Below are 115343 nucleotides of genomic sequence, written 5' to 3' on the forward strand. Positions count from 1 at the left end.
AAGGCTTCCCGCTGTTTACAACAAAACGTACACCGTTTCGCTTAATTGCAAGTGAGTTATTGTGGTTTATTAAAGGCGATACCAACATTCGTTATTTATTGAAAAATAATAATCATATTTGGGATGAATGGGCTTTTAAAAGATGGGTTGAATCGGACGAATATGCAGGCACGGATATGACAGACTTCGGGAATCGTTGTTTAGTTGATGAAGATTTTAATCAATTATATCAAGCAGAGATGAAATCATTCTGTGATCGTGTCTTAGAAGATGATGCGTTTGCTGCGAAATATGGCGAGCTAGGAAACGTTTACGGTAAGCAATGGCGGAATTGGACATCTTCAACTGGCGAATCAATTGACCAATTACAAGACGTTATTCATCAGATCAAAACAAATCCTGATTCTCGGCGTTTAATTGTCAGCGCATGGAACCCGGAAGATGTTATAAATGCTGGGACGAAAGGAAGCAAAGCAGCGTTACCGCCCTGCCACGTTATGTTCCAGTTCTACGTTGCAAATGGTAAACTAAGCTGTCACTTGCTGCAACGCAGTGCGGACTCTTTTCTCGGGGCAAACTTCAATATTCCATCTTACTCTTTGCTTACGCATTTAATCGCATACGAATGTGGGCTAGAAGTAGGCGAGTTTGTATACAGCATTAGTGATGCGCATATCTATTCAAACCATGTTGAGCAAGTGAAAGAGCAATTATCAAGAGAATTAAGAGCACTGCCTACACTGGTTATTAATTCACAGAAGAAATCAATTTTTGATATTGAACTGGAAGATCTGGTCATTGAGGGGTACAATCCGCATCCTTCGATAAAAGCGCCGATCGCAGTATAACGTAATTGTAAATGAAGATTCGCAAATATAATTTTTGGCAATATAGTTTTTTACTTTAGTATGGAGGAAGGAGAGAACTTCATGAGTATTAGCTTAATATGGGCAATGGGTGCCAATCATGTCATAGGAAAAGATAACGATATGCCTTGGCATTTGCCGCTGGATTTTGCTTATTTCAAAGCAGAAACATTGGGCAAAAGAATGCTAATGGGCCGCAAAACATGGGATTCGCTCGGAGGCAAGCCCTTGAAGGGCAGAACGAGCCTAATTCTAACTAGAGATACTGATTATTCAGCTGAAGGTGCAGAGGTTCTACACACGCTTGAAGAGGCTCTCAGCGAGGGTAGAAAAGAAGATGAGCTGATGGTAATCGGTGGTGCGGAAATTTACCGGTTGATGTTGCCGTATGCTGACAAGTTGATGTTGACGCAGATCGAACAGGATTTTGAAGGAGATACCCGGTTTCCTGAGATTGACTGGAGGATGTGGAAAGAGGTCTCCAATATCAAGGGAATTCGTGATGAGAAGAATCCGTATGATTACCGTTTCCTTGTTTATGAACGTACGGAATAGCAATAAAACGTTTTCTCTGACATAACATGTGAAATAGTACAAATAATCAGTAGATTTATCCATTACTGTGCAAAAGTGATGAATGTTACTATAATTAAAATTAGAAATGATTATGTATAGGTATAGAATAGAATGTGCAGGTACTTCATTGCGTTGCTGACAACCATACGAAGCCGCAATATGCTACAATGTACTATACTTCAACACGAAGAGAACGGATGGGGGAAACGTAAACATGTCTACACCTACAGGTTTTATGGAGTATAAACGGCAGCTCCCAGGTGATCGGGATCCTGAGCAGCGGGTAAAGGACTGGGAAGAATTCCACCATCATTTATCCGAGGACGAGCTTCGGACACAGGGCGCACGTTGTATGGATTGCGGAACCCCCTATTGCCATACAGGTATTGATATGGCTGGCGGGACCTCAGGTTGTCCAGTACACAATTTAATTCCGGAATGGAATAACTTGGTGTATCGTGGACTCTGGAAAGAAGCACTGGAACGTCTGCATAAGACAAACAACTTTCCTGAATTCACAGGCAGTATTTGTCCCGCTCCCTGTGAAGGCTCTTGCACAGTGGGCCTGATCGGACAGCCGGTAACCATCAAAACAATTGAACTTGCGATCGTTGATAAGGGTTTTGAAGAGGGCTGGGTTGTACCTAATCCACCGGAGAAACGGACTGGCAAAAAAATTGCAATCGTAGGCTCTGGACCTGCTGGACTTGCCGCAGCAGCACAGCTTAACAAGGCTGGACATTCTGTAACTGTATTTGAGCGCAGTGACCGCATTGGCGGACTGCTGACATATGGAATACCTACTATGAAGCTTGATAAAAAAGTTGTACAACGTCGTGTAGATTTGCTGGCTGCTGAAGGGATTAACTTCGTAGTGAACACTGAGATTGGTAAAGACATTCCGGCTCAGCAGCTTGTTGATGAGTATGATGCGGTCGTTCTGTGTGGTGGAGCTACTAAAGCACGCCGTTTCAACATTGAAGGCAGTGAGCTTAAGGGCGTTATGTATGCCATGGATTATTTAAATGGCACGATCAAGAGTTACTTGAATTCCAATCTGGAGGATGGTAACTATGTATCCGCTGAAGGTAAAGATGTAATCGTCTTGGGTGGCGGGGATACAGGATCTGACTGTGTTGCCACAGCGCTTCGTCATGGCTGCGGCAGTATCACTCAATTTGGTACACATGAAAAAGCGCCTCTGCAACGGGATCCGATTGCTAATCCTTGGCCACAATTTCCGAATGTGTACAGCTTGGATTATGCGCAAGAAGAAGCGAAAGCTATTTTTGGCGATGATCCGCGTGAATTCTCTATCATGACCACTAAATTTGTTGGGGATGAAGAGGGGAACTTGAAGGAGCTTCATACGGTGCAGATCCGCCGGATCGTGGATGAGACAGGTCGTAAAATCTACCAGCCCGTTCCTGGAACGGAAGCTGTATATCCTGCTCAACTCGCTCTCATCGCTATTGGTTTCGATGGACCGGAGCAAGATATTGTTGAGGAGCTTAACCTGGAGACTGATCGTCGTACCAATGTGAAAGCACGTTACGGCAAATTCAATACGAACGTGGATAAAGTGTTTGCTGCTGGCGATATGCGTCGTGGTCAAAGCTTGGTGGTCTGGGCCATCAATGAAGGTCGCGAAGCTGCACGTGAAGTGGATAAATACCTGATGGGCTCAAGCGTTCTTGTCTAGGCATTAATTCAAGAAGCCGTTTCAAAAGCAGTTTACCTGCTGGAGAAGCGGCTTTTTTTGGAGCTGACGCTTGACGGAAATATTATTTTCATATAGATTTAATACAATATTTAAATGACAAAAGCATTGACCAAGGACTTACGATCCTAGTAGCGTTAGAACAGAGAGGGAACTCACCGGCTGAAAGGTTCCTCAAATACGTGTGGATGGTATCCTGCCTGGGTAGCTGCAGCGTATAACCGCTGCCGGAATCGGCCGTTATTCGATCGAGGATCGCCAAATCAAGTGTAGACTATGTACGGGCTGGCGGTTAAATAAGGGTGGTATCACGACACATTCGTCCCTGACGAATGTGTCTTTTTGCGTTTAGAGCGTTCATTTTTTAGGGAGGGTACAAATATGCGTCAAAGTAATCTTTTATTAACAACTCTGCGTGAGGCACCTTCAGAGGCGGAGACAAGCAGTCATCAGCTACTGCTGCGTGCGGGATATATCCGCCAATTAGCAGCGGGTGTGTATACTTATTTACCGCTTGGCAGACGAGTTTTACGGAAAATAGAAGCGATTGTGCGGCATGAGATGGATGTCTCTGGGGCTCAGGAGGTATTGATGCCATCTATGCAGCCTGCGGAGCTCTGGAAAGAATCAGGCCGGTATGAGGTATACGGTAAGGAGCTGATGACGCTGCGGGATCGTCATGAGCGGGAATTCATACTAGGTCCTACACATGAGGAAGTAGTAACCACACTCGTACGGAATGAGATCAGCTCCTATCGAAAGCTTCCTATTACCGTATATCAGATTCAGACCAAGTTCCGAGATGAACGCCGACCACGTTTTGGACTGCTGAGAGGCAGAGAGTTTTTGATGAAGGATGCTTACTCTTTTGACACAAACCTGGAAGGTCTAGATAAATCATATATCCAAATGTTCGAGGCTTATCACCGGATATTTGAGCGATGTGGATTGAAATTCCGTGCTGTCCATGCGGATTCCGGTGCGATTGGAGGCGAGGGCGGCAGTCATGAATTTATGGCGCTGGCTGATATTGGGGAGGATACGATTGCTGCATGCACCGTTTGTGATTATGCGGCCAATCTGGAACAGGCAGAGTCCGTGCGGCCTGTAAAAAATGAAGTTGTCATACAAGTACCGGAGATAGAGAAATTCCTCACTCCTGATTTGCGCACAATTGAGCAACTAGAGCAGGAGCTAGATATCCGGCCAGACCAGATTATCAAAACATTAATCTATGAAGGTGACGGACAGATTTTTGCTGTACTGGTCCGGGGTGATCATGAAGTCAATGAAATAAAGGTAAGTAAATATTTAGGAACGAATGAGATTAAGCTTGCTGACTACGAGTCTGTGAAATCCTTAGCGGGCGTTGAAAGTGGATTTGTAGGACCTGTAGGCTTAACGCTTACTGTCCTAGCAGATGCGGCAGTAGCTGATATGACTCAAGGGATTACAGGGGCGGGAGAAAAAGATTATCACTTCCGTAATGTCGTACCCGGCAGAGATTTTTCGCTTGAGCATGTGGGGGATTTTCGGAATGTAGCAGAAGGTGAAGTTTGTCCGCATTGTTTGGAGGGTATTTTGCATTTTCATCAAGGGATTGAAGTGGGTCATGTCTTCAAATTAGGTACTAAATACAGTGAAAAGCTAGGCGCTTCTTACTTAGATTCTTCAGGCAAAAGTCAACCTATGATTATGGGCTGTTACGGAATTGGTATCTCACGGCTTTTATCCGCTATTGCTGAACAGCATCATGATGAGGATGGATTAATGTGGCCAGCAGCATTGGCACCTTATCAGGTTCATATCTTGATAATGTCCGTCAAGGATAGTGAGCAGCGGACGGTTGCCGAAGGTCTCTATGATCAACTAACCAAGCTTGGCATAGAGACGCTGATTGATGATAGGGATGAACGCGCTGGCGTGAAATTTAAAGATTCAAGCTTGATCGGGATACCTCTATCAATAGTTGTGGGCAAGGAAGCATCACAGGGAAGAGTAGAGTATCTGAACCGAAACACAGCGGGGAAAGAAGTCTTAGAAATTATGGAAGCTGTGTCTCGGATCAAACAATTCTATTCACCGCTGATATAAATGATCTTTTTTCATTTAATGGGAATGCCAATGATCAGGGCAGGAGAGTGTTGCTGGTAATTTTGTGAGAGTATTGCCTTTTGCCGCATTGATCTGTGCCTGAGTGAGAAAGAGAGCTTCTGCTAAATTAGCACCTCTGAGGTCAGTATCGCGAAAGTCTGCCCCAATAAGGTCTGCACCTCTGAGATCAGCGTCCCTAAGGTCTGCGGCTATTAAATAGGCTCCTCTCAAATTGGCGCCTCTGAGATCGGCTCCTTTGAGCTTAGCTCCCATAAGGTCGGCACCTCGACTGAAATTCTTCGCTGATTTTTTTAGTTTACGGCGAGCCTCAGTTCGTACAAGCTCACTGACCTGCAACAGTAACATATTGATTTTTGCTCGATGAGCGGCAACATCCACTTTTGCAAGTGCTTCAGGATTAAGTAAAGTGAGCTGTTCCGTTTCATCGAGAGCTGTTTGCAGCTCCGTATGGATTGTACGGGTTATTTCTAAGTTTAAAGATTCATGTAAATACCAGAGCAGCTCGTGCAAATGCCACATGATCGGAAATACCTCGAACATTTGCTTCGCAGTTTTCGGCTTTTTCCTCCAGTCTTCTCCAGCATAAGTGACTTGAGAAATCTTTTGCCCAGCTCCAAAACAGTCATAGACCGTGCAACCACGGTAGCCTAATTCTCTTAGCTCTGTATGTACACCACAGCGAAAGTCCGACTGTAGATTGTGACATGGCTGTCCAGCGTCTTTGTCTCTAGCGAAATCTATGGAAGCAGCAAAAGGCAATGCGGCACAACACAAGCCAAAGCACTGCTCACAATCCGCCTTCAGGGCAGAGAGCCTTCGATCAGAAAAAGGTTCAGTAAATCTGTGATTCTCATACAAGGTTTGTTTCCCTCCGATATATGAATACGCTTATACCAACTTATTTTAAATCAAACGAAAGATTATGAAAAGTCCGGTCGATTAAAAAAAACTGAGGTTAATGTTATAATAGAGTACTGGACCTATTTTGGACTTAAGAACGAGAAGGTAAGGAGCGAATGTTTTTGAAGACACTTATTATTGCGGAGAAACCGGACATGGGGCGGAATATCGCCGCCGCAATAGAACCAAAGGCTAAAAATTACCGTTCCTATCTTGAAGGGGAGCAGTACATTATTACATGGGCAATAGGGCATCTAATCGGATTGGCTGAGCCGGATGCATATGATGTGAAATACAAAAAATGGAATATTAATGATCTTCCCATTATTCCGGACCCATTCAAGCTAGTTCCTAATGCGCGCACCATTGATCAGCTGAAGGTAATCGGAGAGCTGGCTAAACGAAGCGATCTGCTAGTAAATTCTTGTGATGCCGGGCGAGAAGGCCAGCATATATTTTCGCTCATTCAGCGGCATTTGAAGCTTGAACATCCTGTGAAGCGGCTGTGGATTTCCGATTTGACACCAGAGACAATCCGCAAAGGCTTTCAAGAGCTAAAGGATGGGGCGGAGTACGAGAATCTAACCAAAGCAGCAAAAGCGCGCAGTGAAGCCGATTGGTTAATCGGTATGAACGGATCACGTGCATTTACTACGAAACATAATGTGCTGCTGTCGGTGGGGAGAGTTCAGACCCCAGTACTTGCACTTATTTATGATCGCCAGAAGACGATTGAGGCGTTCTCATCCCTTAAGTTTTTTGAGGTGGAGGGCCATTTTACACAAAATGAAATGACCTATAAAGGCATGTGGCAGGGTGACCGGCTGACTGATGGTGAGAAGGCGGAGGCGCTGGCTGCCAAGGTCAAAGGAAAACCGGGACGTATTGAATCTTATGAGGTTAAGGAAACGAAAGAGTACCCGAATAAACTGTATGATTTAACGCTGTTGCAGCGGGAGGCGAATGGGAAGTACGCTTTTTCCGCTAAAAAAACACTCGATATCGCACAAGCCTTATATGAAAAGCATAAGGTGATATCCTATCCGCGGACGAATTCTAACTATGTTACAGAACAAAATATTCCGGAGATGCATAAGACTTTATCTGCGCTCCAAGGGACGGCTTATGATGAATGGGTGAAGGGCGCGAATCGTAATCTCGTTCATAAAGGAAACAAATTTATCTGCAATCCCTCCAAGGTAGAGGATCACCATGCGATTTTGCCTACATATCGGAAAGCAACAGGGCTTAGTGCGGATGAGGGAAAGCTGTATGATTTGATTGTGCGGCGCTTTTTGTCACAGTTCTATCCGGCTGCGGAATATAAAGTGCATACGGTTATGACTGATGTAGAGGACGAAAAGTTCAAAACTACTGCTAAGGAATTATTAAACCTCGGTTGGAAGGTTATTTACGCGGACCAGAAAAAAGATAAAGCGAAGTCGTCCAAGGGAAAAAACAAGGATGATGAGGAAGACGAAGAGATTGAAGTGAATGAACCGTTCGCAATCGCTCCGGCAGATGAGGTGATCTGTAGTGACGCTATCGTTAAAGAGAAAGATACACAGCCGCCAAAACACTATACGGAAGGCACGCTGCTTAGAGCGATGGAAAGTGCCGGAAAGCAGATTGAGGACGAAGAGCTTCGGGATGCTATGAAGGATTCAGGGCTGGGTACTCCCGCCACCCGTGCTGCAACCATTGAACGGCTTAAGAATGTCGGATACATTGAAATGCAAGGCAAAAAAATCGCCATCACGCAAAAAGGACGAACGGCTATTGAACTGATACGTGGAGCGGGCATCGAGCTGTTGACTTCACCTGAAATGACCGGCCAGTGGGAACGTCGCTTGAACGAGATATCCAGAGGTACGGCGTCGGATGGACAATTTATGGAGAATGTAAAAAGATTTGCCTGCATGATCGTGGACAAGGTTCGTGTGCAGTCTCGGGCGTCCAAAACTTCTTTTGAAGGGGAAACTCCTTCTGTGAATACAGGGGCTAAAGGTCGGAGTGGTGGAGGTACATCTCGTAAAACCAGCGATAAACCTGCCGCGCCAAGAAAACGTAAACCAGCTAACGAAGAAGAATCAGCAAATTCAGGTCCGAAAATTATCGGAAACTGCCCGCGTCCTGGCTGTGGCGGGATGATTTTTATGGGTAAAAAAGGCTACGGCTGCTCTCATTACAAAGAAGGCTGCAAGTTCGTGATCTGGAAAGAGAACCACGGGCGTACCCTTACAGATACACAAGTAAAGGCATTGATTGAAAAGGGCCGTACGGGTAAGCTGAAGCTTGCGAGCGAAGACGGCACCCCGCTGGAAGGCAAACTTGTGCTTAATAATATGGATACGGGTCAATTAACAGTGGAGTCATAGTCTGACTGGAAGTTTATATGGAACACGGGTGATTACATCACATTTGCATGTACGAAGCCGCTAGCGGACACAGATGACCCAAAACGCGGGAATACGTCCTTTTTGGACTGCTATCGGACCGCATAGTCGTTATTGGCATGAAAAGGGCTATATATGCACCGCTTGCGGGAGAATAGCAGCACTGGAGTCCGCAAACTTGCTCCACCGGCAATAAATTCGCCAATAGCTTCAGCTGGGTCCGTAGTCAAGACTATTAGTCGGACTCGCCGTATATGGGATATGGTTTCGGTGACAGCTGTGCTTGACCATATCTTTTCCACATAAAATTCATTAGTTAAAGAGTGTAGGACATACCTATCTTAAACGGGATGTAGTAACTTGTGCAGACAAGATATTATGATTACGTAGGGGGCTGATCTTCACTCTTTTTCTATCCTGCGGGATAAATCCAGAGGTTACATTATGATAGGGCAGTATAGTCACTACTAGAATGGAAGGAAGGATGACAACATGGGAATGCGTGGATATTACTTTGCTATGGATGACAACCTAGTGCAACAAATTGTTACAGGCGACATTGCATTGAATAGCTTGAAAATAGACGATTATCCCGGACTGGACATTGATAGATCCTGGGAGGCGATTCACTACTTGCTTTGTGGAGTTATTTCCGATGGAGATGCCCCTCTTAGTTATGTTGTTCCGCTGACATCAGACAAAGGCATCGATTTTGGCTCATTCGGGGCGTTTTCCTTACGTGCCAAGCAAGTTGCAGAAGCGCATCAGGTTATTTCTGAGCTGGATGAAGCGCAGCTCCGCTTGCGGTATGATTTCCCGGCCATGGTTAAGGAAGAAGTATATCCTCTTGAACCTGATATTGTTTCAGACGAGGATAAGGATGCGTTCTTTGCCTACCTGCTACAGCATTTTAACGAAATCCGGCGCTTCTACAGCCAAACTGTAGCCGAGGGCAAAGGTCTCATCTTTTATATTTTCTGATTCTAACCAAAAGACGACACACGTCTCCTGATTCCATTGAGCGAGATAAAAAATAGAACCTTGGACTGATGAAGATTATGACGATTTGAGAAATAATGACCAATTACGGGAAACGGTAGGTTCAATTAATCAATGAGACGAAGAGGGGGAAACAAAAATGAAGACGATCAAGTGTATGATGGACCACCTTTACTGGGCGGACGCACGAATCTTAGAAGCGCTCGAGGAGAGTGAGATGAAGAACAAGGACCTTCTGAAGCTGGTTCGGCATGTCGCGGTTGCGGAACGAGTCTGGCTGTCCCGATTGCAGGGCAAGGGTAGTGCGCAATATTCGTTGTGGGAGGAAGCAGAGGACCTGACGGCGATCCGAACGATGTTCGAAGAAAACGCCGAGCAATATCGTGTGTATATCGAAGGGCTCGAGGAATCTGATTTGGACGTGAGGGTCGATTATGCGAACCAGAACGGAGTCCCGTTCCAAACGTCCGTCCGGGATATCTTGTCGCAGGTCATTTTACATGGGCAATATCACCGGGGACAGATCAACCGGGCACTTCGGATGGAATTGGCAGAACCTGTCCAAGTCGATTACATCACGTTCGCCAGACTCTAACAGGGCCTAATCATCACCATTACCTGGAATGAGATGGGCATTGAACTCCTCCGAAATGATTTAGTTTACTCATGCAGGCTCATGAATTCGTAGGATTTTACCTTTAGCTAAATGTGAGATAAGAAGGAAATTGAAGAGGCGGGGCTTGGAACAACTGTAAGGGCATGTGATTTTCACTCCCATGTCTCAACGGGTCCGAGCCCTTTTGTTTAATGCCTCCCGATACTCCATGCTTCTTGTCCATCCTGCGAATGCATGACACGCTTAAGCTGCTTGCGGAAATAACTTTGACAGAACGATAGGGTTATACACCGACCACTAAATGCAAAGAGGAAATCTGAGATTCAATATGTATTCCTTAACGATCCAAACGAAATAGTGGTACCGTTTCATGATGAGATTCCGAAATAGTAGGACCAAAACGTTTGAATTGTCATCTCTTTTCCGCAAGTAGAATCAAGCAATGCAAATTCCATTACTCTACAATGACTATAGAGTGGTTGAAACGAGGTGAACAGACCAATTGTACGAGTGGCACAAGCAAATCCAAATAATCGTTAATGAAATTGACGAGTGTATTAAGAATCGTAACAGTGAAGCAATAACGCTACGATTTCTTTCTCACAAGTTAGGTTATTCCGAATTTCATACTACGAGAAAATTTAAGGAAATATCGGGAATGCAATTTAGGGATTATCTACGGCATAGAAAATTAGCCTTTGCACTAAAAGAGGTTCGGGATAGTGAAAAGAGCATTTTGGATATTGCTTTTGATTATGGTTTTTCATCACATGAAGCTTTTACCAGGGCTTTCAAGGGAACATATGGTGTAACTCCAAGTGAATACCGGAAAAAGCCTATGCCTGTCGCCCTTCGTACAAAAATAAACTCTTTCGACCGCTACTTTTTCGGATTTGGAGAGATTGGTATGATGAAATCTACAGATGATCTTAACATTTATTTTGTAACCATTCCCACTCACAAATTTTTGCACATTAAAAACTATGAGAGTAATGGGTATTGGGATTTTTGGCAAAAGCAAAATCTTATTACAGGACAGGACTGCGAAACAATTTGCGGCTTACTCGATAGTATCAAGGGCAAATTGGATGACGATGGCGGGAGTGAATCTAACGGTGGCAGCGGTCAGATTATGGCTTACATTAATGACCCGGATGGCAGACTCTGCGATTGGGGTATTCCACGTACAGAGTGTTTTGGTGTACGTCTTCCTTTTGATTATAAAGGTGAAGTACCTCCACAAATGCTTATGATTGATGTTCTCGAAGCCGAGTATATTGTTTTTGAACATGGACCATTCAATTATGAGCAGGAAAATCGTAGTGTAGAGGAAAAGATGGAAAGGGCAATGGCAACTTTTAATTTTGCAGACACTGGTTACTGCTTTGATACTTCCCCTGGGAGAATCATTTACGTTTATCACGATCCGGAGCGGTTTTTGAAGTATATCAGGCCAGTAGTGAAGTTGACCTCTAAGCTAATCGAAACAGATTAAGCAGGTAAGTAAAAGGTTGGTGCTATGTGCTGATGAAGAAAATAAGCAGACCGGAGTGTAGTCTCCGCATTCATATCGTCGCATGATTAGTTAGATTATCTGCTTTAGAAGCAATATAAGTTTAAAGGTCCTTATTGTTGTTTGAATTATTGACAGATAGATCTGGAAAAGCCGTTCAGAGAACTGCCGGTTAGTGCGAGGCAGCGGATATCCGAATCCAAAAATCACCTCAGAGCTGTCCCCCGAATTATAGTAGATGGGACCGGGATTCTACCGTTACAAAGAAGCATCGTTGTTGGACGATGGCTTAGAGGACGTTTATTATAAACGTCAATCAGGGTGGTAACGCGGAGCAACTCCGTCCCTAATGGGATGGGTTTTTTTGCGTCTTCATTAATTAATTATTAAATTGGCAGGCGAAAAATCAACAAACCGTAAGAAGAACAATTGGTTCGAAAAATCCGGTAAAACGTTGAGCAGATGAAAGGGGGATATTGCAATGCAATTCAAGTTGTATACGGATGTGTATGAGTTTTATAATGATACCTATGGTATGTTGATGCGTCATGAAGCACAAAATTTGATTCCTCTTGGCAATATCATAATTGGACATGAAGGAAAAGACAAAACAGACTGGCGTGACCCTGTAAATTGGCTTATGGTAACGATTTCAGATGCTAGGGGCATACAACTTACCGCCATAATGACACCGCCACACAATATTACGCTTTATGCAACAGACAACATAATTAACCCAGAAGCTATAAACTGTCTGGTAGATGGGCTGAAAGACCGTGAAATTCCAGGTGTGATGACCGAAAAAACCTTGGCAGAGTATTTTGCCAAAGAATATACTTTGCGCAAGGGAACAACCTTTAAAACAATCATGACCCAACGTATATATGAACTTACGGCAGTAAACCCAGACATTCAAAAGGTTGGTATCGTTCGATTACTAGATAAAAAGGATATTCACTTTTTCCCTTACTGGGCTGAAGCATTTTATGCAGCGGGGAGTTATGGTAAAACAGAAATGTCCATCCCGCAAGATGCAGACCCTTACCTCTACCGAATAGCATCGAAAAAACTATATATTTTAGAGGACAACGGGATACCCGTTTCTATGGCAGGATATACAAGGGAGATGCAGACGGCTATTGGCGTGGCATTTGTATATACCCCTCCATATGAGCGCGGAAAGGGTTACGCAACTTCAATTGTGGCGCAAATAAGCCAACTTGCATTGGATAAAGGGTTTACTAGATGCGTCTTATATACCGACTTAGCAAATCCCACATCTAATAGCATTTATCAAAAGATAGGCTATATGCCAATCTGTGATTCGCTTCAGTTAAAATTTGAATAGTAGAATGATGCGGACAGAACTTCTACTACTTTTGAAAATAAGAGCAGAATATTCACTACGGATTGAAGATCTTGAAGGTCGATTGATCAAGCTTTGGGAGAAATATAGAGTTACAACCAAATGCAACTGTTTAACTCCGGGGTTGACGAGGTATAAAAAAATGAGTTGACATAAAAGTAGTTAGGGGCCATACTACATATATGAACAACAATAATAAAAAAATAAACGACATTGAGGCTATTCCCTCGCTTGTACAATCCAAGCGTCAGATTGATCGCTATAACCTAGACATAGACGCACAGGCTATACTCGTCGCGTCTAGGCTAATGGCAGCGGGAGCCATGCTTGGACACGCCTCGGAGATTCATTTCTCTAGATTCGGTTTATCAACAGGGCGTTATCGTTTATTGGCAGATCTTGAAGATAACGAAGGAGAAGAGTTGCCTTCGCAATTAGCGGAGCATCTAGGAGTTACACGTGCTACAGTGACTGGTCTTATCGACATTCTTGAACGAGATGGGCTAGTATCTCGGCGATTAAGCTCAGACGATGGCCGTCAGAAATCAGTCGTTTTAACGGAAGAAGGAGCGAAGAAGCTCCGTGAAATGGCTCCTGAGCATTTCGCTCGGCTGGAAGCTATGGTGGGGTTGCTCAACATCGAAGAACGCAGCGTATTTCTCGACTTGCTAGGTCGAGTTACACAAGGCATTTCAGCACTTACGGGCGAATTAGGCTCGAAACCAAAGGGGAAACATCAGTAATGAGTAGAATTGGGCTAGTGAAGCTAGCCTATTTTTACTCTTATATAGTTAGGCGCCTAATTATAGTTCGCTGAAATCAATCGTTGAACTATTTCAAAGAAGAAGGGAGCAAGTAAATGAAACAGATGAAATACCCGAATCAGACAGATGATGTTTACAGCATCAAGGCTGTTGGTTCCAAGAAAAAGACTTTTGTACTATGGCGTGAAGTTGTAATGGCCTATGCTGCTCCTGCCATTATGGCAGGTATCGGGGGATTGGTTACTGCAGATAGGGGGCTTCAAATAGCGGCATTGACCACTATTGGCGGTGCATCCGCCTTGATGGCCTTGATGATTGGACTTTTGTTGCATAGTCGAGTGGGCCATTTGCGATGGGTCATCGGTGCACCTCACTTGGTTGTGGTAGGGGTATTCGCAATGGCCGGGTCCTCATTTGGGCTATACGCTGCATGGGTGACATCTGTTGTAGTAGAAATTATGATACCGAGTAATCACTTGGTCTGGGTAAATCGTGTCTGGATCGATTTCCCGTTGTCTGGATTCATAGCGAGCACGATAGTGACATGGCGGTGGCGACTTGCCGTCACAACTAATTTTTCATCCAAAAGGAGAAGATAAAAATGATAGTTATTATGGGAGCAACAGGTACGATTGGAAGTGCGCTTTTGGAACGTTTGGTTGATCTTGGTGTACCTGTCAGGGCGCTGAGTAGAGAGCCAGAGAAGTTGCGTGATCAAATCGGAGAAAAAAGCCGATCAATTATCGAGGTCGCTTTTGTGGATGCTTCTGACCCTACATCGGTGCGCCGCGCGTTTACAGGTGCTAGCCAGCTCTTCCTTGCCATGTCCAACAGTCCAAGACAAATCGAATTGGAAACCTCAATCATTCAGATTGCCACCGAATCTGGAATCAAACATATCGTAAAAATATCCAGTCCAGCCTTTGAGCAGAGCGCTCCAGTGGCAGTGGCGGGCTGGCATCAAGAAATTGAGAACACGTTGAGAGTATCGGGTATCACCCATACCGTATTGCGCCCTTATGCGTTCATGCAAAATTTAATGCGCTTTGCACCAACGATCACAACCCAAAATGTTTTCTTCGGCTCTATGGGCGTTTCACCGTGTAACTTTATTGACTGTCGCGATATTGCAGACGTTGCCGCAGAAGTTCTGACCAACGACAAGGTATCAGGCCATATATATACGCTTACTGGTTCGGAGATTTTCAGTTATCCCCAGATCGCGAGTCGACTATCTGCCCTGCTTAATCGGCCGATAAGTTACATCAACATGGAACCTCAAGTACTACTCCGTAATCTTATTGAGCATGGGAATCTGCCTCCTTGGCTCGCGAACCACGTTGTGGAAATTCAAACCATGTCTAGGATGGTGCCAGAAAGTCCAAATGACACTGTGAAGCGTTTACTCGGCAGAGATCCACGCACACTAGACGCCTTTCTACATGAGTGTGTAGATAATTTCCGGTAGAGGCGGAGTCCACCTATTCTGATATTTGTATCGATAACAGTATTTTATTCCGATTCCCATATCTAAATGGTTCAGAGTGTATCCCAAAGGTCATAAAATGACTGCCGGGATGCACTCTTTTTATTATGTCCTAAGGAACTCAACTCATAGAACTAGTTCTTCTATAGCATTTATATCAGCATTACAAGAAATAAGCTAAAATTCGTCAATAAGTTAGTATTATTTACGAAATAACACTAAAAAAGCTAATAAAAAATTAACGAAAAATTCATATTATAAGATTAAGTTATATTAATAATAACTAGTTATGCTAACTAACGTAACTTTTTTTCTTGACAATCTTTGTGGAAAATTTTAGAATGTAAGCGATTACTCTTAGTTTCCTAAGTGATATTCAAAAGAAGACATTCGTAAGTTCACAAACAAACATCGGAGTTTAAATTTAGGGGGGCAAAGCATGAAAAGGTGAAGGATAACATCATAGATAACAAGATAATAAAATGTTAGTTTTTTTGTTTCATGACTATGTATGAGGGGGTTCACTTGAGGATGAAAAAAAAGAACGCGTTCTTAGCTCTACTTCTGTCATTTTCTTTGTTATCTGTGACTGCTTGCAGTAATTCCTCTAATAGTGCCAATGAGAACGGTAAAAATGCTGCAGGTAATAGCAATACTTCGGTAAAAGCAACCAGTGATGTGGGTCAAACGGCAGTTAAGAATGAGGGCGCTTCTGATCTTGAAATTAAAGCGGGAAGTTCGGTAACCGTTTTCAATCCAAAGATCCCGACGCTCGATCCTACACAATGGCAAGGACAAATTCTGGTAGGGCAAGGAACTTTGCTCGAAGGGCTTTATGGCTACAATCAGGATAATGAAATCGTTCCGAAAATTGCGACAGGTTATACCGTTTCAGATGACAAAAAAACTTGGACGTTTACCCTCCGTAAAGATGCCAAATGGTCAAATGGCGATCCTGTAACCGCCCATGATTTTTATTTTTCTTATATGTATCAATTGGATCCAGCTAACACAACCGCACAACTTTGGCTAAGCGTACTTAATTTTGTGAAGAACGGATATGCATACCATGCCGGATCTGTAAGTAAAGAAGAAGTTGGTCTAAAAGTAGTTGATGATTACACGCTGGAAATTACGACCACGCTGCCTCACGCTATTCTGGGGGATATGGTTCTTTCCGGGTCGATGCCTATGAATCCTAAAGCGGTCGAAGCGAACCCTGGTAAGTGGTTTGAACCGGGGAATTTTGTGAGCAACGGCCCTTACATGGTTAAATCTTTTACACCTAACGGTGAACTCGTCATGGTGAGCAATCCGAATTATGTAGGTGCAGCCGGCCAGCTTAATCACGGCAATGTAGAGACCATCCATGTTCTTCCGGCGACAACCGTGCCGGTGGAGGATTATATGTCCGGCCATGCAGATGTCGTTCTAATCCAAAGCGCGTCTGATTTACAATACGTGAAGAAAACGGAGGAGCTAAAGTCCCAGCTGTATACTGCAGCGACTTATGCAATCAAATATTTGCTCTGGAGCAACCCGACAACGGAATCTCCATATGACAAAAAAGAGGTGCGCCAGGCTATCGCCAAAGCGATCCAGCGTAAACCGATCGTAGAATCGGTGCTGAACGGCATGGGCGGGGCGACCAATATCTTTGCTTCACCAGGTTGGCCAACGGAAAAACTGGAGCAAGGACTTCCGGAAGATCTCGAGGCAGCCAAACAATTATTGAAGGATGCTGGTTATGAAGGCGGTAAAGGTCTGCCAACCCTATCGTTGTATGTTGGGGTCAAGCAAGTAGATGCTCAGGGTGAACAAATCGCTTTGGCGTTAGGTCAATTACTGCAACAAAATCTTGGTATCAAAACAGAGCTAGTTCAGCTCAATGAGGCGCAGTTTAACGCTTATCAGTACAGCGGACCTCAGGGCGATGCAAAACCAGGCTTTATTCTGGCGTCGGGCGCAACCAACTGGAGTGAACCAGGAAGTTTGGACATGGGTGCAACGCAGCAACTATATTCCATAGGAACACTGGATGCCCCGCTAGAAGCTACGAAACAATTCGTGGATTGGACCAAGGAAACTTATTATAAACCGGCTATTGAAAAATATGGGGATCCGGATAATAAGAACGCCGGTGTAGAATGGAGCGACTGGGCAGCATTAGAAAAAGCTGCTAAAGAGGATATCGCCTTTTTGGATAAATGGACAGCAGAGCAGCCTGCAGATTGGCAGCCTTATTTGAAACAACCGGGGCTTCCAACGGCCGCTGAACAATGGCAACAGATTGTAGACCTTTGGAAAAATGCTAAAAATAACGATGAAAAACATGCCGCCTTTGTAACCGCTTGGACCTTCGTAGCACCAAACGCGCCAGGTGGCAAGTTGAATCAAAATGCACTTGATGTACAGGTATATTACAACAGTTATCAATCTGATACCTTAAGAGATTTGAGAATGTGGCAAGCGCAATTCGTAAATGCGCTGACCGTCGAAGACGCTGCTCCTATCGCGGCTAAGGTAGTTAATAACCTGCTCGAAGAAGCTTATGCTGTTCCGTTGTATTATCAACAGCAATACTTCTTGGTAAAACCCGGCATTACAGGAGTGCAATCAAATCCTTGGGCATGGGGCAACTTCTATGGGCTACATCTTTTATCTGTAGAATAATCCTAAATGGGTTGAATAATTACCAATCGCGGGCGCCAATTATGGTGCCCGTGAATCGGTAAAGGAGGGTCGGATTTGACCATATTGAAATTTATTTCAAAGCGCATTTTACAAATTATTATCACTTTAATCTTGGTCATTTCAGTTAGCTATACCATGATGTATTATTCACCTGGCGGTTTCATGAATACGAATACCATGGCTACGGCACTGGCTCCGCTGCAAGGGCAAAACCCTGTTCTCTATCAACAAGTCATGGACCAGTTTCAAAGCCGGTATGGTTTGAATTTACCGCTGTGGCAACAAATCATGAAGTATATTTGGCATCAATTAACCTTCGATTTCGGTAATTCGATGCAGAATCCTTCTTTGCAAATTGCGACTCAACTGAAGCAGGCTTTGCCGATCAGTACACTTTTGGCCTTTGGATCTGTTGTTCTTTCGGTAATTATCGGGGTTCCGCTTGGCATTATTGCAGCACTCAAACGTAACACTTGGATTGATTATGTGGTAAGCACCATCTCATTGACGGGTCAGGCTATTCCGGCATTTGTTCTCGCGGTGATTATGGTTTTGTTATTTGGTGTTGTGTTTCAAGGAATTCTGCCTGTAACGGGATGGGGTCACTGGAGGCAAGCAATTTTGCCGATTATTTGTTTATCTGCGGCGAATGTCGGTGTTGTTGCCAGATATATGCGGGGCAGTCTGATCGAAACCATGAGGTCGGATTTTATGCGAACCGCAAAAGCTAAGGGGGTCAAATATTGGCCGATGATTTTTAAGCATGGTGTCAAAAACTCGCTGACTGCGATGATAACCGTCATCGGACCTCAATTTGCTTTTACCGTGATGGGCACGATCTGGGTGGAGCAAATTTTCGCCATTCCAGCGCTTGGTCAGGTGATGCAGACGGCATTTACCAGTTTCGACTATCCGCTCGCCATCACATCTGTATTTCTGCTGGGATCCATGATTATGATTATGAATTTACTCGTTGACATTATTTATGCCTTTATTGATCCGCGTGTCAGATTATAAGCGGCACAGACTATACGAACCTAGGAGGGGGAGCAATTGGCTGGCACAGTTGCAGCAACTCAATCGGATGTAGCTTTGAAGAGAAAAAAGAATCTTCAGAGATCCCAGTTTTATCAAGGTTGGAAGCGATTTAAAAGACATCGTCTTGCCGTTATTGGTTTGGTCTGGGTTATCCTTTTTTTGATCGCGGGGATCATTGGACCTTGGGTGGCCCCATATGACTATCGCACGGGAGATTTTTTGGCTATCAATCAAGGGCCGACCTGGCAGCATATTTTTGGTACGGATAATGTGGGGCATGACATGTTCAGCCAGATTCTGTTCAGTGTTCGAAGCGCTTTGATTATTGCTTTTGGCGCGACTTTGGTCAGCTTCATTATCGGGATCATATTGGGCTTGTGGGCCGGATTGCGCGGCGGAATCGCCGATATGATTATTATGCGTGCTGTGGATTTTATGATGACCTTGCCGGGATTTTTGTTCGCCTTGATATTAGTCATTATGCTGGGACGTGGGTATTTATCTTTGATTCTAGCAATTGGAATTCCGGGTTGGGCGGGGTATGCACGCTTGATCCGAAGTCTGGTCCTAAGTATGCGGGACGGGGAGATGGTGGAAGCGGCAAGAGCGTTAGGCGCATCTCAGGCGCATATTGCCAGACGGTATATGTTGCCGAATGTTATCGGCAGTATGGGTGTCTCTCTCGCCTTCGGGATTCCCGGTGATCTCATCCAGATTGCAGGCTTAAGTATTTTTGGCATGGGGCTTCGGCCACCAATCCCTTCATTTGGGAGTATGATTGCTCAAGCCAGTGAGAATATTCTCGGCTTTCCATGGCTGCTGTATTTTCCGGCAGGTATCTTTGCAATAACCTTGCTTTCGTTTCTGTTTGTAGCAGACGGTCTCCAGGAAGCATTCAGTCCGAAAGGAGGCAATTAATATGGGTGAACCGCTACTTTCTATTGATGACCTTCATGTGAAGTTCTCCCGCAGTGAAGATGAAGTTTATGCCGTAAACGGCGTCAGTTTTTCGATCAATGAAAATGAATCCTTGGGGATTGTTGGTGAAAGTGGCTCCGGTAAGTCCGTTACATTGATGTCATCAATTGGGCTCATCCGTGAAAATGGAAAAATAACATCGGGGACAGCTCAGTTTAATGGTAAGGACTTACTTAAAATGCGTCCCAAACAATTAGAAGATATTCGTGGACGTGACATCGGCGTTGTTTTTCAAGATCCGATGACCAGCTTGAACCCGATCATGCGTATCGGGGATCAAATAATGGAAGCCATGCTGACACATCAATATGCAAACCGGAAGGAAGCTTTTGACCGCACCATTCAGCTCTTGCATGAAATGGGGATTCCGGATCCTAAATCACGATTTAAAAGTTATCCTCACGAATTTTCCGGGGGGATGCGCCAACGTATCATGATTGCTATTGCTTTGGCATGTGAACCGCAATTATTGATTGCCGATGAGCCAACAACCGCGCTTGATGTCACTGTGCAGATGCAGATTCTTGCACTATTGCAGGAATTGCGCAGAAAACATGGGATGAGCGTAGTGATGGTAACGCATGATTTTGGCCTTGCGACCAACTTTTGTGACAAAATCATCGTGATGTACGGGGGCCAAATCATGGAGAAAGCCACTACGGACAAGTTCATAAGTGAGGCGGCGCATCCCTATTCACTTGGATTGAAACGCTCCATTATCGAAGTGGGCCACAAGGGAAAAGAAATAATGCCTATTCCAAAGACGGCAAAGACACTTACACAGACATTGACCGGCTGCCCATTTGCCGATCGTTGCTTCTATACAACTGAACGGTGTCAGAATGAAGTTCCCAAGCTTCGTGATTTTAGCACCGATCATCAGATCGCCTGCCATCATGCTGAGGAGGTCGCTTCCTATGCCCAATAATCCGCTCTTGCGCGTAGAAAATGTCTCGAAAACTTTTCGGGTACAAGGAAAAAAGCTGCATGCCATCGAGAATGTTTCTTTTACCCTGGAAGCGGGGAAAACACTGGGGCTTGTTGGGGAAAGTGGCTCAGGAAAATCAACCTTAGGGCGAATGGTTCTGCGTCTACTCGAATCTGACAAAGGAAAAATATTTTTTGAGGACGTGGAGCTCTCAAAGGCAAATAAAGAGAAGCTGCGGGCGATGCGCCGGGATATGCAAATTATTTTCCAGGATCCCAAGGCGAGTCTCAGTCCGAGAATGACGGTAGGAGACGCTATTGAAGATGCAATGGCTATCCACAAAATTGGAACTAAAGTAAGCCGGCATGAGCGTGTGATCGAATTACTTGAGCGGGTCGGTTTGCCTTCTGAAGTCCAATACGCTTATCCGCATGAACTGTCAGGTGGACAATTGCAGCGGGTTGGGATTGCCAGAGCGTTGTCACTGAATCCCAAATTGCTCATTTGTGATGAACCGGTGTCCGCATTGGATGTATCTATTCAGGTTCAAGTCATTCAATTACTAAAGGATTTGCAGAAGGAGTTTAACCTGACTTATATCTTTATTTCGCATAATTTGGCAGTAGTGGAGTATTTGAGTGATGATATCGCGGTTCTTTATTTAGGAGAGGTGGTTGAGCAAGCTCCGGCGGATGAATTGTTCAAGAAACCTACGCATCCTTACACGCAGGTCCTGCTAAATTCGATTTTGAAGATTCCGGATAGTGTGGAGCAGAAGCAGCAGATGGTATCGATTCAAGGCGAGGTGCCATCACCGCTTAATCCACCAAGTGGTTGCACTTTTCATCCGCGGTGTTCTTATGCCTCGGATGTATGTATGGCTGTCAAGCCTGAACGGAAAATCGTGTCAGAAGGCCATAGTGCCGTGTGTCATTTGGTAGAATAAGCAGTGGCTTAATTAAGTAATCAGCAGATGACTTCTGTATATCACAGAAGTCATCTTTTTTAATTCATACACACAAAAAAGCCCTGTAAGAAGGTCACTTTTTTCAAAGTGAACAGCTTATAGGGCGCAGTTTAAAGACTGATTACTGCTTGTCAATCGCTGCTGCTAACCCTTCATAGGAAGAATCCTGAAGCAGCACTCCGTTCACCATAAATTTAGGAGTACCGTTGACTCCGTAGGAACCAGCGATCTTAAAGTCTTCTTTTACATCGAACATGTAGGTATGATTCTTGAGATCTGTTTCAAATTGGGCGTAATCAATGCCCTCGATGTTATTCTTAACGAATTTTAAAATGAATTTCTGAGTGGCCCAAATTTCGCTCTCATCGCCTTGATTAGCGTACAGCTTATGAAGGTATTCCCAGAACTTCTCGTTGCTTTGCTTGTAGATGGCTTCGCCGGCGCTAGCGGCAAGATAAGAGTCCCGGTCCAAAAATGCAAAGTTCATGAAGAAAAGTTCCACTTTTCCGGTATCTACGTAGTCTTTAATAAAAGTATCCAGATACTTTTCAGTCCACATTTTGCAGGCGGGACATTTGAAATCTGCGAATTCGATAACTTTAACTTTGGCATCAGGACTTCCAAGATGAGGTTGCTTCTCATATTTCAGCCCATCAACAACAATGCTTCCCTTTACGTCGGTGTAGTTGGGTAGATCTGCTGTATCATCAGTCCTATTGCTTAAGATGAAAACAATTACAGCGAGAAGGATTACAACAACGACACCTAATATCATGGGAAGCAAAGGTCTTTTGGTCTGAGATTGTTTAGCTGACACTTTCTTATTCATATCTCACCTCCTAGACAATATAGGAATACTATAAAAATAGTATAATCATCCAGTAGGTAGTGTAGATATGTCATTTGTAACAATGCTACGTAACGTTGTAGCTAGTTATTAGTTTTTGAATTTAGCGGCTGAGCGAATGACAGGGGGCACCTCGTGGATGGACGAAATAGTCATCACGGCTTGCTGCATCTCTTGCTCCAGCTCGATAAGGTTATAGCTCCATTCATTTTGCTGCTTCAGGTAAATACTGTTGATGCCTGCGGTAACTGCGGGAAGTACATCTGTACGTAACGAGTTGCCAATCATCCAGGTACGTTTGCGGTCAAAGCTTTGGGTAGCCAAAATATTTTCAAGCGCCTCAACATTTTTATGCTTCCGAATATAGATACGATCGTCAAAATAAGCATCCAGCTTCATTTGTTCAATTTTACGTTGCTGAATGGTGTCGTCCCCGCCAGTATACAAGAATAAATGGTGACCCTCTTGCTTCAGCGTATCGAGTGTTTCAACCATGCCAGGGTAAGCTTCAATTTCTTGGTCATAGACGCTTAGGCCGAGCTTGTGTAATTGCTGCTCTTGAAAGCGATCTGTCGGACGGTTATATTTGGCGCAGAAATAACGGTAGGTGGCGATTAAGGATTTGGGAAAGTTGTCGCTGGCCAGGCCACTTGTGTTGACGGTATCAACATCAATTTCTATTTGCTTGCTGCGTAATTCACTGGTGCTTGGACCAAATTCATTAAACCAATCAGTCATGAGCTCGAAATATTGCCCTAAAATTAAATCGAAATATTTGTTGCAATGAACCAGCGTATCATCTAGATCGAAAATTACTTGTTGAGTTGTGTATTTCATATCTCTCACTCCTTGGATCTGTATCTGTATAGTGTTCTATAGGTGAATATAAGATTCTAGAAACATTTGAAGCTCAGAAGCGCCGTCTGGACGGATACTGAAGCGCTCGTCTTGTTCCCCGCGAAGATGGATACGGAGTAAACCGGCTACGCGTAGGATCATTAGGTGATGCATAAGCATTTCTCTGGATTGATTTAGATCGGACTGCATCTCCCATAGAGATTTGGGTTCATGGGCGACATACCGAAGCAATCGGAGTCTGGTTGGATCTGACAGTGCCTTGGTCATGCGCAATAGCACCATCGGTGGTTCATTTTCATCTTCCAATGGCACATCTACAGGATACTGTACAATCACCATAGTTTTGTAGAAGCAGTAGGTGTTGATTGGTCGATTATGAACGGTAGGCAATAATACTATAGTCTTAAGATCCCGTATATCCTCGAAAACTACACCACCGGATGCATATTCAATTAAAGAAATAGGGTCCATTTTGCTTTCCAGCATTTTTTTCTCAGAGGCATCTTCAATTAATAACGGTAAAATCTTGTGTTCTACATGACGAAAATATTGCTCATACCAGAGTCTAAGAAGCGGACTATAGCTGCTCTTGATCCGGGAAGCTTCATCTATGGTGAAATCATGAATTAACGGTGCGATCTGCTGATAACACTCTTCTATAGAAGCTGAATCCAGATCATCCAGGAAATGCAGCACTGATGTTGCGGGCCCCCGGCTGTAAACCCAAGCATATAACACATCATAATCTGTAAATGGCCACTCGGCAGCTTGCATGAGAGCTGTTACTTTATGAGGAGTAATGCGATCTTCCACATCACTAACCCAGTGGGGACCGAGGTCTAAATTGGAGATCCATTTTCTGGTTACATATATCATAAAACTGTCCAACAGTTCATAAACCGGCGATACGTCGATTTTTAATTCGTAATCCATGTAACATGCACCCCCAGAAATCCGTAACTTCTACATATTATCTCTTGTTTTGAAGAGGGTTGTCCACTATAATGTTCGGTGTTTGCCAATTGGCGTTAGATCACATCATTGTTTTTATTATAGGGGGATATCATCCGTGTCAGACCGGCTTAAAGTATCTATACGAAGTAATAGCAAAATGACTTTCATGATTCTTATTACCGCTACTATAGCCGCAGGGCTTAGCCAAGGGCTGTTGCTGCCCATTCTATCCATTCTTTTGGAGCAAAAAGGAGTGTCCTCGTCACTGAACGGACTGAATGCTGCTGCACTATACATAGGATCATTTGGGATGACCTTGATTGCTGAACGTGTTCTTGGAGCGGTTGGATTTAAAAAATTGATAGCTGGTGGGATTAGTTTAGTCTTAGTAAGCTTGCTCATGTTTCCCTTTTTTACAGGGATCAAGGTATGGTTTGTATTGCGTCTGCTTGTGGGTGTGGGCGATGCTGCGATTAATTACGGGGCCCAGCTTTGGGTTCTGCTTATGACACCTGCCGAGCATCGCGGACGTAATCTTTCACTATATGGCATGTCCTATGGTCTGGGTTTTAGCTTAGGACCACTTGGGATAAGTCTGCTGCGTTATGGACAGGCCGTGCCTTTTATTGTTCTCGCATTTCTATTTTTGTTAGTCTTAATCCTTGTGACTACAATTCTGCCGGATTCCCGGCCAGATAAAGCGGAGAGTGGTGAAAGCCAGGTTCGCCGTTTCGGTCGTTGTTACAGCTTAGCCTGGTTCGCTTTAATTCCAGCCCTTTTATATGGCTTTATGGAAGCCAGCTTAAATAGCAGCTTTCCGGTATATGGTCTGCGTATCGGTTACAGCACAGATCAAATTGCAGCGTTATTGCCTTTTGCGGGGATTGGAGGACTGCTTCTGCAGTTTCCATTAGGTCTGTGGAGCGACCGGTTTGGCCGCAAGCGGGTACTGATTATTGCCGGGATCGGAGGCGGGATCGCCTTTGCGATGTTGCCGCTGGCAGGTGATCATTTTACGCTGACAATGGTACTTCTGATGATCGCAGGAGGATTAGTGGGCTCCTTTTTCTCATTAGGGCTAAGTCTGGCCGCGGATATTTTGCCAAGACATCTACTGCCTGCTGCTAATGTGGTTGCTTCTTTCCATTTTAGTATTGGCAGTATTATCGGCCCCGGCATTGGTGGTTTGTTGCTGCAAGTGGGCTTAAGCGGCGGTATTTTCGCCCTGATGGGTGGTTTATATATCGTGTTCGGCTTGCTGGGGTTATTATTCTCGCCACAACCTAGAAATTGAGGTAAGATAAGAACGAGTGCTCGCATGGAAATTGAACTCACATTCAGAGTACACTATAGATTATAGATGAAGACAGGGAGAGGCTGAACTATGATCACAGTTGAACACTTAGCCAAGGCAGTTGGGGAAGACAAAAATCCGGTCCTGCAGGATATAGGATTTCAATTAGAGCCGGGTGAACTCGTAGCCATACTTGGAGCGAGTGGGAGCGGTAAGACCACTTTATTACGCTGTTTAGCGCTGCGAGAGAAGTGGGACAGAGGGAATTTTAGAGTGGACGGTACGGATATTATGGCGAGTGCCTTTTCCGGAAAAAGAAAAATTCGACGGGAGTGGGCTTACCTGGAGCAGAATGCAGAGCTCAATCCTAACCGCACAGCGCTGAAAAACGTGCTGATCGGCCAGTCCGCACAGACGCCAATGTGGCGTATGGTTACAGGGATGGTTCGTTCAGATGATTATATGGGTGCGATGGATGAATTAGATGCCCTTGGACTTCTAGACAAAGCGAAGATGAAGACTAGCCAGCTAAGCGGTGGAGAACGTCAGCGTGTAGCGATTGCTAGAGCATTAACTCATGGTGCCAAAGTAATTCTAGCGGATGAACCGGTTACGGGTCTGGACCCCAAATCCGCAGAAAGTGTATTGGAAACTTTGCGCAGACTGTGTAAAGAGACGGGTCTTACCGTAGTGACGGTGCTGCCTATTGAACTGGCTGAACGTTTCGCTTCACGTATATGGGTACTAGAAGATGGACGAATTAAGCATGATATAAAGGGACGTAGATTAACGTCTCAGGAACGCGCAAATTTGTAAAGTTCGGACACGGATAAGGAAAAGAGTGATGAGGTTGAGTATAAAAAGTCTTAGGTGCCTGGCAGCTGCAACACTGTCGTTATCCGTACTTTCGGGTTGTACTTTCATCAGTGATCCCGTTTCGAAGATGAAAGCTCCGCAGCTGTCTGCTGACAAAGCAACACTTATGGCTGCTATTAATTCACATATTCCAGCGGGTACGGAGTTGATCCGCCCGGTTAATGATGAGAGCTCAATTTTCACAGAGGATCTCAATAACGATGGAATTATGGAGTCGTTGGTGTTCTATAGAACGCCAAGCGAAGCTGTAGAGATTCACGGGATGATCTTAGAGAAGCAAGGAGATGCCTGGGTCAAAAAGCTTGTTTTTGATGGGGATGGAACTATGCTGGAGTCCGTCGATCTGAAAGATATGACAGGTGACGGGAAGCTGAATATCATTACAGGTTATTCACGCGGGGAAGAAAAAGGCCTCGTCGTGTATAGCTATTCCAGCGGATCATTGGAAGAAGTGCTTTCACTTCCTTACACCAAATATATGCTTGATGATCTTAACAAGGATGGAATTGAAGACATCACCGTTGTTTATTTTAAAAGAAATGAATTTGCAACCATTTCGATCTATCAGTACAATGATGGCTTTAAGGTGCTCGATAAGATCGAGGATATCGATCCGTATTTTTCTAATTATTACAATATTGTCGCAGGAAAGATTGCTAAGGATAAAGAAGGAATCGTATTAGACGCTTCGGTGGATTTCCAATCCGCCTACAGCTTAATGGTTCTTATGGAGCATAACAAGCTGCGTGTGGTTTTGCCAGGTGATACGAGGACTTACAAAGATCGTCTGATTGCAAGCGAAGATATCGATCATGATGGCATTATTGAAGTTGGATTGCTTGAAGCACCAAAAGGATGGGAGTATTTCGACCCCGCAGATATTCCTTATTTCACCTCCTATTATAAATGGGATGGAAAAGATGGCCTAACCTTTGCAGTCCAGCTATATCGTGATCCATCGGATCGCTTTACTATTAATTTTGATCCAGAGCTGCATGGAAAGGTAAGTATTGATACGAAATCTGTTCTGGATAAAAACCTTAAGTTCATCATGACTGATACCGGAGAGACTTTTGCTGAGGTTTCCTTCTTTTCTCCTTCGGAATGGGATAAGGCTAAGAATGAAGGCTGGGAGCTGCTTGGACGGGATTTAGATAAAGTCATCGGCTACCGTGGTGAGCTAGAACAAAGTACAACTAAAGAAGGAAGCAATAAGATTGCCTCCCCTATTGAAAGGAAGGGAATAGATGAGTAAAGTTCTGATATTGGAAGATGAAGAGTCCATTCGCAGTTTCATAGTCATTAATTTGAAGCGTAATGGTTTCGAAGTGCTGGAGGCTGCTGACGGGAATGAAGCATTGCATAAATTAACCACTATACCTGATATTGATATTGCGTTATTGGATGTTATGGTTCCCGGCATTGATGGATTTGAAGTTTGTAGACGGATTAGGGAGACTAATGAACGCTTGGGAATTATTTTTCTTACCGCCAAGGTTCAGGAGCAGGATAAAGTTTACGCTTTGTCCGTAGGTGCAGATGATCATGTTAGTAAGCCATTTAGCCCAACGGAGCTAATTGCACGTATTCAATCTTTGCTGCGCCGTGTAAATGTGCATCGTGAACAGTCGGCCAAGGTTTCTTTTCATTCGGGGCCTTTCAGCTTGGATCTTATTACCAAACAATTCAAACGTGATAATGTAGCCATTGAACTGACGCCCACGGAGTTCTCTCTGATTCAATTCTTTCTTGAAAAAGAAAACACTCCACTTAGCCGCGATCTTCTGTTGGATCATGTGTGGGGCAAGGAGTATATGGGTGATCCCAAAATTGTAGATGTAAATATCCGGCGCTTACGCCAGAAGATTGAGAACAATCCTTCGGAGCCGGAATTTTTGCAGACTGTATGGGGGCACGGATATAGATGGAAAGGCCAAGGACAATGATTAAGAAGGGGATGCGCAGACAGATTGTTCTGCACTACATTCTTGTAGTTTTTTTGGCGCTTCTCCTCGTAGAAGTTATCTTCCTGCTGGCCATCAGAACATATTATTATGACAGTGTATACAGCAAGATTAAAAATCACATTTCTGTTTCAGAGTCGTTTTTTCAAAAGAACATGATACCCAGCGATAATAGCATCTATCTGCTACAAGAAGTACTGGAGAGGTTCTCATTGAGCAAGACGGAGCTGGAAATCTTATCGCTAAATGGGGATATCATCACTAGTTCCACTGGCTTTCAGCCGGATCGGACCATTACGACCAGTGATGTACCAGAAGCCGTTGGCGGCAGCGTTGGGCGCTGGGTAGGGCGTCAGGCAGGCACGAATGAGAGCGTGATGGCGGTTTCCAAAATGCTGCAGATTCATGGACAGGATAAGTATGTCCTAAGGTATATTACTTCACTAGAAGAAATCAATAATGATTTGCTTAATCTAACTTTATTGTCCACTGCTATTGCTGCAGCTGTTATGGCTGTAGTTGTTGGGTTTAGCTTCGGACTGGCCAACTCGATTGTGAAGCCGCTGAATAATATTACGGCAGTTTCAGCTCAGATGGCGAAGGGGAGATTCAACGTACGGATTAAGGGAGACTATAAATTTGAGATTGGTGATTTGGCTTCAACGCTGAATTATATGGCTCAGGAAATTGTACGCAGTAATCAGATTAAGGATGATTTTATCTCGTCCATTTCTCACGAGCTGCGGACACCTCTTACAAGTATCAAGGGCTGGAGTGAAACCTTGGTATCCGGCGGGTATGATCCGGAGGAGACAAAACTTGGAGTCAGCATCATTTCCAAAGAAAGTGAACGCCTGATTGGGCTGGTGGAAGAAATTCTCGACTTTTCTAAGCTGCAGCAGAACCAGATGAAGCTGTCGATTGGGGTTGTAGATGTAAAGGTACTGCTGCAAGAGACGATACTGAATGTTTGGGCTAAAGCGGAAAAGAAACGAATACATCTGTTGCTGGAATGTGAAGATGCGATCTTTGTTAAAGGGGATGCCAATCGGCTAAAACAGGTATTCTTAAACTTGGTAGACAATGCAGTGAAGTTCTCACATGAAGATTCCAGTATTGAACTGTCAGCAAAGAGACTGTCTGCTACAGAAACAGCGATTATGGTACGAGACAGCGGGATAGGGATTAGTGAAGCACATATATCCAGAGTGAAGGACCGTTTCTTTCAAGTGGATGCACTTAATGGAGGAACAGGCTTGGGGTTAGCGATTTCACAGCAACTTGTAGAACTTCATAATGGGACACTTGATATGGTAAGTGAGCTTGGAAAAGGAACGGAAGTTACCGTCATCTTGCCTCTTACAGAACCACAGCCGGAAGTTATCACAGAAGAGGTAACTCAAGTGACAGCTACCTTTCCTGAATTAGATGATTGGGAGGCCTAACGTGAGATGGGGGTAACGAAGAATTCGATCCGTATAGTTCGTGGAGAGCCAGATCGGGTTAGCGACATCTTGAGGCTACTGCAAGAAGCGGCGGGGTGGATGGAGCTTAATGGAATTAAGCAATGGACACCCGGACAATTTACCGAGACCGATATAGCAGGATATTTTGCTGACAGACATGTTTATTTAGCCCTTGACGATGGGGCTGTAGTTGGCATGTTCACGTTGCAATTCAGTGATCCACAGTACTGGGGCAGTAAAAATGATGAGTCCTACGCTTATTTGCACCGATTGGCTGTGAAAGACTCCCACCGCGGCCGAGGACTTGGACAGCAAATGCTTAAATATGCAGTAGTTCTAGCCAAAGATCTAGGCTGTAAGAGCCTTAGGTTTGACACTGTGGCACATAACATTAAGCTCAATCGTTATTATCAGAGCATGGGTTTTCACTACATGGGCACTAACGATATGGGAAATGGTCGTTTAGTGAACTTATATGAACATTTTGAGGAAGGTGCTGAGTCAGACCGTCTGATTCTCAGATTTATATCAGAATCTGATTTTGAACACTTAAAGCGCTGGAGTGTTTCTCCAGAGTATCTGAAGCAGTGGGCAGGACCTTCGCTAACTTATCCTTTAGAGGATGAGCAGCTTGTTAAATACTTAAAGGATGCTAATCATCCAGGCTTATCCGATCGTCTTATCTTCTGTGCAATTCAAGAAGCTACGCAGCAGGTAGTGGGCCATATTAGCTTTTCAGCCATTGACCGGGTTAATCGTTCTGCACGTATCGGCAGGGTAGTAGTAGATCCTGAGTTTCAAGGTAAAGGCATTGGTAAACGGATGATGCAAGAGATGCTTCGAATCGGATTTGAAGGTCTGGACCTGCATCGTCTGTCTCTGGGTGCTTTCGATTTCAATACGGCTGCCCTGAAAGCTTATGAAGCTGTTGGCTTTAAGCGGGAGGGTGTTCAACGTGAGTCTGCTTTATTCGGTGAGCAATATGTAGATTGTGTGGAAATGAGCATATTAGACAGAGAATGGACGGCTAGCCGTAATTCATAAAATCACTAATTCTTTACAACCGAAGGGGCTGTTGCTCTGGTCATGATCGACCAGGACAACAGCCCCTTTTTATATAAAGTATTTTTCTATATAATGGTTGTTATGAAGGAAGAACTTCACGCAAACGTCCTGTCTTCTCATACACATCCTGAAACAGACGGGAAGGTTGGTTTCGGACCGCCGGCTTGGCAGCCACAGTCTCATGTGGTCCAACGACAACGATATTATTTATGCTTCCCTTGATGACTGCTCCATCCTTAATGATTGCCCCTTCACCAATAATGGCATTCTCAATCAGCACTCCACGGCCAATGCGAACTCCAGGCATAATAACACTTTGTTTGATCTGGCTCATCTTACCGATTTCTACCCCATTAAAGACTACAGAACGTTGTAGACTACCTTCTTGGGAGCAGGATTCATTCACGAGAGAGTCCGTTGCTGGGTTCTGTACACGTGGTTTATGAACTGCAAGCTTAGTCCGGCGAACCCGACTATACATAGGCCAATGAGTCTTGTCTAACTTCATGCCATTGTCTTTTTGCAGAAGGTCCATATGTGCTTCCCAGAGACTGCCGACTGTACCTACATCTCTCCAGTAACCCTTGAAACGGTAAGCGAATAAATCATCGTTCTGATCCAGCATGGTAGGAATTACGTCTTTACCAAAGTCATGACTGGAATTAGGATTAGCTGCATCCCGCAACAAGTGCTCCTTCAGATAAGCCCACTCGAACAGGTAGATACCCATTGAAGCAAGATTACTTTTTGGTACTTTAGGTTTTTCCGCGAATTCGGAAATTTTCAGATCATCGTTTACGTTCATTACTCCAAAACGACTAGCCTCATCCCAAGGAACCTCCATTACGGAGATGGTTGCTTTTGCTCCTTTTTCAATATGATAATTCAGCATCTTACGGTAATTCATATGGTAAATATGGTCACCGGATAGAATGAGCACATGTTCTGGGTTGCGGCTATCAATAAAGTCAATGTTTTTATAAATCGCATCAGCAGTCCCTGTATAACTGTCTCTGCCTTCAACACCTGAAGGAAGCAGTGTGACACCTTTATCCTTTTGACTAACTAAGCCCCAAGGCTCACCTTCACCGATATGATTATGCAAAGAGTCAGCTTCGTATTGTGTCAGAACACCTACTGTATCAATGTTCGAATTTACACAGTTACTTAGCGGGAAATCAATAATTTTATACTGTCCACCGAAAGGGACTGCAGGCTTAGCCATACTGGAAGTCAAGGGAGCCAATCTGCGGCCTTCCCCTCCTGCCAATAACATGGCGATACAATCTTTTTTGTTGTTCATTTGTTATCCCTCCCATTATTTTGTCAATGCTTGTAATATAAACTTACGACAAGCGCTTGAAACGACATAGGTGAAATATATTGCTTTGTAAACAGAAAAATTACAATTAATATTTCTTTATCAGAAAATCTTTTCTTTTAACATCAAAACATTTTCAAAATGGTAATATTCGGGTAAGGTAATAGGTACAAGCACATTGAAAAAGGTGGTGTAGAATTGGCTGAAAAAGCAAAAATCGAGACCCTTCCGTCAGCTGCTGATATCTATCTGTTCCATGAGGGCACCAATTATCGCAGCTATTCTATGCTGGGTGCACACACTGCCGCTGAAGAAGGCGTTACCGGTGTGCGCTTTACCGTGTGGGCTCCTCATGCGACATATGTAGGACTAGCTGGTGATCATAATGATTGGGACGGAACACAGGGCGTGGACTCGTTATATAAGATACCCGATTCAGGATTTTGGAGTCGTTTTTTTCCGGGAATACAGCCGGGAACTTTTTACAAATACAGGATTCTTGCCTCAGATGGATCAAGTTTCCTTAAAGCGGATCCTTTTGCTTTTAAAGCTGAGGTTCGACCGGCAACGGCTTCGGTAGTAGCAGAACTGGATGGCTACCGCTGGGGAGATGCAGCATGGCGTCGGAAAAGCAAAGCTCCATATCAACAACCAATGAACATTTATGAAATGCACTTCGGTACCTGGCGTCAAAAAGAGGATGGAGAGTTCTACACCTACCGGGAAATGAGCGAGCTGTTGATTCCTTATTTGGTGGAGATGAATTATACACACGTGGAATTTATGCCGCTGGCAGAACATCCATATGATCTATCCTGGGGTTATCAAGGGACGGGGTATTTTGCGGCAACCAGCCGTTATGGCGAACCCCATGAGTTGATGTATTTGATCGATCAGCTGCATCAGGCAGGTATCGGTGTGATTTTAGATTGGGTTCCCGCTCACTTTGCCAAAGACGCACACGGATTACGTATGTTTGATGGAGCGCCACTTTATGAATATGCCGATCCAATGTTAGCTGAAAAACCAGGCTGGGGGACACTTTCGTTTGATTTCAGTAAGCCGGAGATTTCTTCATTTCTTATTTCTAATGCGCTGTTTTGGTTCGAGTATTATCATATCGACGGAATGCGTGTAGATGCGGTTACGAGTATGCTTCGACTAGATTTCGAAAAGCGGGATCATCAATATCGGCGGAATGTTAATGGTGGATTGGAGAATCTGGAGGCCATCAAATTTATCCAGAATCTGAACAAGGCTATCTTTCATTATTTCCCAAAAGCATTGATGATGGCGGAGGAGTCCAGTGCTTGGCCAGGGGTTACTGCACCAGTGCATGAAGGGGGCCTTGGCTTCAATTACAAATGGAATATGGGTTGGATGAATGATACGCTAGGCTACATAGAACATGATTTTGGTGGGCGCCCTTATCATCATAATTTACTTACGTTCCCAATATGTTATGCTTATGCCGAAAATTACGCATTGCCGCTATCGCATGATGAGGTTGTTCACGGCAAGAAGTCTTTGTTAGACAAAATGCCGGGTACTTATGAACAAAAGTTCGCAGGCCTCAGGCAGCTGCTGGGATATCAGATCTCTCATCCCGGTAAAAAGCTTCTGTTTATGGGTGGGGAATTCGGTCAGTTTATCGAGTGGAAGGATCAGGAGCAGCTGGACTGGCTGCTGTTGGATTATGAGAGCCATCGTCGTATGCTTGCCTACACGGCTGCACTTAATAAACTGTATCGCTCCGAAAAAGCGTTGTGGGAGCTGGATCATTCTCAAGAGGGTTATCAGTGGATTGATGCGGATGACAATGATCAAAGTGTGATTTCGTATATACGCCGAGGGAAGAAACCAGGAGATACGCTGCTTATAGTCATCAATTTTCAACCGGTAGAACGGCACAATTATCGTATAGGCGTGCCACGGGCCGGGACTTATGAAGAGCTCTTTAGCTCAGAAAATGTAGAGTATGGTGGCTCCGGATTGCACAATGTCCCTCAAAAGAGCGTTAAGCTGGAATGGCACAATCAGGTGAACAGCATAGAGCTGACTCTTCCGCCCCTTAGCTTTCTGGTGTTTAAAAAAACGTCACGAATGGGTAAGAATAAAGAGGCAAAAGAGTTATAGATCTAAGTACGAATAGAGAATCCGTACAGTTTAAGGGGGAAATAATCATGAAGGTTTTATTTGCCGCAGCTGAAGCCCATCCTTTTGTCAAAACGGGTGGTTTGGCCGATGTCATTGGAGCATTACCTAAAGCGCTGAAGGCTGCCGGGGTAGATGTACGAGTGATTTTGCCTAAATATCGTGGGATTCCTGACAAGTTCACCGCTCAAATGGAGCATTTAACGGAAGTGTATGTTCCAATTGGCTGGCGAAAACAATACTGTGGAATTGAACGCATTATCTATGAGGGTATCCCCGTTTATTTTATCGACAACGAGTATTATTTTGGCCGTGATGGAATTTATGGTTATATGGACGATGGTGAACGGTTTGCGTTCTATAATCGTGCAGTGCTGGAGTGTCTGCCAGCCATTGATTTCCAGCCTGATGTACTGCATTGCCATGATTGGCACGCGGCCGTAATTCCAATGCTGCTACAGGGGCATTATCGCCACAATCCATTTTACAGTGAAATGCGGAGTGTATTTACAATACATAACCTGTTGTATCAGGGAGTGTTTCCTTATGAGGTACTTGGAGAGCTGTTAGGTCTGGATAGCAGCTATTTTGGTAGTGTGGAGTACTATGGTAATGTGAATTTCTTAAAAGGCGGGATTGTATTCAGTGATCGGGTCACGACCGTCAGTCCGACTTATTCAGAAGAAATTCGCACACCTTATTATGGTTACGGTTTGGATGGTTTGTTGAACGCACGGTCAGATGTTTTAAGTGGGATTGTGAATGGCATTGATACTAAAAGTTATAATCCAGCGACAGATTCGAGCCTTGTTACCCGTTATCGTTCTAATTTGACCAAGAAGACGGAGAACAAAGTAGCCTTGCAGGAAGAGCTGGGATTACCTGTGGATGCTAATATCCCAATGGTAGCCATGGTCACGCGTCTCGTGGACTCCAAAGGTTTAGATCTGCTTACCCGAGTGCTGGATGAGTTGCTATATCACGATGATATTCAATTTGTGCTGCTTGGAACAGGTGATGAATCCTACGAGCGTTGGTTCAAGGAAGCGGCATGGCGGTATCCGACCAAGCTGTCTTCACAGATCTTATTTAATGATGCACTCTCACGAAAAATATATGCTGCCAGCGATATCTTCCTTATGCCGTCTAAGTTTGAGCCCTGTGGCATCAGTCAGCTGCTCGCTTTACGGTATGGTAGCATACCCGTTGTCCGTGAGACAGGTGGCCTAAATGATACTGTGCACGCTTATAATGAAGAAACCGGTGAAGGCAATGGCTTTACGTTCAGCAATTATAATGCACACGATATGATGTTTACGCTGCGCCGGGCGCTTTCTTTTTACAAGCAGCCTGAACATTGGAAAAAGATCACAAAAAATGCTTTCGCGGGAGATTATAGCTGGAATGTATCCGCTCAGCAGTACATGGATATCTACGATGATATAACCAGATAAAGTTTAACGAATTCTGTAATGGGTTAATAAGGGATTGCACCTGGGAGTATGGTAAATACTCTGGGAGCAGTCCTTTTTTTATGAAATTAGGAATAAACAGTCGAATGATTTAGCCAGTATAGGGGATAGTAAAAATGTATAAATTTAGCTTCAACGTGAATAAAAGTGATTTTTTAGCTGCGTATTATAGAATTCCCCTCATAGAAATCCATTAAAAGGAAGTTATTGTCACAATTATGCCTTTGCATATTCATGCGTTCTGATTTATAATAAGTCAGTCATTGGGTCAACTTAGATTTTTTCATATGAATAGGGGAGATATAGAAATGAACAAATGGGGTAAACTTAGTTTAGGAATGGTATTAGCGGTAGGTCTGCTTTCAGGCTGCGGTCAAAATAAAAATGATAATGATACCGCTGCTAGTGGTAATGCAAATTCCGGTGCAGTTACTAAAAAGCTGATTATGGGAACAAGTGCAGATTTTCCTCCGTACGAATTCCATAAAGTAGTGGACGGAAAAGATACCATCGTAGGTTTTGATATCGACATCGCTAAGGAAATTGCTGCCGACATGGGCGCTGAGCTTGAAGTTAAGGATCTGCCTTTTGATTCACTGCTTAACGAATTGTCCAGTGGACGCGTAGATATGGTGATTTCCGGTCTTAGCCCGACTGAAGAACGCAAAAAAGCGGTTGAACTTTCAGATATTTATTACAAAGCAGAACAAGCTATTGTAGTACGCGAAGCAGATAAAGATAAATACGCTACTATGGACGCGGTGAAGGGTACCAAAATTGGTGTACAGACAGGCTCTATTCAAGAAGAAATCGCCAAAGAGATTGAAGGCGCAAAGATCACTTCTCTTGGTAAAATCTCCGAGATCGTTCTGCAATTGCAATCTAACCGTATCGATACAGCAATTATTGAAGGACCTGTAGCCAAATCTTTTGTTAAGAATTTAGCGGGTCTTGTAATTACCGATGCTAAGCCTGAAGTAGAAGATGATGGATACGCAATTGGGATTAAAAAAGGCAATACAGAGCTTCTGGATAAAGTAAATGCTACACTTAAACGTCTAGAATCAGAAGGTAAGATTGATGAATATGTAGCGGCTGCCAGCGAGCTTGCTGAAAGCACGAAGTAAGGAATGGAATGTATATTGCTCTTTAGGTCTGCTGAAGTAAAATGTATGTGTATTACAGAAAATAGCGGAACTTTGCTATTTTCTATTTTTTTGGAGATAGGAGGATAAGATATTGGATATTACTTTATTTAGAATGGCTTATGATTATCGTGATCTTTTCTTGACTGGACTACAATATACCTTGCTACTTGCTGTTCTTGGTGTATTATTTGGCTTCATTCTTGGGATTATCGTCTCTCTACTACGGATGTCAAAATGGAGAGTGTTACGTTTCTTAGCCACAGCTTGGGTTGAATTTTTGCGGGGCACTCCAATGCTTGTGCAATTGTTTCTCATCCATTACGGGCTGGCGACATTTGGGATTGAGTTTACTCCGATTCAGTCCGGGGCGATTACACTCTCCATTAACAGTTCTGCTTATCTGGCAGAAATTTTTCGTGCCGGGATTCAGGGTGTCGATCGTGGACAAACGGAGGCCGCACGTTCACTTGGAATGAAACAAGGGATGACCATGCGTCATATTGTACTTCCTCAGGCACTTAAAAGTGTTCTTCCGGCAATCGGTAATGAGTTCATTACCATTATCAAGGAATCATCGATTATTTCATTTATCGGAGTAACGGATTTGATGTTTCAAGCTCGTACAGTTACAACGATTTCGTATGATGGCATGACACCACTCGTGATTGCTGCATTTATGTATTTTGTTCTAACATTTACGCTTTCCAAGATCCTAGGTAGACTCGAAAGGAGGCTGAATACCGATGATCGCCGTTAAGAACCTGCAGAAGCATTACGGAAAGCTGGAGATTCTCAAAGGAATCGATTTGGAGATTAAAAAGGGTGAGGTTGTCGTTGTAATCGGGCCCAGTGGTTCGGGAAAAAGTACCTTTCTGCGCTGCTTGAATTTATTGGAGCAGCCTACAGGTGGCGAGATCACTTTTGAAGGGGAATCGATCACCTCAAAGAAGCATGATATCAATGCAACGCGTGAGAAGATGGGGATGGTTTTTCAGCAGTTCAACCTTTTTCCGCACAAAACCGTTCTGCAAAACATTACGCTCGCACCGATTAAAGTAAGAAAACAGCAGCAGGCTGTGGCCGATAAATTCGCAATGGAGCTCCTCAAGACTGTAGGCCTTGAAGATAAAAAGGATGTTTATCCAGCTCAATTGTCCGGTGGACAAAAGCAGCGGATCGCGATTGCTCGTGCATTAGCCATGCAGCCGCATGTGATGCTTTTTGATGAGCCTACCTCAGCGCTTGATCCGGAAATGGTAGGAGAGGTACTTGAGGTTATGAAAAAGCTTGCCGAAGACGGAATGACAATGGTTATTGTTACACATGAGATGGGCTTTGCCCGTGAAGTGGGTGACCGCATACTGTTTATGGATGGCGGGTTCATCGTTGAACAGGGTACTCCTGAACAAGTATTTGGTAATCCTACACATGCTCGGACTAAGGATTTTTTAAGTAAAGTATTATAAAGAATTCGTCAAAACGGCCCTGGACAAGTATCCGGTGGCCGTTTTGTTATAGGGTCCTGAGGGTAATGTGGGAATATATCGCTGGGGGCTGAGTTCATTTATTTATGTAAACCATGTATAATAGATGGTCAGTCAATCAACAGGAAAAGGAGTACATACATAATGAGAGATGATCTACGCCGGATAGGCATTATTGATATTGGTTCGAACTCCATTCGTCTTGTAATTTATGATACAACGCGCGAAGGAGGCTATAAGATCATCAAGGAGTGTAAGTACTCCGCTCGCCTTAGTGAGAAGATTACGAAGGAGAATAGACTGGAACAAAAGGACATGGAAACGATTGTTCCGGTCTTGCGGCAGTTTAAGGAAATCTGCAATGCTTTTGCAGTGGAAACCATTCGTGCGGGTGCAACGGCAGCCATTCGTAATGCGGCTAACTCAAGTGAAATAATAAGCTTTTTGTCACAATCCTCTTCCATTCCGATTGAGGTGATCAGTGGCCACCAGGAGGCATATTATGGCTTCTTGGGTGTTATTAATGCCTTTAATGTAGAGGATGGTTATGTCATTGATATTGGTGGCGGGAGTACTGAAATCACTCTTTTTTGTGAGCGGCGTTATCAACACAGCATTTCTTTCCCGTTCGGGGCAGTAAATACCAACCTAATGTTCGGTCAAGGTGGGAATTGGAGCGATGAGCAGATTCACAAGCTGCAGACCTTTGTCCTGGGCAGACTGGTTGAGCATGATTGGCTAAATGCCAAAGCTGGACTTCCTTTATTCGGTTTAGGAGGGACGGTTCGTTCCTTAGGGAAGCTGGATCAGAAGTCACGAGCATACTCATTGCCTAACTCCCATGGCTATACGATGACCAGTGAGACGATCGAGCACTTTATGAACACCCTACCTTCAATGCCTTACGAAAAACGTAAGGATTTAGATGGATTATCTAAGAGTCGGGCGGATATCATTGTATCCGGGTTGATTATTTTCCATACGGTGTATCAGTATATTGGGGCGAGTGAGGCGGTAATCAGCGGGGAAGGGCTCAGAGAAGGCTTGCTGCATGATCTGCTGGAGCCGGAGCAGCCAGTGCGTGATAGTGCATTGGAATATAGCTTAAACACGATCATTCGCTTTGATATTCATACTTCTAAACGGTATTTAGATCATATCAACAAGCTAGCACTCAGCCTGTTTGACGCATTTAAAGATGAATCGAATAGAGCAGAGCACGAGATGTTAATTTACGTGTCCATCATGCTGCATCGTACGGGAACGAATATTAACTATTACCAATCTAAAAGACATACTTTGTATTGGTTGATGAATTCACCGATTCGTGGACTTACCCACCGTCAGCTTATTCTTTGCGCTATGATTGCCTCATACAGCACAAAAAGCCGGAAGCAGAAATTGTCCCAACAACATAAGGACATTTTGCTGCCATCCGACGAAGAGTGGATTCATAAGCTCGGATCGCTTGTCCAGCTTAGCATTGCGCTGGACAGCACGGAGATTGGAATTGTAAGCGGCCTGAAGGCCAATCTGCACGGCAATACGCTTCATCTGGACTTAGAGGGCGCATCGTCACTGCTAATTGGCCTAGAGGACATTGAGAACGCGATAAAAGCATTTAAGAATGCTTGGGCGGTGAAGGTAAAACTCGGCTTCCCTTCCAACGTGTAACATCCATCGCAGCAAACTGGCTCCGGAAAGGGGCCTTTTTGTCGTCTGGTTGTTCGTAATATCCATTAGCCTGCAAGAAGCTGGCTTTAACATTATCTTTTAGAGACAACTCTAGAATTTTGACGATCTGTTTACGGATGCCGCTGTCTCTGACAGGACACATCAGCTCAATCCGGCGGGTTAGGTTTCTAGTCATCCAGTCGGCACTGGATAAATACACCTCAGGTTTGCCGCCATTTTCGAAATAATAGATCCGGGAGTGCTCCAGAAAACGGTCTACAATACTGCGTACGGTAATGTTTTCGCTTAAGCCCTCTATTCCCGGACGTAGGCAGCAAACCCCTCGCACGATTAAGTCAATGGAGACACCGGCTTGGGCTGCGCTATATAAATCGTCTATTACTTGCTGATTAGAGAGCGAGTTCATCTTGGCGATTATGCGAGCGGGTCTGTCTGCCCGTGCATGTTCAGCTTCACGCATCATTAGCTTTTGCAGGGATAAGCTCATATTCGTCGGCGCAACAATGAAGGAATGCCAGTCAAAATTAGCCGAATATCCAGTCATTTGATTAAACAGCTCAGAAGCGTCCAGTCCGATATCGCTTTGGGCGGTGAATAGACTGAGATCTGTGTAGGCCTTGGCTGTACTGTCATTATAGTTTCCTGTGCCTACATGCACGTAACGGCGCAGTTCAGGGCCTTCCTGGCGGACAATCAAGGTCACTTTGGCATGCGTTTTGAGTCCGATCAGACCATAAACGACATGACAGCCTGATTTTTCAAGCTGGCGTGCCCAAGCGATGTTCCGTTCCTCATCAAATCGAGCTTTTAACTCTACAACCACTGTAACTTGCTTACCAGACTCCGCAGCATTGGCTAGTGCAGTAATAAGTGGAGAATTTCCACTGACACGGTATAAGGTCATTTTAATCGCCATCACTTGCTCATCCTCTGAAGCTTGAATGATAAAGTCTGTCATTGCATCAAAAGACTCGTAAGGGTGGTAGACTAATACATCCCGTTCACGCAGCACCTCGAAGAAATCCTCATTTTCTTGAAATTCAGCAGGATAAACCGGCTCAATAGGTGGATAGTTCATGTAACCAAAACCTTTTAAGCTTCCGGCAAAATTACGAAGAAAGCCTAGATCAAGCGGACCTTCAATTTCAAATACGAAGTCCTCCAGCTCAAATTCCGCTTGCAGCTGCTCAAGAGCATAGGGATGGATACCTTTTTGTACTTCCAAACGGGCTGGCACCCCGCGACGACGCTTGCGCAGCTCTTTTTCGATCTCTTCCAGCAGATCCTCTGCACCTTCCTCATCGATCGTAAGATCTGAGTTACGAGTCAAACGAAACTCACTAACCGCAACAGGTTCGTAACCGCTGAATAAGGTTTGAATGTGATGGCGAATCACATCTTCAATAAATACAAATTGTCTTTTCTTACTATTAGAGCGGTGGGGAAGAGGGATACATCTTGGCAGATTCGAAGGAATTTGCAGGATAGCAAAATAAGGCTCCTCTTCAAGACCATTCTTACGAGTAAGAACAACAGCTAGGTAGATAAACTGGCTGTGCACGAGTGGAAACGGCCGGCTCTGATCAACAGCCATTGGCGTAAGTACAGGATAGATGATATCCCGGTAATACTGTTCTATGGACTGCTCTTGGGCATGGGTAAGATCCTCATAATCCACGAATACGATGCCTTCTTTATGCAAACTCCGCGAAATATCACGGAACGTCCGGTATTGATCGGCAATGATTTTGGTTACGCGTTTGATGAGGCGTTTATACAGCCCGGAAGGGGTGTAGCCTGTGAAATCTTTTTTAGTATAGCCCGCCCGGATCTGATCCTGAATTCCCGCCACACGAACGCTTATGAATTCATCCAGATTGCTCGAGACGATCGCCAGAAATCTGGCACGTTCCATTAAAGGGTTATCAGGGTCCTGCGCCTCCTTGAGTACGCGGCGGTTAAATTCGATCCAGCTCAAATCCCTATTGAGGTAAGCAGTGGCTGGACTGCTCTGATTGTTTTTAATCTCTTCTGTATTCATGGGACCTCCAAATATGCTTCGATGTCTATATCTCAAATCTATTTATCATATTCTATCATTTTACTATTGGATGAGGCACGAAATGTTAAATCTATGTAAAATCTCAAAGAATATTATTTAATTATCTTATATAATAGGATGTGATTGTCGCTTTTTAGTTAACATAATCAAAATTACGTTAACTTCTTAATGGACAAAAGACAATAATTAAACATGTTATTTCAGAATGGTAACAATTACATACGCATAGGTTACAAAATTGTGATATATTAAGTCCTGTCAGTTTTACAAATGACAACAATACATCAGGACATCACACAAGATGTACATAAGTACAGGAAATGTACACGAGCGTATACGGAAGTCATACCGCTTACGCCCATCTAAAGAGGAGGCATTTATGAAGAACAAGTTCAGAACCATTAAAACCCTTGCTGCAGTTATGGGAATTAGTGCATTGCTGCACACCGCTCCTGCTTTTGCAGACAGCGTTCATATTGCAAAGGAAGGCAATACTTTCTATACTCTATCTCAGCAATACAATGTCGGTGTTAATGATTTAATGAAAGCTAATCCAAACGTTGCTGCTCTTAATATTTACGATGGACTTAAAATAACGATCCCAAGTAAAATGCAAGCAGAGTCTGTGGCTACGACAGAAACTCCAGTGCTTACACCAAGCCTGAATGTTACTCCAGAATCAAAAACAGTTGAAGCATGGGGCAAGTCCTTTAACTACGAGAAATCGATACAAGTTAAGGCTTCTGCTTATTCCTCAGCGGCTAGTGAGAATGGAGGCTGGGGTGCCGTTGATTATTTCGGGAACCCACTCAAGCTAGGAACCATCGCAGTTGATCCAAGTGTAATTCCTCTCGGAACAAAAGTATTGGTTACCGGACATTCACACGCAGGATTGCCTAAAGAAGCTTTTCTGGCTACTGCAACCGATATGGGAAGTGCCATTAAAGGTAACCGGATCGATATCTTTATCCCAGGCAGCCAAAGCTTTGTAGCCGATTTTGGTTATCAATATGTACAATTATACATTGTTAAATAGCTAGATAAAAATATAGAGATATGAAATGGTTTTAAATAGGTTAAACAAGAAACGGAGGGAGTCCTTAGCGGCTGCCTCCGTTTCTTGTTTATTTATTTTTAGAGACCTGCAGCAATTGAGGAACGGTAACGAAGGAATAGCCACGTTTACGCATAATCGTGATAACCTCAGGTAAAGCCTGAATCGTTCCGCGAAGATCACTACCCGGCCCACCTCCACCATGCTGAAGGATAATTGCTCCTTTTCCAGCATTAGCTAAGATGTTATTTCTAACTTGAGTTTTGGAAAGTCCCTTCCAGTCCAACGAATCCACATTCCAATTTACAAGCTTATAACCATGATTTTTTGCCCATCTCAACTGTTGCTCAGAGATATCTCCATAGGGTGGACGAATCAAGCGTGGTTTATATCCGGCTAAGGTTTGAATAATGTTCTCGGTCTCAATGATCTGTGATCTGAAATCATGCATCTTTAGCTTCACAAACTGAGGATGATCATAAGAGTGATTTCCAATAGCATGTCCTTCTCTAATCATCCTCTTCACTAGAGCGGGATGTTTCTCAGCTCGGCTTCCCACCACGAAGAAGGTAGCTTTGACATGATATTTCTTAAGAACATCTAGCAATTGGGGTGTAAACCTTGGGTCAGGCACATCATCAAAAGTTAAGGCGATGACTTTATTCCGAGGACCGCTGGTCTTAAAGGTCTCGGGATATTTGTGTAATAGCTGACTCAGAGACAAGCCCTTAGTGTTCTTATTGTTGCTGCTCGTTGAATTATTTGTAGTAGAAGTTCCCGCAGATATCGCCTTGTCTTCGTCAGTGGTTTGCGTGCTTTTAATTTGATCCTGTGAGGATTTCTGACTCTGAGCTGGGGCTGAAGCAACCTCTGCTGAAGAGGTTGGAAATAGCAGGACAATGATTGATCCTAATACTACTAGCAGTTTCTGGACTCTCCGTTGATCATACATCCCCATATGCCTCCTTTACTACCTGATCATCACCATATTCTTCATTGTTATCTCCATTGAAGGATGAATTTATGCCGTTTCTTCAAGGGCTCTGGTAAAGATTTCTTGCACACCCTAATGCGTGTATACTAAATAGAACGGGATATTCCCGGGCCAATTATAGACAGGTGGAAGGATGGGGACAAGGATGTCAGAATTGTTTGCACCTTATGAATTGAAGGGTTTAACGCTGAAAAATCGTATTGTTATGCCGCCTATGTGCCAGTATTCGGTGGATAAAGAGGATGGCATTCCCAATGATTGGCATTTTGTTCATTATGTAAGCCGTGCTATTGGAGGTACTGGTCTAATTATTGTTGAGATGACTGGAGTCCATCCGGACGGTAGAATAACGAACCGGGATACAGGGATTTGGAGTGATACACATATAGAGGCTTATCGTAAGCTCACAGATAGTGTACATGCCTATGGGGCAAAAATAGCCATTCAACTAGGTCATGCTGGACGTAAAGCAGTCGATGCTGAACCGCCGGTTGCCCCTTCTGCAATTCCATTTGATGCTCGTTCTAAGCAGCCACAGGCGCTTTCTAAGGAAGGCATCCTTGAGATGATAGAAGCCTTTCGTGCTGCCGCTCGTAGAGCTGTGGAGGCAGGATTTGATACTGTGGAGATTCATGGTGCGCATGGCTACTTAATTCACCAGTTTCATTCACCTCTGACCAACATCAGATTGGATGAATATGGACAAGATCCAGCACTTTTTGGAGTACAAGTAGTTACAGCAATCCGAGAAGTAGTGCCAGTAGATATGCCCTTGATCATGAGGGTTTCCGCGAAAGAATATGTTGATGGTGGATATGATGCTGACTATGCCCTGGCGTTTTGCCGCCGATATAAGGATGCTGGAGTGGATATGTTCCATGTGTCTTCAGGTGGTGAAGGTCCCATTGGCTCTAATGGTGGACCTAATGCGGGCCCAGCCTACCAAGCAGATCTGGCAGAATATATTCGCAGTGGATTACAAGTGCCAGTAATTGCGGTAGGACGGCTTGAAGCCTATTCTGAGGCACAGTCCATCATTGCAGAAAAAAGGGCGGAGCTTGTAGCTATTGGCCGTGGGATGTTAAGTAATCCTTATTGGGCTTTACATGCTGAAGAAGCGCTTGGTGGCGTACATGATGTACCTAAACCTTATGAACGTGGGATTTGGAAAAGAGGCTAGACCATTTTCGGTGTGAAGTTTGTCACAGATTTTATGCTCCTTCTAAGGCAATCTTAATAAAGATAAAATTTGAAGGAGCTTGATAACGTGGGGACGGTTCTAAGTAACGAACGGCTGACAGATGGTGTGTATCACCTTAAGGTAGAGACGAATAGTGGCGGAGCAATGGGTCAATTCTACATGTTACGGGCATGGGGAGCTTACCCCATCCTATCCAGACCCTTAAGTATACATGAAGTACACGAGGATAGTGTTGAATTTCTGTATCACGTAGTTGGGGAAGGTACGGAGATATTCTCACGACTGGGTTCAGGTGATTCGGTAGAGCTTGAGGGCCCTTTTGGAAATGGATTTCCACAGGTCGAAGGGAAGGTTGCACTCATCGGCGGTGGGATCGGAATTGCACCGCTTTATTATTGTGCGAAGCAGCATCCGGGGAGTGATATTTTTTTGGGCTTTAGCCGTGAAGCTTACCGGACAGAAGCGTTTCGCCCACTTGCAAGTGAGCTTGTAGTCGATGTTGGCGGTTTAATTTTGGATAGTGTGGATTTCAGCCAATATGATCATGTCTTTGTCTGCGGCCCACACCCTATGCTTAAAGCTGCTCAACGTAAAGGCATTGCTGCTGAAGAAGCAGGCAGTAGAACGAAAGTATACCTTTCTCTAGAGAACCGAATGGCTTGTGGGATTGGAGCCTGTCTGGTCTGCAGTGTATCCTGCCGTGATGGTCAAAAGAAGGCCTGTGCAGACGGACCTGTGTTTCTTTCTGAGGAGGTGCTTTTCCATGACTAAGTTGAACACAACAATTGCTGGCGTTCATTTTAAAAATCCAATTATAATGGCCTCTGGAACGTTTGGTTTTGGCCGTGAATATGGCAAGCTGTATGATGTGTCTCTGCTGGGCGGAATCTCTGGCAAGGGGTTAACCCTCAATCCGAAAGCGGGGAATCCCGGCACTCGTGTATACGAGACAGCTTCTGGTATGCTGAATAGTGTGGGACTCGAGAATCCGGGTGTAGCTGCATTTTTAGATAAAGAATGCCCTTATTGGGAAACACTCGACACCGCTCGTTTGGTCAACCTGGGTGGAGGCACACTTGAAGATTATGTTCTTGGAGCTGAGATGATTCAGCGGGATGCAGATGCTCGTGCGAGTGCAGGTAAGACAGCAGTAGACATGATTGAATTGAATATTTCTTGTCCAAATGTTAAAGAGGGCGGCATTGCGTTTGGGATCCAAACTTCAGAAGCTCAAAAAGTAGTACAGGCTGTTAGACGCGCAACTAAACTGCCCCTCGCTGTAAAGCTGTCGCCGGGAGCCGAAAATATCGTTGAAATGGCACAAATGTGTCAGGAGGAGGGTGCAGACGCTGTCTCGCTCATCAACACTATCTCAGGAATGAAGATTGATGTCCGCCGTAGAAGCAGTGTATTCAATAACTTATATGCTGGATTGTCTGGACCTGCGATTAAGCCTGTCGCTCTGCGTATGGTGCATCAAGTTGCACAAAACGTAACGATTCCCGTGATCGGAATGGGTGGCATCACTTCAGCAACGGATATCATCGAGTTTATTATGGCAGGTGCTGCAGTTATCCAAGTGGGAACTTATAATTTCATGAACTTGCGTGCAGGTAGTCAGCTAGTTGCAGAGCTTGAGCAATTTATGGTTGAAGAAAATATTCAATCACTAGAGGAAATACGGGGCATTATATAAAGTGAAGTAGTGAGGGGAATACTATTGACTACTAACCAGATTGATCCTGAGAATATTGAGCTGAAGGCGACGGCTGTCGGACGTGATCTCTTGCTCTTAATTAGTGGAGGGGTTCGGCATATTGGTGCCACGAGTACTGCTTATCTGGAGGGGGAGCAGATTAAAGTACTGACTTCAGCGGTTCCTCATCATAAAGAGCACACGATAAGCGAGCCCATTGCGATCAGAGTAGCTGAAGCGCTGAACAAGACGGTCACAGTAGTGATGGGGATTCATTACGACAATCTCACGAAAGAAGGTATTATGGAAGTCGTGGAAATTGTGAATTTAAAAGTAAATCAATATTTAGCGCAACAAATATGAAACGGTAGTGGCAATTCTACGTAAAAGATAGCATGTGAGGAATTAAATTATCTTTTGGAGGAATGAAACCATGTCTATATTTAAAAGATTGCGCGATTTAACCATGTCTAATGTGAACGCGATTATTGACAAAGCAGAAGACCCGATTAAAATGACAGATCAATACATTCGTGATATGACCGAAGATTTAGAAGATGCAGAAAAAGCTGTAGCGGCGCAAATCGCCATTGAGAAGAAATTCAAACAGCTGTATGAAGAACAAGAAGCGCTTGTTAACAAACGTACCCAACAGGCTCATGCAGCAGCTCAAGCGGGTAATGTTGACCTTGCTCGCCGCGCTCTGGAAGAGAAAAATGCTGCTGAAGCTAAACTGGTAGAATACAAAGCCAGCTTTGATCAGAACAAAGCCTCTGCGGATAACCTTCGTGGCAAGCTTGAAGAGATGCGCAAACAGCTTACCCAAATGAAGAACAAACGTGAGACATTGGTTGCACGTTATAATGCTGCCAAAGCTCAAACCGAGATCAACAAAGCAATGAGCGGATTTAGTTCCGATTCAGCGTCTGCAGGACTCAAACGTATGGAAGATAAAATGCTGCAAGCAGAAGCTCAGGCTGAAGCCAGCAATGAGATGAGTTCAGGCAATAAATCTCTGGATGATGAATTCGAGAAGCTGAACAAAGATCAAGCGGTTGAAGATGAACTGGCGGCTCTGATGAAACAATACGAGAAGCAATAACATTTGATCTTTAGCCGGTTCACGGCTGGTGTTCACAGGCGAAGGGGAGACAGAAATTCGTTTCTTCTTCGCTTTATCTATGCTTATGAAAGGCATGCAAAATGATTAAGCGGGGGCTATAGAATGGATCTCCATATTCTGGTGTCCATGGTCGTGTGGACGGTGAGCGGCGCTGTGTTGCTGTTTGTACTGATGTATATAGATTCACTTTTTACTCGTTATAACGATATAGAAGAGTTAAAGGCTGGAAATATGGCGGTGACTACACGGTTTGTAATGAAGCTTTTAGCTCAGGCCTTCATTTTATCTTCATCGATAGCGGCTTCCAATAGTTTGCCAGATGCGTTTCTGATTTCGTTGGTATCATTTTTGCTTTTGTTAATTTTAGAAAGAACGGTTCGACTTCTACTAGCAAATTGGGGGAAGCTGGATCTGGATCATGGTACACAGCTTGGTAAAATCGGATATGGCCTGCTATCAGGTTCACTGCAAATTACGGGTGCTTTAATTATTACTGCCTTTATGTAGGAGGAACGATCAAGTTGAGTATGTGGAAACGTATAGGTAACCTTTTCTCTAAGCCAGCGCCTCAGGAAGTTCAAAAAAGTATGCTTAATTTGTCTCCCGGAGACATTTGTGAAGTATCGCTTGTCACCTATGAAGTTACTGGCCGGACACATAATCGGGGCCGTAATGCTGTAGTTCTGACCCTTAGAGATGGAAGCCAGATAGCTTATCTTCATATAGAAGAGCGGGAACAGCTGCAATATGGATTGTACAGACCTATCGATGGGCGGTTAGATAATCCTGCTGAGGTTCCAGCAACGCTTGAGCTCGATGGCTATACATTTTTCCTGGAGGAAGAATATGAAGGTTTTGTCGCTGTTGCAGGTCAGACGCCATTTATGAATGGTGGAGAGCAGCATGTGTGGCAATATCAATCAGATGATTCACGTCTACTGCGTGTAGAGTGGCAACATGGACGGTTTATGCTTTATGAAGGGGAGAAAATAATCCCTGGGGATGTAAAGGTAATTAGAGCATCCTAGCCTAGTAGAGAAGTAATGGATCACTATACCGGAAAAAATATTGTAGAAAAGGCTGCTGCCCATAAACATGGATGGTGGCCTTTTGTGTTTATAATTTTACTTCAAGAGGTCTCATGTTAAAATAATACCTATTACTGCAAACATCGACGATTCAGAGCGGAGGTCTTTATGAAGGATAATAAATTTCAGCGTGAAGCACTGCAAGTAAAAGAAGCTCAGGCCAAAATAATCAAATATGCCAATCCGCTAGAATCAGAAGACGTATCGCTGGATGAGTGTTGTGGACGTTATTTGGCTGAAAAGGTGATTGCTCCACACCCATTTCCTGCGTTTAATCGATCTAGTATGGATGGATATGCGATTATCGCGGGGGATACCCGTAACTGTGTTAATGGACAAGTGGTATGGTTAGAAATTGTGGATAATATTCCGTGTGGCGCAGTGCCTGCGGTAGATATAACTCCGGGAACAGCCGCAAGAATTATGACGGGTGCACAAGTACCGGTTGGTGCAGATGCTGTGGTGATGCTGGAGGTCACGGAGAGACGTGAAGAGGAAGGAAAGACTTACGTTGGTATTCGAAAAAAACTAGAAGCAAACAGCAATATCACACCTCAAGGTTTCGAATTAAGCCAAGGTGATCTTGTATTGCCTACAGGAAGGTTAATCTCTGCGGGGGATATAGCTGTTCTTGCAGCGTTTGGATTACATACCGTGAAAGTCTATCGTCGTCCCAAGGTAGCCATCTTTGCCACAGGAACAGAGCTGCTGGAAGTGCATGAGCCGCTGGAGCCTGGCAAAATCCGCAATAGTAACTCCCCTATGCTAGAAGCTCTAGTCAAAGAAACAGGGGGGGTTCCAGTAATGTTAGGCTCTATTGTGGATGATCTGGAGCTGGCTAGAAGTAAAGTACAGATGGCGCTGGAAACTTATGATTTTGTGATTACAACGGGTGGCGTTTCTGTGGGGGATTATGATATCATGGGCGACTTGGTTCGCGAACAAAGTGGTAATATGTTGTTCAACAAAGTGACGATGCGTCCGGGAAGCGTAACTACTGCTGCGGTTAGAGGGGGTAAGCTGCTGTTAGCTTTATCAGGAAATCCGGGGGCTTGTTTCGTTGGGTTTCAACTGTTTGCACGACCTGTGATTTCACTGATGCAAAGTTCTTCTAAGCCTTTTTTACCGGAATGGAGCGCTACACTCGGCACAGATTATAAAAGAGTGAATAATTTTACTAGATTTGTGCGAGCTCGGTTAGAAATTAAAGACGGCAGCCTGTTTGCTTATCCGGCACTCATTGATGAATCTTCCGTAACGGTCACGATCAAGGATAGCGACTGTCTGATAGTTGTACCCCCAGAAGAAAAGGGGCTATCTGCCGGAGATAAGGTAACAGTGATCAAGCTGCCAGGAGAGATTCGGGGCTAGATGTGGAGGGTACTCTGGCCATCGATGATTAAAAGGTATTTGATATCCACGCACGCACAGAAATCGCCATATAATTGCTAAGCCAACGTTATTATTGCCAACATTTCAACATATGAAAAATTCACAATAGATAAACAAAAAACAGTTTTCGCGCTAACCCAATAGTCGCTTACAACCGGTTTAAAGGGAGATTTTACCCCAGAAACTAGAATAAGAAAACCCACTTGCGTACCGTAAGTGGGTTTTTAGTGCAACAATAAAAGGGTTAGGGGTGCCCGCCGGTTGTACTCAAATTTGAAAAAAAGCGAGAATGAAATGCCCGGGTAGGCAACACTATCATAGCAATTCTCCTATCGGAAGAGTCGCTGCTCTGCTGGTTGGAGTTATTAGCCTACACCACTGCCGAGATTAATCCCCCGCGGATGCTTAAGGACTCAGATGATCTTATTTGTTTATTTATCACCTTTTAAGCGGGGTTTCGGACCTCAGCGTCGCTATTTCATAGAATGGAGCTCATATTTACGTATTTCAGGCCAATAGCGACCTTGGGGGTCCGTTAGCCACCCAAATGTGAGATAATCCTGCATTTAAGGTCCGCTGAGACCGATAACAACTCTGCACTAGCGAAGAGCGGCTACTCATCCGAAGTATAAGCTCCCCTTGGTGATGATTAATTATCGGTACGCCGCTCGATCGCCTCGGACATCGTTTTATCCGTTAGATGAGCGTAGATCTCAGTTGTTTCGGTGGATGCGTGCCCGAGCTGTTCCTTCGTTTTATAAATATCATTTTGCAGATAATAATCTGTTGCAAAAGAATGACGCAGCTTATGAACCGTAAGATACGGTTTACCAAAGCGTTTAGCGTACTTAATAATCATTTCTTGAATCGCACGTTTGGTCATACGTTTGCCTTCTTGACGCCCGTTAGGGAGAGAGATAAACAAGGCTTTTTCTCTCTTGGGTGTTTTGTAGCGAGATTGGCGCAGACTAAGATAAAGAGCTAGATCATCTTTAGCTTGCTCTCGAAAATAGACAGGTGTCTTGAACGTTTCGTCATTATTCCCTTTGCGGGTGACATATAGCAGCTTGTTGTTAACATCCAAATCGTCTACGTTTAGATTGACTACCTCAGACACACGCAGGCCAGAGTTCAGAATTAAGCTGGCAATACAGGCGTCGCGCTCATGATTTAATTGAAACGAATAATAAGCCTGTTTGTTACCTTCCACATCCCGTCCATAACCTTCATAAATGTACCCCACAAACTCCAGTAATTCCTCATCTTCCAAAATCTTACCCTTTAACTTAGCGGCAGTATCCTTTGGCTTATGTGTTCGTTTGACCTCAACCTTAGCCATAATGTTGCGTTTAAGCAATGGATAAAAGTTCTCATCCTCGGCGATTTGACTTAAATAATGAAATAAGGAGCGTAATGCAGATAACTTACGGGATACAGTAACTCGAGTGTTCGTTCCCTCGGCGCGAGTAGTTAGATGCAACCGATATCCGACAATACTGTCCATATGTAGGGTTTCCAATTCTAGAAGTGTGATCTCGGTATTTGAGCCGGCTTGAGATAAGCCCTCTGCACGCAACCAGCCGAAAAAAGATTCATAATCCCGGATATACTCCAGCAGTGTGGAAGGGGAGAGATCAGGGCGTTTATAATCAATAAACTGCTGAACGAACCAGGGCATGAGGGGTAGCTTTTGATCAAGTTTTTTACGGTCATCGTTCTTTTGAACGCTCATGTGATTCACCTTTTTCCATAGATTGCATAAAATCTCTTCCTTCTATCTTAACATGTTTTGTCCCAGATTGGACTTCGAATGAAGGGGAAACTAGGTCCGAGCCTTGCTCCTGATGCCGCTAAGCTTTATGATGTGAAGTAAAAATCATATGGGCTATTTTTAGCCTTCTGAAAAAGCCTTGAAAACACTGAGAAAGCTTACTGTTAAAGGGTTAGTGACGAAATTGTATTTACTGACTTGTACTGATAAATGACTGAAAATAAGTCGTTTTGACTGCTTTTTGTGACCTATTTGTGATTTCTAAACCGAGTCAAAGCATGTGACAATGTTTACCCTAAAAGGGAAAACAGAAACTCATATATAATTCACCGTTCAAATCACGGATTTTCTGTAAATAGGATTAATACTTATGAACTCTTGAACCGTTAGGGGATGTAGCCACCGGAAAATTTCCGATTGTCGGGATTCACGATAATTGACAGACATCTACCGTTTTGGGAACCCCAAAGCAAGTAAAGGGGGGATGTTGAACATACATTGTCTAACCTGTCCGTCAAATTTGACGGAGCGCTATGGTGATACGAAATAACTAACATTACGCAAAATTTTGCTGAACGATGGGGTGTATTGAACTTATGTAACAGCAAAGGGGGACGAAATTTCATCCTCCCTACAAAAGTTGGTCAGGTGTTTCTTTTATGTTTATAACAGTAAAATTGTATAATTAAGGATAATGTTACTGTTAGCTAGTTGTTTTCTATCAATTACACAAGTGTAAATGATTCAAATAACTAATAAAATAATTAATTAGGGGATTTTAATGTAAAACAATATCCACGTAAATTACAATATAAGGTAAATGATGTGTGGAAAAATATTAAAAATTGTCGATTGAAAACAAAAATTGTAGAAGATATGATACTTATAAACAGATTAGTAATTATAGTAATAAGATACTATAAACAAATAAGGGTAATAATGGTATAATAACAATGTAATCCAAATTAATATATCTCTGGGAGGCGATTTATTTGATTAAACTACTAGAACTAGGCTTAGCAACATCTCTTCTGTTGACTCCTGCTGCTTCTGCAACAAGTTTTGGAGATTCAACGACGACGCAAAATTCTACAGTATCTACAGTAACTCCAGTGTCTGAAGTTTCTACAGTATCTCCATTCTCTGAAAATACTGATGTAATTCATTTTGGTGAATATACTTTTGAAAATAATATTATTGAAGGGCCAGGTACGAGGTTACAGGTTGGAAATGGGATTGAACCACCATTAGTTTCACTTTTCTCAGAGGCGTATAAGATAATCCCTGTTTCTCATACAGGTGGAGCTTTTAATGATTCATTTACTTGTACAGCTTCTGATGGTGTTAACTTAAATATTTGGATGAAGAATAAGAGCAGTAATCCAGTTCAATTTCAAATAAAATTGAATGGTAGCGTGTTTACAGATGTTAAGATTGCTGCTGGTGAGCAGAAAACAATCTCATTTAAGGATATGTTAGGTGGCGGAATAACTGATACTTTTGGAGTATATATCTACAGTACCACTGGACATGCGCTTAATGTTGATGTAAGTGCAAGACAATTCTAAAGATTTAATCTATAGAACATAAATATTTAATGCCCTGCCAGTCGAACATTTTGGTAGGGCATTTTTGTGTTGCAATTTAAAATATGATTGGAGATGGTAACAATTAACATATCTTCATGCAACTAAAGTGATCACTACCCACATAGAAGTCTGAAATATGAGAGTAATCAAACAAATCGTAGCTTAGAATTGATGTGAGAGGAATAGTTAAACTCAACATAACCATAATCAACTTGAGGACAGCCAATGCAGTTGGATGGCTACGGAATACTACTTGCGTCTTGTGCAAGTTTTATGACGGTGTACTTGACCTTGCACTTTAGTTATTGTTCATAGTTCAAGTTAAAATCAGGATGCTAATACCAACTCTATTATATTTCCAGCACTGGCAAGCAGTACTGTCAAAATAATAGACCTGCCGCACCATCCTCTTGCCTACGGCAATTCACCTTCACGGCTCGTTATGGATTGCTTACACTTTCATAATTGGATGGGGTAGGAAATCAGGAAAACGGGGCTAAATCATGGATAAACCTTATATATAAAGAAACTCCACAATTTGGCGCAAATATCACTTCAATACTACTCGTAATTGGTCGAAGATACTTAGTGCATGAAGAAGTTTTTGATAAGTGGCTAAGAGAAGGAAAGTGATTAATATGATTAATAATACATATAGTTAACATTATATAGGAGTCAAAATCATGTGATATAATATAAGATAGTCACATGCTTTGACTCCTATTCTATTAGAGTGGGAGAGTGTTGAAATGGCAGTTCCTAAATACGATGAAAAAACCAAGACTTGGAGATTTATATTTGATTATCAGGATGAAACTGGTGAAAGAAAACAAATAAGAAGAAAGGGGTTTAAGTCTAAGAGTGAAGCTGATGAAAAAATGCTTGAACTCAAAAACGAGGTCAACGCTGGACAATACTCTTCTCCAAACACATTAACTGTTGCTAATTTCTTTGAGGATTGGTTCAAGACTGATAGAATTCTACAGGTTAATGAGACAACTTATTATCATAATTATTTGGCTTTTAAAAATCATATTAAACCTAAACTCGGTAACATAAGACTTCAGAAACTTACCCCAATGCAATGTCAAAAATTCGTTACAGGTATGCATGAAGAGGGTTATGCAAGAAATTCAATTGATAGAGTCGTAACAGTTGTAAAGAAGGCACTAGACAAAGCCATAATGTATAAAATTATCAAAGACAATCCAATGCGAAAAGTAACACTTCCCAAGTATGTGAAACTCGAAATGAAAATATGGACTCTTGAACAAACTATGGAATTTTTAAAAGTAGCAAAGATTATAGATTTTATTGTGCTTATGCACTAGCTCTATATTGCGGACTTAGAAAAGGTGAAATATGTGCACTAAGATGGCAGGATATCGACTTTGAGAAAAAAGAGCTTGCAGTCAATCAGACATTGGTTAACTTCGGAAAGACCATTAAACAAGGCGCAAAAACATCGTCTGGTGTCCGTAGAGTATCTATACCAAACGCACTTATTGAGATCCTAAAGGAACAGCGAAAAAAGTATTTAGAATTTAAGTTGCGGCTAGGATCAAGATTCATTGATATGGATTTGATTATTTTTAATTATAAAAATGGGAAGAATATCTTTCCAGACGCTCTTACTACAGCATATAAAAAAGATTTGATAAAAGCCAATATGCCACACATCCCGTTCCATAGCTTACGTCATACCCATGCTACGATTCTGATAAAGGAAAACATTAATGTGAAGATCCTTTCAGAACGAATGGGACATTCTAAAGTCGGCATAACGTTGGATACTTACAGTCATGTGATCCCATCTATGCAGCAAGAAGTTGCAGACACGTTAGACAGGGTAATGAGTCTTTAGTAAAAAAAATGTGACCTATTTGTGATTTTGACCTGATGGAGAAGAGAAAACCCTTGGTACTAAAGGGATTTTTGGTTGAAACATGATGTGAAGTAAACATAAATGTCAGAGGTGCACATAATGAAACTTGAAATTGAGCTGGTTCCCAAAGAACGTAAGCATACTATAAGCAGATTAATGCAGTTCTACCTATATGATTTCACCAGTTATTTAGAATTTGATGTCAATCAAGACGGGGTATTTCCGGCCTATCCGGGACTAGAAGCTTATTGGAGTAGCGGAAATAATAAATTCGCATATTTGTTTAAGGTGGACGGGCATATTGCTGGTTTTGCTTTGGTGGACAGGTTATTGCGTAATCCTGAAGGCCAGTTTTATATGACTGAGTTTTTTGTGATGCAAAAATACCGCCGAAGTGGTGTAGGTACATGGGCTGCGCATAAGCTCTTTGATATGTACTCTGGGGAATGGAAGGTTTCACAAGTCCGTGCGAATACACCTGCTCGTGATTTCTGGCATAAAGTGATCGGGGACTATACCCATGGAGAGTTTCAAGAGCGCTTTAATCCACAGCAAGGCAACCCCAGCCAATACTTCAACACATTAACTATTAATAGGATTAAGAAATAAAAACCGTTATATTGCTGGTTTCTTTTAGCTATGGAGCTTGCTACTAACGGCAAAGGGATTGAAAAAGGGGCTAAGCGAGTGAGCGCTAGACAGTAGAGAATGACAAAGAGAGCGTCAAGACGGAAGGTCAGGAAATTGTGATTTTTTATAAAACTGGCTAGCTATTAAGAACATATACGAATTGTGATGTAGGGAGCATCTTATGCTCTCTATTGTAGTTAACATAACATTTATTATGTCAACCTATTAAACCATTCACCATAAAAAAGGTCGTTGGTTTATTTTTTGTGTTCAAAATACCCAGTCAGTGAGGGCAATATTGCATATCTTATGATGTACTCAATTACAAAGGAGGAGTCAACAATGGGCGAATTTGCAGGAGGATACGGTGGTTTCACTTCCACAGGAGCTATTCTGGTTCTGTTTATCCTGTTGGTTATCATTACTAAAACCCTCTGTCTGTAATCCTTTAACTTCACAAATTAAAGGTTCCGTCAGTCTAAATGACTGGCGGATTTTTTATGTCCGATATGTACATTGGGGGAGGAGAATACATGTGACTAAGGAGATTGACATAAAATAATTCAAAATATATATTAAACAATGTTCAAATATTAAACGGTGTTCAATCCACAAGGAGACGAATTTATGACTAAAGAACAACGAAAAGTACGTGAGCGTGAAGAAATGAGAAATCTGATCCTGCAAAATGCAGCTTTATTGATTGCCGAAGAGGGAATAGAGAAGCTGTCTATCCGAAAAATCGCTGAGAAAATCGAATATTCACCAGGAATTATTTATCATTATTTTAAAGGCAAAGAAGAGATTATCGAGAACTATTTGCAACAAAAATATACGGATATGCTTTCTGAGCTTCAGTCTGTGCAACAAGAGGTACAGCAGGAATTACCTCCAGATACACTTTTAAAACGATCATTGGAGAAGTTCATCAGGATGTCTCTTTCTATGGGTGTAGAATACCGGAATGTCATGCTAAACGATGCACCGGCTGTTCTTAGTTACACGGCTGTTCTATTTAGAGGAGCTGCACAGGAGCGTAAAGCGATTGGGATGCTCTGCCAGGGTCTGCTCAGATTTGAAGCACAAAAAAACCGTGGAAAAGCTTTCGTAGAACTCACAGCTCAGGTGATATGGAGTGCAGCATTCGGTTTAATTATGCGTTTGCTTGTCGAAAAGGATCTGCCTGATGATCAGGTCGAAGCTCTGATTTCATGTCATTTGGATTCAATGGTTGCTATTGCTTCCAGGTGAAATCTAAATATTTTTATGAAGGGATGGGGCGGTTGTTATAAAACATATAAGGAAAGTCGTAGTGCTGTCGGTGATGATTTCGGTTATTGCAGTGTTTGCAACAGCGGTTGGGTTGTTTTCAGATGGGATAAGTGATAGAACAAAATATACTTTCACGTCAATATGGGGCGAGGATGTAAAGCTTCAGGGGTCAGGAGTGTACAGCCATGATTCTGTCTCTGCGGCGGCACAAGCTAAAGCACAGGATGGAGTTACATTATTTCTTGCCATACCTTTACTGCTCAACTCGCTCATCATGACAATTAAAGGCTCGATAAAGGGGAGGATGCTCCTTACGGGCACTCTGGGGTACTTTTTATATACTTACGCATCCTACAGCTTTCTGACGATGTACAATTCATTGTTTTTAGTTTATGTGCTGTTGTTTTCCTTAAGTTTTTTCGCATTCATCCTAGCCTTATTTTCCTTTGATAAAGAATCCATACATACTTACTTTAAAAACAGTTTACCTTCTAAAGGAATCGGCTTTTCCCTAATGGTTATTGCTTTTATCATTTTATTGCTCTGGTTAGGGAAAATACTGAATTCACTACTGGGGGGAACACCGCCACAAGGGCTAGAGCACTATAGTACATTGGTAATTCAAGTTTTGGATCTTGCGATCTTAGTCCCATTAGCAATTGTAACGGGGATTATGGTCATTCGTAGACAACCTTTTGGGTACCTACTGGCAACTGTCGTTGTTTTTAAAGGAGTTACATTACTGCTAGCAATTACGGCAATGCTGGTGGCAATGATCTATAGCGGTGTGGCTGTGTCTATAGCCGAGTGTGTAATTTTTCCGACGATGACTGTAGCTATTGCTGCTTGTATGGTTATTTTGTTAAAGCATGTACGTGAACCCTTAAGATAATAAGTGACCAGCGCGGCAGGGAGTGATTAGAATGAAGACAATAATTATGTATACCTCGAAATATGGGTGTGCGGAAAAAGCGGCTTATTTATTAAAATCTCAACTGTGCGAAGAAACCGAAGTAGTTAATTTGATGCATGTTAAAGAGCTGACACTAGAACGATATGATACGGTCATCTTGGGAGGATCTATTTATTATGGAAAAATCCAAAAACAAATGACTGATTTTACAACAAAATATCAAAATGAACTAGGGAAAAAACGAGTAGGATTGTTTGTTTGTGCAGGAGCAACAGGTGAACAGGCCTCACAAGAATTGAAATCTGCGTTTCCAGAAGTGTTATATGACCAATCGGTGACGAAAGAAGTTTTTGGAGATGAAATCTATGAAGAGAAGCTAACTTTGCTAGACCGGTTTGTACTGCGGATGGTAAAAGGAAAAAATAAGAACGTAAATGGGTTGTCAAAAGAGACGATCGAGCGTTTTGCTCTTGCTATGAAAAGGTTGTGAAAGTGAGTGGACGATCGAGCTTCTGAACGCACTTCGGATTATAGTTAACATAATTATTATTATGTTAACTATAATTTTGACAATCAAAAAAAGTAGTCCTTCTTGTGAGAAGAGAGTAACTTCCTCGTATTGAGTCTCTGTTCATCGAAACATGAAAAAACCCTACAGAATCGTGCAGATAAAGTCGGGAAGATAAAAACCATCTCTGATAACCTTATAATTAACGAGGGGAGGCAACGTCATGGATACGCTGGTACAACTGAACAAAGCAATAAGCTATATTGAGGAGAACCTAACAAATCCCATTGATTATCAGGAGGTTGTGAAAATAGCCTGCTGTTCGGAATATCATTTTACTCGTATGTTCTCCTTCCTAGCAGGCATTACTCTGTCGGAATACATCCGGCGTCGACGTCTAACTTTGGCAGCACTCGAGCTTTCACAAAGTAATATCAAAATTATCGATGCTGCTCTGAAGTATGGTTATAATTCGCCGGATTCCTTTTCTAGGGCTTTCCATAGCATACATGGGGTTAGTCCTTCGGAAGCTCGGGTCCATGGACATTCCCTTAAGGCGTTCCCTCGGATGTCGTTTCAGCTGACTATCAAAGGAGGAAATGAAATGAATTATCGTATTGAAAAAAAAGAATCTTTTCGCATCGTGGGTATAAAAAAACGGGTTCCAATCATTTTCCAAGGGGTTAATCCGGAGATTGCATCGATGTATGAAGGGTTGACGCCGGAAATGATTGATGAGATGAAGAGATTTTCTGATGTTGAGCCCTCAGGATTTATAAGCGCCTCTACAAATTTCTCTGAAGGACGTATGGAGGAAAAAGGAGAGTTCGATCATTATATTGGCGTTGCCACTACGAAAGACGCATGGAATGGCTTGGATCAGCTGGAAGTGGAGGCCTCTATGTGGGCTGTATTCACAGTCGTCGGCTCTTTTCCGAGTGCGCTACAAGAGATCTGGGGGCGAATATATTCGGAATGGGCTCTGTCATCGGGATATGAGCTAATTAAAGGGCCTGAAATTCTATGGAATGAGCACAAAGATATCACATCGCCAAATTTTAAAAGTGAAATATGGGTGCCTATCACTAAGAAATAAAAGAGTTTGGTTGGACTATTGAAACTGAGCGCTGAATATCCTTTCACAACGAGGCTGCCGCGAAAAACATTCCGGCAGCTTCGTCAAGCTATAGGCAGGATATTTCGAAAATGTTGTAGAAGTACAACCTATCGTGTTAATGACAGAACGGGAAAATCATATTTACTCCGCATTCATGAACCTTTTATAGAGGACATGAAAGGTCTGCAACATACATACAGCGGCATTCTTGGAGAATTGCAAATGCTTGAGAAGCTGGGAAGCTGGAGCACCAACGAAATACAGACTCCCGTAAGAAACAATGAGGGTGAACTTATTACGATCAGTGAATACGAAGGTGAACTGCTAAACTGCTCCGTCCTCACCTGGTTGGATGGAAGAGACATGAATATGAATGATGTTAACAATCTTGAACTGGTAAAAGAACTGGGATCTCAAATAGCAGAACTGCATACTTTTTTTCGGCAGTACGAACATTCAGGTATGGAGATTCGCCCGAGTCAAGGCAAAGCTTATAATGAACGGATGATCCGTGTGATTCATTCGGGTGTGAAAAACAATTTATTTACGCCTTCTGATGCTAATGTCATTGAACAAACGCTGCAATTGATCAACTCCCGGTTAGATGACCATGGCGGAGAGGCTGGCCCGGACCTTATTCATGGGGATTTGTGTATGGGTAATATCATCATCACAACCGAAGGAAAGGTGCGTTTTATCGATTTTGGCTTTTTCGGAAAAGGTTATGCTTTACTTGATGTAGCCATGGGAGCTATGATGCTACCAACCGATCGAAGAGATACTTTCCTAAAGGGTTATTACAGAGAGTGTGAAAATACAGCGAAAGATCTACAGCAGTTGGAAGGTTTAATGTTGGTCGCTATTATTGGGTATTACGTCTTCCAGATAGAGAATGTACATGTTCATGACTGGATGCGTGAAAGAATGCCCAAATTATGCGCTGAGTATTGTCGCCCCTTCCTCAATGGTGAAAGTATATTTTATAAAATATGAAATGGAACGTTCAGGGTTGAACTAACTAGGACTGGTATGTTTGATGAAAATTGATTATAACCGTTTATCACCAAACGTGTTATCAAAAAAATAGTAAAATAATACTGTTAAGCGCGATGGCTGTCGATTAGCATTTATTTCGATTATATTCTAACAAGGAATGAAAGGGGGAATGGTGTTGATTGAACATAGCAATCTTGAAGAATTTCAAGATCCGGTAAATTACGATCTTGAATTTAACGGTGAAATGGACAAATATCAGTTCTATCTTGAGCTTGCCAGATCGAGTCCTGGGGAAGTGTTAGAACTTGCTTGTGGTACAGGCTTAACAACGATCCCCCTCTCGAAAGCCGGTATAACAATGACCGGTGTAGATATCTCTTCAGCGATGATTGCGTATGCGCGGTTGAAGGCGAAAGGGCTGACTGTTACTTTTATGGAAGGTGATGCCCGTACCTTCGAATCGGACAAGCGATTTTCGATGATTTATTTGACTGGTAATGCTTTTCAGGCATTTTTAAGTGATCAAGATCAAAGCGATTTGCTCACGACCGTTCACAAACATTTACAACCTCATGGAATCTTTGCATTTGAGACCCGAAATCCGGAGGGAACGGATTTATCCGATCAAGAGGAGACAGAATGGGGATCATTTATTGATAAGGATGGAAATAACGTCAAGGTATCAGGCACCCAATGTTACGATGCTGGCCAGCATATCATGCATTGGGTCACGATGCGTGATTGGGGGTATAAGCGAACGACCTCCCGAATTGCTTGTCGGTTCACGGATCCGAATACGCTACATTCTTTATTAACTCGTCACGGCTTTTGCGTCGAACATCAATATGCTGACTGGGATAAAACGCCGTTTTCTCTGTCATCTTCATCTATCATTAGTGTTTGTAGGAAATGTTAGGAGAAACGTAATGCATTGCGATAGACCCCCCCTCAGATTGAGGGGGATTTTGTTGTTTCTAAGTTTAGCATCCTTTTCGCATTAAGAATTCAATCGGTCCGCGGGCCATTCGTTTTCTGCTCAGTAAATAAAAAAGAAGTCGACCCTCTCGTTGGTCGGCTTCTAATTGTTCTATTGCGCGGTCAGGATTTGTGGTCCTTCAGCGGTGATGGCGATCGTATGCTCGTATTGGGCGGCGAGCTTGCGGTCCAGCGTCCGGGCGGTCCAGCCGTCCTGATCAATTGTCATGTTGTAGGTGCCTTCAGTGATCATGGGCTCGATCGTGAATACCATGCCTTCCTTGATGCGGGGGCCTTTGCCGGGCTTGCCGACATGCATATAGGTCGGCTCCTCGTGAAGGTCACGACCGATGCCATGAGCGAGAAGGTCGCGCACGACACCGAAGTTGTTCGATTCGGCATGCCGCTGGATTGCGCTCGTCACGTCTCCGAGCCGATTGCCGGGCTGTGCCTGCGCGATGCCGAGGTCAAGGCACTCCTTCGTGATGCGCATCAGCTTCTCAGCCGTCGGTGAGATCTTCCCGACCGCATAGCTCCAGGCTGAATCGCCGAGCCAGCCGTCGAGCTCCGCTACCGTGTCGATCGTCACGATATCGCCTTCCTCAAGTGGCTTATTTGTAGGGAAGCCATGTGCAATTACGTCGTTGACGGAGGCACAGGTCGCATATTGATAGCCATTGTAGCCCTTCGTATAGGGTTTGGCGCCGTGCTTCAAAATAATATCTTCGAATATGCGCTCAATCTCGTTCGTTGTGATGCCCGGTTTGATGAGCGGGGCAATTGTGCGATGGCATTCGGCCACAACCTGGCATGCCTTGCGGATGGCTTCGATTTCATACTTGCTTTTTAAGATAACCATGTTTGTATTAGGACTCCTTTGTAATGGCTTGCATCGCGAGTTGGGCGATTCGATCGACGTCCAGCTCGGAAGTGTTCGCATAGTAGTGCAGACCGCAGCAGCTGACCAACACGGCAAGCATAAGGTCGACGCTGTCGTCTTCGCGCTGGATGATCGATTGGAGTGGAACATACAGTCTTTCCGTGAATCGTCTTTTGGCAGGATGCCGATCCTTCTCTGGCAAGCCTGTAAAATGTTCCGCTGCCATTTTGTAGACGAGATATGCGCGGGCATCAGACTGCCACAACCGGAGTAACGTCTTGCAATACGTTAACAACTGCCTGTCGTCAGGGGTGTCCCGGCTGATGTTCGCCCATTGAGTCAGGGTTTGCTCACATCGCTCGAAGCCGCTGCTCAGCACATCTTCTATTAGTAAATGCCGGTTGGGGTAATAATGGTATACCGTGCCATAACCGAGACCAGCCTCGCGGGCGACGTCGCGAATATCAAAGCTTCCGCCCGTACGGAAGTAGGTGCGCGCGGCGAAGTCCAGGATTTGTTCCCTGCGCTGCATGCGTATGAGCTCATTTTGTTCTTTGGTACGGGGGCACATGGGCGCGTTAACCTCCTTTTTTATAGACCTGCAAATTTGTCAATATAAAGAGTGTAACGTATGAGGCGGAGAAATGCAATTATCTGTTGGCGTTCGATGAAAACAACAAGGACACCATCGTTGCGTCCTTAAAACGAAAGAAGAAGAAGCTCGAAGAAGAAAATAAAAAGTTGCGAGAACAACTTAAGTTTTCCTATGCGGATGTCTATCAAAGGATTCGAGGGAATGAATGTTAACTTATTCACTTACGGGCAGCTTAGTTTAAGATCAGACTCGGTGAACCGTATCATAAATAGGGGCAAGTTTAACCTTTGAAACCAGTGAGCTAGGATCAATTTCGTTTCGAGTTAATGTAAATAATAGCCGTTATTTTAAAATATGCGACAAGAATTGCATTTAAGGAAACATTATTGTATGATTTTGGTGTGTTAAAAATTGGAAAATTTAATCGTCATTGTGTGGACAGTACGGAAACTACTTCAGCAGTTAATTATGGCGTAACCAAAGTTTCTTATACTCATTAACTAAGGAGAAGTAGCCTTGCGTAAGAGAAAATATGTTAGCATAGCCTCAATTACATTGATTGTGATGATGGTCGTTCTATTCTTCAGTATGAAAAATGTTCTTTTCGACGGCTCTTCTAACAAATCAGAGGAACAGGCCGCCACAACAACCCGTGAGATGATTAACGAGACAGAGAAACCAGCTGGCACAATAACGAATAAGGGAACCAATGAAAAGAAGAGCGTAACCGCGATGGAGGCACTGCGCCTTGGGTACTCAGAGGCGAAGAAGCTGACGGAAGAAGAGCCATTACTTATTAACATAACAAGCACGGATGACACTTCTGTTTCCCAGGAACGAACCGATGGTTCGGATGGAACAAGAGATGCTTGGAATCTCGAATTTGGCAGCAAGAAAGGGAATGTTTTTATTTATATCAAGATCGATAATGGAATGGCCATTAAGACTGATGTGAAAAAGCACGATAAGAATTTACTTGTAAAAGGACAGTATGCGATATCTGATATTCAAATTGATTCTTCCGATGCAGTTAAACAAGCTGTTGAGAGACTGGGGATGAAACCAGGAAATCCTGCTATAGCAGATGACTGGATCAAGGGGTATCATTTTACTATCAGCGGGTATAATACTGATCCTAACTCCTCCAAAACACGTCTGCTGCTAAGAGTTATGGGTATCTCACCGAATTCTCCTAATCGTGAGAATGATAGTTTGAGAATGAGCGCTTTCTTTGATGTCAAAACAGGCGAATTGATGAGCGCTACCGAGATGACAGGCTTCGACAAGGAAGGGAATACCATGTGGAAGAATAGTGAGCTTAAATACTGATGACGGCATAAATAAATGAAGAAGGAAGATATTTTCATAAAAATACAACATATTACCAAATAAAGAGTTATTATTGATGGAACTTACCGTGCGTTACTGCTCATGAGCAGACGCATGGTAAGTTTGTTTTTGTGTAAAGGCGTTATTAACTGTCTACTTGGTAAAGGCTATACGCATCACTCAAGTTTATTGAAACTGGAAATATCCATTCTTCCAGGTGATGTATATGCTGTGTATATTCTTTAGTCCCCTGAACGGCGGTTAGGGCAATTGGAACCTAGCGGATCAAAGAAAGAGCATTCTGCAAAGGATGGCCCAAAAACTTACCGTTACAAACAGCGCGGTGAACTGTATCACAAGTTGTGGTAAAGTAGATTGTTGGGTTGAGCTAAGAGCAGCAATGTTAAAAATTGCAGATTGTTGTTTATAGATTGCTAAGTGAGGATTGAAAGGCTGAAAGATTGATGAATAAAGGGATGCAGGCGATTCGCAAAGCAAATAATTTAGTGCGATCCTAATAAAAGATGAGGTATATGTAATGCCAAAAAACGATAATATGCTGGCAATCCTATGGATGCTGAATTCGGGTGTTAAAATGACCGCAAAACAAATATCCGAAAAGTTAGAAATAAATATAAGGACAGTCTATCGGTATATTGATGCGCTAAGTGCCAGTGGAGTGCCTATAATATCGGACACTGGTCATAATGGCGGGTATAGCTTACTGAATAATTTTATCAGAGCACCTCTGCTATTTGATATTGAAGAAAAAAAAGCACTTCTTCATGCTGCTGTTTTTGCAAAAGAAGCGGGATACCCTTTGAGTGAGGCTTTAGGTAATGCGACATCCAAATTGAAAATGTATTCGAATCAGGAACAGGAAAGTGTTCTCAGCCATCATTTAGCCGGATTTGAAGTTATAAACCGTAGGGGAGACCCTTCTATTCAGCCAGTATTGGCGGAATTGGAGCAAGCTGTAGCAAACGAATTCTCTGTAGAAATTGATTATCACACACGCCGTGATGATCAACCCAAGACTAGGGTGATAGATCCCTATGGAATGGTGTACTGGAACAATAAATGGTATATTGTTGCATTTTGCCACCTGAGAAATGAGATCCGCAGCTTTCGGGTAGAACGGATTTTACAAATCAAGCGGACTCAAAACATATTTAAACGTTCCGAAGCTTTTTTGGCTCGGGAATTTTTTTTGCGAAATCTATTACCTGATTTAGTCGGCAAGGACGGGTTAATTGCTTTAATTATCGAAGGTAGGTCAGAGGCGTTGGATGACTTATGCCTGCATTGGTTTTTGGGGCATCATCTGAAAGAGCGTACATCAAATCAAGCAATCTTTTTACTTGAGGAAAAATCAATTCATACCTATGTTCCTAATTTTCTCTTATCCTACGGGAAATCCATTCAAGTAATCGAACCACAGAGTTTGAAGGAAAAACTTGTTGGTGTTGTGTCGGAGTTAATGGAATATTATCAACTTTAAAAACTTCACTGACAGCGGATGTCAGTGAAGTCATTTTATAATGATGATAATCATTGATTACCTGGTTGGTATCACTTGATGAATTGTAAAATAGGGAGAACTTGCAAATGAATAATACGGTATATCTTTATGTGTTTGACACAATGGCAGACTGGGAAATAGGTTACTTAACTGCCGAACTGAACTCGGGAAGATATTATAAAAAGGGGCTGGCCCCATCAAAAATAGTTACCGTGGGAATTGATAAGACTCCAGTAACTACAATGGGCGGATTAAAAATATTACCTGACATCAAATTGGATGATTGCAGTATTGAAAGATCCGATCTATTGATTTTACCCGGTGGAGATACATGGACAGAAACCATTCACCACCCCCTCTTAAAAATCGCTGAAAGGTGTTTAAGGGAAGGTATATGGGTTGCAGCGATTTGTGGTGCTACAATGGGACTTGCCCAGACAGGATTGCTGAATTCACGTGGGCATACAAGCAATGATCTGGAATACCTTAAAATGATCTGTCCCACTTATACAGGAGAAAAGTATTACAAAATGGAGTCTGCTGTAACTGATGGAAAACTGATCACCGCATCTGGAATAGCTCCGTTGGAATTTTCTGCACACATCTTGAAAGCTTTGGATGTGTTTTCTCCAAAAACATTAGACGCTTGGTATAGCCTTTATAAGACTAGTGATTCTAAATATTACTATGAGTTGATGAATTCAATACAATAAAAGATATGAACACCCAACGACTTTACATCTATTACCCCATATATAACAGTGTGTTATATATGGGTAAGGACAAGATGCCGTATGAGTAACAATGCGATTTAAAATATTCGTTCCACAGAAATCCTAACGGAGTACGATAGTTAAGCATAAAGGGTTCCACATATTAGTCATGACTAATATGTGGAACCCTTTATTATATCTGACTTTCCTAAATCTAGATCTTGATAAATTGAAAAATAAAGTTGTAGACTGCACGCTGGCGTTAAGTTGTCTAAGAATACATTTGGATAAAGTGGGAGATATTACTGAAAACTTCTCCAGATGGGCGGTTATTATGAAAAAAATACTGATATCATTTTTGGCGATACTTATTTTTTCCACTGTTACAGTAGAGGCTGCGCCTGAATACGCAAAATGGGGCAAAATTGCAGTAGAGGAAACACAAAAACGATACAATGCAGTCATAATTGATTATAAGCACATTGGTCGTACTGAACTAACACCTAAAAAGTCTGAAGAGAAATTCAAACTATGGATTAGAAGCAAAGCAGGTAACGAGTTTGGAGTTTTTGTATCGATCCAATTTGACCCGCTAACTGATACAATCCAATCGATTCAGTTTTCCGAAACTAATCGTTAGATTTAATAAATCTCGCGATTACGCTAATGGGGCACGATAGCACAATGACAACAGGCTGCCGAGATCATAGGCAGCCTGTTCAGCTAACTTATCCTCTAATTGAACTATCTTAATCCCAAGGATGAAATCCCTCCAAAATGCTGTGAAATAACAGCTTTTTATGAACAAAAACTAAGCATAGCGTACCAAAAAGAACTGAATTTACTACTTTATTCTACAATTTCAACATATGAAAAATTCACAATAGAAAACTCAAAACCTATTCCTCTCCCTAGCTACTATCCACTAATTCTACAAATTCTACACCCATACAAACAAAAACCATGAAAAAGGATATATACACCAACCCTTATGTTTAAACAAGCTTTTTTTCTATTTTTATTGCTAATTCCATAGCTTGTAAGGCATAGTCTAACTCGATTATTGATGTAGAACCCTCCTCTAAGCATTGGAGAGCATGCGTAATACTCTTTTCAAAAGGATTAGCTTGTTCTAACAAAAGTTGCTGTTTACCTGCTGAGGTATATTCAATTAATGATCCTTCAACCGTGCCATTCATGTCGTCACTTTCTTGATAGACTAGCTTTCCTTGTTCAAAATAAGCCTCATACCCTACGGAAAAAGGATAACCAGCTGGCATTTGTGAGGATACAACGATCTCTGCGGAGACATTCGTTTTCTGAAAATGGGTACGCACTAAAGCTTGTTCACTTCGTCCACCATCGGTTCCCCACACAAAGTATTCTGCTAACGATCCAAGCAGCCACGTTACAAAATCAAGTTCGTGAATCATCAGATTTGTGGAGATAGAATGAAGTCCGAGATCCCCCCAGAGAGGAGACGTTTCTCTTTTTAAGGTGAAGGCTAAAAGCTTTCCATATTTCTCATTAGAAGTGGTTTCGTATAAATATTTGTACGCAGGATCAAATTTAATAAATTGGTTCACGAGAATTCGTCTGCCATACAATTGTTCTGCTTCCTTCATCGCAAAGGCATCTTCAATGGTAAAGCATACGGGGGTTTCACAGAATACATGTTTTCCATGCTTAAGCGCCTCAACGGCATATTGCCTATGTAAAGTCACGGGCAGACAGATATCGATCACATCAATCGTGGTATCAAGCATGATATCCTCTATATTTGTGGTAATCTCAACGCCTAACGTTTGTTTTAAATTTTGCAGCTTAGCTTTATTTCTACCATAAACAATAACTTTGTCTACACGCTCATTTTTCGTCAATAATTCTGCATGATAAGCTCCGAACCCTGTTCCTAATACGGCAATTTTCATATGTTTCAGCTCCCTTTTTGTAATGAACTAATCATAACCTGTTATTGTTGACAACATCATGGCAAGAATTTTGAAGTATACTAGATAAAAAAGAAAAGCTCGGAGGTTCTCATGCGCTTGCATCGTTTGATTGCTATTTTATTATTAGTGGAATCGAGAGGGAAAATGAAGGCTAATGAACTAGCTCAAGCCTTGGAGACCTCTGTACGTTCAATCTATAGAGATATTGATGTGCTAGCTGAAGCTGGAATTCCTTTGTTGTCTATGTCGGGGCCCAATGGTGGCATCTCCTTAATGGAGGGATACACAGTTAACCTGAAGCAGTTACATGGTGAAGATGTAATCAATCTATATTTAACAGGTATGGGCATCTATTCTGGGGGCCATTCTGAATCGGGTCTTAAGCTGAAGACGACGCTGTTGAAATTACAAAAAACATTGCCCGCATCCTACCAACCTGACATTCAGAAAGCGCAAAAACGCTTTTTTTTCGATGACACACCTTGGTGGACAGAACGAATAGAAATTCCCTGTCTGGAATCTATTCGGACAGCCGTTTGGCGATCTCAGAAACTACAGATTGCGTACCAAAAGGTTAGCGGAGAAATATCATGCAGGAAATTACAGCCCTATGGTCTTGTGGTGAAAAAAGAGGAATGGTATCTTATAGCCTACTGTGAAGAAGCTAAGCACATCCGCACATTTAAATGTGAGCGAATTGCCTCTACGCAGCTTGTGGAAGAAGAGTACTCTATACCTATGGATTTTTCATTAGAAGAGCACTGGAAGCAGCAGGGACAGGTTTTTAAGCAAGCTTGTAAAGAGGAAGAGGTCTATCCTGTTGTGATTAGAGCCGATAAGAGAACAAGGTCTTCTTTATCTCAGCTAGAGGTCATGGAAATGAGAGAAGAAGGGGATGCATTCATTTTAAAGGTGAATATGTTTGGTTATGAAAGTGCATGTGCTAATATCTGGAGCATAATAGGACATTCCGAAATCATTGAGCCCTTAGAGCTAAGGCAATATGTGAAAGGCCAGTTGAGTTTTCTGCAGGGAATATATGATTAACCGTTTTTTCTATGTAAAAGAGACCGTAGCTATTGCATATTCTGCAAAGATACGGTCCCGATTTTCTGATAAATGAATTAATTCATATAGTTAGTTAACATAATAATGATTATGTAAACTAATATGAGTATGATCCAGTAAATGACGTATTTAATTGGATAAGTTATCCTTTTATTGCTCTAGTTTCAACACCAAGTGTTAATTTCTCTCTGGCAACAAGTCTTTTGTGCGCTACGAGAAGAAAAGGAAGACCAAAAGCTGTTGTTAAAGCCAACGGTACGAAGATCGCAAGGCCATTCTGAGCGCCATAATGGTCTAACAACACCCCGCCGAAGATAGGTGCCATAACACTCCCTAAATTATTAAAGCCAATCGTACCAAAGTACGTCCCTTTCATTTCAGGTTTGGCAATCCGATCGATCAACATATCCATCATCGTAAAGAGTAAGACTTCCCCTATAGTGAACAGAACTACACTGATCATTAATAGAGCCACACCACCTGCAAGCCCCACTAAGAGAAGACTAAGTGCAACGCAGATATTCCCAAGGATTAAAGGGACAATCGGCGGGAATTTACTTGCCGTTCGTACAATGGGATACTGCACTACTAACACGGTTATAGCATTCAGTGACAACATATAGGAGAATAATTGCCCACCATTGGTGAAATGCGTATTCATCGCTAAATATTGAGCCATTGTTGAGCCGAAGTGACCGTATCCTAATACACAAAAGATGGTACCCAGGAGTACAGGTAGGAACACACGGTCTTTACCGGTGATTGTCAAAGCTTCGAGTAAACGTGGTGCTTGAGCTTGTGTACGGGCGGGCATGCTTGAACGATGTGCCTTAAATTGCATGAATAATACAATTCCATATGCAACATATACGATTCCTGCGATTAGAAAAGGAAAAGTTGATTCCGCAGAGCCAAGCTGTAGCCCAATGATTGGACCAAATACTACACCAAGATTAATTGCTGCATATCTAAGATTAAAGACAAGCAGCTTACTCTCGGGTGGTGTAATATCGGACAAAAGTGCCCGTGAAGTAGGCTCGAATACAGATCGACATAAGCCGTTCAAGGTGTTCACCAGGAAAAATACCCATAGATGTTGAGCCACTGAGAATCCGAAGAAGACGGCTGCCCAGCCAAATACCGAGATTAACATGACGATTTTACGACCAACAATATCAGAAATATAACCGCCATAAAAACTGGCCAATACGCCTGCCAGCGAGCTAACCGCGACCGTAATCCCTGTTTGTGTCGGGGAAGCTCCGAGAACTTGGGTTAGATAGATGGATAAGAACGGGATGCTCATCGAGGTCACCAGACGTCCGAACATGGTGCCGATGATAATTGTCCAGGCTAGTGGGTGAATGTGCCTTAGATGCTGATTCATAATGATTACGATCTCCTAGTCTTATTGCTCTAATATTGTTGCTGCATATTCCTTGTTGATTTATGTATAATTATAATGATAAAAGGGGGAAGGAAAAGTGTAAGAATTACATTGACCATTTCACCTTTAAAGGAGTGAACCATTTGGACCAGATAAGTAATCATTTTTTATGTTTAGCAGCAGGCGTTACTAGTTCGTTCAAAGTGAATGAACCTGTTCCTGTGACGATAGATTTATTGGCTTCGATCCTGATTTGCACTCCACGTAATGTTAAATTCGTGCTGCGGAAACTGGAAGAGCAGGAATATATTCAATGGCAGCCGGGGAGAGGCAGGGGGCATATCTCTCAACTTACTTTTTTAAAAAGTATTGATGAGGTATTCGAGGATAGCTTTCAGGAGTTAGTCAGTAAAGGGAAGATAAAAGAAGCTATCGAATTGATGAGCAGCGATCAGGTGACCGGACCCTTAAAGGAACGATTATTAACGATGTTAAATAAACAGATGGGTTTCCGTAGTGAAGCAGAGTCAACCTCAGGGCTGGACGTCCTGCGGATTACCCGTAACCGGCATATGGAAGTGCTGGACCCTGCTTATGTATACACCGCTTTTGAATCCTATTTGCTGGGTCAAATCTATAGCACACTAGTTACTTATGACGCAACGACCGATACCTTTCTTCCTGGTTTGGCCCATATGTGGGAAGCTAATGAGGAGCATACAAGTTATATTTTTTACCTCCGCAAGGGGGTACGCTTTCATCACGGAAGAATCATGACCTCGAGAGATGTAAAAGAGACGCTGCAACGGCTTATCGACTTGAACAGCCCAGCGGTTAGCCTTTATAAGGATATCGAACGAGTAGAGGTTGAAGGAGATCATCGAATCCGGTTTGTGTTGTCACGTCCAAATCTCTTTTTTCTGCATCTGTTCAGTTGTATTCACATGTCCATTCTTCCTTATGATATAGACATCACTAGTGAAGTAAGCGGTACAGGTCCCTACCGTTTATTGGATCTGAATGAGGATGTTTTGGTGCTCGCAGCTTTTGATTTTTATTTTGGAATTCGGCCGCTCCTGGATCGTGTTGAGATTTGGTATTTGCCAAAAGAGGCTTCTAATGAACGCCAATACCAGCTGCCAGATCCTGAACATGGGGAACTTTTACCTGATATCATCAGCAATCACAGTATAGATTACCCAGCCTTAGGCTGCAGATATATTCTGTTTAATTTTCATAGAGAGGGAATTCATCAGCAGCTATGGTTTCGCCAAGTGATCCGTATCCTTTACAGTCGAACGGCTTTAATAAAAGAATTGGGTGGCAATCGTATCACCCCAGCAGATAGCTTTTTGCCATGGGAGAGCAGTAAGAGAGAGCTTCTAGATCCAACTTTGGAACATGCCCGAGCGCTTTTAGCGGAAAACGGGTATCAGGGAGAAGTCATTACTTTAGCAACTAAGGATAAAAAAGAAGAACGAGAAGAAGCGTTATGGCTCCAAACACGCGCTGCCTCCGTAGGTTTGCAAATTGAGTTATATTTTTTCAATGAATTTAAGGCAGATTATATACAGACAACAGCCGAGATCCAGCTTGCTGAAGAGGTTTTAGAAGATGATTGGCAATGGGGAATGATTAACTACTTTAATAATAAATCTAATTATTTATTTTCTTTGCTTAGAGAGGACCAGATTTCATTGTTTTCGAAGGTATTAGGTCCTTTCACAGAATCTCCAAAGGATGAACGGGTGAAACTGCTGAATCAAGCGGAGGGAATTCTACGAGACAATTATTGGGTGCTGCATGGCTGTCATATGAATAAAAAAGCTCAGCTAAATCAAAGCCTGTTTGGTCTGCACACCGGTTCCTTCGGGTTTCTGGACATCTCTAAGTTATGGATTAAAACTAGGCTTTAAGGTTTTCTTTTGTTATACTTTCCAGGGAGGCTGTATCGATAGAATCGAATGGCGCTCTAGATGGATCAGATTTATGAATAGTAATTTATTTGTAGCCATGGAGGTGAACTCGTTGGATTTTGCTCAGATCCGTATGGACCGAGACAAAAGAACGGTCGATACTTGACTCTTTTTTTGCCATTCGGACCTGTTTAGCGGATAAGCTAAGCGGTCTTTTTATTTGTTAAAAATAAGGTGAAAAAAGGGGAGACTTACATGCGTTTTCTATTCGTGGGTGCAGGAGCTATTGGTGGTTATTTTGGAGGGCGTCTGGTTCAAAAAGGGGAAGATGTAACTTTTCTAGTCCGTTCTACTAAACAAAAGCAGTTAGAAGATGAGGGTCTGGCAATAAAAAGTGTGCATGGTGACTTTCAGACTCCCGTTCGGACGATTACATATGGGGAGAAGGCAGAGCCTTTTGACTGTATTATTATTGCAGTGAAGGCCTATCATTTGCCTCAGGTGATGATGGATCTTACCCCTTTCGTCGGTGAACAGACTATGATTCTCCCGCTCCTTAATGGGTATAAACATTTTGGTATTTTGCAGCAGCATTTTGGAGCAGAAAAGGTACTGGGTGGTCTTTGTTATATCGAGACAACGTTAGGTTCTAATGGAGCTATCATACAAAGTAGTTCTTTTCATAGTATTGTGTTTGGTGAATGGGCGGGTGGGGAGTCAGAACGAACGCAGAAACTTCTCAGTCATTTGGATAAAGCAGGATTCACTGTGAAACTAAGCTCTGATATTCAGCACGAAGTGTGGCAGAAATATATATTCGTAGCTAGTTTAAGCGGGATTACAACTTTAATGGATAGCTCGGTTGGACCCATTTTAGCCTCATCTACAGCGCGTACTATTTATGAGCAGCTTCTGAATGAGATCGTGAGTATAGCGCAAAGTGCAGGTATGCCTGTTGGAGCAGATATGGTGACTGCTACGATGCAAAAGATGGATTCGGTGCTACCCGAATTTACTTCCTCTATGCATAGGGATATGCTAAAACATCTGCCAGTGGAAGCTGAGCATCTGCATGGTGCACTTTTGGCGATGGCTGTATCTGGTCAAGTTGTGTATCCTATTCTCGAAACCGTATATGCCCGTTTGAAAATATACGAAAACGTGAATGATATGAGATGATCTGTATAAAATTACTTTAAGGAGCTGGACGATTATGAAGGAACTGAATCAAAAGATAATGACATTTCTAATGTTCGAAGGAAAGGCTGAAGAAGCTATGAATTTCTATACTTCTTTATTTGATCACTCCGAAATCATCAGTATTAAACGTTATGGAGCAAATGAAGCAGGCCCTGAAGGGAGTGTCATGCAGGCTACTTTTTCATTACATGGACAAGTCTTTATGTGTATAGATAGCTACGTGAAGCATGGATTCAGCTTTACTCCAGCGGTATCCTTATATGTGAATTGTGAAAGTGAAGCCGAAATTGACCGCGTCTATGCAGCATTATCCCAGGGTGGACAGGTGCTCATGCCACTAGGCGAATATCCATTCAGTTCGAAATTTGGCTGGGTAGCGGATCAATTTGGTGTGTCATGGCAATTAAATCTTTCGGGGAATGTGTAATCGATTGATGTGTTGCACGGTCAGATAATATTCTGTATCACAAGGGGCCGAGTTCGTCTGTAAATGACGAGTTCGGCCCCTTAGTGTTCAGGCAGCGGAAAGGTCTGAGGAATCTTCTGATTTTAAATTACGATTGCAGCCCACGTAAGACTAATGATGAAATTCTCTCGGCGACTTCTTGTTGATTTATAGTATTATTCCCTGTTACCCATTGATAGACACCTTCATGGATCATTTGTGCGATGATCGGTACATAAAAGCTTTTCCCGTGATCTGGGTAGATATCTCCTAAAGCGTTAGATAAGTGAACCTTCAGCTCATTTATAATCTTCTCTTTCAATTGAGGGACAACCATCCCTATATAACTGCTGCGGCATTGTATGTTTGGTTGCTGATAGAAATCGAATACCGATAATACGAGTTGAGTGATGCCTTCTTGATCGAATTTAATTTCACCTTCAGTATGTTTTACAATAGCAGCGGATGCCGAATCACCCATAATATAATCCAATAATTCATATTTATCATTAAAGTGCGCATAGAACGTGGCTCGATTAACTTTAGCTCCCTTTGTTATATCGACGATTGTTATTTTCTCAAAATCCTTCAGGGAAACAAACCGTAAAAAGGAGTCAATTAAAGACTGTTTAGTCTGTGTCAGCCGAATATTGTTTACTTTAGTAGCCATTACTTCACTCCTACCCAACAATTTAGCAATCTTGTTGCTATAGCAACATTTGCAGGTTGATTGTTGATTGATACATTAAATTAGTAGCTGTATATTAGCAATTAAAGCAACAGCTGTTACTTTAATATATCATAGAAAAGGAGTTCATCAAAAATGAGAAATATTGTTATCGTGGGTGCAGGGCCTGGGTTAGGATTGTCTCTAGCTAAAAAATTCGGAGTTAATGGATTTAGGGTGGCTGTCATTTCACGCAATCCCGAGAAATTATCAATGATCATTAGTGAACTTAAGAAACTTAATATTGAAGCACAATCTTTTGTAGCGGATGTGACAGATTTAGCAGCTCTAAAACAAGTCTTTCAAGCGATAATAAAAGAGTTTGGTTCAATCGATGTACTAGAGTTCAGTCCGTATGCAGGGTGGGATAAATTCACTCATGTGCTGGAAACTACACCTCAAAGTGTGTTGGAACAAATAAACAGTTACTTGCTGCCCGCCGTTCTTTCGGTTAATGAAGTATTACCCAATATGATCCATAGAGGATCAGGAGCCATTCTTTTTACCACTGGTATTTCTGCTATGTTCCCTTTGCCTTTTGTAGGAAATGGCGGCATTGTTATGTCTGGTATACGAAATTATGCTACTGCTTTACACAATGAGTTAATAGATAAAGGAGTATTTGTCGGCCATCTTTCCATAGGGACAATGATACAAGCAGGAACAGCTGGTGATCCTGATGTTATTGCAGAGACTTGGTATAGCTTATATGAAAAGCAAGATAACTTTGAGGAAGTATTCCCTCTAGGATTGGATCCGACCCATCTTCCAAATTAAAAAACGAAATCTTATTTGATTAGCAAGTCGCCTTAATGGCGGCTTGTTATCCTATTAGAAGACATATCTCTCATCAGAGTGAAGCAGGATTGAAGGTCAGATGTGAATGGATTTAATTACATTGCTGAACAACGGTTGTGCGTTCATTAGTAATCGTGACTTTGGAATGACCTGATAAATATTCGGTATAACCGCACACGGTTTGTTCTTTCGACTGTCCGTTAGAGTTGGTATATCGAAGATATATAGCACCTTCACCATTTAAACTCAATTTTGGTTTGAATTTTTTCTTTTGTCCTGCTTTTATTGGACTTGTATACAATTTCTTTGAATCCGCACCAATTAATCCTACTTCGATAGAGTTAATATCAACATCAGATTGATTATCTACGATGACTGAGAAGCTTTTAAACGGACTCAGAAGATTTGATATCGTCACAACACCAAGAGCAACTCCACAAGTAATCAGAAATATCGTAATCCCTATAAAAAATCGTTTTCTCATCCTTCAGTCCCCCTATATAAGTAAGACAGGGGTTACTTAAAAAATGTTACAACAAGGAGAAGTTAGTTATAAAAATTCATTACCAAATCAAGCGTGGACTTGCATGTTATTATAAATATATTCCATATTAATGATTTGAAAAGGGGTTTTGTATTGACTACTATCCGTCATTTTGAACAAGGTGACATGCCATTACTTGGTGAACTTTATAACACAGTATCTTCAAAGGGGAATGTTGTTTTTTGGTGGGTTGGCACAGAGGAAAATTGGGAAAATGTATATTGCGCTTTCGAGGACGGTAAAATGGTGGCCAAAGGTCAAGTGAGCATCATCAATATTGTTCCGCCCGGCCGTTCCAAGGATAGCAGACATTCGATCTACCTGAACTTAAAAACAATACCAGAACGTGAAGGCGATTATGATTTATTAGAAAAAGTTTATCAGTCACTCTTATTAAGAGCACTCGAATTAAAAGAAACGTTATCAAAGGATTACAAAACCACTCTATGTGTAGGGAACGATTCGGCAGAAGTCTTGAATACTCAATTTTTCGAAAAAGTGAAGGGCTTCTCTCATTATAATAGCTTATTTAAGATGAAACACAATCTAAGTGATGGCTTGTCTGAACCCACTCTGGCTAAGGAACTTGAATTCGCAACCTGGAATATGGAGACGCCTGAAGAAGACGAGCATTATTTGGAATTAGAAGCTGAGATTTGGCCGGAAACTCCGCTAGGGAAAGAACGGTTAGCTGAATTTAAACAAAATCCGCTCTGGACATCACTTGTTGTTCGAGAAGGGGAGAAGGTTGCGGGTAGCTTAATGGTCTGGCAGGAAGAGAAGGGTGGCTACATCGAAAATGTATTTGTACTTGAGCCATGGAGAAGATCCGGAATTGCTAAGTACATGCTTTTTCAAGCATTGAGCTATTTTAGAACCCACGGACTGGAAGAGGCATGTCTGATGGTGCTTACGGAAAATGATTCTGCATTACAGCTATATGAATCTGTCGGTTTCATTCTAACGAATGAGGAAAGACGCTATCGGATTGAACTATAAAAGTTTTTGTAAGTGAAGGATTACCAAGCAAAGTGCGATAGCTTTTTTGTCGAGCTTAGTTTCGAGGTTAAGGTCGCACTTTATTTGGTAACCCGTTCTGTGAATTATCTGCTAAATGCTTTCATGCCTTTTGCTTCCCATCACATTTCTTACATACATTAAGCTTTTCACCTGAAATGCCTTTCCCGAAGTACAACAGCTTAATACGTGTGCTGCCACAGATCGGACATGTTCCTCTAGCCCGGGATGGAATGCGCCAAAGTGCTTTGCCGCGTTTGTTTTTAGACATAATTTGCCCCCACCTTTACTCTTAATACTCCATCTTATGACCAAGAGGAACTTAAAGTTCGAAGAGCGAAAAGAATAGAAAATCGGAAGAAAAAGGGCTAAAAATCACCCTCAAAAAACAGCGTATAACTTAAATTATACGCTGTTTTGATTTTAAGACGTTTTTTCAGGGGGAATGGGGCACTTGGACGAGTAAAACAGGTGGATTTTAAAGGAATATTTTATAAATAACGGATGTCGATATCTTTGAATCTTCCCGCTGACATTTTAGGCATTCTGAATTGCAGGGAACCTTGTTTATAAGTGCCTCTGCTCTGATCTGGAATGACGGGAACTGGCAACTGAATAATCTCGCTATGATCTTTTCCTAAACCTGTTAATTTAATTTGTGTGCGATTGATTTGTGCCCATATACTTTCGGGGTGAATCCCGTTCGGAATACGAATTTTGGTAATCAGGTGATTATGAGTGTCGATATGCTCAAAACTTAAACTTGAGGTTTCGTTCATAAATGAAGAGGAGGTCGCTGCAGTTGCTTCACGGATTACTTTTTCGACATACCCGTCAATTTGGTTAGGATCCAACTTCCACTGCTCTTCAAGAGCTTTCAAGGATAACTTTTTCTTAAAAAAGGGATCTTCATTCATCCAATCTAAAGGGTTCGTCTTATTGGGACTCATAGCTCTGCGCCTCCTACGGTTTTTATCCATTGTATGGGCGTTTGACTTATTCAGTGACATCTGGGCGAATATCTACATAGAATAGCTTATCATTCCGAAAGGAGGAGTGGTTTGGTGGTTTCAATCATCGGCAATATTAAAATCAATAGCGTAGGCCCCAGCTCCACAGTCTTAGTAGGAAATACGGCATCCGTTATCCTGAGCAGCAACTCTAAAATTTATGCCGGTGCCAACTCCTTCTCCATAGGTGACTCTATAGGTACGAATATAACGAATAATGCGGCCAGCAGTACAAATACGATGGATTCAGATGTGGTGGATCAAGTATCACCTCCTTAAGGGTGGGGTTTAAATGAACATTACGGTATATCAATGCATATCGATCTATAATCTAAAAATCGGCACTATCTCTAATTCCTCGGTACTTCAGATTGGTACATCGGGACGAATTAATACTTTGTCTCATAATTATGAGACCTCTGGAGCTCCATCATCGGCTCCAACGACTCCAGCGGAAAAAATGGCTTCACCCCTTGTATCCTTACCGCCAGCGGCGGAACTATATGCACATCTGAATTAGGCTCTTTGTCCCCGCATACAATAAACCATAGGAGGGGGTTGTATGCATCCGTATTACGCTCAGCAGGTTTTTAATACACTAAGATTGCAAGCGGAGAAGATTCAACAGTTAGAGAAGCAGCTTCGCGATTTGCAAGGCGATGTAGACAGCATAAAGAACAATAAATCTGCAAGTATAGGACCTATCAATTATCATTTTGAACAATTAAAAATCGAAAAGCTGGAAGGCACTTTAAATATAGGCATTACACCGAATGAGGGAAACAATCTGGATGAAGCGATGATCAACGGTAAACCTATAGGGGAGCGGGAGGATGGTACAACTGCCTTATCGGATCAGATTCGCCCACAGATTTTGAAGTATGTGCAAGAAGAGGTTCCCTCGCAATTTTCACGTTTAGAAAAAGAGAAGAATTTAAGCATTGATGAGCAATATATCCAAATGGTGACTCAGGATCTGCTGAATCAAATGGATGGACGGATTAACGAGTATGTAAACCAACTCCCTGCCACAGAAGAAGGGCGTGGATACACTGATGAGGAATGCGCTTCTATTGTAGAGCAAATCAAACGAGATATCGTTATGGCAGTAGAGCGGCATTTGGAAATAAATATAACCGGAAGGCGGGAGACGAATGAAGATAACGGTGATCAATAGAGATATTAGTGTCAATGCAGTGAAAGTCGTTTCGATCTCGGGTTCATCAGTATTTTTAGTAGGGGATACTCAATCCATTCATTGCTCCTCGGCGTTTGACAGCGTAATAGAATATACTCAGAGCGCGCCAGATCAAGTCAAAAAAGGCAGTTAACCTATGCACACCTCACGCATACAAGATGTTTATATCAACAATCTGTCCGACAGTTCTATTTTTATTTGTGGATCTGTAGACCGGGTTCAATCTAAATTCCTGGGAAGCAAGGAGAATTATCTTTTTAACATAAGGGAGATTAATAATCACCCGAAAGATACTACACTCATAGACATCCCTATCCCTGTATGGACTAAGCAAGGGAATGAAGCGGATGAATTTGTGATATTAAAGGATTCCGCAGAATCAATGATTAATATACAATATATAAAAATTCTGTCGATTGGGTCTGGCACGACCTTCCAGATTGGAAACAGCGGGTCAGTTCATCTGGAGAGTCGAACCAGTGAGTTTAAACGAGAAGTGGCTGCAAAAGATGAGGAGTAACAACAACTATTTTAATTCTTTTGGCAGGGAAATCGCGAATATATCATGCTCCGTCTGGATGTAGAGAATACCATTCGCACTAAATAGTGTGCCGTATTGTTGTGCTCCGGTCTTTACTTTGCCAAGCGCTTTGCCTGTTTCTGCATTTATGATATAGAAGTAGCCATTCTCATAGCCAGTGTAAATCCCCTTACCGATCAATTGAACACTAAGCGCTGGACTGTCCGGTCCGTTGAAGCTTATAATGCGATTATCGTTCATTTGAACGCCAGTGATCTGTGCACCCTTTTGGAAAAAAGCCATGTTATTTACTGGTCCAGCCACCCAATTTCCGTACTCCTGATAACTTTTGGGTTCACTCGTTGTTTCTTGACCTAAGGTAAAGCGGTATAGTGGATGACCACCCCATTGGTCTAAACCTCCATCGACTGTATATAGATACGAGCCTTGAAGTGATGTGAAATAATTACCGAGTCTACTGACATCTTCGAGCGGTTTATAGTTCTTATTGGTCTTCGCTTTTCCAGTTTTAACATCAACATGTACCAGGGTCAACTGATAGCCTTTAAGAGGCACATTAGAGGCATCATTTGCAGCATTGGCTTGTTCGCGGAGTAATAATTCACCATCCCGGTAAGCAACAAAGCTATAAAATCCCTGAATTCTCCATAACTTCTTGCCTGTAGCCGGATCGAGACCGAAAAACTGTGTGCGTCTATTATCAACGGTACTGGATACTACCAATACCCCGTTATAAAGACCGTCGATACTTCCTACATACATAGGGATGTCTTTATTCTCCCAGATCTTTTTACCAGTAACCGGATGATAAGCTGCAATTCCACCATGCTCGTTCCGGAAGTATATCACTCCGTTAACTAACTCCGCGAAAGCACCGATCTCGATCGGATCTTTGGCAGCCTTAACCTTCCAAAGCAATTTCCCCGTTTGAGCATTAACTTTTACAAGATAACCCTCATAAGTGATAAAGAAAACCGAGTTATTCGTTATAATCTCAGGATTTGTTCCGTTTTTGTAGGACCATTTAACTTTGCCTGTGGTGAGATCGGCGGCCTTTAGTGTCCCGCCTGATGAATAATAGAATAATTTATTTGCAATAGGAGCCTGTTGGCTATAAATTCCTTGACCATCTGCCTTGTCGTGCCATAAGGGTTTAATTGTGGTGATAGAGTCGACGGTTGTTGAAGAGGAGGCAGGAGTTGTTACTGCTGCTTGAGCACTAGACAAGTATATACCAGCTCCAGATACGAGCAAGGAGGAAGATATAACGGTCTTTAGGATAAACGGTACATATTTCACGATTTTAGCTCCTTATACATCATTTATAATATATTGACGCAGAGAATGGATATTTGTTTCTCAATTGTAAAAATACACTTGTTAACATAATAAATATTATGTTAACAATAAAAAGCGAATCAGTTTCGCACAAGAATTCTTGTGGTAACCAATTCGCCTAGTAAAGGAATATGTCAATAGTTGATTTGTTTAGAAACCTTCACGAAGCCATGTTGTCGCTAACTTGATAGCTCCTTTTTTAGCATGAGTCTCGGCTAAAGGATTCAGCATGACAAAATCATGAATGATGCCTTGAAAGCGGACAGCCGTAACATTCACGCCAGCTTCCCGCAATTTGGCGGCATAAGCTTCACCCTCATCCCGTAGCACATCTGCTTCACCAGTAATGACCAGTGCATCTGGTAAATCCCGTAGTTGTTCTAGGCTAGCCCGAAGAGGGGAGGCCGTGATTTGATTACGTTCCTCAGGGTCAGTAGTATATTGATCCCAGAACCATTTCATGCCGTCCCGCTGCAAGAAATAGCCTTTGGCGAACTCATGATAGGATTCAGTATCAAACGAGGCATCCGTTACCGGATAGAATAATAGTTGTTTCGCTATCTTCGGCCCACTCCGTTCTTTAGCCATTAGAGTAATAGCAGCGGCCATATTCCCACCAACACTGTCTCCGGCTATAGAAAGCTTGCTAGTATCTAATCCGTGCTCGCTTCCTTTTTCAGCTGTCCACTGGAGTACTGCATAGATTTCTTCAATAGCTGTAGGATATTTAGCTTCTGGAGAGAGGCTGTAATTAGGGAAAACAATTGCGGCCTCCGCTCTGACAGCTAGTTCACAGATCAGGCGATCATGGGTATGAGCATTCCCAAACACCCAGCCTGCGCCATGAATGTACAGGATAACAGGCAGCGACGCTGATGAGGAGCTTGGGGGACGAACGATTCTTATGGAAACATCACCGTTAGGTCCACCTGGCACCATTAGATCTTCAATATCAACTTCAGGTTTATATATCTCACTGGATTGTACGCTATCTACCGTTTCACGGCCCTTTTCTGGCCCAAGGTCAGGTAGAAAGGGAGGTTTCGCATTATCATCAGCAAATTTTTGAGCAGCTGGCTCAAGAATGATCTTAGTTTTGTTTGGCATGATTTATCGTCTCCTTTGACTGGTCATAGTCTAGTATACCCTCTTCATTCCATAACCATCTAAGCAGCTGCTGAAACGAATGCCAGTTTAGAAGTAGTTAGAGATTTGACGCTATTTGCACATTTATCGCCTATTGAGCACGGTTTCGGACACCAGTACAACTATTCCTTAGGGAGAGGTTCAAACGCAGTTAGAGCCTTACAACACCTTTTGTTGTTCCTCATGCATTTTAGGACCAATCTCTTCAGTGACACGCATCCTCTGTTTACGCTTATTACGGATAATCCAAACGAATACCAAAGTAATGAGTAGCGGATAGCCTATTGCCCAGCCCGTAAAAGGAAACACAGCAGCTGTTGCTAAAAAGGAAATCCAACTTATCGTCACACCTAAGCGACTTCCTTTGAGCAGACGTATTCCTGCAGCACAACCTCCGATATAAGTCAGGATAAAAGTAGCATTCGGAAACTGGATCAGAGTGGTGATGGAGAGGGACCCGCTGCCATATAGCGTCATCACCGATACAAAACAGAGCAGAAGAAAAGCTATGCCACCGATAGGGGTATGATACTGTTTGGATATTTTACCCATCCATTTCGGCGCAGAGCCTTGGCGGGATAAAGCATAAGCCACACGTGAGGCAGCTCCTGCATAGGCAATAATTGTGGCTGTACAGATGAACAGACCGGTAAGTCCGGCAATAAATCCTCCCCAGCGCCCAAGAGGCTGACTAATAATCCAGACGAGTGAAGTGCTTGATCCACCTTTGAGGTAGCTTTGTGTACCAACAGTTGCTAGTGCGGAGAGAAAATATAGAATCCCTACTATAATAGCGGCGATAGTTACTCCTTTAACGGCGGCACGCTGTGGGTCCTTGAACTCCTCAGATAGGTGTGAGACAGCCTCCCAGCCAATAAAACACCAGAATAAGATTGCAGCAGCCTGGCCAATGCTCATCCATCCATGTGGGATAAAGGGAGTGAAGTGTTCGACTTCCATACGGGGCAGTGCAGTAGCAAAGGAGAAGACCAGCACAGCAACAATCGCTATAACTACCGCTATTTGTACCTTTCCAGCTACCTGCATACCAATCCAGTTCGTAATCAGGCCAATGACCAACATAATAGCGGCAATAGTAATTCTTGCAGATTCGTCCCAGCCCATAGCGGCGGTCATATAACCAGCTCCAGTCAGTGCAGCAACAGGTGCGCCAATCGGAACGGACATCAGAAAGAACCAACCTACCAGTGAGCCAGCTTTTGGACCAAAAGCAAGCGTTACAAAATGGGACACGCCTCCAGCGTTAGGGAATTTAGCAGAGAGCAGACCCATTGATAAGGCCATCGGCAAAATCAGCAACGACATAAATCCCCACGCCAGTAATGAAGCGGGACCCGCCATTTCTGCAGCTAAACCAGGAACAATTAAGACCCCAGAACCCAACACAGCCCCGATGTAAAGGGCAATAGCCTGAGGCATGCCAATGTTTTTTTGTAAAGTGTTTGAACCGGATTCCTTCATGTTTTTTTATCCTGCTTTCCTTGTCTTTTGTTCTAGAGTAGCAGATAATAGATCCATTGGAAAAACAGAATTTTTGAATAGTATCCATTCGATATTCCGATGGTTCATTTTCATTTAGGGGGAAATTCATGGAGTCACGTCATCTTTTTACCTTTTTAGTGGTAGTGGAGACGGGCAGTTTTACTAGAGCAGCACAGAAGCTTGATTATGCACAGTCCAGTATTACTGCACAAATCCAAGCACTAGAGTCTGAAATTGGCCAGCCATTATTTGATCGGATCAGTAAAAAGATTATCCTAACCGACGCAGGGCGTCGGTTGCTCCCGTTCGCTCAGGAAATATCCAGAATGCACACTTTAGCAGAGGACGCGTTACGCTCGGATAGTGAGCTTACGGGTTCTTTACGGATTGGGGCTCCTGAATCTCTAGCTGCTTTTCGCTTACCAGGTATTATTAAGGAGTTTCGCGCTAAATATCCGAAGGTGCAAATTCTTCTGAAGCCTGGAGCTTGCTGGGAACTATCAGATTTTGTCCGTTCGGGTGAACTGGATTTAGCGTTCTTGTTGCAACCTGAGACGGAAGATAAAGATTTAAATATAGAAACATTAGTACATGAGCCGATGACGCTGATCGCAGCGCCAGATCATCCCTTATTAAACCTTGCTGAGGTAGAACCCCTTCATTTAAAAGGAGTGACCATACTTCATACTGAAACGGGCTGTTCCTACCGGACTTTATTTGAACGGCATTTGAACAGTTACGGTGTATTTCCTGACCCCACGTTAGAGTTTTGGAGCATCGAGGCGATAAAGCAATGTGTGATGGCTGATCTTGGCATTGCCTTTCTTCCATTAATTACTGTAAAAAATGAACTCTCCGAAGGAAAACTTGCCAGGTTGAATTGGAATGATGAATCACAGCGTGTGGCGACGCAGATCGCCTATCATCATAAGAAATGGAAATCGCCCGTACTGACGGAGTTCTTACTTGCGATACAAAAACATGCTGAGCAATGGAGAAGTCTAATATAGATCAACGTTAACAAGGAGGCTCTAAGGCATGAATGAGTGGTGTGAAGACTACGAAGAAGGGCTGGAGGCCTTTCTCATCTGGATGAAGGATGCCGGGTACACTCCCTATACGCAAAAATCCTATTTAGTAGATGTGAAACAATTTTTAGACAGCCTGAATGGTAAAAAGCTTGAGACGGTGAAGAAGCTGCATGTCATTTCTTTTTTGACCTCTGTCCGCGAACGTGGAGTGAGTGATGCGACCCGTAACCGGAAGCATGCTGCGATTAACTGTTTTTTCAAGGCATTGATCGAGCTGGAATTACTTCAGAACAACCCGGCAGCCGGGATTAAGAAATCCAAAACGGAGATCAATCGTGAGCCGGTCTACTTAGATGAAAGTGATCTGGGTCGGTTTTTATCTTCTATAGATGGTAAATACAAAAAGCGCAATTTAGCAGTTTTTTTGTTGATGTCCTATATGGGGCTTCGGGTGGGGGAAGTCCACACACTGAATTTGAGTGATTATAATGTAGAAAGACATTCTCTCCGTGTGTTTGGGAAGGGGCGTAAATGGCGTAATGTGCCGGTTCCCGAGGATGTAGTGCCTTTTCTCGACTCTGCGTTAGCAGAAAGGTTAGATCCTTGGCGCAGTAAAGAGGAAGCGATGTTCATTTCACAAAAAGGACGCAGGTTGTCGATCCGCGGCATTCAGCAAATTGCAGCAGATACCTTTGATCGTTTCCAAAGGGATGTGCCAGCAGCACAGCGACGTCCGTATTCAAGTCATAAGCTCCGACATTCCTTTGCAACCATGCTGCTGAGAAAAGGGGCAGATCTGCGCACTGTACAGGAACTGCTTGGTCACTCCTCGATCCAGACTACAACCGTATACACACATATTACCAGTCGTGAGAAGGAAGAGGCTATGTCTAAATTGCAAATCCAGCTGTGATAGAAAAGAAAGAAACCTCCTTAGAAAATTGATAACAAAAAATAACTTGTTATTATAACGGTATTGATTTATTCTAACAGTTATTAAGAGTTTTTTATAGGAGGTCCTAATCGTGAAGGATGTATTTCTAAAAGGGATGACTTATGGCTGGGGATCAAAACGAGGCGAATACCGCACAGAATATGCAGAAGATTCGATGAGAAAGCTGGCGGAGACAGGAAGTGAATGGATCGCCTTATCTTTTTGGACATGGCAAGACACAGTGCATTCAACAGAAATTCATTATGATTACGGTTACACGGTGACAGATCGTGATCTCGCACATGCGGTACAACTGGCAAAACAGCTTGGTCTTAAAGTTTGTCTTAAACCGGTTGTGAATTCGAGGGATGGCATTTGGAGAGCTAGGATTGGATTTCCGGAAGAGGGAGAGATTTATTGGGCAGCATGGTTCCGTTCTTATACAAATTTCATTAAACACTATGCAGAGTTGGCGGAAGAGCTTGAATGTGAGATGTTCTGTATCGGCTGCGAAATGGTAGGCACAGAGTCTAGAACTGCGGAATGGAGACAATTGATTCAAGAGGTCACCAATCTTTATACAGGGCCGATCATTTATAATGCTAATCATGGCAAAGAAGAAGGAATCGAGTGGCTGGATGAGGTGGATTTTATCGGAACCAGCGCTTATTATCCGGTAGCTTCCGTGCCGGGAGATTCTTATGAGAATATGCTGGCAGGTTGGGAGCGGCAGAAACCGCGGCTTAAGTCACTGTCTGAGCGATTTGGCAAGCCTCTCGTATTCATCGAGATTGGATGCCGAAGTGCGCATGGATGTGCCACCATGCCATGGGACTTTACATACACAGACTTACCGTATTCAGAAGATGAACAAGCCAACTTCTATCGGTCAGCGCTGGAAGCATTCTGGAATGAACCTTGGTTTGCCGGTTACTTCTGGTGGGACTGGAGCACGAAATTATATGCCTTGGAAGAGGCTTCCATTGACCGTGGTTTTGATATTTATGGCAAAAAAGCCGAACAAGTTCTCAAAGAATATTACAAGCAACCTATCACTAAATAAATTGATAAAAAAGATCCGGAATTTCAGGTGAGCCTGGCCTGCTAAAGGATCTTTTTGTCATTGGCAGGCTAAGTTAATTCGTGTTATATTAAAAACCGTCCTTTTCATAGTGGAGGCAACGCTCCACATATAAAAAGGACGGTTTCTTGTGTCTTTTGTAGTCAAAAAAGGCTGTTTCCAGCCATATACGCTTACAATTCTAGCTTAGCTATTTCTGCTTTTAGCTTCTCAGCGGATTTCTGGAATAAAGCCTGTTCGGTTTCATTGAGTGGGAGGTCCAGTACCTGCCGAACACCCGAGCGGTCTACTACGCAAGGTGCACCGAGATAGACATCCGAAACCCCGTTATAGTTGTTTAATAAAGTAGAAACATTCAACACGGCGCCTTCATTATGAAGAATGGAGACTACAATTCGGTCCAGTGCAAGAGCTATTGCATAAGAGGTTGAGCCTTTGGCATCAATAATTTCATAGGCTGCATTCTTGGTATCTTGGAAGATTTCTTCGCGTTCTGCTTCGTCAAAACCAAGATCAATCCCAGCTACATTCGCAAGACTCCAAACCGGAAGCTCTGAATCTCCATGTTCACCGATGATCTGTCCGTGAATACTGCGAGGATCGATTTCTTTGTGAAGACCGATCAAATAACGAAAACGAGCACTATCAAGTACCGTACCAGAACCAATTACACGTCTGCGGTCAAACCCACTTATTTTCAAAGTCGCGTAAGACAGAATATCTACAGGGTTAGTTGCAATAAGTAGAATGGCATGTTGGTTATACTTTGTAATTTTTTCAATGATATCTTTAAAAATCGAAATATTTTTACGAAGCAGATCTATCCGGGTTTCTCCCGGTTTTTGTGATGCACCGGCAGTGACTATAATGATATCTGCTTCACGGCAGTCTTCATAAGTACCAGCCCATAACTTCACACCACCGACAAAAGGCATGCCGTGATTCATATCCAGTGCTTCGCCAAGTGCTTTCTGATGATTAACGTCAATAAGTACGAGTTCGGGCATACGTCTACGTAACAATAATGTATAGGCTGTAGTTGTACCAACTGCTCCAGTACCGATAACTACGACCCGATTGGGTTTTGGGGGGGCCATGTCTCCATCTCCTTAATATTTCAAATTTTTGGTTTCAATCTTGTCCATCATAATCGTTAACGGTAGTGTTTTCAAGCTGATCTTATTTAATGCATTACCCTAATTAAGGCCATACTAAAATGTGATTTTTATTTCATTATCTTAGCAAGACTAGACAGGAGAGAATGTAAGGATGGATTTATTTCGTAAAAAGGCTCTACACATACCCACAAGTTCTGAGGGGACGCAGTTAAACAAGACGTTGGGTGCCCTGGATCTAACAATGCTTGGGGTAGGAGCCATTATCGGCACAGGTATTTTTGTAATGACAGGAGTTGCCGCAGCAGAACATGCAGGTCCTGGTCTTATAATTTCTTTTTTACTAGCGGCGTTTGCCTGTGTGCTCTCGGCATTATGTTATTCGGAATTTGCTTCGACCATTCCTGTTTCCGGGAGTGCTTATGCTTATAGTTATGTAGCCTTTGGAGAACTATTAGCTTGGATCTTAGGCTGGGATCTTGTCTTGGAATACGGAGTTGCCGCAGCGGCTGTAAGCAGCGGTTGGTCAGGGTATTTTCAGGGGTTATTAGAGGGCTTTGGGATACATCTTCCAACCGCACTATCGGGGGCTTATAATGCAGAAGCGGGTACAATAATAAATCTGCCTGCAGTAATCATCATTTTGTTGATTTCCTATTTACTGACTCGGGGAACCAAGGAAACGGCACGCTTTAACGCAATCATGGTTTTTATCAAAATAGCAGTGGTGCTTCTATTTATCGTAACAGGATTTTTCTATGTGAAGCCAGAGAACTGGACTCCGTTTCTCCCTTTTGGGTACCATGGCGTGATCAATGGCGCGGCCACAGTGTTTTTTGCCTACATAGGTTTTGATGCGCTAGCAACCGCTGCTGAAGAGGTGAAAAGACCCCAACGCGATTTGCCGATTGGAATTATTTCATCCCTTGCTATCTGTACGGTCTTGTACGTTCTTGTCTCACTCGTATTAACGGGTATTGTTCCATATACTGATCTCAATGTTAGTGATCCTGTATCTTATGCGCTTCGCTTTGTAAATCAGGATATGATTGCCGGTCTGATCTCTGTTGGAGCCATTGCGGGAATGACTACGGTACTGCTCGTGATGTTATTCGGTCAAACTCGGCTGTTATTTGCCATCTCACGTGATGGCCTGCTGCCCATAAGTTTATCTAAGATTAATGCTAAAACACAGGTACCTGTACGAAGCACATGGATGGTAGGTATCTTAATAGCTGTGTTAACGGGTTTCATCCCACTGGACCGGTTGGCAAATCTGACAAGCATAGGAACATTGTTTGCCTTTTTTGTAGTGTCTTTAGGGGTAATCGCGCTTAGATATATTCATCCGGATTTAAAAAGAGGGTTCAGAGTTCCTTGGGTACCTTTCATTCCGCTGTTAAGTGCGGCAACTTGTGGTATTTTGATGTATAATCTAGGAAGTGAGACTTGGATTGGTTTTCTAATTTGGACAGTTGTTGGACTTCTAATCTATGCACTATATGGCTATCGTAATAGTAATTTGAATCATAAATAAGATTCAATCCATCCGAGAGGAGAGAGGTTATTGGCATCTAAGATTGCTGGATTGAAGGGAATAAGATTAATATTGATGCTGATTTTGTTAGCGTGGGTGGTCACGGCTTGTTCATCTCCTCCCCCGGAACCTACTCAGCAGCCCCAGCCGACAGAGGCACCTGAAGAAGGACAGACGATAACCCTGATTACTCCAGACGCCAATCATATTGACAATGATAGCGCTCCGAAATATCAAATTCAGACTCGTCTTACAGATTTTCAGCTGCTTAGTGAAAGTGAGGGTCTGGCCTGGGGGGTTACCAAAAACGAACTCCGGTTGTACTTGACCCGGGATAACGGAGCAACTTGGGCTAATATTTCACCAGCACCAAATGTGCAGTTCCTCTCCAATCCTGTGTATGGGAAGGGGATTTTCTTCACGGATCCATCTCATGGTTGGATTATAAGAAGTGCTTTTGGCTCGACAGAAACGATTGTGCTGCGAACCACAGATGGTGGCCAAAGCTGGAAAATCTCATCTTTAGGAGATGTGAATACAGTATCCTCTGTATATTTCAACTCACCCAGAAAGGGTTGGCTGATGACCTCATGGAACGCTTCTTCCAATAAAGAGAACAAGGCACTTTTTTCAACGACAGACGGTGGGGCCACTTGGGAAGAAGTGATGCAGAATGAGCAATACAATCCGAATTTCCCAAATGATTCGATACCGTTTGCCGGGGTCACCACTGGAATGATTTTTCGCAATAGTACACATGGATTTGTGACACTACAGACAGGTGCTCTTCCCAAAATCTTTATGACAAAAGATGGCGGTAAGAGCTGGAGTCTCGGGCCAGCTTTTCTAGTTAACGAACGTTTAGAAGATTGTGACCGAGTAATTACTGGCAAACCGGAGTTCTTCGATGCTACTAAGTCTACTGGTTGGATGTCTGTTGGCTGTCAAAAGGATAAAGAAAAAACGATCACTTACCATGGATATTTTACAGCTAACGGCGGCGCTAATTGGAAATTCGCTTCCTTTGGATTGAACGCACAAGCTGGTGTTAATCGTCTAATTGCTCCGACTTTTTTGAATTCACAGATCGGTTGGACCATACTCGGCGACACCCTTTACCATACGATTGATCAAGGAGCGACCTGGTTACCGCTTAAAGAGAGCAGTGTACTGCGATCTAAGCTTTTGGAATATCCGGAGATTGTAAAGCTGCAGTTTTTTTCCACTGAGGTGGGGTGGCTTTTGATTGAGAAAAAAGAGGACAAGCGCTCGATACTGTTACAGACTACGAATGGTGGTATCAGCTGGCGTGTAATGTAATAAGGAATAAGAACCTGCCTGATGGTAGGTTCTTTTGTTGTTAGAAGAGTGGGGGGTTATTGTTGTTTGTGAATGATTGAATATAAGGAAAAAACTTATTTAAAATTTTCTTTATAAATGTGAAAAAAATCACATGACATTTAAAGAATCCTGTGATATATTTAACACATAGAAAACAAGTTCAAATTTTCACAAACTCAGACATCGAATAGGAGAGATTACAATGAAAACATTCGAAACAGATTATATGACAAGAAACCTTTTGCAACTTTGCTACAACTGTGATGACGCTCATCTTTGTGAAACTGAAGAACAATGCAGAGCTTGCTGGGCTGAGAATGGAATGTTAGACGATCAGACGGACGAAACTAAGAAATTGCTAGACCTAGTTCATGCTTAATTTAATAACTGAAAACTCTGTATAGAGACCACTCGAATTCTTGATTTCTAAGAAAACGAAGTGGTCTTTTTTGCATCTAGTCTCACTTATTTAATGCTTTCTGGACTAGATGAGGCATATACATGTACAGAAGTACTCAGAACGCAGCAATTAGGCTGAATAACAAGAGGAAGAAGGGGGAAACTGTCATGGGAATGGGCCCGGATCTTTCATGGATGTTTGATTTTGCCGGAACGGTGATGCCGATCTTTATCGTTGTTATGATTGGTATTCTTGCTATATCAGCAGGCAGGGGCTTGCTTCAATGGGGCAGGAACAATGGCTCCCCCATACTAACAATCCCTGCGCATATCGTTAGCAAACGGACTGAAGTACGACAGCAGCAGCTTCAGGAAGAGAATGGCTCAACTCGTACTAGTACAACTTACTATTTAACGTACGAGCTGGAGGGCGGTAGTCGCATGGAATTTAAAGTAGATGGCCATGAATATGGCTTGAGTGCTGAAGGCGATAGAGGAATGCTTACTTATCAAGGAACCAGATATCATGGATTCCAACGACAGGCACAATACTCAACTGCGGAGTAGTCATATGTATTAAATCAAAACAGCGATCCTCATGCTCATGGTGGATCGCTGTTTTGCGTTTTGGTTATGTACCATTCAAGCTCATTGATCCTGTAGCTCTCAAAGCTCACTGATACCGTAGCTCTCAAAGCTCACTGTAGGTGCGATCATCTATTAAGTGTCAGATATTCATTACCCTCTCACCTTGCGGACCCAGATGACGTTATTTGCAAATTCACAGTCTTTTGAGCCTAGTTTCGGACTCCAATGCAGCTATTCATTAGAAAGAGGCTTATAATCGGTGCTTTGCGGGCCAATAGGGGCTTTGGGGTCCGTTAGAATCCGAAAAGTGGATTAATATCGCGAATAAGGTCAGCTGTGTCCGATAGCGCCTTCTGAGCGGGTGCTGACGTTGACGCAGTTGCTAACAAGAAAATCGATCTAACGTGGACATTGTTGCTAACACCGAGCCCGATTCCAGCACCGTTCGACGCTACCACCGACGTGGACTCTGATGCTAAAGCTGTCGTTAACAAGAACATCGAAGCTGACGTTGATAATTGTTGCTAACACCGAGACCAATTCCAGCACCGATTCGACTCTAACACTGATGTCGACTCTGATGCTTTAGCGCGGACATACGCAGCTTAGAGTGTAGATAATGGGGATTTGCTGAGTGGTTAAAAGGAAAGATCCCTACTCTAAAAAATAGGCGGGAACTGTCACCTCTTAGGCGAATGCACATACTATACAGCATGCAGTTAAGAACGAGGTTGCTACAAGAAGTGACCCCAAGGAGGAGACAGCGTGGCCGTCATCAAAACGAACTCGGAAGATGTGAAGGTGCTGGCGCGGTTGATGAGAGCGGAAGCTGAGGAAGATGGAGATCTCGGCATGCTCATGGTCGGCAATGTTGGCGTCAACCGGATTCTTGGCAATTGCTTGGACTTTAATAACATTCGGAATGTGAATGATATGGTCTATCAAAGTCCTGGAGGTTTCGAAGCGCCGCAGAAGGGATACTTCTACCAGCGAGCCAGAGAAGCAGATATCCGTCTAGCTAAACGTGTAATTGCTGGTGAAAGAACCTGGCCAGCTACCAATGCTTTGTGGTTCTTCAGACCCGCAGGTGATTGTCCTGCAACCTGGTATAACCAACAAAACACAGGCCGCTTTAAAGCCCATTGCTTCTTTACTCCGACCGGAGAAGATTGCCCGACTGTATTTATCGGCAATTAGCATGGTAACTGTGCAAAGAGAATTACTCAATAAAATGAGTAATTCTCACAGAAAGTTAGTTTGATTTCAATTGTGTCCAAATGTAAGTTTCAGTAGTGTCCAAAGGAGCTTATGCTCTGATAAACATTTAGGAGGTTTCAGTAAATGATCGTTCAACCTTACCGCCCCGTAACTTATACCATCGGTAGTGTCTCTTCTTCAGGTATGCCAATGTCTTCCGGAATGCCGATGTCATCAGGAATGCAAGGCATGGGCAGCATGCCACCCCAAGTAAGCAGTGGCAGTCCAATGACTCCAGGGGGAGTAGTAGTTCAGAACCCACCACAAACGTTCGAACAATCCTACATTGAGAATATTTTCCGCCTGAATTTAGGAAAAGTAGGTACGTTTTATTTTACTTATGAGAACAATAAAGACTGGAATGCCAAAGTTTACAAGGGTGTGCTGGAAGCGGCAGGCCGTGACCACATTATTATCAGTGACCCTGCGACCGGCCAACGCACCGTCTTACTTATGATTTATTTTGATTATGCTACCTTCGATGAGCCCCTTACTTACCAATACCCAGGTGTAATTGGCAATCCTCCAACGATGAGAAATTGTCGCTAAATTTAATCCATCTTCGATGAGAAGAACTCCAACGCCAAACGGTTAGGAGTTCTTTTTATTTGTGATGAATTTATGGAATAATCTTGATAATAATCGCCCATTTTTTTTCAAAAGGACACGCATGCTTGCGGTTTGCCCCAATATATTAATATAATAAAGTATATATTCAAAAACGTGATTCTAGACTGGAGATGAAACCATTGGGAAATTGATACTGAAAGGAACAAACGGCAAGCATTTTGCCAATACTCTGAAAAAACGAAGGAGGTGGGCCTATCCATCCATGTACGGAAAATGGTGGATAGGAGTATAAATTGAGCGACCCTTTACCCGGTATATTACATGTTGGTCTTATTATTTTGTTGGTATTGTTAAACGGATTTTTTGTTTCAGTCGAATATGCAATGGTGAAAGTACGAAGTGGTAGAATTGATACCCTGATTGAAGAAGGTAGTAAAAAAGCTTTTAATGCAAAAAGCATTGTCAGCAACCTGGATGGCTATCTCTCAGCCTGTCAGCTCGGCATTACATTGGCTTCGCTTGCATTAGGGTGGCTGGGTCAACCAGCTATAGCTAATCTTATCGGGCCTTTATTAGGAAGCATAGGTTTAGGAGAAACTGCTGTTAATGTTGTATCTTTGGTTATTGCTCTTATGTTCATTACTATCTTGCATATCGTATTAGGTGAGCTTGCACCTAAGACCATTGCTGTTAACAAGGCTGAATCTGTCCTTTTACTAACAGCAGGACCGATGAATGTATTTTACAAAATCATGTATCCAGTGATATGGATCGTTAATGGGCTGGCGCGTGGTTTACTGCAAATTTTCCGATTAGCCCCGGCTTCAGAGCTGGGAACGGCGCATACGGAAGAAGAAATTCGTATTATCATGCAGGAAAGTAACAAAAGCGGCTTTATCGATAATACTGAAATGGCGTTAGTTGACAATATTTTTGAATTTGTGGATACCATGGCTCGGGAGATCATGATTCCGCGGACAGAGATGATCTGTCTGAATAATCATGTTTCTGCTGAGGAGAACCTTGAGATTGCCTATGATGGCATGAGGACACGTTATCCCGTCTGTGACGGTGATAAGGATCATATTTTAGGCTTCATCCATATAAAGGACTTAATTAAGGATCGTCCACAAAGTTATCAGAAATTAATTCGTCCAATATTGACCGTGCCGGAATCCATTCAGATTAGTGCTTTGCTGAAAGTTATGCAGCGTGCGAAGACACAAATCGCCATATTGATCGATGAGTATGGGGGTACTTCAGGAATGGTGACACTGGAAGATATCATGGAGGAAATTGTTGGAGAAATTCAGGATGAATTTGATGAGGAACGTCCCGGTGTTGAGAAGCTTGGCGAGGATGAACACTCCATTGACGGTTTGATGCTTATTGAAGAGATTAATGATCTTTTAGGTCTTCATATGGAGACTGAGGATTACGATACGATAGGCGGCTGGCTGTATTCTAAATTGGAGGTTAATCCACCTCAAAAAGGGCAATCCGTAGAATTTGATGATCATCTATTTATTGTAGAAGAGACTGAGAATAAGCGAATTTCTCGAATTAAGCTATTGCGGTTACAGTTATTGAATGAAGAAGCTGGAGCTTAATGGAATTATATATTTTTAAAATAAGAGCAGCGTTTCTCCTTTTGGAGTTACGCTGTTTTTTTTGACCATACTGTTTGCCAAAAAGAGATTAATAATTATATAATTTTAAATGTATATGATAAAAACTACATTAGTCCCTAGAGGACAGAAAGGAATTCTCCTTGAGTAAACCTAAAAAAAGTCCAAATGTTCCCCAGTTGAGCAAACAAGAGAAACGACGGGTAGAACAGGAGCAACAGAAGCAGAAAACGAGAATTTTAGTTATTAGTTCAATAGCTGTAGTAGTTATCATTTTTGTTGGATTGTTTATGTTAGCTTCGAAAGATGCAGCAAAGAATGTCTCTACAGGAGAACCGGTAGAATTCAATTATAGTGAGCTACCTAGGATTGGTAATGAGGATGCACCTGTTAAGCTTGTTGAATTTGGTGATTTCAAATGTCCAGCTTGTTCCCAATTTGCTGGCTCCATGAAACCGAAAATTGTTCAAGATTTTGTCAACGAGGGAAAAGCAGCTCTTTACTTTGTAAATATGGCTTTCGTTGGTCCTGACTCTGAGACAGCTTCACTAGCTGCATTGTCTGTATACCATCAGAATAAGGATGAATTCTGGAAGTTCTATGATGCTGTGTATGCGCAGCAAGGGGATGAGAGTGTGGAATGGGCCACTGAGGATTTCTTGGTAAGCCTTGCTGAAAAAGAGAAATTAGCGATCGATTACGATCTATTGCGTAAAGACATCCAAGAGAAAACTTATGCAGATGAGCTGAAGAAAGACATTCAGTTGGCAACTGACGCAGGCGTGACAACTACGCCTTCGCTCTACATTAATGGAGTGAAAACGGCTGAACCTTTCGATATTGAAGCGATTACATCTGAAATTAACACCGCCGCAAAAGCAGTGGAGGCAAAGTGACAAAATTCCTATCTTTTTGCAAGCGTAACTGCCTCTATCTGGCCTGGTTCGTCTCTTTGGTTGCTGTAGCTGGTAGCTTGTATTTAAGTGAAGTCTTGAAGTATGAACCTTGTAAGCTTTGCTGGTTTCAGCGGATTTTTATGTATCCGCAGTTATTTTTGTTGGGAATTGCCACTTTCCGTGGAGATAAGCGCATCATTCCTTATGTGCTTCCATTAAGTTTGATTGGTGGCAGTATCTCAATCTATCATTATGCGGAACAGAAGATTCCAGCGTTAAGTAAAGTTCTACCTTGTACAGTTGGTGTTCCTTGTAATAAAGATTACTTGAACTACTTCGGATTTATAACGATTCCTTTGTTAGCTTTAATAGCGTTTGCTCTAATAAGTCTCCTTCTTTGGTATGGACGTAGGGAAGAAGAAGTGATTGAAGTAGATGCTGAGGAGAGCTTAGGATTTTAGTTTTAACTTTGGAAGGTACAAAAAAGCTGAAAAGGTATTAAAATCACGGGCTAGAGGGATAATTGAAGATAATGAAAGAGAGCATCCAATAAGACGCTATATTTGAGCTTATTGGATGTTTTTTCATTCTTTTTTCATTTTTTTCAACGCTTTACTGTAGGCACTTTGTAGACTAATATTAGACCTTGTGAGAAGTTGAATATGCGCTGAATTTTCTTAGGAAAAACGGGGGAACCAAACTTGGCATTCATGCCAATGGGGTGAATCGGAACCGGGTCGAACAGACCTCTTCCGTAGGGCTATAACCACAGCCCGAATCCGCCAGCTAACCTCGTAAGCAAGGTGGGAAAATGACCATGCATAAGCATGCGGATCATTTCCGTATGCTTATTTTTGTGTCTGCATTTATGAAATCCACCGATGAAAACAGCGCACGGAAATTCCGTTTCAGCTCCCAAAGAAAGGAACTGTATCCACCATGGTAAGCAAGGTAAAACGACTATTGATCGGACGTCCGATGAAGTCGAATGAACTCGATCATGAAAAGTTATCCAAGGTTAAAGCACTGGCTGTTCTGTCTTCTGATGCGCTCTCGTCTGTAGCCTACGGAACGGAACAAATTCTGATTGTACTAGTGGCTGCCGGGTTTACTGCCATCTGGTATTCCCTGCCAATTGCATTAGCCGTATTGGGCCTGCTGGCCATCCTGATTTTATCCTATCGGCAGACGATTTTTGCTTATCCGCAAGGAGGCGGAGCTTATATCGTAGCCAAGAGTAATCTTGGTATTCCGACAGGGCTGCTCGCTGGGGGTTCATTATTGGTGGATTACATTCTTACCGTAGCGGTTAGTGCCTCGGCAGGGACGGATGCGATCACATCGGCTTTTCCAAGTCTTCATAATCATACTGTTCTCATCGCTGTATCTGTTATCGTTTTATTAACAATCATTAATCTTCGCGGAGTGACTGAATCGGCTTCATTTATCGCAATTCCAGTGTATTTGTTTGTGGTTTCGATTGTTGTTCTGATTATCTCCGGTATCGTTAAATATGCAATGGGTGGCGCGCATGCGAATGTTCCTGAAATAGGCAGCGCCGTATCTAATGTAAGTTTGTTTCTACTATTAAAAGCGTTTAGCTCTGGTTGTTCAGCCCTAACGGGGGTTGAGGCCGTATCTAATGCGATCCCAAACTTTAAAGCACCCGCTGAGAAGAATGCAGCCAAGACGCTAATGATCATGGGACTTATCCTTGGCTTTATGTTTACCGGAATCACTGTGCTGGCGTATTGGTATGGGATTGTGCCAGATGAAAAGGCTACGGTTGTCTCTCAGATCGCTGAATCGACCTTTGGCCGTGGCGGATTGTACTTTTTCATTCAAGGGATTACAGCAGTGATTTTGTTCTTGGCAGCTAATACAGCATATTCAGCGTTTCCGCTGCTTGCCTTTATGTTTGCAAAAGATAAATATCTGCCACATGCATTTATGGTCCGTGGTGACCGCCTTGGCTTCTCAAACGGCATTATTTTTCTAGGAGTTATGTCTATCATACTTGTGACTGCATTCCATGGGAATACGGAAGGTTTGATTCCACTATATGCGGTAGGCGTGTTCATTCCTTTTACCTTATCCCAACTGGGGATGATGGTGCATTGGATCAAAACAAGACCCGCTGGATGGGTGAAAAGATTTGTAGTAAATACCATCGGTATGCTGACTACATTGACGATTACGCTTATATTTATCATTACTAAATTCTCGAGCGTATGGATGGCATTCATTTTCTTACCTGCTGTAATGTTCGTGTTCCACCGTATTCATAAGCACTATTTGAACACTGCGGATCAACTGCGTATATGTCCGGCTACGGATAAACCTGTAATTAAAGGAAGTACTGTAGTTGTTCCTGTTGCAGGGGTTACACGTGCTGTATTACATTCCATCAGCTATGCGAAGTCTCTAACAGATAATGTTGTTGCTGTGTATGTAGGCTTTGATGAAGAAGACATTCATAAGATGGAGCAACGGTGGGAGGAATGGAATCCAGGTGTACGCCTGATTGTACTTCGTTCCAGATATCGTAGTATCATTCGTCCGTTAGTGAAGTTTATCGATACGGTAGAGTGGAAGACCGCTGCGACGGATCACATCACGATTCTGATTCCACAGTTTATTACCAAACATTGGTGGCAAGCCGTGCTTCATAATCAGACCAGCTTTTTAATCCGCTCGTATCTAATGAATCAAAAGGACGTTGTAGTAGCGACTGTCCCGTATCATTTAAATAAATAAGTAGAAGATTAAAGATGAGGTTATATCCGGAACGTTCGGAATATAACCTCTTTTGTATTTTATATGAAGGAAATTGTTGCAAATCCACAGAATTTGAAATTTATATGTTGACACAGAGAATGAGAATCAATATCATTTAAAAGTGAAGCAGAGGTAAAGGTCACCTTTGAATATCAAAGCAGTTACATATAGGAGGGTTTTTAATGTTTTGGCTTAACAGAAAAAGATCAGGAAGCATGAAAGTGACGATGAGCGGACTAATAGTGATGACGCTAATACTTTCCGCTTGTGGTAATAATAATGCTGAAAGCTCATCAAATGCAGGAACAGCGCCTACAACAGCGCCTACAGCAGAATCTACAGAGGCACCTGCTGCACCTAAGACGTTAACAGATGCAATGGGTCATAAAGTAACGATTCCGGCTAATCCACAGCGCGTTCTGGGTTCATATTTGGAAGACTCTTTGGTAACTCTGGGTGTAACTCCAGTAGCTCAATGGTCAGTTACAAATGGCGTTCAGGATTATCTGGCCACTGAATTGAAGGATGTTCCTACAATTAGTTACGACCTTCCGTTAGAGGCTGTAACCAGCTTTGCTCCGGATCTTATTATCATCCCATCGGAGTCTTCTGTTCAGAACGGGATTTACGATCAGTTGAATAAGATTGCACCCACTTATGTAATTGGGGATGAACTAAATCAAGATTGGCGCAAATCGTTGCTCAAGATGGGTGAGATTTTGAACAAAACCCCTGAAGCAGAAAAAGCCATTAATGATTATGATGTTAAAGCAGCGGCTGCGAAAGAACAGCTTACAGGAGCTATTGGACAAGAGTCCGCGGCTATTCTATGGTTGGTGCAAAAAAACTTCTATATTGTAGACGAAACCCGCAGCAGTGGAGCTGTATTATATACAGACCTTGGCGTAACGCTGCCTAACTTAGTAACAGAGATCCCAGTAGGAACAAGAGCAACTTGGAATCCGATCTCGCTAGAGAAGCTTTCTGAGCTGACCGCAGATCATATTTTCCTTGTAAATAGTGATAAGACTGAGGGTTCGGAGATCCTAGATAGTGCAATCTGGAAGGGCATCCCAGCTGTAAAAGCTGGAAATGTGCATGAAATGAGCTCAACAAGCAGTTGGCTTTACAGTGGGGCGAACGCTGGCAGCAAAATCATTGACGATGTGCTAAAAAGTCTTGTGAAATAAAAGTCGTAATTCACCATGAATGAGACTGATCATTTCGGTGGGGAAGGGCGTGCAGATCAAGTATCTCGGGATACAAAGATCTGCACCATTTTTTTATAAACCAATCCCATAGTACGGAAAAATCGTTCCTGCAATTGTACAACATAAATATTTTTGCGATAATGAGAATGATTGTTGTTATCATATAAACCATTGTAACTATTGAATAAGGAGACGACTCATGGTTTCACCCTCAGATTTCGCAAATCGTATTAAAAATGAACCCAAAAAAGCTCTACATACCCGACCGGCAGCTGCCATTGGTATTCTTATTTTTGGACTTGCTGCCATTGCCTTCGGATTGGCACTTTCGGTCTCAGTGGGTGCGGCAGATATCAAGTTAGCTACGGTATGGGAAGCTATATTTCATTTCAATCCAGATTTACAAAAACATCAGGTGATTAGAGAACTGCGATTTCCACGTGCTATTGCTGGCGCCTTAGTCGGTGCTTGCTTCGCAGTAGCAGGGGCTATCATGCAGGGGATGACAAGAAACCCGCTTGCGGATTCAGGGCTGTTAGGTTTGAATGCAGGAGCAGGGGTAGCGCTGGCCATAGTATTTGCTTTTGCACCCTCACTCTCATTCACATCACTAATGTTGTATTGCTTTATCGGTGCCGCTGTGGCCTCTTTTATCGTATTCGGAATCGGTTCGCTTTCTTTTAATGGCCTGACCCCCTTGCGATTGACATTAGCAGGTTCGGCAGTTAGTGCTTTATTGGTTGCTATTAGTCAGGGAGTAGCTATTCTTTTCAACTTATCTCAGGACATAGCCTTCTGGTTAGCTGGTGGGATGGGGGGAGCTAGCTGGACTCAGATCAAGATTATATTCCCTTGGGTGGCCGTAGCCTTAATTGCAGCGATGATGTTATCACGATCCGTCACATTGCTCAGCTTAGGAAGAGAAGTAGCGGTTGGTCTGGGGCAGCGGACAAGGTTAGTTCAATTGGCATGTATGATTGTTGTGGTTATCTTAGCTGGAAGTGCGGTTTCAACGGTTGGCCCGATTGCTTTTATAGGACTAATTATTCCACATGTTACTCGTTATTTCGTTGGAGTGGACTACCGCTGGATTATCCCTTGCTCCGCAGTTCTAGGGAGCTTATTGATTATCTTTGCAGATATTGCCGCAAGAATGATAAATGCACCGTATGAGACACCGCTAGGAGCCTTAATTGCCATCATCGGCGTACCGTTCTTTATTTATTTAGCGAGTAAACGGAAGGGGGAGCTGTAATGCCCAAATTAACCCTTACTCCAGATGAAAAAGAACGCCGCACACGCGCCCTAACGGTGTTATCACTCCTTGCTATACTGATCGTCGTTGTGTTTATAGTCAGTATGAATACAGGGTTTATGCGTCTATCCCCACTAGAGGTATTACATACACTCATGGGTGATGGAACACATCAGCAAAAGCTTATTTTATTTGATTTCAGATTACCCCGCATCGTAATTTCATTGTTAGTTGGAGCGGGCTTTGCAGTATCGGGCTGTATTCTACAAAGTCTCGCACGTAATGCACTCGCTGAACCGGCTACGCTGGGCATAAGTGCTGGTGCAGGTTTTGCGGTAATCATTTTTATCTCGTTTTTTCCGGCTACAACAGCAGCTCCGGTATTTGTCTTGCCTCTCCTAGCACTTGGTGGGGCTGGCCTGACCGCAGCTTTAATCTATATTCTTGCCTACCGGAAGGCAGATGGTCTGTCTCCTACAAGGCTGATCCTTATCGGGATTGCGGTCGCTGCAGGAATCAATGCTTGCCAGCTTGTATTGGCACTTAGGCTTGATCCTAATAATTATCAATTTGTAGCTACTTGGATCGCCGGGAAAATATGGGGTGGGGATTGGAGATTCGTCCTTGCTTTGCTGCCTTGGATCGCGATTCTGTTACCGTTCGCCTTCTATAAAGCCCGGGTTCTAAATGTATTGAATCTAGGGGACCATACTTCATTAGGTCTAGGAATGCGTGTGGAGAAGGAACGTATTCTCCTTCTGGTAACAGCCGTAGCGCTTGCCGGCTCCTGCGTCGCGGTAAGTGGAGGTATTGGCTTCGTCGGCCTGATAGCACCACACCTGGCTCGCAGGCTGGTGGGACCCCGTCATCAGGTGTTATTACCTGCTAGTGCTTTGACAGGGGCGCTTCTTATGATTACCGCTGATACCATTGGTAGATGGGTATTGCAACCTGCCGAAGTTCCTACTGGCATTGTGGTTGCGATTATTGGCGCACCTTACTTTTTATATTTACTCGCCAAGTCGAAAGCGTAAATTAGTTCATACTTAGGAGCATAGCTCCATAAAACTTTTAAGGGAGTTGTAGATCATGTCAGAACGTTTGAATACAGAAGAATTAAGTATTGGGTATGCTGAGGCTACTATAGTTAGGGGATTGAACTTGTCTATCCCTACGGGGAAAATCACCGCACTAGTGGGCGCTAACGGCTCCGGTAAATCTACAATCCTCAAAACGATGGCCCGGATTATGAAGCCGAAGAGTGGCACCGTAATGCTGGACGGCAAATCGATCCATAACTTTTCAACTAAAGAGGTTGCTCGTCAGCTAGCGATTCTACCGCAGAACCCAACGGCTCCTGACGGTCTGACGGTATCTGAGCTGGTCAGCTACGGTCGTTTCCCTCATCAAAAAGGATTTGGCACGATGACCGCAGAGGATCGCAACATCATCTCCAACGCCATCTCTGTTACGGGCATGGAATCTTTTCATGATCGCCCTATTGACCGTCTCTCTGGTGGACAACGTCAACGCGCTTGGATCGCTATGGCGTTGGCTCAAGAAACAGATATTTTATTCCTTGACGAGCCTACAACGTTCCTAGATATGGCGCATCAGCTCGAAGTTCTTCAACTTTTGCAAAAGCTGAATGAGGAAGAAGGCCGTACCATTATCATGGTCGTGCATGATTTGAATCATGCTACTCGTTATGCGCAGCATATGGTAGCGATTAAGTCCGGTACTGTGGTTAGCGAAGGCTCACCTACTGAGGTTATGACACCAGATGTATTGCGGGAAGTGTTTGGAATTGAAGCGGATATCGTTCCGGATCCACGTACGGGTGTGCCACTGTGTCTTCCTTACGAGCTTGCTGCCTATAAAGCTGTGTAATTATCATCTAAAAACATACAACGAACAGGCTCCCGTCATTGACAAGGGAGCCTGTTCGTTGTTACAGTTGTGGTTGCCTACAATTTCATAATAACTCTTTAAAATAGATCAAGGACCATCATTTATACATGGTTAAAGGAGCATGAAAACATGAATATTGACAAAATTCAAGATGATCTAGAGCAGCTAATGACTGCAGGAATAGTGAAAAGTCATGAGAATTTAAAAGATCACGTGTACACTAAAATGGGCGGCAAAGCTGATATTTTGGCTGCACCAGCTACTTATGATGAAATTCAAAAGATCGTTACATATGCAGAACAAAATGGGATAACCCTTACGGTACTTGGGAATGGCTCCAATGTGATTATCCGTGATGGAGGTGTACGTGGAATCGTTCTGCAAACGGCAGGACTGACCGAAATGGGAATTCGCGACAATCTCTTATATGCGCAATGTGGTGCCAAAATAATTGATGTTTCCAGATATGCGCTTGATAAGGAGCTTACGGGTCTTGAGTTCGCCTGTGGCATTCCAGGAACAGTTGGTGGAGCGCTCTATATGAACGCAGGTGCTTATGGCGGTGAGATCAAAGATGTCCTGCATAGTGCACTAGCTATAAATAAGAACGGGCAATTGGTAACTCTGCAAGGAGATGAGCTGCAATGGGGATACAGAAAAAGTGTATTCGCAAGCGGTGAGTATATTGTACTTGAGGCCAAATTTGCTATGACTTCCGGTGATGTTTTAACGATCAAGGCAAAAATGGATGAACTAACTTATTTACGTGAATCGAAGCAACCGCTTGAGTATCCATCCTGTGGGAGTGTGTTTAAGCGGCCTCCAGGCCGTTTTGCAGGTCAGTTAATTCAAGAGAGCGGCTTACAGGGTACAAGAATCGGCGGTGCTGAGGTATCCAAGAAGCATGCGGGATTTATTGTGAATGCAGATAATGCAACAGCCAGTGATTACATCGGGCTAATCCACCATGTAAGAGCGACTGTGAAGGATAAATTCGGTGTAGAGCTGGAAACTGAAGTGGAGATCATTGGAGAAGAATAAATGATAAGCAAAAAGAGCCCGCAGATCGCTGTGGGCTCTTTTTGCTTATCATAATCATGTTCGTTTAATCTACTGAAAGGATGTAATTAGCTCTGTCCGTAGTTATTTCTGCCTTGCGGTCGGCTAAGTCTACGATTTGAAGACCTTCAACAGCTAAATCATAAGTGGATTGTGGCAGGGATACCAGTTCACCATCGGCGTTAAGTGTGCTGCCGAAACCTCTTAATATCAGTGCACTTCCAAGATATTCATCAATTACGTCGTCTGCACTGCGGAAATCTACGGCCTCTAAATTGAAATGAACTTTATCCAGATCACGAAGTTCTTTCTTTTCAATAGCGATTGTTTCATTCAAATGATTGTTAAGCCAATCCATAAGCTGCTGTATACTTTGTTCCATAAAATGCTCCCACCCTTAGCTCGAAGATTATTATGAATAAGTTACCCCTTTCTTAGGATTTGAATCCTTTTTTTTGCCACATCTTAATTAACCATATGAATAGTTCATGTGATTAAAAAGAAATTCACGAACAAATTGGCATTGTTTTGAACTTCATAAACTCTACATACGCAGATCTATCCGCGGTAAATTGGAGTTATTTGCTGATCTGTATAAGGTAACAGTAAAGAGTAGAACTTGTCAGGAGCAGACTACCCATGGTATAGTTCAAGACGCAATATGCTTTATGCTTTAAGAAGAAGTCTGCGCTAAGTTGTGCAGGAGAGGTTCGCGAACTCCCTCTATAAAAAACTAAGAATATATTAAACAGTACAAGCGGTTGCTGTCCTTTATCCGGATGTTGCTTCCGTTTCTTCTTAGTGGAGCCAAGTTTTCGAAATCTCGTTCTTCTTTCCATTACCGGCCAAGGCCGAAGGAAAAGAGAGGGGTTTTTTGTCGTGTCAGAAGGAAGATTGAAAGAGGAAATGCAAGAAGTTACTTTGCTTGGTAATCAGGGAACACAGTACAAGTTTGGTTATGATCCAGACATTCTGGAGGTGTTTGATAACAAACATCCCGGGCGTGATTATTTTGTTAAATTCAACTGCCCTGAGTTCACTAGCTTGTGTCCTGTAACGGGTCAGCCGGATTTTGCCACGCTGTATATTTCGTATATTCCTGAACAAAAAATGGTGGAGTCCAAATCATTAAAGCTGTATCTGTTTAGCTTCCGCAACCATGGTGATTTTCATGAGGACTGTGTCAACATTATTATGAATGATCTGATCTCTCTGATGGATCCGCGTTACATTGAGGTATGGGGTAAGTTCACTCCGCGCGGAGGCATTTCAATTGATCCTTATTGCAACTATGGAAGACCGGGTACGAAGTATGAGGCGATGGCGGAACACCGCTTAATCAATCACGACCTCTATCCAGAAAAAGTGGACAACCGCTAAATTCCAACTTGTGATAAGGAGAGATTCATATGAACAAAAAAGCACTCGTCGTATTCAGCGGCGGACAAGATAGCACCACTTGCCTGGTTTGGGCATTGCAGCATTATGAGGAAGTGCAGGTAGTTACTTTCAACTATAATCAACGTCATGCGGCTGAAATCGAAGTTGCAACAGAGATAGCAGCTAAGTTTAATGTAAAACAGCATATTCTTGATCTGGGGCTGCTCAATCAGCTGGCACCCAATGCACTTACCCGTCAGGATATAGATATCGTGGCTGGTGAAGGGGATGAGCTTCCAAGTACTTTCGTCGATGGACGGAATTTGTTGTTTTTATCTTTTGCCGCAATATTAGCTAAACAACTGGGGTACTCCCATATCGTCACTGGGGTTTGCCAAACGGACTTTAGCGGTTATCCGGACTGCCGTGATGTTTTTGTGAAATCATTGAATGTTACGCTGAACTTATCTATGGACTATGAGTTTGCGATCCACACTCCCCTAATGTGGCTGGATAAAAAAGAAACGTGGAAAATGGCCGATGAACTGGGGTATTTTGATTATGTTCGCGAACACACACTGACCTGTTACAACGGTATTATTGGCAGTGGCTGCGGTACTTGTCCAGCCTGTCTATTGCGTCAGCGTGGTCTTGAGCAATATGAGGCGGAGAGAATGGAGGCCGGTTCTTAATGCTTAACGAGGTTTCAGTCTGCAAAATATTTACGTTCGATGCGGCACACCAGTTAGTGGGACACAAAGGGAAATGCAGCAACCTGCACGGACATACTTATAAGCTCGAAGTAGTGCTTAAGGGCAAACCTATGGCCGCGGAAGGCCACTCGGATGAAGGTTTCGTCATTGATTTCAGCGATATCAAAATGACAGTACAACAAAGCCTTGTAGATCGTTTAGATCACGCTTTTCTTGCCATGGGAAATGAACCTGTGTTAGAGACGTTAACGAATACGGGCTCCAAAGTAGCCTTATTGTCTTTCCGCACCACAGTAGAGAATATGTCTTCATATATTGCCTACAAGCTTAAGCAAGCAGGGTTGCCTTTGTACTCGGTAAAGCTATGGGAGACTCCAACCTCTTGGGCAGAGGTGCTGGCTGAAGATGTTCCGGATGAAGGGCCATCCTACCGTTTGTATGGAGGCTGTGACTGTGAGTAAGATTCCTGTCATTGAAATGTTCGGTCCAACTATTCAAGGCGAAGGTGCGGTAATTGGAGTGAAGACAATGTTTGTCCGCACCTATGGCTGCGATTATCGTTGCGGCTGGTGTGACTCCGCTTTTACTTGGGATGGTACGGCTAAGAATAAGGTTCGCATGATGGAAGCAGAAGAAATCATAAATGAATTATTGGCATTAGCTGGAGATAATTTCGACTGTGTTACGATTTCAGGCGGTAATCCTGCCTTGATTGGTGAAGGAATGGGTACCTTCATCAAACTGCTTCATGAGCGTGGAATAAAAGCAGCGATAGAAACTCAGGGGAGTAAATGGCAGGATTGGTTCAATGACGTGGATGTGCTGACAATCAGTCCTAAACCCCCAAGCTCAGGAATGACAACGAATTGGGAAATGCTAGATAACATCATGAGTAAGATGGAGAAACTGGGTCGTTCTACGCATAGCTTGAAGGTCGTAGTGTTTGATGATAAGGATTTTGATTATGCGAAAAACGTTCACCAGCGATATCCGAATGTGCAGCTCTTTCTGCAGCCTGGTAATGATGATGTCACGGAAGAGGGCAACATTTCTGCTCGACTTCTGGGAAGGCTGGAGTGGTTGTTTAATAAAGTAATCGTGGATTCGGATATGAACAAGGTTCGTGTACTTCCACAGCTGCATGCATTGATCTGGCATAATAAGCGTGGCAAGTAAAAGATTGATGAAATCGTCCGGGTATCTGCTTACAGATACTCGGTTTTTATTTTTAACATTTGTAACTTCTAGTAGGTAGATAGTCTGTCCCAGTTTCTGGTATGATTTTGAAAAAAGCTCTTGGAGGTTATTCATTTGGAACAATCAACAGCATTATTAATTATCGATGTTCAAGAAGCCATGTTCTCCTATGATCTAAAGCTGTACGATGAAGAGGGTGTGATGGAAAGGATTGTCTCCCTTCAGCAAAAAGCTCGATTAGCAGGTACTCCTATTGTGTATATTCAACATACCGAAGATGAGGAGTACACAAAAGGTACACCCACTTGGCAGATCAGTCACCGCATCACACCGCAGGAAGGCGAAGTTATTGTGGAGAAGCCTACTTGGGATGCTTTTCACCGAACGGAACTGCAAGATGAACTCCAGAAGCTCGGAATCACGAATCTGGTGATCTGTGGGATGCAAAGTGAATTCTGTCTGGATACGACAATAAGACGCGCATACAGCATGGGATATAAAAGTGTACTGGTTTCAGACGCTCATAGCACTTTTGATAATGGGGTTCTGAGTAGTAGGGAGATCGTTAAGCATCATAATGCGATAATTGGAGGTAGATTCGCCCAGTTACGAGCTGAAAGCGAGGTTCAGTTCTAGATGAATACACCCCAGGCTGCCATGAAGCCTATTCAGCGTTCTCGCCTTAGATTGTTTGCTGGCAAACGATATTTTATTTGGAAAAGATATTTGAAATGGTGCACTGGACGAAGCAAAATAGCGAGGCAGCGTACGGATGAAACATTATCTTATGCAGCTATGACTCATGCTACCCCGTTATTAAGAAGTCTTCGGAATGTAGATATGGTGCTTCAATACAATAAAATAACTAACTTACGGCTGGCAATTGCGAAGCTGGATGGACTTGTTGTGCAGCCGGGGGAGACTTTTTCCTACTGGAGAAGTATTGGTAAGCCCACTAAGCGAAAAGGGTATCTGGAGGGTATGGTGCTGCATTATGGTGGTTTTCATTCCGGGGTTGGAGGAGGCTTATGCCAGTTGTCTAATCTGATCTATTGGATGGCACTGCATACGCCACTTACCGTTATGGAACGGCATCGTCACAGTTATGATGTATTTCCAGATGAACAACGTACGCAACCTTTTGGAAGCGGGGCGACCTGTTCTTATAACTATGTGGATCTTCAATTAAAAAATAACACCGCTCAAACGTATCAACTAAAGCTCTGGCTGGACGATAGCCATTTACACGGGGAGTGGAGATGCAATGAGCAGGCGCTTTATGATTATGAAGTATACGAAAGTGATCATAGGATTAGTCTAGAGCCTTGGGGCGGATATATACGCAGTAACAAGATCAGTCGAAAAGTATATACACGTTCTGGAGATCTAATTGGAGATGAAGCTGTAACTGATAATTACGCACTAATGATGTATTCCCCGCTTCTTCATGGATAAGAGGTTAGGGCTTAGGGATATAACATAGAAAGGCATGAAAATTATATCTCTAGACCATCTCCAAAGGAGCGGATTAACAGCATGAAAGCACTAACCTACCAAGGGAAGAAAAAAGTGAAAGTTAAAGAAGTAGCTGATCCGACACTTGAGAAAAAAGATGACATCCTTGTTCGGATTACCACTACGGCGATTTGTGGCTCGGATCTGCACATTTATAACGGGGAAATTCCAGGTATGCATGATGATTATGTTATTGGTCATGAGCCGATGGGGATTGTTGAGGAAGTGGGTCCTGACGTAACTAAAGTCAAAAAAGGTGACCGAGTCATCATCCCCTTTAATGTCGCCTGTGGGCAATGTTTTTTCTGCCAGCATGAGATGGAGAGCCAATGCGACAATGCTAATGACGCCAAGGACACAGGCGGTTATCTTGGTTATTCCGATACTTATGGCGGTTTTGCAGGCGGACAAGCTGAATTGCTGCGGGTACCTTATGGTAATTTTGGCCCTTTTGTCGTTCCGGAGGATGCAGAAATGGAAGATGAGCGGCTTCTTTTCTTATCGGATATCGTTCCTACTGCTTGGTGGGGAGTAGAAAGCGCGGGAGTGAAGCCGGGAGATACAGTCATTGTTCTCGGCTGCGGGCCCGTTGGACTGCTAACTCAAAAGTTTGCTTGGATCAAAGGTGCCTCTAGAGTCATTGCTGTTGACCATATCGGCTACCGATTGCAACATGCGAAGCTGACCAATAATGTTGAAGTTTATAATTTCGAAGAGATCAAGGACATTGGGGCTCATTTGAAGGAGATCACTCGTGGGGGCGCAGATGTGGTTATTGACTGTGTGGGTCTAGATGCCAAAATATCTGCCTTGGAGAAAGTGGAAACGGTTCTGAAGCTGCAAGGAGGCTCGCTCAGTGCATTCAGAATGGCCGCAGATATCGTACGTAAATTCGGAACCATCCAGCTTGTAGGAGTCTATGGACTTAATTACAATATGTTCCCTTTGGGTCATCTATTTGAACGCAACATTACTTTAAAAATGGGACAAGCGCCGGTGATTCACTATATGCCGTTGCTGTATAAGATGATTAAAGAAAATAAATTTGATCCTACAGATATCATTACGCATCGCCTGCCAATTAGTAAAGCGGAGCATGGCTATGACGTTTTTAGTGAGAAAAAAGAGGATTGCATCAAGGTTGTTCTGAAGCCGTAGCCTTTTAAGAAGCATGAGCTTTCGTCAGAAATGACATTGCTTGTGCTTTTTTTAGTGAAATCTTATGAAAATAGATGCATTTTTTCACGGTCTGCGTTAAATTAACATAAGTGACTTAAGATATTGAAAGGACGCGTAACATGTGAAACTTAAAAAACCGCCACTTCCGATTCCACTATTAATGTTGATAGGGATTGTGGCCATCTCTTTTTCCGCCATTTTTATTAAATGGTCTGATGCACCTGCATCTATACAAGGCATGTACAGATTATTATTTACCTCACTGCTGATGCTGCCTTTTGCAAGACCCTATAGTGGAGCTGCTTTTGCTCTTCGTAAAAAAGACTGGCTAATGCTCATCCTCTCAGGCGCAATGCTTGCGCTGCACTTTTTGCTATGGATGGGATCATTAAAGTATACTTCGGTAGCTAGTTCAACAATGATCATGGCGCTGGAGCCTGTATTCATTATGCTGGGTGTTTATTTTTTGTATAAGGAAAAGACAGCTCTGTCCGCTATTCTAGGGCTTGGCATTGCGATTGGCGGTGTCGTGTTTATCGGCTGGGGTGATATTGGAATCTCTGCAGATAATCTAAAAGGTGATCTATTATCGGTCGGAGGCACTGTCGCGGTAGCTGTACATATGCTGATCGGTCAAAAGCTTGTGGTGCGCATGCCCTCTTATTTATATAGCTTGATTGTCTTCTTATCAGCCGCTGGCGTGTTTGCCGTATACAATCTGTTCATGGGGATTTCCTTTTTTAATTATCCGGCCAAGGAATGGGGAATCTTTGTATTGTTAGCAGTGGTGCCAACGGTGTTTGGCCATATTTTGTTTAATTGGTTACTACAATATGTATCCGCGACTACGGTTTCAATGAACATTTTAGGAGAACCAGTGGGTGCCAGTATCTTAGCGTATTTACTCTTGGGTGAGCAGCTAACAACCTTACAATGGGCAGGTGGGCTGCTCGTTATGATTGGCCTCGCAGTATATTTGTACGCGGGAAGAAGGAAAACTATCCGGATGGCTGATGCCATTCAGAATGCTTCATAACAGATATTTTACACATAAAGGGGTAGCAATGGATGGAAGAGCAGAATCAATATTCAAATAATCAGGCAGAAAAAAACGCTGTGCCAACAAGCGAAGAGCTTTGGAACGAAGATACTTATACCGCTTGGGTAACTCGGTTTGGTACACCGTCAGAAGCAGCTGCAAAATTAATAAAGGAACCAAGTGCAAAGCTTCACCCGCTCCTTTCTTTTTTTGGAGAGGTGAAGGGGAAGAAAATGATGAATTTAATGGGCTCAAACGGGATGAAGGCCGTGGCACTCTCATTACTAGGTGCGGAAGTAACGGTTGCTGACTTCTCGGAAGCCAATGCGCGATATGCCGCTGATCTTGCCCAAGAAGCAGGGGTACCACTAACCTATATCGTCTCAGATATTCTTAAGCTGCCAGAAGACGTCCTTGATGGTTCATATGACATCGTCTTTGCAGAGTTAGGCATTGTTCATTACTTTACCAACCTTACACTATTCATGGAAACAGCTCGCCGATTGCTATCTCCTGGAGGCGTATTTGTACTCCGCGATTTTCATCCGGTAACGACCAAGCTTATTTCCTCGAAGGGATCTACTGCGAAGGTACGCAAACACAAAGTAAACGGAGATTATTTTGACTCATCATTGGAAGAGAAGAAGGTATCCTATTCCAAGTATTTGCCTTCCACAGGTAAACCAGCAGGTGAACAAGAGCATAGTGTTGTGTATTGGCGCCGCTGGACACTCGGAGAAATTGTAACCGCAGCAGCTAATAGCGGACTAGTGATCCGCCAATTAGTAGAAGAACCTAATCTATCTTCCGACGTGTATGATAAGGGAATTCCTAAGACCTTCACATTGGTGGCTGGAAATGGCGCAAGCCTTTAGGAGGGTTCGCTGACATGTGATTTTTAGGGTATAACATTTGTGCTGAACTGAGGTGCTCTCGGTTCAGCTTTTTTTGTATGTAAAACATAAAATTTTAAACTTTTTTACGGAGATTATTCCATTACAATGGCAACTTATAGGGAATACAATGATTTTACATTCCGGATTGAAAGCGATTACTTTAAGGGTTAAGGCATTCTCAAAGAATTTGAGGTGGATATCAAAATGAACGAAGTGTTGCTTCGTATGGAGGGAATCAACAAGTTTTTCCCGGGTGTTCATGCTTTGAATGAATGTCAATTTGAGCTGAAGCGTGGGGAAGTTCATGCGTTAGTAGGAGAAAATGGCGCTGGCAAGTCTACCCTTATGAAGATTGCGACAGGTGTCTATTCCAAGGATGCTGGTCAAATGTGGTACAAGGGAAATGAAGTGGAGATTGTTAATACCCGTGAAGCACAGGAGCTTGGAATTAGTATCATCCATCAGGAATTGAATTTAATGCCTCATCTTACGGTCGCCCAGAACATTTACATTGGACGAGAGCCGCGAAAAGGTCTGAAATGGTTCGTTGATGATGTGGAGATGAACCGAAAAGTTCAGGTACTGTTTGATCAAATGAATCTGAAGCTGGATCCCAGAGTTTTGGTATCAGACCTGACCGTTGCTAATCAGCAAATGGTTGAAATCGCTAAAGCCTTGTCTTTCCAAGCCGAGGTATTGATCATGGATGAACCAACCGCCGCGTTAACAGATACAGAAATTAACGAGTTATTTCGAATGATTGAGCAGCTACGAGATAAAGGTGTGGGAATTATTTATATCTCTCACCGCATGGATGAATTGAAGCGAATTACAGACCGCATTACAGTTATGCGTGATGGTTGTTATGTAGATACCGTTCGTACCGATTCAATAACGATTGATCAGATCATCAGCATGATGGTTGGACGTGAATTATATCAAACGTCGAAACCAACGATTGCGAAACAGACTCAGCAAGTTGTCTTAGAAGTTCGGAAGCTTTCTAGAGGGCATGCGTTCAAGGATATTAGCTTTCATCTGTATAAAGGTGAGATTTTGGGCTTCGCTGGTTTAATGGGAGCTGGACGTACCGAGGTTGTTCGTGCCGTATTTGGTGCCGATCCCATCGATGAGGGTGAAATTATGCTCCATGGGAAATCGGTTCGGATACGTCAGCCACATCAAGCGGTACAGCATGGTATTGGGTATTTGTCCGAA

General features: G+C 42.9%; 112 protein-coding genes and 2 riboswitches (2 of these 114 cut by a window edge). Of the genes, 91 read left to right on the plus strand and 21 right to left on the minus strand.

Annotation, left to right across the window (positions count from 1 at the left end; genetic code table 11):
- The 4 genes from MHI15_RS20150 to MHI15_RS20165 all read left to right on the plus strand — a co-directional run.
- Nucleotides 1-848 carry the 3' portion of a thymidylate synthase gene (locus MHI15_RS20150; RefSeq protein WP_076190191.1) on the plus strand. Its footprint begins 133 nt before the window's first position, so the window shows 848 of its 981 coding nt (coding positions 134-981); the start codon falls outside the window, past its left edge; its stop codon occupies nucleotides 846-848.
- Nucleotides 849-929: 81 nt separating this feature from the next.
- Nucleotides 930-1421 (plus strand): dihydrofolate reductase, encoded by a 492-nt coding sequence (locus tag MHI15_RS20155; RefSeq protein WP_076130027.1) that lies wholly within the window; start codon nucleotides 930-932, stop codon nucleotides 1419-1421.
- Nucleotides 1422-1656: 235 nt separating this feature from the next.
- A complete protein-coding gene (locus MHI15_RS20160; RefSeq protein ID WP_076130028.1) occupies nucleotides 1657-3144 on the plus strand; it encodes a glutamate synthase subunit beta in 1488 nt (495 codons plus the stop codon).
- 399 nt (nucleotides 3145-3543) lie between these two features.
- A complete protein-coding gene (locus MHI15_RS20165; protein WP_076279319.1) occupies nucleotides 3544-5256 on the plus strand; it encodes a proline--tRNA ligase in 1713 nt (570 codons plus the stop codon).
- 15 nt (nucleotides 5257-5271) lie between these two features.
- Here MHI15_RS20165 and MHI15_RS20170 read toward each other — a convergent pair whose 3' ends face one another.
- Complete coding sequence (locus MHI15_RS20170; protein WP_341164766.1) at nucleotides 5272-6135, minus strand: pentapeptide repeat-containing protein; 864 nt, start codon at nucleotides 6133-6135, stop codon at nucleotides 5272-5274.
- A gap of 164 nt (nucleotides 6136-6299) precedes the next feature.
- Between MHI15_RS20170 and MHI15_RS20175 the strand changes: the two genes are divergently transcribed.
- From MHI15_RS20175 to MHI15_RS20235, 13 genes are all read left to right on the plus strand, one after another.
- Nucleotides 6300-8555 (plus strand): type IA DNA topoisomerase, encoded by a 2256-nt coding sequence (locus MHI15_RS20175; protein WP_341164767.1) that lies wholly within the window; start codon nucleotides 6300-6302, stop codon nucleotides 8553-8555.
- A gap of 516 nt (nucleotides 8556-9071) precedes the next feature.
- On the plus strand, nucleotides 9072-9554 hold the full coding sequence (locus tag MHI15_RS20180) for a YfbM family protein (protein WP_256717482.1): 483 nt from the start codon (nucleotides 9072-9074) through the stop codon (nucleotides 9552-9554).
- 157 nt (nucleotides 9555-9711) lie between these two features.
- Nucleotides 9712-10167 carry a DinB family protein gene (locus MHI15_RS20185; RefSeq protein WP_076304099.1) on the plus strand — a complete coding sequence of 152 codons (456 nt, stop codon included), beginning with the start codon at nucleotides 9712-9714 and terminating at the stop codon, nucleotides 10165-10167.
- A gap of 523 nt (nucleotides 10168-10690) precedes the next feature.
- Nucleotides 10691-11683 carry a helix-turn-helix transcriptional regulator gene (locus MHI15_RS20190; protein WP_341164768.1) on the plus strand — a complete coding sequence of 331 codons (993 nt, stop codon included), beginning with the start codon at nucleotides 10691-10693 and terminating at the stop codon, nucleotides 11681-11683.
- A gap of 499 nt (nucleotides 11684-12182) precedes the next feature.
- On the plus strand, nucleotides 12183-13049 hold the full coding sequence (locus MHI15_RS20195) for a GNAT family N-acetyltransferase (RefSeq protein WP_076190195.1): 867 nt from the start codon (nucleotides 12183-12185) through the stop codon (nucleotides 13047-13049).
- Nucleotides 13050-13249: 200 nt separating this feature from the next.
- On the plus strand, nucleotides 13250-13810 hold the full coding sequence (locus MHI15_RS20200) for a MarR family winged helix-turn-helix transcriptional regulator (RefSeq protein WP_076279322.1): 561 nt from the start codon (nucleotides 13250-13252) through the stop codon (nucleotides 13808-13810).
- Between the two features lie 116 nt (nucleotides 13811-13926).
- Complete coding sequence (locus tag MHI15_RS20205) at nucleotides 13927-14430, plus strand: hypothetical protein (RefSeq protein ID WP_341164769.1); 504 nt, start codon at nucleotides 13927-13929, stop codon at nucleotides 14428-14430.
- Nucleotides 14431-14432: 2 nt separating this feature from the next.
- The gene (locus tag MHI15_RS20210) at nucleotides 14433-15299 is read left to right on the plus strand and encodes an SDR family oxidoreductase (protein ID WP_280753130.1); all 867 of its coding nucleotides are present in this window, start codon (nucleotides 14433-14435) and stop codon (nucleotides 15297-15299) included.
- Between the two features lie 549 nt (nucleotides 15300-15848).
- On the plus strand, nucleotides 15849-17990 hold the full coding sequence (locus tag MHI15_RS20215) for a peptide ABC transporter substrate-binding protein (protein WP_076130036.1): 2142 nt from the start codon (nucleotides 15849-15851) through the stop codon (nucleotides 17988-17990).
- Between the two features lie 75 nt (nucleotides 17991-18065).
- Nucleotides 18066-19028 carry an ABC transporter permease gene (locus tag MHI15_RS20220; protein ID WP_036687660.1) on the plus strand — a complete coding sequence of 321 codons (963 nt, stop codon included), beginning with the start codon at nucleotides 18066-18068 and terminating at the stop codon, nucleotides 19026-19028.
- 36 nt (nucleotides 19029-19064) lie between these two features.
- Entirely contained in the window at nucleotides 19065-19967 is a 903-nt protein-coding gene (locus MHI15_RS20225; RefSeq protein WP_081383373.1) for an ABC transporter permease, read from the plus strand.
- A 1-nt stretch (nucleotide 19968) separates the two neighbouring features.
- Nucleotides 19969-20955 carry an ABC transporter ATP-binding protein gene (locus MHI15_RS20230; protein ID WP_036687658.1) on the plus strand — a complete coding sequence of 329 codons (987 nt, stop codon included), beginning with the start codon at nucleotides 19969-19971 and terminating at the stop codon, nucleotides 20953-20955.
- Nucleotides 20945-21901 carry an ABC transporter ATP-binding protein gene (locus MHI15_RS20235; protein ID WP_076184417.1) on the plus strand — a complete coding sequence of 319 codons (957 nt, stop codon included), beginning with the start codon at nucleotides 20945-20947 and terminating at the stop codon, nucleotides 21899-21901. The genes MHI15_RS20230 and MHI15_RS20235 overlap by 11 nt, the downstream gene beginning before the upstream one ends.
- 142 nt (nucleotides 21902-22043) lie before the next feature.
- Here the strand turns inward: MHI15_RS20235 and MHI15_RS20240 are convergent, their stop codons facing one another.
- The 3 genes from MHI15_RS20240 to MHI15_RS20250 form a co-directional block, all read right to left on the minus strand.
- A complete protein-coding gene (locus MHI15_RS20240; protein WP_076279324.1) occupies nucleotides 22044-22751 on the minus strand; it encodes a DsbA family protein in 708 nt (235 codons plus the stop codon).
- Nucleotides 22752-22859: 108 nt separating this feature from the next.
- On the minus strand, nucleotides 22860-23606 hold the full coding sequence (locus MHI15_RS20245) for an HAD family hydrolase (RefSeq protein ID WP_076098782.1): 747 nt from the start codon (nucleotides 23604-23606) through the stop codon (nucleotides 22860-22862).
- 36 nt (nucleotides 23607-23642) lie between these two features.
- Entirely contained in the window at nucleotides 23643-24560 is a 918-nt protein-coding gene (locus tag MHI15_RS20250) for an ArsR/SmtB family transcription factor (RefSeq protein WP_036687649.1), read from the minus strand.
- A 178-nt stretch (nucleotides 24561-24738) separates the two neighbouring features.
- Here MHI15_RS20250 and MHI15_RS20255 point away from each other — a divergent pair, with 178 nt between their 5' ends.
- The 6 genes from MHI15_RS20255 to MHI15_RS20280 all read left to right on the plus strand — a co-directional run bounded on the left by MHI15_RS20255 (nucleotide 24739) and on the right by MHI15_RS20280 (nucleotide 31225).
- Nucleotides 24739-25875: an MFS transporter gene (locus MHI15_RS20255; protein ID WP_341004285.1), complete on the plus strand. Its 1137-nt coding sequence runs from the start codon at nucleotides 24739-24741 to the stop codon at nucleotides 25873-25875.
- A gap of 90 nt (nucleotides 25876-25965) precedes the next feature.
- Complete coding sequence (locus MHI15_RS20260) at nucleotides 25966-26691, plus strand: phosphonate ABC transporter ATP-binding protein (protein WP_036687647.1); 726 nt, start codon at nucleotides 25966-25968, stop codon at nucleotides 26689-26691.
- Nucleotides 26692-26725: 34 nt separating this feature from the next.
- The gene (locus tag MHI15_RS20265) at nucleotides 26726-28006 is read left to right on the plus strand and encodes a hypothetical protein (RefSeq protein WP_254847685.1); all 1281 of its coding nucleotides are present in this window, start codon (nucleotides 26726-26728) and stop codon (nucleotides 28004-28006) included.
- Entirely contained in the window at nucleotides 27999-28697 is a 699-nt protein-coding gene (locus tag MHI15_RS20270; protein WP_036687642.1) for a response regulator transcription factor, read from the plus strand. The genes MHI15_RS20265 and MHI15_RS20270 overlap by 8 nt, the downstream gene beginning before the upstream one ends.
- Complete coding sequence (locus MHI15_RS20275; RefSeq protein WP_175618929.1) at nucleotides 28694-30160, plus strand: HAMP domain-containing sensor histidine kinase; 1467 nt, start codon at nucleotides 28694-28696, stop codon at nucleotides 30158-30160. Before MHI15_RS20270 ends, MHI15_RS20275 begins: the two co-directional genes overlap by 4 nt.
- A 6-nt stretch (nucleotides 30161-30166) precedes the next feature.
- Complete coding sequence (locus MHI15_RS20280) at nucleotides 30167-31225, plus strand: GNAT family N-acetyltransferase (protein WP_081387185.1); 1059 nt, start codon at nucleotides 30167-30169, stop codon at nucleotides 31223-31225.
- Between the two features lie 100 nt (nucleotides 31226-31325).
- Here MHI15_RS20280 and MHI15_RS20285 read toward each other — a convergent pair whose 3' ends face one another.
- Nucleotides 31326-32549, minus strand: coding sequence for a glucose-1-phosphate adenylyltransferase (locus MHI15_RS20285; protein WP_076130041.1), 1224 nt, complete (start codon nucleotides 32547-32549; stop codon nucleotides 31326-31328).
- Between the two features lie 216 nt (nucleotides 32550-32765).
- Here MHI15_RS20285 and glgB point away from each other — a divergent pair, with 216 nt between their 5' ends.
- From glgB to MHI15_RS20315, 6 genes are all read left to right on the plus strand, one after another.
- The gene (gene glgB, locus MHI15_RS20290; protein ID WP_076218219.1) at nucleotides 32766-34703 is read left to right on the plus strand and encodes a 1,4-alpha-glucan branching protein GlgB; all 1938 of its coding nucleotides are present in this window, start codon (nucleotides 32766-32768) and stop codon (nucleotides 34701-34703) included.
- A 47-nt stretch (nucleotides 34704-34750) separates the two neighbouring features.
- Nucleotides 34751-36175, plus strand: coding sequence for a glycogen synthase GlgA (gene glgA / locus MHI15_RS20295; RefSeq protein WP_036687636.1), 1425 nt, complete (start codon nucleotides 34751-34753; stop codon nucleotides 36173-36175).
- Between the two features lie 326 nt (nucleotides 36176-36501).
- The gene (locus MHI15_RS20300; protein WP_036687634.1) at nucleotides 36502-37320 is read left to right on the plus strand and encodes a transporter substrate-binding domain-containing protein; all 819 of its coding nucleotides are present in this window, start codon (nucleotides 36502-36504) and stop codon (nucleotides 37318-37320) included.
- 112 nt (nucleotides 37321-37432) lie between these two features.
- Nucleotides 37433-38098 (plus strand): amino acid ABC transporter permease, encoded by a 666-nt coding sequence (locus tag MHI15_RS20305; RefSeq protein ID WP_232061382.1) that lies wholly within the window; start codon nucleotides 37433-37435, stop codon nucleotides 38096-38098.
- Nucleotides 38085-38807 (plus strand): amino acid ABC transporter ATP-binding protein, encoded by a 723-nt coding sequence (locus tag MHI15_RS20310; RefSeq protein ID WP_076130044.1) that lies wholly within the window; start codon nucleotides 38085-38087, stop codon nucleotides 38805-38807. Before MHI15_RS20305 ends, MHI15_RS20310 begins: the two co-directional genes overlap by 14 nt.
- 162 nt (nucleotides 38808-38969) lie before the next feature.
- Nucleotides 38970-40499, plus strand: a complete 1530-nt coding sequence (locus tag MHI15_RS20315) for a Ppx/GppA phosphatase family protein (RefSeq protein ID WP_076190200.1) — start codon at nucleotides 38970-38972, stop codon at nucleotides 40497-40499.
- On the opposite strand, the gene ppk1 is transcribed toward MHI15_RS20315, so the two are convergent.
- Nucleotides 40447-42561 (minus strand): polyphosphate kinase 1, encoded by a 2115-nt coding sequence (ppk1, locus tag MHI15_RS20320; protein ID WP_076190201.1) that lies wholly within the window; start codon nucleotides 42559-42561, stop codon nucleotides 40447-40449. The genes MHI15_RS20315 and ppk1 overlap by 53 nt on opposite strands.
- Before the next feature lie 400 nt (nucleotides 42562-42961).
- On the opposite strand from ppk1, the gene MHI15_RS20325 reads away from it, so the two are divergent.
- Nucleotides 42962-43618, plus strand: a complete 657-nt coding sequence (locus MHI15_RS20325; RefSeq protein ID WP_076130047.1) for a 3D domain-containing protein — start codon at nucleotides 42962-42964, stop codon at nucleotides 43616-43618.
- Nucleotides 43619-43706: 88 nt separating this feature from the next.
- Here MHI15_RS20325 and MHI15_RS20330 read toward each other — a convergent pair whose 3' ends face one another.
- Nucleotides 43707-44588, minus strand: a complete 882-nt coding sequence (locus tag MHI15_RS20330) for a polysaccharide deacetylase family protein (RefSeq protein ID WP_076184412.1) — start codon at nucleotides 44586-44588, stop codon at nucleotides 43707-43709.
- Nucleotides 44589-44775: 187 nt separating this feature from the next.
- On the opposite strand from MHI15_RS20330, the gene MHI15_RS20335 reads away from it, so the two are divergent.
- From MHI15_RS20335 to MHI15_RS20370, 8 genes are all read left to right on the plus strand, one after another.
- On the plus strand, nucleotides 44776-45810 hold the full coding sequence (locus MHI15_RS20335) for an NADH:flavin oxidoreductase/NADH oxidase (protein WP_076190202.1): 1035 nt from the start codon (nucleotides 44776-44778) through the stop codon (nucleotides 45808-45810).
- Between the two features lie 87 nt (nucleotides 45811-45897).
- Nucleotides 45898-46602 carry a dihydroorotate dehydrogenase electron transfer subunit gene (locus tag MHI15_RS20340; RefSeq protein WP_076190203.1) on the plus strand — a complete coding sequence of 235 codons (705 nt, stop codon included), beginning with the start codon at nucleotides 45898-45900 and terminating at the stop codon, nucleotides 46600-46602.
- Nucleotides 46595-47527, plus strand: a complete 933-nt coding sequence (locus MHI15_RS20345; protein ID WP_076098788.1) for a dihydroorotate dehydrogenase — start codon at nucleotides 46595-46597, stop codon at nucleotides 47525-47527. Before MHI15_RS20340 ends, MHI15_RS20345 begins: the two co-directional genes overlap by 8 nt.
- A gap of 24 nt (nucleotides 47528-47551) precedes the next feature.
- A complete protein-coding gene (lpdD, locus tag MHI15_RS20350) occupies nucleotides 47552-47890 on the plus strand; it encodes a prenylated flavin chaperone LpdD (RefSeq protein ID WP_256721057.1) in 339 nt (112 codons plus the stop codon).
- A 70-nt stretch (nucleotides 47891-47960) separates the two neighbouring features.
- On the plus strand, nucleotides 47961-48629 hold the full coding sequence (locus MHI15_RS20355; RefSeq protein ID WP_036687619.1) for a PspA/IM30 family protein: 669 nt from the start codon (nucleotides 47961-47963) through the stop codon (nucleotides 48627-48629).
- A gap of 123 nt (nucleotides 48630-48752) precedes the next feature.
- A complete protein-coding gene (locus MHI15_RS20360; RefSeq protein ID WP_341164770.1) occupies nucleotides 48753-49157 on the plus strand; it encodes a DUF350 domain-containing protein in 405 nt (134 codons plus the stop codon).
- Between the two features lie 14 nt (nucleotides 49158-49171).
- Entirely contained in the window at nucleotides 49172-49678 is a 507-nt protein-coding gene (locus MHI15_RS20365; RefSeq protein ID WP_076130052.1) for a DUF4178 domain-containing protein, read from the plus strand.
- A 168-nt stretch (nucleotides 49679-49846) separates the two neighbouring features.
- Nucleotides 49847-51109, plus strand: a complete 1263-nt coding sequence (locus MHI15_RS20370; RefSeq protein ID WP_339187253.1) for a molybdopterin molybdotransferase MoeA — start codon at nucleotides 49847-49849, stop codon at nucleotides 51107-51109.
- A 670-nt stretch (nucleotides 51110-51779) separates the two neighbouring features.
- On the opposite strand, the gene xerS is transcribed toward MHI15_RS20370, so the two are convergent.
- Nucleotides 51780-52862 (minus strand): tyrosine recombinase XerS, encoded by a 1083-nt coding sequence (gene xerS / locus MHI15_RS20375; protein ID WP_076190208.1) that lies wholly within the window; start codon nucleotides 52860-52862, stop codon nucleotides 51780-51782.
- 1031 nt (nucleotides 52863-53893) lie between these two features.
- Between xerS and MHI15_RS20380 the strand changes: the two genes are divergently transcribed.
- The 11 genes from MHI15_RS20380 to MHI15_RS20430 all read left to right on the plus strand — a co-directional run bounded on the left by MHI15_RS20380 (nucleotide 53894) and on the right by MHI15_RS20430 (nucleotide 62727).
- The gene (locus tag MHI15_RS20380; protein WP_076190209.1) at nucleotides 53894-54469 is read left to right on the plus strand and encodes a hypothetical protein; all 576 of its coding nucleotides are present in this window, start codon (nucleotides 53894-53896) and stop codon (nucleotides 54467-54469) included.
- Between the two features lie 770 nt (nucleotides 54470-55239).
- Nucleotides 55240-55821, plus strand: a complete 582-nt coding sequence (locus MHI15_RS20385; RefSeq protein ID WP_341164771.1) for an Arm DNA-binding domain-containing protein — start codon at nucleotides 55240-55242, stop codon at nucleotides 55819-55821.
- Nucleotides 55773-56354 (plus strand): site-specific integrase, encoded by a 582-nt coding sequence (locus tag MHI15_RS20390; protein ID WP_341164993.1) that lies wholly within the window; start codon nucleotides 55773-55775, stop codon nucleotides 56352-56354. The genes MHI15_RS20385 and MHI15_RS20390 overlap by 49 nt, the downstream gene beginning before the upstream one ends.
- Nucleotides 56355-56474: 120 nt before the next feature.
- A complete protein-coding gene (locus MHI15_RS20395; RefSeq protein ID WP_076190211.1) occupies nucleotides 56475-56984 on the plus strand; it encodes a GNAT family N-acetyltransferase in 510 nt (169 codons plus the stop codon).
- A gap of 363 nt (nucleotides 56985-57347) precedes the next feature.
- Nucleotides 57348-57449, plus strand: a complete 102-nt coding sequence (locus tag MHI15_RS20400; protein WP_197069683.1) for a sporulation protein YjcZ — start codon at nucleotides 57348-57350, stop codon at nucleotides 57447-57449.
- Between the two features lie 183 nt (nucleotides 57450-57632).
- Nucleotides 57633-58256: a TetR/AcrR family transcriptional regulator gene (locus MHI15_RS20405; RefSeq protein WP_076190212.1), complete on the plus strand. Its 624-nt coding sequence runs from the start codon at nucleotides 57633-57635 to the stop codon at nucleotides 58254-58256.
- Nucleotides 58257-58317: 61 nt separating this feature from the next.
- Nucleotides 58318-59169, plus strand: coding sequence for a hypothetical protein (locus MHI15_RS20410; RefSeq protein ID WP_341164772.1), 852 nt, complete (start codon nucleotides 58318-58320; stop codon nucleotides 59167-59169).
- A gap of 31 nt (nucleotides 59170-59200) precedes the next feature.
- Nucleotides 59201-59680: a flavodoxin domain-containing protein gene (locus tag MHI15_RS20415; RefSeq protein WP_076190213.1), complete on the plus strand. Its 480-nt coding sequence runs from the start codon at nucleotides 59201-59203 to the stop codon at nucleotides 59678-59680.
- Between the two features lie 241 nt (nucleotides 59681-59921).
- Complete coding sequence (locus MHI15_RS20420; protein WP_076190214.1) at nucleotides 59922-60794, plus strand: AraC family transcriptional regulator; 873 nt, start codon at nucleotides 59922-59924, stop codon at nucleotides 60792-60794.
- 99 nt (nucleotides 60795-60893) lie between these two features.
- A complete protein-coding gene (locus MHI15_RS20425; RefSeq protein ID WP_438357258.1) occupies nucleotides 60894-61808 on the plus strand; it encodes a phosphotransferase enzyme family protein in 915 nt (304 codons plus the stop codon).
- 172 nt (nucleotides 61809-61980) lie between these two features.
- On the plus strand, nucleotides 61981-62727 hold the full coding sequence (locus MHI15_RS20430; protein WP_076190215.1) for a class I SAM-dependent DNA methyltransferase: 747 nt from the start codon (nucleotides 61981-61983) through the stop codon (nucleotides 62725-62727).
- A 171-nt stretch (nucleotides 62728-62898) separates the two neighbouring features.
- On the opposite strand, the gene map is transcribed toward MHI15_RS20430, so the two are convergent.
- Nucleotides 62899-63645, minus strand: coding sequence for a type I methionyl aminopeptidase (gene map, locus MHI15_RS20435; RefSeq protein ID WP_076184402.1), 747 nt, complete (start codon nucleotides 63643-63645; stop codon nucleotides 62899-62901).
- A 7-nt stretch (nucleotides 63646-63652) separates the two neighbouring features.
- Nucleotides 63653-64237 carry a TetR/AcrR family transcriptional regulator gene (locus tag MHI15_RS20440; protein ID WP_076190216.1) on the minus strand — a complete coding sequence of 195 codons (585 nt, stop codon included), beginning with the start codon at nucleotides 64235-64237 and terminating at the stop codon, nucleotides 63653-63655.
- 540 nt (nucleotides 64238-64777) lie between these two features.
- Here MHI15_RS20440 and MHI15_RS20445 point away from each other — a divergent pair.
- From MHI15_RS20445 to MHI15_RS20460, 4 genes are all read left to right on the plus strand, one after another.
- Entirely contained in the window at nucleotides 64778-65590 is an 813-nt protein-coding gene (locus MHI15_RS20445; RefSeq protein WP_076190217.1) for a hypothetical protein, read from the plus strand.
- Nucleotides 65591-66128: 538 nt separating this feature from the next.
- Nucleotides 66129-67091, plus strand: coding sequence for a helix-turn-helix transcriptional regulator (locus tag MHI15_RS20450; RefSeq protein ID WP_076190218.1), 963 nt, complete (start codon nucleotides 66129-66131; stop codon nucleotides 67089-67091).
- A gap of 107 nt (nucleotides 67092-67198) precedes the next feature.
- Entirely contained in the window at nucleotides 67199-67825 is a 627-nt protein-coding gene (locus tag MHI15_RS20455) for a type 1 glutamine amidotransferase family protein (RefSeq protein WP_076126738.1), read from the plus strand.
- A 169-nt stretch (nucleotides 67826-67994) separates the two neighbouring features.
- Nucleotides 67995-68465, plus strand: coding sequence for a DUF3889 domain-containing protein (locus MHI15_RS20460; RefSeq protein ID WP_256715986.1), 471 nt, complete (start codon nucleotides 67995-67997; stop codon nucleotides 68463-68465).
- A gap of 355 nt (nucleotides 68466-68820) precedes the next feature.
- Here MHI15_RS20460 and MHI15_RS20465 read toward each other — a convergent pair whose 3' ends face one another.
- On the minus strand, nucleotides 68821-69756 hold the full coding sequence (locus MHI15_RS20465; protein ID WP_076190219.1) for a Gfo/Idh/MocA family protein: 936 nt from the start codon (nucleotides 69754-69756) through the stop codon (nucleotides 68821-68823).
- Between the two features lie 111 nt (nucleotides 69757-69867).
- Between MHI15_RS20465 and MHI15_RS20470 the strand changes: the two genes are divergently transcribed.
- Nucleotides 69868-70824 (plus strand): helix-turn-helix transcriptional regulator, encoded by a 957-nt coding sequence (locus tag MHI15_RS20470; RefSeq protein ID WP_076190220.1) that lies wholly within the window; start codon nucleotides 69868-69870, stop codon nucleotides 70822-70824.
- Between the two features lie 163 nt (nucleotides 70825-70987).
- Here the strand turns inward: MHI15_RS20470 and MHI15_RS20475 are convergent, their stop codons facing one another.
- Nucleotides 70988-72232 carry an MDR family MFS transporter gene (locus MHI15_RS20475; RefSeq protein ID WP_076126732.1) on the minus strand — a complete coding sequence of 415 codons (1245 nt, stop codon included), beginning with the start codon at nucleotides 72230-72232 and terminating at the stop codon, nucleotides 70988-70990.
- A 143-nt stretch (nucleotides 72233-72375) separates the two neighbouring features.
- Between MHI15_RS20475 and MHI15_RS20480 the strand changes: the two genes are divergently transcribed.
- The 3 genes from MHI15_RS20480 (at nucleotide 72376) to MHI15_RS20490 (ending at nucleotide 75775) form a co-directional block, all read left to right on the plus strand.
- The gene (locus MHI15_RS20480) at nucleotides 72376-74148 is read left to right on the plus strand and encodes an ABC transporter substrate-binding protein (RefSeq protein ID WP_076190221.1); all 1773 of its coding nucleotides are present in this window, start codon (nucleotides 72376-72378) and stop codon (nucleotides 74146-74148) included.
- A 255-nt stretch (nucleotides 74149-74403) separates the two neighbouring features.
- Nucleotides 74404-75327, plus strand: coding sequence for a ketopantoate reductase family protein (locus tag MHI15_RS20485; RefSeq protein WP_076190222.1), 924 nt, complete (start codon nucleotides 74404-74406; stop codon nucleotides 75325-75327).
- A gap of 34 nt (nucleotides 75328-75361) precedes the next feature.
- Nucleotides 75362-75775 carry a VOC family protein gene (locus tag MHI15_RS20490; RefSeq protein WP_076190223.1) on the plus strand — a complete coding sequence of 138 codons (414 nt, stop codon included), beginning with the start codon at nucleotides 75362-75364 and terminating at the stop codon, nucleotides 75773-75775.
- Between the two features lie 127 nt (nucleotides 75776-75902).
- Here MHI15_RS20490 and MHI15_RS20495 read toward each other — a convergent pair whose 3' ends face one another.
- The gene (locus tag MHI15_RS20495) at nucleotides 75903-76463 is read right to left on the minus strand and encodes a TetR/AcrR family transcriptional regulator (RefSeq protein WP_076190224.1); all 561 of its coding nucleotides are present in this window, start codon (nucleotides 76461-76463) and stop codon (nucleotides 75903-75905) included.
- A gap of 153 nt (nucleotides 76464-76616) precedes the next feature.
- Here MHI15_RS20495 and MHI15_RS20500 point away from each other — a divergent pair, with 153 nt between their 5' ends.
- Nucleotides 76617-77297 carry an SDR family NAD(P)-dependent oxidoreductase gene (locus tag MHI15_RS20500; RefSeq protein WP_076184391.1) on the plus strand — a complete coding sequence of 227 codons (681 nt, stop codon included), beginning with the start codon at nucleotides 76617-76619 and terminating at the stop codon, nucleotides 77295-77297.
- 112 nt (nucleotides 77298-77409) lie between these two features.
- Here MHI15_RS20500 and MHI15_RS20505 read toward each other — a convergent pair whose 3' ends face one another.
- Complete coding sequence (locus MHI15_RS20505) at nucleotides 77410-77802, minus strand: hypothetical protein (protein WP_341164773.1); 393 nt, start codon at nucleotides 77800-77802, stop codon at nucleotides 77410-77412.
- 186 nt (nucleotides 77803-77988) lie between these two features.
- Here MHI15_RS20505 and MHI15_RS20510 point away from each other — a divergent pair, with 186 nt between their 5' ends.
- A complete protein-coding gene (locus tag MHI15_RS20510) occupies nucleotides 77989-78861 on the plus strand; it encodes a GNAT family N-acetyltransferase (protein WP_081387192.1) in 873 nt (290 codons plus the stop codon).
- Nucleotides 78862-78982: 121 nt separating this feature from the next.
- On the opposite strand, the gene MHI15_RS20515 is transcribed toward MHI15_RS20510, so the two are convergent.
- Entirely contained in the window at nucleotides 78983-79150 is a 168-nt protein-coding gene (locus tag MHI15_RS20515; protein ID WP_169744777.1) for a hypothetical protein, read from the minus strand.
- 220 nt (nucleotides 79151-79370) lie between these two features.
- A complete protein-coding gene (locus MHI15_RS20520; RefSeq protein ID WP_076279348.1) occupies nucleotides 79371-79829 on the minus strand; it encodes an Hsp20/alpha crystallin family protein in 459 nt (152 codons plus the stop codon).
- A 114-nt stretch (nucleotides 79830-79943) separates the two neighbouring features.
- On the opposite strand from MHI15_RS20520, the gene MHI15_RS20525 reads away from it, so the two are divergent.
- From MHI15_RS20525 to MHI15_RS20540, 4 genes are all read left to right on the plus strand, one after another.
- Nucleotides 79944-80168, plus strand: a complete 225-nt coding sequence (locus tag MHI15_RS20525) for a spore germination protein (protein ID WP_036687577.1) — start codon at nucleotides 79944-79946, stop codon at nucleotides 80166-80168.
- Nucleotides 80169-80181: 13 nt separating this feature from the next.
- The gene (locus MHI15_RS20530) at nucleotides 80182-80409 is read left to right on the plus strand and encodes a spore germination protein GerPB (protein ID WP_076277016.1); all 228 of its coding nucleotides are present in this window, start codon (nucleotides 80182-80184) and stop codon (nucleotides 80407-80409) included.
- A 42-nt stretch (nucleotides 80410-80451) separates the two neighbouring features.
- On the plus strand, nucleotides 80452-81066 hold the full coding sequence (gene gerPC / locus MHI15_RS20535; protein ID WP_076126719.1) for a spore germination protein GerPC: 615 nt from the start codon (nucleotides 80452-80454) through the stop codon (nucleotides 81064-81066).
- Nucleotides 81067-81223: 157 nt separating this feature from the next.
- Nucleotides 81224-81607 (plus strand): hypothetical protein, encoded by a 384-nt coding sequence (locus tag MHI15_RS20540; RefSeq protein WP_076126717.1) that lies wholly within the window; start codon nucleotides 81224-81226, stop codon nucleotides 81605-81607.
- Between the two features lie 6 nt (nucleotides 81608-81613).
- Here the strand turns inward: MHI15_RS20540 and MHI15_RS20545 are convergent, their stop codons facing one another.
- The 3 genes from MHI15_RS20545 to MHI15_RS20555 all read right to left on the minus strand — a co-directional run bounded on the left by MHI15_RS20545 (nucleotide 81614) and on the right by MHI15_RS20555 (nucleotide 85594).
- The gene (locus MHI15_RS20545; RefSeq protein WP_340033150.1) at nucleotides 81614-82927 is read right to left on the minus strand and encodes a PQQ-binding-like beta-propeller repeat protein; all 1314 of its coding nucleotides are present in this window, start codon (nucleotides 82925-82927) and stop codon (nucleotides 81614-81616) included.
- A gap of 189 nt (nucleotides 82928-83116) precedes the next feature.
- On the minus strand, nucleotides 83117-84073 hold the full coding sequence (locus tag MHI15_RS20550) for an alpha/beta hydrolase (protein WP_341164774.1): 957 nt from the start codon (nucleotides 84071-84073) through the stop codon (nucleotides 83117-83119).
- A gap of 198 nt (nucleotides 84074-84271) precedes the next feature.
- The gene (locus MHI15_RS20555; protein WP_076217746.1) at nucleotides 84272-85594 is read right to left on the minus strand and encodes an APC family permease; all 1323 of its coding nucleotides are present in this window, start codon (nucleotides 85592-85594) and stop codon (nucleotides 84272-84274) included.
- A 128-nt stretch (nucleotides 85595-85722) separates the two neighbouring features.
- Here MHI15_RS20555 and MHI15_RS20560 point away from each other — a divergent pair, with 128 nt between their 5' ends.
- From MHI15_RS20560 to MHI15_RS20570, 3 genes are all read left to right on the plus strand, one after another.
- Nucleotides 85723-86625 carry a LysR family transcriptional regulator gene (locus MHI15_RS20560; RefSeq protein ID WP_076133707.1) on the plus strand — a complete coding sequence of 301 codons (903 nt, stop codon included), beginning with the start codon at nucleotides 85723-85725 and terminating at the stop codon, nucleotides 86623-86625.
- A 28-nt stretch (nucleotides 86626-86653) separates the two neighbouring features.
- On the plus strand, nucleotides 86654-87559 hold the full coding sequence (locus MHI15_RS20565; protein ID WP_076106781.1) for a tyrosine-type recombinase/integrase: 906 nt from the start codon (nucleotides 86654-86656) through the stop codon (nucleotides 87557-87559).
- A gap of 112 nt (nucleotides 87560-87671) precedes the next feature.
- Nucleotides 87672-88643, plus strand: coding sequence for a glycoside hydrolase family 113 (locus MHI15_RS20570; protein ID WP_254848918.1), 972 nt, complete (start codon nucleotides 87672-87674; stop codon nucleotides 88641-88643).
- Between the two features lie 191 nt (nucleotides 88644-88834).
- On the opposite strand, the gene MHI15_RS20575 is transcribed toward MHI15_RS20570, so the two are convergent.
- Nucleotides 88835-89758: an L-lactate dehydrogenase gene (locus MHI15_RS20575; RefSeq protein WP_036687562.1), complete on the minus strand. Its 924-nt coding sequence runs from the start codon at nucleotides 89756-89758 to the stop codon at nucleotides 88835-88837.
- Nucleotides 89759-89930: 172 nt separating this feature from the next.
- Here MHI15_RS20575 and MHI15_RS20580 point away from each other — a divergent pair, with 172 nt between their 5' ends.
- The 15 genes from MHI15_RS20580 to murB all read left to right on the plus strand — a co-directional run bounded on the left by MHI15_RS20580 (nucleotide 89931) and on the right by murB (nucleotide 106188).
- A complete protein-coding gene (locus MHI15_RS20580) occupies nucleotides 89931-91313 on the plus strand; it encodes an amino acid permease (protein ID WP_076126707.1) in 1383 nt (460 codons plus the stop codon).
- A gap of 30 nt (nucleotides 91314-91343) precedes the next feature.
- Nucleotides 91344-92633 carry a VPS10 domain-containing protein gene (locus tag MHI15_RS20585; protein ID WP_081386226.1) on the plus strand — a complete coding sequence of 430 codons (1290 nt, stop codon included), beginning with the start codon at nucleotides 91344-91346 and terminating at the stop codon, nucleotides 92631-92633.
- A gap of 223 nt (nucleotides 92634-92856) precedes the next feature.
- Nucleotides 92857-93033, plus strand: coding sequence for a hypothetical protein (locus MHI15_RS20590; RefSeq protein ID WP_169744776.1), 177 nt, complete (start codon nucleotides 92857-92859; stop codon nucleotides 93031-93033).
- Nucleotides 93034-93227: 194 nt separating this feature from the next.
- A complete protein-coding gene (locus tag MHI15_RS20595; RefSeq protein ID WP_076190442.1) occupies nucleotides 93228-93620 on the plus strand; it encodes a DUF2500 domain-containing protein in 393 nt (130 codons plus the stop codon).
- Between the two features lie 786 nt (nucleotides 93621-94406).
- Nucleotides 94407-94838: a cell wall hydrolase gene (locus MHI15_RS20600; protein ID WP_076126705.1), complete on the plus strand. Its 432-nt coding sequence runs from the start codon at nucleotides 94407-94409 to the stop codon at nucleotides 94836-94838.
- 144 nt (nucleotides 94839-94982) lie between these two features.
- On the plus strand, nucleotides 94983-95447 hold the full coding sequence (gerQ, locus tag MHI15_RS20605; RefSeq protein ID WP_036687556.1) for a spore coat protein GerQ: 465 nt from the start codon (nucleotides 94983-94985) through the stop codon (nucleotides 95445-95447).
- Nucleotides 95448-95761: 314 nt separating this feature from the next.
- Nucleotides 95762-97078, plus strand: coding sequence for a hemolysin family protein (locus MHI15_RS20610; protein ID WP_036687555.1), 1317 nt, complete (start codon nucleotides 95762-95764; stop codon nucleotides 97076-97078).
- A 197-nt stretch (nucleotides 97079-97275) separates the two neighbouring features.
- Complete coding sequence (locus tag MHI15_RS20615) at nucleotides 97276-97992, plus strand: DsbA family protein (RefSeq protein WP_076126808.1); 717 nt, start codon at nucleotides 97276-97278, stop codon at nucleotides 97990-97992.
- Nucleotides 97989-98453: a disulfide oxidoreductase gene (locus tag MHI15_RS20620; RefSeq protein WP_076126701.1), complete on the plus strand. Its 465-nt coding sequence runs from the start codon at nucleotides 97989-97991 to the stop codon at nucleotides 98451-98453. Before MHI15_RS20615 ends, MHI15_RS20620 begins: the two co-directional genes overlap by 4 nt.
- 194 nt (nucleotides 98454-98647) lie before the next feature.
- A riboswitch (cyclic di-AMP (ydaO/yuaA leader) is annotated at nucleotides 98648-98807 on the plus strand.
- Between the two features lie 124 nt (nucleotides 98808-98931).
- Nucleotides 98932-100749, plus strand: coding sequence for an APC family permease (locus tag MHI15_RS20625; protein ID WP_076126699.1), 1818 nt, complete (start codon nucleotides 98932-98934; stop codon nucleotides 100747-100749).
- A 203-nt stretch (nucleotides 100750-100952) separates the two neighbouring features.
- Nucleotides 100953-101960, plus strand: coding sequence for an iron-hydroxamate ABC transporter substrate-binding protein (locus tag MHI15_RS20630; protein WP_341164775.1), 1008 nt, complete (start codon nucleotides 100953-100955; stop codon nucleotides 101958-101960).
- Nucleotides 101961-102180: 220 nt separating this feature from the next.
- Nucleotides 102181-103236, plus strand: coding sequence for a FecCD family ABC transporter permease (locus MHI15_RS20635; RefSeq protein WP_076217749.1), 1056 nt, complete (start codon nucleotides 102181-102183; stop codon nucleotides 103234-103236).
- Nucleotides 103236-104270: a FecCD family ABC transporter permease gene (locus MHI15_RS20640; protein WP_076126695.1), complete on the plus strand. Its 1035-nt coding sequence runs from the start codon at nucleotides 103236-103238 to the stop codon at nucleotides 104268-104270. Before MHI15_RS20635 ends, MHI15_RS20640 begins: the two co-directional genes overlap by 1 nt.
- 55 nt (nucleotides 104271-104325) lie before the next feature.
- Nucleotides 104326-105126, plus strand: a complete 801-nt coding sequence (locus MHI15_RS20645; protein ID WP_341164776.1) for an ABC transporter ATP-binding protein — start codon at nucleotides 104326-104328, stop codon at nucleotides 105124-105126.
- A gap of 150 nt (nucleotides 105127-105276) precedes the next feature.
- Nucleotides 105277-106188, plus strand: a complete 912-nt coding sequence (gene murB, locus MHI15_RS20650) for a UDP-N-acetylmuramate dehydrogenase (RefSeq protein ID WP_076106777.1) — start codon at nucleotides 105277-105279, stop codon at nucleotides 106186-106188.
- Nucleotides 106189-106252: 64 nt separating this feature from the next.
- Here the strand turns inward: murB and MHI15_RS20655 are convergent, their stop codons facing one another.
- Nucleotides 106253-106588: a hypothetical protein gene (locus MHI15_RS20655; RefSeq protein ID WP_339187206.1), complete on the minus strand. Its 336-nt coding sequence runs from the start codon at nucleotides 106586-106588 to the stop codon at nucleotides 106253-106255.
- A gap of 317 nt (nucleotides 106589-106905) precedes the next feature.
- A riboswitch (PreQ1 riboswitch) is annotated at nucleotides 106906-106949 on the plus strand.
- Nucleotides 106950-107112: 163 nt separating this feature from the next.
- Here MHI15_RS20655 and queF point away from each other — a divergent pair.
- The 10 genes from queF to MHI15_RS20705 form a co-directional block, all read left to right on the plus strand.
- Nucleotides 107113-107586, plus strand: coding sequence for a preQ(1) synthase (gene queF, locus MHI15_RS20660; protein ID WP_036687775.1), 474 nt, complete (start codon nucleotides 107113-107115; stop codon nucleotides 107584-107586).
- A 23-nt stretch (nucleotides 107587-107609) separates the two neighbouring features.
- On the plus strand, nucleotides 107610-108278 hold the full coding sequence (gene queC, locus MHI15_RS20665) for a 7-cyano-7-deazaguanine synthase QueC (RefSeq protein WP_341164994.1): 669 nt from the start codon (nucleotides 107610-107612) through the stop codon (nucleotides 108276-108278).
- Complete coding sequence (locus MHI15_RS20670; RefSeq protein ID WP_036687544.1) at nucleotides 108278-108760, plus strand: 6-pyruvoyl trahydropterin synthase family protein; 483 nt, start codon at nucleotides 108278-108280, stop codon at nucleotides 108758-108760. The genes queC and MHI15_RS20670 overlap by 1 nt, the downstream gene beginning before the upstream one ends.
- Entirely contained in the window at nucleotides 108753-109475 is a 723-nt protein-coding gene (gene queE / locus MHI15_RS20675; RefSeq protein ID WP_076279356.1) for a 7-carboxy-7-deazaguanine synthase QueE, read from the plus strand. Before MHI15_RS20670 ends, queE begins: the two co-directional genes overlap by 8 nt.
- A gap of 135 nt (nucleotides 109476-109610) precedes the next feature.
- The gene (locus tag MHI15_RS20680; RefSeq protein ID WP_076138736.1) at nucleotides 109611-110132 is read left to right on the plus strand and encodes a cysteine hydrolase family protein; all 522 of its coding nucleotides are present in this window, start codon (nucleotides 109611-109613) and stop codon (nucleotides 110130-110132) included.
- Entirely contained in the window at nucleotides 110133-110951 is an 819-nt protein-coding gene (locus tag MHI15_RS20685) for a VanW family protein (RefSeq protein WP_341164777.1), read from the plus strand.
- A gap of 81 nt (nucleotides 110952-111032) precedes the next feature.
- The gene (locus tag MHI15_RS20690; protein ID WP_341164778.1) at nucleotides 111033-112169 is read left to right on the plus strand and encodes a zinc-dependent alcohol dehydrogenase; all 1137 of its coding nucleotides are present in this window, start codon (nucleotides 111033-111035) and stop codon (nucleotides 112167-112169) included.
- 142 nt (nucleotides 112170-112311) lie between these two features.
- Nucleotides 112312-113226: a DMT family transporter gene (locus tag MHI15_RS20695; protein WP_175618917.1), complete on the plus strand. Its 915-nt coding sequence runs from the start codon at nucleotides 112312-112314 to the stop codon at nucleotides 113224-113226.
- Nucleotides 113227-113258: 32 nt separating this feature from the next.
- Entirely contained in the window at nucleotides 113259-114104 is an 846-nt protein-coding gene (locus MHI15_RS20700; RefSeq protein WP_076126683.1) for a class I SAM-dependent methyltransferase, read from the plus strand.
- Nucleotides 114105-114329: 225 nt separating this feature from the next.
- Nucleotides 114330-115343, plus strand: partial view of a sugar ABC transporter ATP-binding protein gene (locus MHI15_RS20705; protein ID WP_341164779.1) — the 5' portion only. 486 nt of this gene lie beyond the right edge of the window; 1014 of the gene's 1500 nt are visible here — the first part of the coding sequence; its start codon is at nucleotides 114330-114332; its stop codon lies beyond the right edge, outside the window.

The organism is Paenibacillus sp. FSL H7-0918, from assembly GCF_038007025.1.
GTDB classification, from domain to species: Bacteria; Bacillota; Bacilli; order Paenibacillales; family Paenibacillaceae; genus Paenibacillus_AQ; species Paenibacillus_AQ odorifer.

What these genes read in the sequence shown, in the direction of transcription:
- MHI15_RS20575 (WP_036687562.1), bottom strand. Translation starts at nt 89,758, where the DNA reads ATGGCCCCCCCAAAACCCAATCGGGTCGTAGTTATCGGTACTGGAGCA.
- MHI15_RS20685 (WP_341164777.1), top strand. Translation starts at nt 110,133, where the DNA reads ATGAATACACCCCAGGCTGCCATGAAGCCTATTCAGCGTTCTCGCCTT.
- gerQ (WP_036687556.1), top strand. Translation starts at nt 94,983, where the DNA reads ATGATCGTTCAACCTTACCGCCCCGTAACTTATACCATCGGTAGTGTC.
- MHI15_RS20405 (WP_076190212.1), top strand. Translation starts at nt 57,633, where the DNA reads ATGACTAAAGAACAACGAAAAGTACGTGAGCGTGAAGAAATGAGAAAT.
- MHI15_RS20205 (WP_341164769.1), top strand. Translation starts at nt 13,927, where the DNA reads ATGAAACAGATGAAATACCCGAATCAGACAGATGATGTTTACAGCATC.
- MHI15_RS20200 (WP_076279322.1), top strand. Translation starts at nt 13,250, where the DNA reads ATGAACAACAATAATAAAAAAATAAACGACATTGAGGCTATTCCCTCG.
- MHI15_RS20500 (WP_076184391.1), top strand. Translation starts at nt 76,617, where the DNA reads ATGAGAAATATTGTTATCGTGGGTGCAGGGCCTGGGTTAGGATTGTCT.
- MHI15_RS20215 (WP_076130036.1), top strand. Translation starts at nt 15,849, where the DNA reads ATGAAAAAAAAGAACGCGTTCTTAGCTCTACTTCTGTCATTTTCTTTG.
- MHI15_RS20495 (WP_076190224.1), bottom strand. Translation starts at nt 76,463, where the DNA reads ATGGCTACTAAAGTAAACAATATTCGGCTGACACAGACTAAACAGTCT.
- MHI15_RS20625 (WP_076126699.1), top strand. Translation starts at nt 98,932, where the DNA reads ATGGTAAGCAAGGTAAAACGACTATTGATCGGACGTCCGATGAAGTCG.
- MHI15_RS20275 (WP_175618929.1), top strand. Translation starts at nt 28,694, where the DNA reads ATGATTAAGAAGGGGATGCGCAGACAGATTGTTCTGCACTACATTCTT.
- MHI15_RS20165 (WP_076279319.1), top strand. Translation starts at nt 3,544, where the DNA reads ATGCGTCAAAGTAATCTTTTATTAACAACTCTGCGTGAGGCACCTTCA.
- MHI15_RS20550 (WP_341164774.1), bottom strand. Translation starts at nt 84,073, where the DNA reads ATGCCAAACAAAACTAAGATCATTCTTGAGCCAGCTGCTCAAAAATTT.
- MHI15_RS20540 (WP_076126717.1), top strand. Translation starts at nt 81,224, where the DNA reads ATGCACACCTCACGCATACAAGATGTTTATATCAACAATCTGTCCGAC.
- MHI15_RS20560 (WP_076133707.1), top strand. Translation starts at nt 85,723, where the DNA reads ATGGAGTCACGTCATCTTTTTACCTTTTTAGTGGTAGTGGAGACGGGC.
- MHI15_RS20280 (WP_081387185.1), top strand. Translation starts at nt 30,167, where the DNA reads ATGGGGGTAACGAAGAATTCGATCCGTATAGTTCGTGGAGAGCCAGAT.
- MHI15_RS20230 (WP_036687658.1), top strand. Translation starts at nt 19,969, where the DNA reads ATGGGTGAACCGCTACTTTCTATTGATGACCTTCATGTGAAGTTCTCC.
- MHI15_RS20180 (WP_256717482.1), top strand. Translation starts at nt 9,072, where the DNA reads ATGCGTGGATATTACTTTGCTATGGATGACAACCTAGTGCAACAAATT.
- MHI15_RS20470 (WP_076190220.1), top strand. Translation starts at nt 69,868, where the DNA reads ATGCGCTTGCATCGTTTGATTGCTATTTTATTATTAGTGGAATCGAGA.
- MHI15_RS20690 (WP_341164778.1), top strand. Translation starts at nt 111,033, where the DNA reads ATGAAAGCACTAACCTACCAAGGGAAGAAAAAAGTGAAAGTTAAAGAA.
- MHI15_RS20345 (WP_076098788.1), top strand. Translation starts at nt 46,595, where the DNA reads ATGACTAAGTTGAACACAACAATTGCTGGCGTTCATTTTAAAAATCCA.
- MHI15_RS20240 (WP_076279324.1), bottom strand. Translation starts at nt 22,751, where the DNA reads ATGAATAAGAAAGTGTCAGCTAAACAATCTCAGACCAAAAGACCTTTG.
- MHI15_RS20455 (WP_076126738.1), top strand. Translation starts at nt 67,199, where the DNA reads ATGAATAATACGGTATATCTTTATGTGTTTGACACAATGGCAGACTGG.
- murB (WP_076106777.1), top strand. Translation starts at nt 105,277, where the DNA reads ATGAATATTGACAAAATTCAAGATGATCTAGAGCAGCTAATGACTGCA.
- MHI15_RS20465 (WP_076190219.1), bottom strand. Translation starts at nt 69,756, where the DNA reads ATGAAAATTGCCGTATTAGGAACAGGGTTCGGAGCTTATCATGCAGAA.
- MHI15_RS20530 (WP_076277016.1), top strand. Translation starts at nt 80,182, where the DNA reads ATGAACATTACGGTATATCAATGCATATCGATCTATAATCTAAAAATC.
- MHI15_RS20245 (WP_076098782.1), bottom strand. Translation starts at nt 23,606, where the DNA reads ATGAAATACACAACTCAACAAGTAATTTTCGATCTAGATGATACGCTG.
- MHI15_RS20235 (WP_076184417.1), top strand. Translation starts at nt 20,945, where the DNA reads ATGCCCAATAATCCGCTCTTGCGCGTAGAAAATGTCTCGAAAACTTTT.
- MHI15_RS20670 (WP_036687544.1), top strand. Translation starts at nt 108,278, where the DNA reads ATGCTTAACGAGGTTTCAGTCTGCAAAATATTTACGTTCGATGCGGCA.
- MHI15_RS20195 (WP_076190195.1), top strand. Translation starts at nt 12,183, where the DNA reads ATGCAATTCAAGTTGTATACGGATGTGTATGAGTTTTATAATGATACC.
- MHI15_RS20415 (WP_076190213.1), top strand. Translation starts at nt 59,201, where the DNA reads ATGAAGACAATAATTATGTATACCTCGAAATATGGGTGTGCGGAAAAA.
- MHI15_RS20315 (WP_076190200.1), top strand. Translation starts at nt 38,970, where the DNA reads ATGAGAGATGATCTACGCCGGATAGGCATTATTGATATTGGTTCGAAC.
- MHI15_RS20250 (WP_036687649.1), bottom strand. Translation starts at nt 24,560, where the DNA reads ATGGATTACGAATTAAAAATCGACGTATCGCCGGTTTATGAACTGTTG.
- MHI15_RS20505 (WP_341164773.1), bottom strand. Translation starts at nt 77,802, where the DNA reads ATGAGAAAACGATTTTTTATAGGGATTACGATATTTCTGATTACTTGT.
- MHI15_RS20210 (WP_280753130.1), top strand. Translation starts at nt 14,433, where the DNA reads ATGATAGTTATTATGGGAGCAACAGGTACGATTGGAAGTGCGCTTTTG.
- glgA (WP_036687636.1), top strand. Translation starts at nt 34,751, where the DNA reads ATGAAGGTTTTATTTGCCGCAGCTGAAGCCCATCCTTTTGTCAAAACG.
- MHI15_RS20330 (WP_076184412.1), bottom strand. Translation starts at nt 44,588, where the DNA reads ATGTATGATCAACGGAGAGTCCAGAAACTGCTAGTAGTATTAGGATCA.
- MHI15_RS20155 (WP_076130027.1), top strand. Translation starts at nt 930, where the DNA reads ATGAGTATTAGCTTAATATGGGCAATGGGTGCCAATCATGTCATAGGA.
- MHI15_RS20400 (WP_197069683.1), top strand. Translation starts at nt 57,348, where the DNA reads ATGGGCGAATTTGCAGGAGGATACGGTGGTTTCACTTCCACAGGAGCT.
- MHI15_RS20580 (WP_076126707.1), top strand. Translation starts at nt 89,931, where the DNA reads ATGGATTTATTTCGTAAAAAGGCTCTACACATACCCACAAGTTCTGAG.
- MHI15_RS20565 (WP_076106781.1), top strand. Translation starts at nt 86,654, where the DNA reads ATGAATGAGTGGTGTGAAGACTACGAAGAAGGGCTGGAGGCCTTTCTC.
- MHI15_RS20160 (WP_076130028.1), top strand. Translation starts at nt 1,657, where the DNA reads ATGTCTACACCTACAGGTTTTATGGAGTATAAACGGCAGCTCCCAGGT.
- MHI15_RS20640 (WP_076126695.1), top strand. Translation starts at nt 103,236, where the DNA reads ATGCCCAAATTAACCCTTACTCCAGATGAAAAAGAACGCCGCACACGC.
- MHI15_RS20485 (WP_076190222.1), top strand. Translation starts at nt 74,404, where the DNA reads ATGCGTTTTCTATTCGTGGGTGCAGGAGCTATTGGTGGTTATTTTGGA.
- MHI15_RS20430 (WP_076190215.1), top strand. Translation starts at nt 61,981, where the DNA reads ATGGTGTTGATTGAACATAGCAATCTTGAAGAATTTCAAGATCCGGTA.
- MHI15_RS20520 (WP_076279348.1), bottom strand. Translation starts at nt 79,829, where the DNA reads ATGAGTCCCAATAAGACGAACCCTTTAGATTGGATGAATGAAGATCCC.
- MHI15_RS20300 (WP_036687634.1), top strand. Translation starts at nt 36,502, where the DNA reads ATGAACAAATGGGGTAAACTTAGTTTAGGAATGGTATTAGCGGTAGGT.
- MHI15_RS20595 (WP_076190442.1), top strand. Translation starts at nt 93,228, where the DNA reads ATGGGCCCGGATCTTTCATGGATGTTTGATTTTGCCGGAACGGTGATG.
- MHI15_RS20475 (WP_076126732.1), bottom strand. Translation starts at nt 72,232, where the DNA reads ATGAATCAGCATCTAAGGCACATTCACCCACTAGCCTGGACAATTATC.
- MHI15_RS20700 (WP_076126683.1), top strand. Translation starts at nt 113,259, where the DNA reads ATGGAAGAGCAGAATCAATATTCAAATAATCAGGCAGAAAAAAACGCT.
- MHI15_RS20355 (WP_036687619.1), top strand. Translation starts at nt 47,961, where the DNA reads ATGTCTATATTTAAAAGATTGCGCGATTTAACCATGTCTAATGTGAAC.
- MHI15_RS20450 (WP_076190218.1), top strand. Translation starts at nt 66,129, where the DNA reads ATGCCAAAAAACGATAATATGCTGGCAATCCTATGGATGCTGAATTCG.
- MHI15_RS20645 (WP_341164776.1), top strand. Translation starts at nt 104,326, where the DNA reads ATGTCAGAACGTTTGAATACAGAAGAATTAAGTATTGGGTATGCTGAG.
- ppk1 (WP_076190201.1), bottom strand. Translation starts at nt 42,561, where the DNA reads ATGAATACAGAAGAGATTAAAAACAATCAGAGCAGTCCAGCCACTGCT.
- MHI15_RS20655 (WP_339187206.1), bottom strand. Translation starts at nt 106,588, where the DNA reads ATGGAACAAAGTATACAGCAGCTTATGGATTGGCTTAACAATCATTTG.
- MHI15_RS20510 (WP_081387192.1), top strand. Translation starts at nt 77,989, where the DNA reads ATGCCATTACTTGGTGAACTTTATAACACAGTATCTTCAAAGGGGAAT.
- MHI15_RS20360 (WP_341164770.1), top strand. Translation starts at nt 48,753, where the DNA reads ATGGATCTCCATATTCTGGTGTCCATGGTCGTGTGGACGGTGAGCGGC.
- MHI15_RS20630 (WP_341164775.1), top strand. Translation starts at nt 100,953, where the DNA reads ATGTTTTGGCTTAACAGAAAAAGATCAGGAAGCATGAAAGTGACGATG.
- MHI15_RS20460 (WP_256715986.1), top strand. Translation starts at nt 67,995, where the DNA reads ATGACTAATATGTGGAACCCTTTATTATATCTGACTTTCCTAAATCTA.
- MHI15_RS20325 (WP_076130047.1), top strand. Translation starts at nt 42,962, where the DNA reads ATGAAGAACAAGTTCAGAACCATTAAAACCCTTGCTGCAGTTATGGGA.
- gerPC (WP_076126719.1), top strand. Translation starts at nt 80,452, where the DNA reads ATGCATCCGTATTACGCTCAGCAGGTTTTTAATACACTAAGATTGCAA.
- MHI15_RS20185 (WP_076304099.1), top strand. Translation starts at nt 9,712, where the DNA reads ATGAAGACGATCAAGTGTATGATGGACCACCTTTACTGGGCGGACGCA.
- MHI15_RS20370 (WP_339187253.1), top strand. Translation starts at nt 49,847, where the DNA reads ATGAAGGATAATAAATTTCAGCGTGAAGCACTGCAAGTAAAAGAAGCT.
- MHI15_RS20635 (WP_076217749.1), top strand. Translation starts at nt 102,181, where the DNA reads ATGGTTTCACCCTCAGATTTCGCAAATCGTATTAAAAATGAACCCAAA.
- MHI15_RS20255 (WP_341004285.1), top strand. Translation starts at nt 24,739, where the DNA reads ATGACTTTCATGATTCTTATTACCGCTACTATAGCCGCAGGGCTTAGC.
- MHI15_RS20310 (WP_076130044.1), top strand. Translation starts at nt 38,085, where the DNA reads ATGATCGCCGTTAAGAACCTGCAGAAGCATTACGGAAAGCTGGAGATT.
- MHI15_RS20490 (WP_076190223.1), top strand. Translation starts at nt 75,362, where the DNA reads ATGAAGGAACTGAATCAAAAGATAATGACATTTCTAATGTTCGAAGGA.
- queF (WP_036687775.1), top strand. Translation starts at nt 107,113, where the DNA reads ATGCAAGAAGTTACTTTGCTTGGTAATCAGGGAACACAGTACAAGTTT.
- map (WP_076184402.1), bottom strand. Translation starts at nt 63,645, where the DNA reads ATGGTTATCTTAAAAAGCAAGTATGAAATCGAAGCCATCCGCAAGGCA.
- MHI15_RS20395 (WP_076190211.1), top strand. Translation starts at nt 56,475, where the DNA reads ATGAAACTTGAAATTGAGCTGGTTCCCAAAGAACGTAAGCATACTATA.
- MHI15_RS20260 (WP_036687647.1), top strand. Translation starts at nt 25,966, where the DNA reads ATGATCACAGTTGAACACTTAGCCAAGGCAGTTGGGGAAGACAAAAAT.
- MHI15_RS20440 (WP_076190216.1), bottom strand. Translation starts at nt 64,237, where the DNA reads ATGTGCCCCCGTACCAAAGAACAAAATGAGCTCATACGCATGCAGCGC.
- MHI15_RS20285 (WP_076130041.1), bottom strand. Translation starts at nt 32,549, where the DNA reads ATGAACAACAAAAAAGATTGTATCGCCATGTTATTGGCAGGAGGGGAA.
- xerS (WP_076190208.1), bottom strand. Translation starts at nt 52,862, where the DNA reads ATGAGCGTTCAAAAGAACGATGACCGTAAAAAACTTGATCAAAAGCTA.
- MHI15_RS20515 (WP_169744777.1), bottom strand. Translation starts at nt 79,150, where the DNA reads ATGTCTAAAAACAAACGCGGCAAAGCACTTTGGCGCATTCCATCCCGG.
- MHI15_RS20555 (WP_076217746.1), bottom strand. Translation starts at nt 85,594, where the DNA reads ATGAAGGAATCCGGTTCAAACACTTTACAAAAAAACATTGGCATGCCT.
- MHI15_RS20420 (WP_076190214.1), top strand. Translation starts at nt 59,922, where the DNA reads ATGGATACGCTGGTACAACTGAACAAAGCAATAAGCTATATTGAGGAG.
- MHI15_RS20270 (WP_036687642.1), top strand. Translation starts at nt 27,999, where the DNA reads ATGAGTAAAGTTCTGATATTGGAAGATGAAGAGTCCATTCGCAGTTTC.
- MHI15_RS20590 (WP_169744776.1), top strand. Translation starts at nt 92,857, where the DNA reads ATGAAAACATTCGAAACAGATTATATGACAAGAAACCTTTTGCAACTT.
- MHI15_RS20335 (WP_076190202.1), top strand. Translation starts at nt 44,776, where the DNA reads ATGTCAGAATTGTTTGCACCTTATGAATTGAAGGGTTTAACGCTGAAA.
- MHI15_RS20385 (WP_341164771.1), top strand. Translation starts at nt 55,240, where the DNA reads ATGGCAGTTCCTAAATACGATGAAAAAACCAAGACTTGGAGATTTATA.